The sequence below is a fragment of the Bradyrhizobium sp. DOA9 genome, assembly GCF_000617845.2.
GTDB lineage: Bacteria > Pseudomonadota > Alphaproteobacteria > Rhizobiales > Xanthobacteraceae > Bradyrhizobium.
In genome coordinates this window covers 5,655,721-5,766,806 of record NZ_DF820425.1, presented here as the reverse complement: position 1 = coordinate 5,766,806, position 111,086 = coordinate 5,655,721, and the positions used below count along the sequence as shown (strand labels likewise).

Genomic DNA, 111,086 nt, shown 5'->3' with positions numbered 1-111,086 from the left:
CTTGTGCGGGGGGCTCAGCAGAAACGGCTCCATCATCTTGCGGGTGCGACCGGTCGCCAGCGGGACCACGCCAAAGGTGTCCTGGAACAGCGGCACATTTCCGTTCTGGCGGCGGAACAACGTGTAGCGCGGCGCCGGCTCGGCGTTCGGATCGAAGAAGTTTGCGACATTGACCTCCAGCGCGGCCGCCATTCGCAGCAGCGCGGCGAGGGAGGGGATCTTGAGGTTGCGCTCGACCAGCGAGATGTAGCCGCGTGTGAGATCGCTCTGCCGTGCCAGCTGGTCCAGCGTCAGGCCCTTGGCAGTCCGCGCCTGGCGGATGTTGGCCCCGACCGCCGTCGCCTTGCTGACGTCAAGCACGAAAAGAATCTCCCGAACTGCTGAGGCCCCGTTTTGCAACAGATGGCGCCGGACCGCCAGCCCGGTGGCCGGCAAGGCGCCGCGCCGGTCGCCGTCAACTGTATTCCAAAAGAAAACTCGTGAGCAGAAATTTCAGGCAGAGGCGCGGATATTGTGAGCAGGTGTATTGGAATTTCGCGAGAATCCGCTGAAAATACGAGCAATTTATCGACTTTGCCACGATGGCCGGCATTTGCCGCTTTCCGATGCGTTGATTTCTAATAGTAAACATGATCGATTTTACCGTCATGGCTGCCGATGGGCGCCACGCCCGAACCAACTGCTTTTCCCCTGGCGCCGGTACCTTTTGGAGAGATCGATGACCGTAGCAGACGACGTAACCCTGAATGTAGCGCCGGACGAGGCGGCGAGCTTGCGGCGGATCGTGTGGTCGAGCGTGATCGGCACCGCGGTCGAATGGTACGATTTCCTCATTTACGGCACGGCGACCGCGCTGGTGTTCAACAAGGTCTTCTTCGCCGCCGGCAATCCCACGCTCGCCACCATCGCCGCTTTCGGCACCTACGCCGTCGGCTTCCTGGCACGGCCGCTCGGGGCTGCAATCTTCGGCCATTATGGCGACCGCGTCGGCCGCAAGGCGATGCTCGCGATCACGATCATGGTGATGGGCATCGGCACCTTCCTGATCGGCCTGCTTCCGACTTACCAGCAGATCGGCATCGCCGCACCGGTGCTGCTGATTGGATTGCGCTTTCTCCAGGGTATCGGCCTCGGCGGCGAATGGGGCGGTGCGGTGCTGATGGTGGTGGAGAACTGCCCGACGCACCGCCGCGGACTGCTCGGCAGCATGGTGCAGGTCGGCAATCCCATCGGCAATCTTGCCGCGATCGGCATGTTCGCGCTGGTGGCGAGCCTGCCCGAAAGCGACTTCATGACCTACGGCTGGCGCATTCCGTTCCTGATTTCGATCCTGCTGGTCGGCGTCGGCCTCTACATCCGCCTCAACATGGAGGAGACTGCGGCCTTCCGTCAGGTCCAGGCGAAGAAGGACGTCGCCAGGATGCCGCTGGTCGAGATCTTCAAACACCATCGCAGGCCCTTCTTCACGGCGGTCGGGCTGAAGATTTCCGAGATCGCCTATGCCAGCATCGGCGGTGTCTTCGTGATGTCCTACGCGACGGCCAATCTTGGCCTGTCGCGCACCGTGGTGCTGAATGGCGCCTTCGCTGCGTCGCTGGTCGCGCTGCTCGCCATTCCGCTGTTCGGCTGGCTGTCCGACCTCGTCGGCCGCAAGACCATGTTCTATGCAAGCTGCGTGTTCTCGGCGCTGTTTGCCTTCCCGCTGTTCTGGCTGCTCGACACCCGCGATCCCACCATTGTCATCTGCACCATCGTGGTCGCGATCACCTTCGGGCAGATGGTGATGTTCGGCATCGGCGCGCCCTGGTATTCCGAGCTGTTCACCGCGCGGTTGCGCTATAGCGGTGCCTCGCTCGGATTCCAGGTCGGCGCGGCGATCAGCGGCGGGTTGACCCCGCTGATTGCGGCGTCTCTGATGGCGTGGAGCGGCGGCGCCACCTGGCCGGTCTCGCTGCTGCTGATCGCCTGCGCCGCCATCAGCGCGACCGCGACCACGCTTGCGCCCGAGATGGCGAACAAGGAACTGACCTGATCCCCCCGGCGCCGCCGCCGGCGGCGCCACCAGTCTCATAAGGATTCGCCATGCTCGATACGGTCAACGCCGCTCCGGCCCAGGGCGCAGCACAGCTCGGCTGGACCGGCGTCGTGCGCTTCCTCCATCTCGCCCCGCGCGCGTTCCTGCCGATGCGTGCGGCCGAGACGCTCACCCTTGTCGCCGGCAGGGGAATCGAGGGCGACCGCTACATGATCGGCAACGAAGAGGGATTTTACTCGCACAAGCCCGAGGAGGGCCGGCAGGTCACCCTGTTCGAACTCGAGACCCTTGTCGCGCTCAAGCGCGACTTCGGCATCGAACTCGGCCCGGAAGAGCATCGGCGGAACGTCACGGTGGAGGGCGTGCCGCTGAATCATCTCGTCGGCCGCCGCTTCTGGCTGGGCGAGACCCTGCTGGAAGCGACCCGGCTCTCGGTGCCGTGCCGGCATATCGAGGAAATCACCGGCAAGGCGATCTTCGATCCCCTGATCAACCGTTCGGGCCTCAACTGCAAGATTCGCCAGGGCGGGATCGTGAAAGTCGGCGACACCGTGCGGAACGCGGCATGAAGGCGCGCCCCATCACGACGGTCAAGACGGTCGTCACCGGCATCGAGGAGGCGGGGGCGGGGACCAAACTGTTCACGCTGGCCGATCCCGACCAATGGGACTTGCCGCCGTTCAAGCCTGGCGCGCATATCGATCTGCATCTGCCGAATGGGCTGGTCCGCACCTATTCGTTGTGCAACGAGCCCGCGGACAACGCACGCTATGTCATTGCGGTCAAGCGCGAGGCGGAGGGACGCGGCGGCTCGCGCGCGCTTCATGATGACGTCGGGGTTGGCGATGTCATCGGCGTTTCATTGCCGCGCGGTGGGCTGGAGCCCGATGCGCGCGTCGCCCGCTACGTGTTCGTCGCCGGCGGCATCGGCGTGACGCCGTTTTTGTCGATGGCGCGGCATTTCCAACGCACCGCGCAGGCCGACGTCACGCTGCATCTGGTCGTGCGTGAGGAGATGCCGCTCGCCGCGCATCTCAGCTCGCTGATCGAGGCGGGGACTGTCGTCGTGCATCGGACGTCGCGAGAGGGGCGTCCAGATCTGGCGGAGTTGGTCGGCGATCCCAATCCGGAGACCATGGTCGGCTGCTGCGGCCCGGAAAGCATGATCGAGGACTTCGAGCGGGTGACCGCAGCTTGGCCCGCGGCGCGTGTCCATGTCGAGCGTTTCGTCGCGCCACCGCCGATCATCGATCCCGACGCCAAACCATTCACCCTGTCGCTGGCGCGCTCGGGCGGCGAGATTCACGTGCGGGCCGGTCAGACCATGCTGGCCGCGTTAAAGGAGGGTGGCATCGACATCGCGACCTCCTGCTGCGGCGGCATCTGCGGCGCCTGCAAGGTCGGCTGGATCGAGGGCAAGCCGGTTCACCGCGATCGAGTCCTGTCGCCCTATGAGCGCGAGCGCTATCTCATGGTTTGCGTGGCCGGCTCGGACTCCGAGCGGCTGGTGCTGGACCTCTAGGCTACCAATGCACGCTCTGGCTCGGCACGATGAAGGTCGTCGTGCTCGGTTGTGTCGCTAGGCTCCTCGTCAGATACCAGCCGGAGCCGAGGACGAGTGCGAGCAAAGCGATGATGGCCAGCAGGTCGATGGCTCTCGGATCGTGTCCCCTGTGACCGAGATTCGGGCCGGGCTTGACGTGAAAATACGGGCTGATTTTCCAGCGCATTGTTGTTTCCTCCCGTGGGAGCGTCACAACAACGCGAGCGGAAAGTCCAAGGTTCCGGTCGGCCAGCGCTGCACCAGGCGCCGCGTCAAATGTCAGGATGCATTGACCCCGCGCCAGCGGCCGTAGCGCCAGGGCAGATACCATCGTGCGCCTCGCGGAGCGGTAAGAGGCACGTTGTCGATGCCGGACGTGCCGAAGGGATGGCAGCGGAGCAGGCGCGCGAGCGTCATCCAGCCGCCGGCCCACAACCCGAACCGTTCGATCGCCTCATCTCCGTAAACGGAGCAGGTCGGCAGGTGCCGGCAGTTGTAACCGACCAGGGGTGACAACGTATGGCGATACAGCCAGATCAGCGCGCGGCCGAATCGACGCGGCAGGCGGAGCACACCATCGGCGGAACTGGAACAATGCTCGCAGGCTGAATGCTTCATGTGCGTTGTGCTGCGAGGTTGAGCGAGGGGTTGCCCGGTTCCGGCGCAGGGAACTGTAAGCTGTTGTTTCCACGCCATATTTTGCATGCTTTTTGGGAGCAGTGCAGCAAGTATCTGTGGACGATCTGTATTCGCCCGGATACCATTTTTATGACGGCCGTGTGTAAAAACATACGCCCGTATGATGGACTCAGATTGCGCTGCCGGGGATTGTTTGGGGACCGGGGGCCTTGGGGCTTGGGGAAGGAACCAGGTTGAGACTTCTGCACTCCCTTGATCTTCGCGGCTGGTTGCTGGTGGGAACCGCCGTTTGTGGAGTCGCGCTGGCTGGCGCCGTCGCCACGTTCGGATCGTCGGCCCGCGCCGGCGCTGCCCTCGAAGAGCGCAAGCTGCCGATGAAGTTCAGCTGGGTCGCCTGTGAGCCGAACTGTCGGGGCTGGATCAGCGCAGTCGGCATCATCACGGCCGATACGCCCAAGGAATTCGAAGAGTTTTCCCGCGGCCGGCAGCTCGGCGGCGCCACGGTGGTGCTCGATTCCAGCGGCGGCTCCGTCAATGATGCGATCACGCTCGGCCGGCGCTTCCGTAACCTCGGGCTGCTGACCACGGTCGGCGTAAGTCTCCGTGGCGGGCCGTCGACGCGCCCGGCGGTCGCGCCGGAAGCGTATTGCGAATCCATGTGCGCGTTCCTGCTGCTGGCCGGCAAGAAGCGCTACGTGCCGGAAGCCGCCCATGTCCGGGTTCACCAGATCTGGATGGGCGACCGCGCCGACGATGCCAAGGCGGCGAGCTACAGCGCGCAGGACCTGATGATCGTGGAGCGCGACATCGGCCGCCTCGCCAAATACACGTTCGACATGGGTGGCGCCGGCGACTTGCTGTCGCTTGCGCTCAGCGTCCCGCCCTGGGAGGACCTGCACGAGCTCGATCCCGGTGAGCTCAAGCTCACCAATCTGGTCACGACGGATCTCGTGGCTGACGTGCTGCCGCACGTGGACATCTCGGCGCCGGCAATGGCGGAGCTTGCACCGAAGACGCAGGCGAGGTTCGGCGCGGAACCGGAGCAGGCTTCCAAGTCGACCAAGACGGCGGAAGCCGTGGTGCCGACCGGCAGCGTTGCCACGCCGGCTGCGGCGACGCCAAAGTAAGCCTTCAAATCCCGGCAGTCATTCCGGGACGCGCGTCAGCGCGAACCTTGGTGCGCGATGCTGCGCATCGCCCCGGAATGACGGAGAGGGGTTTCAGCCTTGCGCTGCGGCCGGCTGCTTGGCCTTGGCCTCGATCTGGCCGATGGCATCAACCACGGCATCGAAGGTGAGAAGCGTCGAGGCATGGCGCGCCTTGTAGTCGCGGACCGGCTCGAGGAACCTAATCTCCTCCCATTTGCCTTGGGGGGGCGCGCCATTTTCCTTCAGCATCTTGCGAACGGTTTCGCGTAACTCACGGAGTTCGCTAGCAGTCGAGCCGACCACGTGACTTGCCATGATGGATGAAGAGGCTTGGCCCAAGGCGCAGGCCTTCACGTCATGGGCGAAGTCGGTGACGGTGTCCCCGTTCATCTTGAGGTCGACCTTCACGGTCGAACCGCACAGCTTGGAATGGGCGGTGGCGGAGGCATCGGGGTCCGCCAACCGTCCGAGGCGCGGAATATTCCCGGCCAGCTCGATGATCCGCTTGTTGTAAATGTCGTTCAGCATGTGATGGAGTCCAACACGTCCACTCCCGCTTCCAGGCCGGATCGGCCTTGGCGGGCGCCGCCCACGGTCCTATATAAGGGCGGAACTGGTGGAAAAACAGTCCAACGGTGCGGTGGCGGTGATCCAGATCTGTGCTGCCGGTGTTGCGACTTCGGGACTTCCGCCGAAACTGTTCTGTTCAGGCGTCCGGCGGCTTGGCCGCCCCGTCTGCCGGTGACACTCCGGCCGTTAGGCCGTCGAACGGAGAAGATATGGACGCTGCAATCAAATCCATCCGCCCGGGCAAACCCTCCGACCGGCAGCCCGAGAGCCGCCCGGCCGAGCTTGATCCTGCCGAATTCCTCGCGGCCGCCGTCCGCGCCGACCAGCCGCGTCCTGCGCGCGCCGAGGCTGAAGCGGCGGTGAAGACGCTGCTCGCCTATATCGGCGAGAACACCGAGCGCGAGGGCCTGCTCGACACGCCGCGCCGCGTTGTCGAGGCTTTCGACGAGCTCTATCAGGGCTACCACCAGTGCCCGGCCGAGGTGCTCGACCGTACCTTCGGCGAGACGGCGGGCTATGACGATTTCGTCCTGGTGCGCGACATCGAGTTCACCTCGCAATGCGAGCATCACATGATGCCGTTCTACGGCAAGGCGCACATCGCCTATACGCCGGTGGAGCGCGTCGTCGGCCTGTCCAAGCTGGCCCGCCTGACCGACATCTTCGCCCGCCGGCTCCAGACCCAGGAGCACCTGACCGCGCAGATCGCCGCCGCGATCGACGAGGTGCTCAAGCCGCGCGGCGTTGCCGTGCTGATCGAGGCCGAGCATACCTGCATGTCGGTGCGCGGCGTTGCCAAGCATGGCGCCTCCACCTTCACCAGCCGCTTCACCGGCATGTTCCGCGACAATCCGGCGGAGCAGGCCCGCTTCCTGTCCCTGGTGCGAGGCACGAGCCGCTGACCTCGCGACAACCGGCGAGAGTTGCTGTGTCCGCTCACTCCCATGAGATCGAGGAGGGCCTCGCCTTCCTTCCCAAGTTCGATGCCGCTGGCCTGGTGACGGTTGTCGCCACCGACTTCGCTACCGGCGACGTGCTCATGGTCGCGCACATGAACGACGAGGCGCTGCGCAAGACGATTGCGACCGGCGAAGCCTGGTACTTCAGCCGCTCGCGCAATGCCTTGTGGCGAAAAGGTGAGACGTCGGGTCAGATCCAGCGTGTCCTCGAGATGCGCACCGATTGCGATCAGGATGCGGTCTGGATCCGCGTCGAGCAGATCGGCGCAGCCTGCCACACCGGCCGGCGGTCGTGCTTCTACCGCAAGGTCGAGGGTGAGGGCGGGGGAGCGAAGCTGGTCTTCACCGGGGCCGAGCGGCTGTTCGATCCGAACGACGTTTACAAGAAGTAGCAGCCTGTCATTCCGGGCGCGCGGAGCGCGAACCCGGAATGGCAAGGGCGGCTGGATTAACCCCCTGTTAACCATACGTGTCCCACGGTGAGACGACGGGCGCCGAATTGCCGGCGTCGCTCAACGCCGCGCGGGGCGGGCACTTCATCATGTCGGTCGACAATTTCAGTGCCACGCAGACGGCCGGCCTTGATCCGTCGCGGGCGCGTGTTGCCGGTGCGATCAAGCAGGCCTCCAACATCACAGGCGTCAGCTTCCAGTACATGCTGACCACCGCCAAGATGGAATCGGATTTCGATCCGACGGCGGGGGCCGCCACCTCGTCCGCGCACGGGCTCTACCAGTTCATCGATCAGACCTGGCTCGGCACGGTGAAGGAGGCGGGCGCCCAGCTCGGCTATGGCAGCTATGCCGACGCCATCACCAGAACGCCGTCGGGCACTTACACCGTCGATGATCCCCTCAAGAAGCGCTCGATCATGAAGCTGCGTGACGACCCCGAAGCCGCTTCCGCCATGGCGGCGGCGCTGACGCAGTCGAACAGCTTCAAGCTCACCGGTCTGCTCGGGCGCAGGCCGAGCGACAGCGAGCTCTACATGGCGCACTTCATGGGCGTCGGCGGCGCCGCGAAACTGATCGCCAATGCCGAGGACAATCCGCAAGCCGTCGGCGCGCGGCTGTTTCCCAACGCGGCGGCCGCCAACCGCTCGATCTTCTACGCCAAGGACGGTCGCGCCCGCAGTGTCTCGGAGGTCTATTCGGTCCTGGACACCCGCTATGCCAGCGCCGCGAATTCGAAAGTGACCCGCAGTGCGATGGCGATGTATGGCGGCACGCCCTCGACCAGCGAGGTCGCAAGCGCGAACGGCGTGCAGCCGACGGCACCGATGGTCGACAACGCGGCTTATCTGCAGACCTTTCCCAATACCAATGCCGTGACGCCGGTCAGCGCGACATCATCGACGAAGGTTGCAGACAATACGCCGGTCACGCCGGCATTCCGTTCGATCTATCAGCCCGGCGATGCCACGCAGCCGGTCTCGACCACGGTGCAGAAATTATGGGGCAACAATGCCTCGCTCACCACGGTCGCATCGGTGACGCCGGACGTGCGGCCGCCGCAGCCGCTCGATCTCTTCAGCGATCGCAGCGGCACGTTCTCGAGCTAGTCTTCGCGCTCGTGTCCCGGACAAGGCGCGGCGCAAAAGCGGCGCGCTGCAGAGCCGGGACCCACGCAACAAGTACCGCACTTTGATCTTTGGGCCCGGCTCAGCAGCGCATCACTTGCGTGCTGCGCTGCGTCCGGGGCGCGCGCAGGGTGCGGCCTTGTTCCCTTAACAAATCATCAACAAAACCAGCCAGTTATGGTGAACGCTTTGTTAAGCGTCGTGGTTTATTTTGTGTTGCAGGTGACGAGCCGTCATCGTTTTTTCGTTTGTTGTGTAAGCCGGAAGCAGCATGATTGTTCGGCAGTTCATCAATTGGATCAGGACGGCGCCCGCAGGCGAGCGGGCCGAGGCAACACGGGCGCTGGCCAGGGCGTGGCTGATCTCGGATCTTTCCGCAGACGATCGCACCGCCGCCGAAGGCGCGCTTCTGATGCTGCTGGACGATCCCTCGCCGCTGGTGCGGCAGGCGATGGCTGAAGCCTTTGCGCGCAGCCTTGACGCGCCGGCCGCAATCGTGCGGGCGCTGTCGGCCGATCAGCCGACGGTCGCGCTGCCGGTGCTGGAACATTCCCCGCTTCTGATCGACGCCGATCTCGTCGACATCGTCGCGACCGGAAGCGAGGAGGTGCAATGCGCGGTGGCCCGCCGCATCGCATTGCCGGTCTCGGTGTGTGCCGCGATCGCCGAAGTCGGCTGCGCGGCTGCGGCGCTGGAGCTGATCGAAAACCCCCATGCCGAACTCGCCCCGTTCTCCTGGGACCGGATCGTCGAGCGCCACGGCCATCTCGCCGCGATCCGCGAGGCGATGCTGGTGCTGGAGGATCTGCCGGCCGCAACGCGTGCGGCGCTGGTGGCAAAGCTCTCCGAGACGCTGGCGCAATTCGTCGTGGCGCGAAACTGGCTGAGCGCCGACCGCGCGGACCGCATCACAATCGAAGCGCGTGACCGCTCCACCATGAACATTGCGGCGCGCTCGCGCGGCGACGACATGCAGGGCCTGGTCCGCCATTTGCGCATCGCCGGCCAGCTGACCGCGGGCCTGATCCTGCGCGCACTGCTGTCGGGCAATCTGGGCTTGTTCGACGCGGCACTCGCCGAGCTCGCCGACCTGCCGCTGGCGCGCGTCTCGGCGCTGCTGCACGACCGCGGCGGCAACAGCGTGCATGCGCTGCTTCGTCGCGCCGGACTTCCGGAGGCGACGTTTGCGGCGTTCCAGGTCGCGCTCGAGGCCTGCCACGAGCAGGGCTTCGTCGACAGCGACGACGGCGCGGTGCGTCTGCGCCGGCGCATGGTCGAACGCGTGCTCACCCATTGCGAGTCCGATCGCGGCGCCACCGAGTCCCTGATGGTCCTGCTGCGCCGCTTCGCCACCGAGTCCGCGCGCGAAGAGGCGCGTCTGTTCTGCGACGAGATTGTCGCGGACGATGCGATCGATCCGGTGTACGACGATCTGATCGCGGCTTAGTTCAAAGCCCGCGAGAGGGCAGGCCGGAAGACACAAACACCGTCATTGCGAGCGCAGCGAAGCAATCCAGAATCCCTCCGCGGGGGCAGTCTGGATTGCTTCGCTGCGCTCGCAATGACGAGATGAGAGAGCTTACTATTCCGCCGGCGCGATGCTCGGCGCCAGGATCACTTCGAGATGCTCGGGGCGGTCGCGGTTGACGTGGGCAAGATAATCATCGGCGACCTTGCGCAGGCGGCGGCTGAGCTCGGCCGAGACGCTGATCCTGTCGAGCTTGGTGTTCTCGTGCACGATGGCGAGGATGGCGTTGATGTGGTGCGTGAACAGCTCGGCCGGCACCTTTTCCAGGTCGGGCGCGTGCTCGATGACGCGGCACAGGCTTTCGGCGATGCCTGCCGCTGAAGAAAAGCCGAACGTCGCCGCATCGCCCTTGATGTCGTGCGCGGCGTGAAACAGCTCGTCGCGCAGTTTCTTCGTGAAGCCGTCCTTCTGCACGGCGGTCCAGGCGGCGGACAGTCGCTGGACCTCGATCGCCATCCAGTCCTTGAACTCACCGGAGAGGCTCGCGAGCGCCTGCTCGGCGCGGCCGACCGGGTCGTCCAGATCCTTTTCCTCGACACGGCGCAGCACCTTGCGCAGCGGATTGGGCTGCGTGATGACCTGGTGCGTGGCGAAGGCCTTGACCTCGATGTCCCTTGCGCTGTTCTTCGCCATGATGCCTGCCTCGTCTGAAGAGGTTGCGCTAGATGGAGGAGCGGGCCTTGTCGAGCAGCGAGGGCTGCTGCAGCACCTCGTGCTTCTCGCCGACGCGGCGCTCCGGGCCCATATAGGCGGAGTTGGTGTTGCGGCGCCGGTCCGGGCCGAAATAGGTCTTGGTCTTGATGAAGGGCCGGGGATTGGCGACGACGTTCAGGATGCGCTGATAGAGCCCCTTGGCCGAGATCGGCTTGGCCAGGAATTCGGTGACGCCGGCATCGCGCGCGACCGTGACGCGGCGTTTCTCCGAATGGCCGGTCAGCATGATGATCGGTGCGTAGGGATTGCCCTTGGATTCCGGCTGGCGGATCATCTGCGCGAGTTCGAGCCCGTCGAAGATCGGCATGGCCCAGTCGGTGATGACGATGTCGGGCACGTAATGGCTGTACATTTCGAGCGCCGTGGCGCCGTCTTCGGCTTCATAGACCTCGCGCGCGCCGAAGGAATGCAGCAGCGTCCGCAGGATGCGGCGCATGTGCGGGTTGTCGTCGCAGACGAGGAAGCGCAGCTTGTTGAAGTCGATACGGAACATGACGCCCGGGCCAAAAGCGGGTCAACCTTCGTTAACCATATCGTGCCGGGAGTTAACGAAGGGTTGCGACCGGGATCTGGGCGGCGCCGGCGGGCAGGTGGTTCAGTACCCGAACTGCTCGCGCAGGATACGCTCTTCCAGGCTGTGGCCGGGATCGAACAGCATCCGCATCGCGATGGTCCTGTCGGAGAGCACCTCGACGCGGCGGACGTCGCGAACCTCGTCGTGGTCGGCGACTGCCGCCACCGGGCGCTTGTCGCCCTCCAGCACCTCGATGACGACATAGGCCGTGTTGGGCAGCAGCGCGCCGCGCCAGCGGCGCGGGCGGAAGGCGCTGATCGGGGTCAGCGCCAGCAGGGCGGCGTTGATCGGCAGGATCGGTCCCTGTGCCGAGAGGTTGTAGGCGGTCGATCCGGCCGGCGTCGCCACCATGATGCCATCGGCGATCAGTTCGGGCATGCGCTCGCGCTCGTCGATCAGGATCCGCAGGCGCGCCGCCTGGTAGGTCTGACGGAACAGGGCGACCTCGTTGATGGCGTGATGCAGGTGGACGCGGTCGTTGACGTCGGTCGCGCGCATCAGCAGCGGATTGATCTCGGACTCATGTGCCGCCTCGAGCCGCGCGCGCAGATCGTGCGTCGAATATTCGTTCATCAGGAAGCCGACCGTGCCGCGATGCATGCCGTAGATCGGCTTTCCCGTGCGCATGTGCTGGTGCAGCGTCTGCAGCATCAGCCCGTCGCCGCCGAGCGCGACGACCACGTCGGCCTCGTCAGGATCGCAATTGCCATAGTCCCTGGTCAGCTGGCCAAAGGCGGCCTGCGCCTCGCTGCTCGGGCTGGCGACGAAGGCGATCCGGTCGTATCGCGCAGGCTTGGTCATGGCGTCTCGGCAGGGCCGCTGGCTCGAGGAAGGTTCCGCCGGGCTCGTCTATACGAGGTAGACCCGTATTGTCGAGGATGCGCTTCCGCAAAAGCAATCGGGCGGCCGGTTGGGCGGCCGCCCGGTTCAATTCAGGGTAAAGACCGAGGCGATTGCCGCGGATCAATATTTTGCGATGACGACGCCCGGGGTGAAGCGATAGTTCACGCCGATCTTGACCTGGGACAGGCTGCCGCTGTCGCGCATCGTGGTGACGCCGTCGCTCATCAGCGAGGTCCGGCTGCCGAGAGCGATGTAATCGTACTCGGCCTTTGCCGACCAGTTCTTGCCGAGGTCGAACTCGGTGCCGTAGCCGATCAGCCAGCCGCTGCGATAGCCGCTGCTGCTGAAGCCGTTGGTGGCTCCGCCGAACTGGTTGACGCAGGGACCGAGCTGGAAGCCACCGACGACGGCGCCATTGAGCGGGCCGAACACGCAATTGACGTTGGTGCGGTCCTGCGCCCAGGCACCGCCGGCCTTGGCGTAGATCAGGGTGCGGTTCCAGGAATAGCCGACGCGGCCGGACAGGGTTGCGATCCAGTCCGAAGAGTTCTGGCAATTGAGCAGCAGCGCGAGGTTCTGGACCGTGGTGCAGGTGCGCGATCCGCGCAGATTCGTCGCCGCGATGTCGCCCTCGATACCGAGCACCCAGTTGCTGGGCATCTGGTAGTTGTAGCCGACCTGGAGGCCGCCGAGGCCGCCGAACACACGCGGATTGTTGCCGTCGATCGGATCGCCGACAAAGCGGATATCCGTCTTGCCGTATTCGACACCGAGCGAGCCGCCGATATAGACGCCGGTCCAGTTGGTCGGCGCAATGACGGTGCCGGCGGCCTTGGCCGGCGCCTTCAGCGGCATGATCGAGGCGATCTGTTCCGGCGTGAACTGGTAGCGGAGGCCGGCATTGGCGGTCCAGCCGTCGATGTTTTCGCCGTTGCGATAGTCACCGCGGACGAAGCCGAGCCAGCCGGTGTTGACGAGCTGGCCTGCAACACCGAGCGAGTACTGACCGTAGGTGCCGACCCGGCTCGTGGTGGTGTTCTGCGAAATCGCGATCGGGACGACGCCGAACACGCTGGCGTTCAGGCTGTTGACCGACGAGGTCACGTCGCCGGCGAACTCGTGGAAGACGCTGACCGAGGCGAAGGGCTGCAGGATCAGGTTGCCCGAAGTGACCGTCGTGCCGCCACGCAGGGTGAAGCGCCCGATCTTGCTCTCGATCGGCGAGGTGGTCACGGTCGAGACGATGCCTTGCGAGACGGCGCCGCCGCTCAAGGTGTAGTCGTCGACATTGGTCCGCGACCAGGTGAAGCCCGCGGACGGCTCGATGAACCAATTGTTGGCCAAGGCGAAATTGTAGCCGACCGAGCCCGACACGGAGGTGCCGCGCGCGCCGATCTGCTGGTTGAACAGCCCGACGCCGACATTGGTCAGGTCGGCGCGGTAAAACTCTTCGCGCACCATGATGTCGGCGAAGAAGCGGCCATAGGTCGCGACCACATAGGCCCCGAGGAAAGGGACCTCGAAATTCGTGCTGCCACCCGCATTGTCGGTGGCCTTGGACGACAAATAGCCGGCGGTGGTGCCGACGTGAACGTTCCAGCCGCGCCAGTTCAGGCGCGAGATGTCCTGCCCGACCTGAACGCCCCCGAAGCTCTGATGAACGGAGTTGGCGCAATTGAAGTTCGATGCAGCACCGAGCACCGGATTGAGGATGCCGGCATTCACCGTGCCGGTCGACGTCGAGGTGAACCTGTTGGTGACCTCGCCGCCGACGCCGCGGACCCAGATTCCCCCACCGGGCTGCTCGGGCTTCGGATCGGCGGGCGCCGAGACGAAGGCGCTGCCTTGCTGCGTGAGGAATGCGGTGTTGGTGGTGCCGAGAGCACCGGCGACTGACCCTGAGGCCGCGCCGTTCACCGCCGAAATCGCCGCCAATTGTGCGCCGAAGAATCCCGCGCCGGGTCCTGTGACGGCGCCGGTGCATTGCGCGAAGGCTGCCGACGAGCTCAGCGAAAGTCCGACGACTGCACCGGACAGGAGCTTCGTGCTGCTGATCCGCCCGGTCAGCCTGAGCACAAACTGCCTCATTCCCAGCCCCCAATAATCGAAAAATAAGGAATCAACAGACGCAGTAACACTCAGACACAAAACTAGAGGAGGCACGCTTGCACCGGAAGCGTGGCGAGGCGCGTTTCACGTGATCGGCGGCCGATTTCGAATCGCCTGTACCGGAGCCGCCACATGTGGCGGGATGTCGCATGGCAGGCTGTGATGTGCATCACGCTGGGACCAGGATGCTCGGAATACCTTTTGTGAGCAGCCGCTCCGGGCGCATTGATCGCGGCGGTCTACGGCGATAAAATATGAATAGATTTAGCGATTTTCGGGCGAGCGCGTGAATGCCGAGTCCCTTGCAAGGGATAGGATCGGCGCATTAGCGCACGTTCGGCTTGGATTTTATGATGCTCCGGCGTCTGATCGCAGCGATGGCGATGATCGGCGGGACCCTCCTGGCCGTGGTCCTGTCGAGCGATTGCGCGTTCGCCGAGCGGCGCGTGGCGCTGGTGGTTGGTAACTCGCTCTATCAATCCGTCCCGCAATTGCCCAATCCCTCGCGCGATGCCAGCTCGGTCGCGAAGATGTTCCGCGATGCCGGCTTCGACACCGTCGAGACGCTGAACAATGTCGGCAACCTCGAATTCAAGCGCGCGATCCGCAAGTTCGAGACCACGGCGGACCAGGCCGACATCGCGGTCGTCTATTACGCCGGACACGGGCTCGAGATCGGCGGCACCAATTATCTCATCCCGGTCGATGCGAGGCTGGCTTCCGACCGCGACGCCGACGACGAGGCCATCCCGCTGGAGCGGCTTGTCTCCTCCGCGGATGGCGCAAGGCGGCTTCGTCTGATCATTCTCGATGCTTGCCGCGACAATCCGTTCGTCGGCACGATGAAGCGCGAGCGGCGCAACCTTACGACGCGCGCGGTCAGCGGCGGTCTCGGCAAGGTCGAGCCCACGATGACCGACACGCTGATCGCCTACGCGGCGAAGGCCGGCTCGACGGCGGATGATGGCGATGGCGATCACAGTCCGTTCACCACGTCGGTCCTCAAGAATCTTCCCGTCCCGGGTCTCGACATTCGCCTTGCCTTCGGCCGCGTCAGGGATGAAGTCCTGAAGGCGACGGCCAATCGCCAGGAGCCGTATGTTTACGGCGCGCTCGGGGGTGGCACGATCTCGCTGGTGCCGGCGCCGGCCGTGCCGCGCGAGGCGCCGGTCAGTGACGTCAAGGCGGATTACGACCTGGTGCAGAAGATCGGCACGCGGCGGGCATGGGAGGTCTTCCTCGCGACCCATCCGACCGGCTTCTATGCCGAGCTGGCGCGGGCGCAGATCGAGGCACTGGCGAGCCAGCCGCAAGCGCCGCCGGCCAATATCCAGGTTGCCGCCTATCCGCAGTCGGCGCCGCCAAGCCGCGATGCGCCGCCCACCCGCGAGCAGATCGAGTGGGACAAGATCAAGGACAGCGTCGACATCCCCGTGCTGCAGCGCTTCATCAAGCGTTTTCCCGATGCGCCGCTCGCGATCACCGCGCAGCAGCGCATCGATTTGTTGAAACAGGCGATCCAGGAACGCGAGGACAAGGCGCGCGCCGAACGCGAGGCGGCGCGCCAGGCTGCCGAGGAAGCCAAGCGCAAGGCCGACGCGGAGAAGGCCGAGCTCGCCGCACAGAGGAAGCGCGAGGACGACGAGCGCCGCGCCCGCGAAGCCGAGGCGGCCGAGAGGGCGAAGGCGGCTGCCGCCGCTGCTGCCGCAGAGAAGAAGCGCCAGGACGATGAACGCCGCGCCGCCGCAGCCGAAGCCGAGCGCCTTGCCAAAGCGGCCGAGGCGGAGCGCAAGGCGCAGGAGGCCAGGCAGAAGGCCGAGCAGGCCGAGCGTGACCGGATCGCGGCGGAGGCTGCTGCAGCAAGGGCCGCCGCGGAGAAGCAGGCACGTGATGCGGAGGACGCGCGCAAGAAGGCCGAGATCGCCGCCGCCAGGGAGGCCAGCGCAGCCGAGAAGAAGCGTCTCGAGGACGAACGCCGCGCCGCCGCCGTCGAAGCCGAGCGCCTCGCCAAGGCGGCCGAGGCCGAGCGCAAGGCGCAGGAAGTCAGGCAGAAGGCCGAGCAGGCCGAGCGCGATCGTGCGGCAGCCGCGGCTGCTGCCGCGAAGGCGGCGGCCGAGAAGCAGGCGAGGGAGGCCGAGGAGGCGCGCAAGGCGGCCGAGCTCGCCGCGTCAAGGGAAGCCGCCTGCAAAGACCAGCAGGGCAAGCTCGACGCGATCGTCGCCAAGGGCAGCGAGGGCACGGGCGTCGACGACCTCAAGGCATTCTCCAGGACGGTCACCTGCGACCGGCTCGGGCCGGTCGTCGTCGCCGCGATCGACCGTTTCAATGCAGAGGCCGCCAAGCGGGCGGCGGCCCAGCCGAACTCGCCGCAGCTCGTCACCTCGGCGCAGTCCGAACTGGTCCGACTGGGATGTCTGACCGGCAAGCCCGACGGCAAGCTGGGCGAGCCGACCAAAGCCGCGCTCGTCCGCTATCTCGCCATCGGCGGCCAGCCGACAGAGGCCGACAAGATCAGCGTGACGCAGGATCTCGTCGGCGAGCTCGCCAAGCGCGCCACGCGCGTCTGCCCGATCCAGTGCAAGAGCGACGAAACGCTGAAGGGCGACCTCTGCGTCGCCAACGAGAAACCGGCGCCGGCCGCGACCGCCTCGCGCAAGAACGAGGACGAGGACAAGCCCCGCCGCAAGCAGACGAGCCGCGAAGCCGACCGCGAGCCGGCCAGGCGTGCGCGGCCCGACAACGATGCGCCGCGTGCCCGGCAACAGGCTGTCGCACGTCCGAGCATCGTGAGCGGCGGTGGCGGCGGTCATAGCACGATGATCGGCGTCGGGTTCTGAAACGATCGGCGGGCGGTGGCGTTAGCTGGCTGGTGTCGGGACGAGGTATGGAGCGGGACATGAAACGGTTTCATTCGCTAATGCTTGCTGCGGCCGCATCGGCGGCGGTCACGATGTCGGCGGCAGCGCCTGCTGCTGCCGATCAAGGCGAGGGACGCATCGCGAGAGCCTTCGTGGCGGGGCATCGGGCCTTGCATGCCGCCCGGCCGGCCATCATGCGCGGCCGCCCGCCGACCCAAATCGCTTCGGCAAACACGGATACCTCCTGCCGCGGGTTCTGGTGTCGTCGCGATTTCGTGTTGATACTCGGTATCGGCTTTTAGGCTCCGATTCCCCAAAGCGTCGCAATTTCCGGCTAGGGTCTCCCTGTGCGATCGGGGCCGCGGTCGAGCTCCGCCGAACAGGGAGAGCCGTCATGGTCATGCGTCGATCGGCGCTGCGTCGCCTAGGTCTGGCACTCGCCTTGTTCGCGTTCGCCGGCCTTGCGTATGCGGATGAACCGCAGCCTCGCTCCGAGGCGGCCGCGCCGGCCGGCCAGAAGGGTGGGCGCGGCGGTGGCGCGCAAGGCACGTCGCAGACGTCGTCGTCCGCGGCCGAGCCGCACCGTCTGCCGCCGGATTCCACCACGAAGCAGACGCTCGATCTGCCCGGCCGGACGCTCAACTTCACGGCCACCGCAGGCTCGATCCGCGTGTTCGACGGCAAAGGCGAGCCGTTGGCCGACATCGCCTATACGTCCTACCAGCTCGACGGTGCCGAGCGCGCCACGCGTCCGGTGACGTTCCTGTTCAACGGCGGGCCCGGCGCGTCCTCGGCCTGGCTGCAGTTCGGCGCCGCCGGGCCATGGCGGTTGCCGCTTGATGGCGAGGCCCTGTCGCCGTCGGCCTCGCCCGAGGTGAAGCCCAACGCCGAGACCTGGCTCGACTTCACCGATCTCGTCTTCATCGACCCCGTCAGCACCGGCTACAGCCGCTTCGTCGCGAGCGGCGAGGACGCGCGCAAATCGTTCTACTCCGTCGACGGCGACGCCAACGCGATCGCGCTCGTGATCCGCCGCTGGCTCGAAAAGCACGAGCGGCTGACCTCGCCGAAATACGTCGCCGGCGAAAGCTATGGCGGCATTCGCGGCCCCAAGGTCGTGCGCCAGTTGCAGCTCCAGCACGGCGTCGGCGTCAGGGGACTGATCCTGGTCTCGCCGCTGTTGGATTTCCGCGAGTTCACCGGCACGAGCCTCCTGCAATATGTCGCGACCCTGCCGAGCTATGTGGCGGTGGCGCGCGAAGCCAAACGTCCGGTCAAGCGCGCCGACCTTGCCGACGTCGAGGCCTACGCGCGCGGCGAATTCCTGACCGACCTCGTCAAGGGCGAAGCGGACAAGGAGGCAACAACGCGTCTGGCCGACAAGGTCGCCGAGCTCACCGGCATCGACCAGGCGGTGAGCCGCCGCCTCGCTGGCCGCTTCGATGTCGGCGAATTCCGCCGCGAATTCGACCGCAAGAACGGCAAGGTGACCGGACGCTACGACGCCTCGGTGCGCGGCTTCGATCCCTATCCGGATTCCAGCAGCTCGCGCTTCGGCGATCCCTCCGGCGATGCGCTCCAGGCGCCGCTGACGAGCGCCGCGGTCGACGTGCTCTCGCGCAAGCTCAACTGGCGGCCCGGCGGCTCATATGAAGTCCTGAACGGTGCCGTCGAAGGTCAATGGGATTTCGGCCGCGGCATCAACCCGCCGCAATCGGTCTCCGAGCTGCGCCAGATCCTCGCCACCGATGCCAAGCTGAACGTGCTGGTCACGCATGGCCTGTTCGACCTCGCCACGCCCTACTTCGCAACGAGGCGGGTGCTCGACCAGCTGCCGGCCTTCGTGACGCAGCGCGTGAAGTTCGTCGTCTATCCGGGCGGCCACATGTTCTATTCGCGCGACGGCTCGCGGCAGGCGCTACGCAGCGAGGTCGAGACGCTCATTCGGGAGTAGGCCGGCGCTTGCGCGGCGGATACCGGCGCGCGATCTCGCGGGCGACGACTTTTTCCGGCTTCACGTTCGCACCGGCAATCCAGACGTCGCTCACCTTGCCGCGCTTGTCACGGCTTCGGCGCACCGGCTCGCCGTGGCTGGAATAGCCGGCAGCCCAGGCGAGCTTGCCGGTGTCGCGGCCGGTCACCTCGATCTCGGCGGCATCCATGAACGGGTTGTTGAACTGCGGGTTGGCGACGAGCACGCGGTTGCCCGCGGGGACGAGGTCGGTCGCGCCCCAGATCGTCCACCAGCGCCCGGTCCAGTCGCGCACGCGCCGGTCGGGTGCGCCGCGGGTCTGGAACACGCGCAAGATCTGCATCGCGCCATCCATCCAGATCGGCGCCGCGCCGTCGATCGAGTTGCTGAGGATGCTGATTGAAAGCTCGCAAGCGGGAATGGAGCAGGTGCGCGAGATATAGCCCTGAAAGCCGCCGCCATGGCCGAACCAGTCCCAGCCGTCGGTCTTGCCGGCATTGACGCCCAAGCCATAGTAAGCCTCCAAGCTCTGCGGGATGCGCCAATGGTTTCGCGTCATCTCGCGGCGGCTCGCGGTCGACAGCACGCTCTTCTTCGCGTTGGGCGCCAGCTGCGCGAAGAAGCGGGCGGTGTCGGCGGCGGTCGCGACGAAGCCTGCGGCAGATGCCATCGCATGTGCGGGATTGTCACCCGGAATCACGCAGCGCTCGCCCAGCGGCACTTTGCGCGTGTGGCCGCGCGCGAACGGTGCACCTTTCGGAAGTGGTGCGTCCGGCTCGGTCTCGCGCAGGCCCGCCGGCGCAATGATCTCGCGCTTGATCCAGACGGAGTAGGGCTCCTTCGCAACAGCCTCGATCACGAGGCCGAGCAGGCCAAAGCCGTGGTTGGAATATTTGAAGCGCGTGCCGGGCTCGATCGCGGTCGGCAGCTTCAACTCGCCGAGCAGCTCCTTCGCGTCGAGATAGGGGCGGCTGTCGATGAACTGGCCGGAATCGGCGCCGTCGCGCGTCAGCCCCGCGCTGTGCGACAGCACTTGCGCGATCGTGGTCTCGGCGACGCGCGGATCGAGGCCGCCGACATATTGGCCGACATGGTCGTCGAGCCGGAGCTTGCGCTGCTCGCGCAGCTTCATGATGCCGGCCGAGGTGAAGCTCTTGGAGTGCGAAGCGATGCGGAAGCGATGGCGCGGGGTGAGCTTCTCGCCGGTGTCGAGATTGGCGAGGCCGAACGCATGCTCGGCGACGACCTCGCCGCGATGGGCGAAGGCCACGACGACGCCCGGCTGCCGGATCGTCGTCAGTTGGTATTCGATCCATGAGCTGATGTAGTCGATCGCGGATCGCAGCCACGTATCCATTGCGCTACCAGTTTGCGGAGGAGGTTGGTGCGCGAGGCTAGCCGAAAACGCAGAACGGGCACAACCCTATGGTTGTGCCCGTCCGCTTCGTTCGAAGATGCAATGATCAGTAGACGAGCGTGGCGCCGGTCGGCTTATCGAGCGCTTCGGCCAGCGAGCGATACTCCGAGCTGCCGGTGCCGGCGAGCGAGGCGATCTTGCCCAGGTGATATTGCGCCTGCTCGCGGTTGCCCTGCTCGAGCTGCCAGAGGCCGTAATACTGCCAGGTGCGGACGTGGTTCGGATCGTCTTTCAGCGCCAGCTCGTAATAGACCTTCGACGTTTGGTAGTCGCCGAGCTTGCGATAGGAGTAACCGATCAGGTTGGCGACATCGGCGACGTCGTCGCGCTTAAGCGACTTCAGCTGGCCGATCGCGCCCGTGTAATCGTGCTTGTCGTAGATCGCCGCGTAGGCGGTGCGGTAGGCCGCGAGGAACTTGGGGTCGCTGACGGAAGAGCTCTTCTTCTTGCCCTTCTTGGTCGAGGTGTCCGAGCTCGGCGGCGACGAAGGGGAGTCGCCGGCCGCGGCATACGCAGTGGACAGCACCGGCGCGGCCGCGAGCGTCACGGCGACGAGTCCAGGCACAACGAGCGTTGAGAGTTTGCGCATCTAAGTTCTCCGGTATGGAACGTGGCGATCCTACACGATTGCCCGAAGACCGGAACACCTCTCGGGCAAAAACATTCCCGCTTCGCGCGGTCTATTCGCCCGGCTGCGGATGACAAACTTGTCATCGAGATGAACGGGAGCCTGCTGAGCGCTTCAGACTGGGTTCAGTGCCCCCGCTTATGTTTCTCCCCACGATCGATGGGGGCGAGAGGGCGCCGCCTGATGATCCTTCCAAGAGGAGACCACCATGTTGAAGACCATTTCTGCGGCCTTGCTCGCAACCTCCGTGATCGCAGCTCCGGCGTTGGCCGCCGAGGCCGGTAAGACCACCACGACCGCCCCGGTGATCAAGGCCGACCAGAGCCAGACCAAGGCGGCGACCACTGCTGCGAAACCGGACGCCGGCGTCAAGGCCGACGCCAAGACGACGGACACCAAGATGACGGACGTGAAGTCGACGGACGTGAAGGCTTCCGACGTCAAGACGGACGGCAAGTCGAAGGCAATGGACGCGAATGCCGCGGTGACCACGGACCACCACAAGAGCGTGGGCAAGCATCGCCATGACGACAAGCAGGTCACGGCCAAGGAGCAGCAGAAGGCGCAGCCTGATGTGACCAAGCCCGCGGCGTCTGACAAGCGCAACTGACGACTGATCCCGCGCGGCGGCATCCCTGGCATTGCCCCGCCGCCGCGCGCGGACGTCAGGCCTGGCCCGTCGCCATGCCTCGTGCGGAAGCCCGAGGTGTCGGCGGCTGGCCGGTGCGCTGTTTTAAGCCTCTGCAAGCGAATTCCCTTCATGCAGGCCCGGTTCTTGTTTGAGCATGATCTTTTCGGAAAACCGTTTCACACTTTTCCGGATCATGCTCTAGAACGTCTCCTGATCTGTTCGAGCGGAGAGCGGGGCCTGTGGGGCGATTGGCGAGATGTGCGGTGATCCTGGCGTTGCCGCTGGCGCTTTCGGCATGTTTTGGCAGCGATAGTGACCGTCCGACTTTCATGGGCGGGACCCAGGCCGGTGGACCGCAGCCGTTTCCCGACAATTTCCGGAGCGACACGCTGGCGTTGATGCGGGCCTATCTCAACAATCCGGTCGGCGTGCGCAATGCCGGCATGGCCGAGCCGGTCCAGCGCGAGGTCGGCGGCCGGCAGTTCTATGTGAGCTGCCTGCATTTCACCCCGCGCGAGAGCGATGGCAGCTACAAGGGCGTGCGCGAACGGGCCGTGATCTTCGTCAACGGGCGCGGGGACCGCGTGGTCGACCAGACCGGCGATCTCTGCGCCGGTGCGGTTTACGCACCCTTTCCGGAACTGGAAAAGATGACGCGGTAGCGCAAAGCCGGCCTTCATCGCCCGGTGTTAGACAGACGCAGCCGGAGCCGCTGGATCACATTTCGGCGAGCTTTGAACGCGTTGGTTTCGAGTTGCGACAAATCGTTACGGCGGGGCTTGGGCTGCGACAAAAACAGCCGGTGCAGCGCGACGTGATGGAACAAACTCGCGTTGTTGCCAGCCCGTCACAGTAACGAACGATCAACGTTCCGGCATTGCCGCGAAGCAACCCAATTCACGCCACGTTGTTTCCTGAGTGTCGCGAATGAAAGAACGGGGATGATCATGAAGTCGATCTTGCTGGGTGCAGTAGCTCTGCTTGCGCTGGCCGCGCCGGCCGCAGCAGCCGACATACAGCCGCGCACCTACACCAAGGCGCCAGCGTACACGCCGCCGCAGGTGATCTACAACTGGACCGGTTTCTATATCGGCGGCCATGTCGGCGGCGCGTTTGCCGGCGACAACAGCTTCCAGTCCAGCGACGCCCGCTTCCTGGGCGGCGTGCAGGGCGGCTTCGACTACCAGTTCGCGCCCAACTGGGTGGTGGGTATCGAGGCCCAGTATTCCTGGCTGCCGACCAACAACAACGGCGCCACCTTCCCGTTGGGCACGCAGGTGACCTCCAACACCGACCAGATCGGATCGGTGACCGGCCGCATCGGCTACACTTGGGGACCGACGCTGCTCTACGCCAAGGGCGGTTATGCCTGGCGCAATAACGGCCTTGGCGTGAACATCGCCGGGGTACCGCAGGCCTTCACCACCACCGGCAACAACAAGGACGGCTATACCGTCGGCGCCGGCCTCGAATACATGTTCGCGCCGAGCTGGTCGGCCAAGGCCGAGTACCAGTATTACAATTTCGGCAGCACCACCTTCACCTCCGGCCCGGCCGACATCGTCGGCGTTCGTGGCCGGGAGGACGAGCATACCGTCAAGGTCGGCGTGAACTATCGGTTCGGCTGGGGCGGCCCGGCGGCCTCGCGGTACTGACGGAAAAGCGCCGATCCAGGACCTGAACATTCAGGACCTTAACATCCAAGACCGACAAAGGCCGGCTCCGCCGGCCTTTCCTCTGCCTGTCTGCCGCCTTCCAAGCCCCTTCTTTGCATTCCGTGAACCATCTGGCGCGTCATTTGCTTGCAAATGATGCTGGCGCGCTTTCTCACGCGCGTCATGGGGCAGGCGTAAAGCAAAAATAATTTTTGCAATTTACGGAACTCGCGCTCCGGAACGCGTTATATGACAATTACCGGGCAGGTGGGACGACGGATATGCGTATCTTGGTGTCGGCAGTGGCGCTCTGGTTTTTCTCCTGCCTGGCGTGCTCTGCACAGACAATCCTCAAATCCGAGCCTCTGATGTTGGCACCCTATGAGGTGGCCTTCGTCAAGGACGCCTCCTGTCCGTCCGGCAAGGTGCTGAAGGTTACCGGCGCCATCCGCGGGCTGCACCGCCGCAAGGCCTGCGTGCCGATGCCGGGCGAGCAGGCCTCGCTTGTGGCCGCCACTCCCTGAGCTTTCGCTCCGGCTCCGTGCCGGAGCTCAGGAACTCAGCTCGAGCTCCATCCTCGACTGCCGATCGGCCTCCGCCTTGTTCTTGGCGGGGTCCTCGCCCTGGGCCGCCTGGCACGGCTCGATCTTGTAGTCGTTGTCGAGCACCCGGCGCGGTCCCGGCCGCTGGTCGTCCGCGGTCACGTCCACGACGAGACCACTTCGCTGGGCGAGCTTCCAGACGTCGGCCTCGCTCGGATAGGCTTTGCTGATCTGGGCGTCGTTACAGAAGAGGGCGTAGGGCATGCGGTCCCGCTCCAGGAATGCCTGTTAACGAGCTTACGAGGTAAGGGGTTCCGGCTGCCGGCGGATCACGGGGCCGTGATCAAGGGCGGGGGCCCTTGAGTCCTTAACGAGTCCTGAATCCCGGAAAAAAGAATCCCTGGGACTCGTCGGCCGGAATCAGCGGATGTTTTCGGCCATGACGAGCGACCTGAAGACATCCTGCGGGCACATGCTCCTGCCGCTCACGCTGGCGCTGTTCGGCGCCTGCGCGGCCAATCTCTGGCTGGTCTGGTCCTGGCTGTAGGCCTTATTTTTCGGCCGGTGGGCCGGAGACGTCGCAGATGGCGGCACGCAATTTGGCCAGGGTCGCCGCACAATATTCCTCACGTTCGCGCTCGAAGCGCTCCTGGTGCTTACGGAAATTGGCGATTCGGGCCTGCATCTCGCTGCGAAAATCGCCGCTCGTCCGCGGCGGCAGGGGCGCGGGCCGCAGCGGAAGGGGGGTCTGCGGCGGCTCGATCTCGACGGCGACCGCTTCCACCGTGACGATCTCCACGGCGACGGTCGTGCCAGATGCAGGCGTCGCCGGCTGAAGGACGTCATCCTTCCTGCCGGTCACCGATTGGACGAAGGCCAGCGTCTGCGCGATCAGTGCGTCGCGCTCCCTGATCCATTTCATGATCCACCTCAGCCGGGCGCATTCCAGCAAAGCGGCTGCCTCGAATCAAGGCTGTTTGTAGGGGATTGCATATTTTTCCCGGTGGTCCGACACTGGGCAGATGGATGCATCGAAAGAACGGCCGAACGAGGTGGAGGGCCTGAGGCTCATCCGCGCGTTCCTGACGCTGCCGCCCGCCAAGCGGGCGGAGGTGATCGCGTTTGTCGAGAAATTGGCGCGTGTCCACGGCCGGCCCGAGGAGGGCGCCAAGGCCTCGCCGAGGTGAGCAAGGCCTCGCCGCGGTGAGCGCTACCGCTCGCGCGGATTGACGTTGGGTTCGAACGGTGCGCCGACCACCCGAACCGGGATCTGAGCAGGCGTGCGCGGGGTGGGGTCGGCGCGATCCGCGAGCAGTTCGTCACGCGCCCGTCCCGGCGCCTGCTCGAGCAGCGCCAACGTCCCGGCAAATGCGCTACAGCATAGCGTCACCGTCGCCAGCAGAATCATGTTTCGATTTTCTTCCCGGATCCGCATGCACCGACAACCGCTGACGCCGGAGCCGGTTCCGGACCCGGCGATCTCGCTTTAGTGCGACAGCACCAGTCCGAGCGCGAACACGAACAGCATGGCCGTCATGACGAGAGCCGTCGCCGCGCCGGCGACGATCTTGGCCTTCTCTTTGGAAGTGGTGGAGCGCATGGGATCCGGACGAGACGAGCAAGGCGCGTAGGTTTGCCGCCATGCAATTTCGAACAGTTCGTCTCGCGTGTATAGTGCGCCTGCGCCGGAAAAGGCTCGCCCAATGATCACCGATCGTCCTGCCGTGCTCGCTCACGAGCGCTTCGCCGCCGACCGTGACAATTTTGCAGGCCTCGATCTCGCCGCGCGGTTCGAGCGGATCGAGCGGACGAACCTCTGGGGCGCGGCCACTTCGGTGTCCGGCCTCGGCTCGGAGGATGTCGCCACAGCCGCACTCCAGGAGGCGCTGCCCCAATTGCTGCAACGGCTCGGCGCGCGCTCGCTGCTCGATGCGCCCTGCGGCGATGCCGGATGGATCAGCCGGCTCAAGCTCGATCTCGATTACACCGGTATCGACATCGTGCCGTCGCTGATCGATGCAAACCGCCGGCGTGTCGCCGCCGACGGTTCGTCCGGTCGGTTTCTCGTCGCCGACATCACGCGCGATGCGCTGCCGCAGGCCGACGTCATTCTCTGCCGGGATTGCCTGGTGCATCTCAGCTTTGCGAACATCCATCGCGCCCTCGCGCAATTTCGGATGAGCGGCGCCCGCTTGCTGCTCGTCACGACCTTTCCGGAATGGGAGGACAACCAGGATTGCGAGGATGGCGACTGGCGCGCGCTCAACATGCAGAAGGCGCCGTTTCACTGGCCGGCGCCGCACGCGCTTGTCGACGAGCGTTGCGAGGAGGGCGGTGGCGGCTGGCGCGACAAGAGCCTCGGCCTCTGGCGGCTGGATGAATTGCCGGAGAACAGTTGCGCGCCAAAAGCTGGTGCCGGCTGAGGGGATTGAACCCCCGACCTTCGGTTTACAAAACCGCTGCTCTACCGCTGAGCTAAGCCGGCGATGCCTTAAGTGGCGGGCAGAGCTCGGCTCGCGCCGGGACCGTCCACCGCGCGCCGCAATACCAGACTTGATCGGAAAGTGCCAGAACCGGCGAGGTCGCCGCCGCAAGACGTGAATCGGGCGGCCTTGTGGGCCGCCCGACATGTCGCGTTCGGCTCAAGCCGCCTTACTGGCAGATGTGTCGGCGGCCGTCCGCGCCCTTGAACCAGGTGCCGGGCGTACAGACGAAGCCGTTGCGCTCGGCGTAGCTGCGCCTGTCCCAGCTACGATTGTCCCATCCGCGGTCCCACGAATTGTCGTAGGCGTAGGAATTGTCCCAGCCGCGGAATGGTGCGGTGGCAATCGCGCCGGCGGTGCCGATCGCAGCGCCTGCAACGCCGGCCGCCGCGCCCGCTGCGCCGGCCGCAACGTCGGTCGGCCAGAAGCCGGTCGGGCTTCTGTTCCAGTCGTTGTTCCAGTCGCGGTTGGTCTGGCGATAGGCCGCGCGGCGATGGCGGTAGCCGCTCTCGGTGGTGGCCTGTCCCGGTCCGAAGGTCTGGCAATTGGCATTCGGGAATTGCGCCGAACAGCGCGGATTGTTGACGACCGTCTGCGCCATGGCAGAGCCTGCAAGCATGGTCGCTGCGATCGCCGTGGCCCCGAGAAGCTTGATGGTCATGGTTGTTCGCTCCCATTTTGTTGACAGGAGCTAAACGCGGACGGCGCAGGACGTTCCGATGCAACCCTGGGATTTTTTTCGGATGCGAACGGTCAAACCGATGTGAGCGCACGGGCGCGCTGTTCCGGCCGCGCGGTTCCGCGCGTTAACGTTTCGCTAGCTCGCTGCGAAGCATTTGAGCGGCGCGCAATCCTTGCACGTTAGGCTTACCGCAATTTGGTGAGCAGGGCTTAACCCTCTCTGCGTCGCGATCGGTTAGGTTGTGGCCCGGATAACCGGGGTCTCCTCATGCGTGCCGTGGTGCTCGCTGCCATTCTGATCGGACTGCCTGCGACGGCATTTGCCGGCGGGTTCGAGATCGTCGTTCCCGGCCGTCCCGGAGTGCCCATCATCATCAACAACATCGACGCGTCCTATGCCGTCGTCGAGGGCACCTGGGGCCTCGGCAAGAACCAGCAGGTGCAGCCCACGATCTATGGCGGACGCTATATCGCCGAGCGGCAGCCCGACGACGTCGGCCATTATTATCCGACGCTGGGTCTGCGGCCCGGCTACGGCCGGCTCGAGGTCGAGCCGCCCGCGAACCGCAAATTGCCCAAGCCTGCCGAGAGCTACCACCAGAGCTGGGGCGCCTCGTCCGCGCCGCTGCCGGCGCAGATGGACCCGCCGGTCGATCCGCCGCCGGTGATCTACGCGCCGGAGATCAACGACCGTCCTCGGCCGCCTCGGCCGCGGCCGCGCACAGAGATACCCGGCAGGCCGCCGGGTTGAGAAACGTGAAAACCAAAAACGGAAATCAACAGGAGAGAGTAATGCGTCAGATGATTTCGGGACTGGTCGCGGCAACTGCCGTGATGTTCGCCGCCACCGCGCCGGCCGCGGCCTGCGGCTTCAACACATGCGCGCCGGTGGCGCCGGTCTATACCGGCTGCAACACCGGCTGCGGCGGCTATGGATATGGCTACGGTTACGGCTATGGCGCCTATGAGCGTCTCGCCGAGCCGACCACGCAGTATTACTACGTCAACCAGGGTCCGACCTACACCGGTCCGGGCGCCTTCGCGCCGTATCCGACCTACCGCGAGGACGCGGTCGTCGCGCCTGCCAATTACGGCTACGGCTATGGCTATCGTGCCGCTGCGGTCGCGCCGCCGGCCGCTTATCCCTATCGCCGCCCGTACTTCCGTCCCTATCGCTACGGCTACGGCCCGCGCTACGGCTACCTGCCGCGCGTGCACTACGGTCCCCGCTACGGCTACGCCCGCCGCGCCGCGCCGTACTATTATGGCGGTCACCGCGTACTGCGCCGCTATTACTGATCTCTGATCGGTCGAGTGACGAGACGCCCGTTCGCGTGATGCGGACGGGCGTTTTGCTTTATCTTGAAAACAACCCCATGCACAGTAGCCGGCAAGAGTGAAATCAAGGACTTGAAGCGCAATGTGCGCGAGATGAGCGAGCATCGCTCATTAGCTCGTTGTTCTCGCCCCAGATTTCGGAAAAAACGAGGTTTCGATTGATCCGTCGGGCAAGACAGTAGTTTGGTATCGCGCGGATATGCGCGGTGCCTAGAGAGCTAGCGCTTCATCAACCCAAGCCGGCTCGCGCCGACATAGAGCGCGAGCACGGCAGCGTTCGAGACGTTGAGGCTCTTGATTTCGCCGGGCATGTCGAGCCGCGCCACGACCCTGCAGGTCTCGCGTGTCAATTGCCTGAGGCCTTTGCCTTCGGCGCCCAGCACCAGCGCAAGCGGCTCGCGCAGCGCGACGTCGCTGATGTCTTCACTGCCTTCGCTGTCGAGGCCGACGGTCTGGAAGCCGCGTTCGTTCAGCGCCGTCAGCGCACGGGCGAGATTTTGCACGGTGATGATTGGCACCAGCTCGAGCGCGCCGGAGGCTGCCTTCGCCAGCACGCCGGTCGCTTCCGGGCTGTGGCGTGCGGTGGTGACGATCGCCTTCACCGCAAAGGCGGCGGCCGAGCGCAGGATGGCGCCGACATTGTGGGGATCGGTGATCTGGTCGAGCACCAGCACCATGCCGTCCTGCGTCAGGGTCTCGATCTCGGGCGAGGGCAGGGGATCGGCCTCGGCGAGCAGGCCCTGATGCACGGCGTCGGGCGAGAGCAGGCGGTCGATCTCCTGGGGCCGCACGATCTCGGGCGCGATGCGGGTCGCGATGTTTTCGTCCGCCAGCCGCCGCGCGGCGTTCTCGGTCAGGGTCAGCTTGCGGATCCGCCGCTGCGGGTTGGCGAGCGCCATGGTGACGGTGTGCCAGCCATAGAGGATGACGGGCCCGTCGCCTTGCGAATCGCGGTCGCGCCAGGCCGGCCGGCCGGCCGATTTTCCGGGCCTGTTGAAGGGCTTAGCGCCGCCGCGAGTCCCCTTGGGGCCGAATTTTCGATCCTTCATGGGCTCGCTTTTGTCATGGGTTCCGGATTATGGCAATTTCGATGCCTGCGAGGGCGATTTTAGCTGCCTGCCTCGGTTGACTTTGCCCCACCGCTTCGCCCATAAACGCGCCCGGTCGCGCCCCGATCCGGGTTGTCGCGGCCTTCACGTTCCATGGCCGTCTTCGGTCCGCCGGCAAGGTCCGGCCCGATTGTGCTGCCGTCGAGCGGGGGAGTGTCCCGAGTGGCAAAGGGAGCTGACTGTAAATCAGCCGCCTCATGGCTTCGCAGGTTCGAGTCCTGCCTCCCCCACCAGCTTTCGCTCGCTTCGCGAGCTACGGCTCGGCAAGCCAGCACAAGTGCTCGTGGCGCGAAGCGAGCGAAGGCTGTCGCGCCGTAGCCCACAGGGCGTAGGCGGACTGGCTCTAGACATAGCTACCCCATCATCTCCCGCACCATCGGCACCACCTTCCGCCCGTAAAGCTCGATGCTGCGCATCAGCTTGTCGTGCGGCAAGGGTCCCGCCGAGTACTTCAACTGAAAGCGCGAAATGCCGAGCGCCTTCGCGGTCTTCGCGATCTTGCGCGCGACCGTCTCCGGCGCACCGACATAGAGTGAGCCGTGCTCGGCCTCGCTGACGAACTCGTCGCGCCCCATCGGCGGCCAGCCGCGCTCCTTGCCGATGCGGTCGCGCATCGCCTTGTAATCGGGCCACAGCTCCTCGCGCGCCTGCGCATCCGTCTCGGCGACGTAGCCGGGCGAGTGCACGCCGATCGGCTGCGCCGGTCGGCCGAACTCCTCGAAAGCGCGGTGATAGAGCTCGACGTAAGGCGCAAAGCGTGCGGGATCGCCGCCGATGATCGCGAGCATCAGGGGCAGATCGTAATGCGCCGCTCGTACCACCGATTGCGGGCTGCCGCCGACGCCGATCCACGTTTTCAGCGTGCCGTTCTCGACCGGCGGATACACCAGTTGGTCCTGCAGCGGCGGACGCAGCTTGCCTTGCCAGGTGACCGGCTGCTGCGACAAGAGCGCGGCGAACAAATCGAGCTTCTCCTCGAACAGCTCCTCATACTTGCGCAGGTCGAAACCGAACAGCGGAAAGGATTCAGTGAACGAGCCGCGGCCGAGGATCACCTCGGCGCGTCCGTTCGAGACCGCATCCAGCGTGGCAAAGCGCTGGAACACACGGATGGGATCGTCCGAGGACAGCACCGTCACGGCCGAGCCGAGATGGATGCGCCGGGTGCGCGATGCGATCGCGGCCAGCACTGTCTCCGGCGAGGAGATCGCGAAATCGGCGCGGTGATGCTCGCCGAGACCGATGAAGTCGAGGCCGAGCTCATCGGCCAGCACCGCTTCGTCGACGACGTTGCGGATCACCTGCGCGTGCGAGATCATATCGCCTGAGGTGTCCTTGGTGACGTCGCCAAAGGTATCCAGTCCGAATTCGAGCGGTGCGGTCATCGATCAGGTCTCTGTGGGAGGATCGACAACACTTAAGGGGCAGACGCACCGTCGCAAGGCAGCATTTCGGAAATGCTCGGTTTCCGTTTGCTCCATCGTGGCAGTCTTACCGCCACATCCCCCGCATCCTTGCCCCGATGTCGATCTTCGGCCCCTGCGCCGCGGTGCGCGCGGCTCCGCTAGCTGCCTTCGGCCAGGCGTTGCGCTCGAACAAATAGACCAATTGCTCCGGGATGAAGCGGGTGCGCGAGGCGTAGACGTGGCGGTCGCCCCTGGCGGCCTGGCCGTGCACGAAGAAGCGCTGCGGCACGACGAGATGCAGATCGTCCTTGGCGCGGGTCATGGCGACATAGAGCAGGCGGCGCTCCTCCTCGAGCTCGGCCGAAGTGCCGGCGCCGAGATCGGACGGCATGCAGCCGTCGACGACGTTGAGCACGAACACCGATTTCCACTCCTGGCCCTTGGCGGAGTGGATGGTGGAGAGGATCAGGTAATCTTCGTCGCGGAGCGGCGGGCCTGATTTGTCGCTGGTCGCATCCGGCGGATCGAGCGTGAGCTCGGTCAGGAATTTCTCGCGGCTGGCATAGCCGCTCGCGATCTGCTCGAGCTGCATCAGATCGGCGCGGCGCGTCTCGGCATCCTCGTGCATGCGATCGAGATGCGGCTCGTACCAGAGCCGCACGCGCTCGAGATCGACGGGCCATTCCGAATAGCGCAGATTTTCGACTGTGCGGACGAAGTCGGTCCAGTCCGCACCGGTGCGCGCCGGCACTGGAAGCTGGCCGAGCACGGCGAGCGGGTCGGGGCTCTCCGCCATCTGGTCGAGCACGCGCTGTGCGGTCGCAGGCCCGATGCCGGGCAACAGATGCAGGATACGGAAACCGGCGACGCGGTCGCGCGGATTTTCGGCGAAGCGCAGCAGCGCCAGCACGTCCTTGACATGCGCGGCATCGAGGAATTTCAGTCCGCCGAACTTGACGAATGGAATGTTGCGCCGGGTCAGCTCGATCTCCAGCGGACCGGAATGCGAGGAGGTCCGGAACAGCGCCGCCTGGTGCTTGAGCAGCGCGCCCTGCTCGCGGTTCGCCAGCACCGCCTCGACGATGTAGCGCGCCTGGTCGGCCTCGTCGTGCACGGTGACGAGCTGCGGCTTCTGCCCCGAGCTGCGGTCGGTCCAGAGATTTTTCGTGAAGCGCTCGCGGGCGAGGCCGATGACGCCGTTCGCCGCCGACAGCACCGCTTGCGTCGAGCGGTAGTTGCGGTCGAGCGTGATCATCTCCGCGCGCGGCGAGAAGTTTTGCGGAAAGTCCAGGATGTTGCGCACGGTGGCGGCGCGGAACGAGTAGATCGACTGCGCGTCGTCACCGACCACGGTGAGGCCGCTTCCATCGGGCTTGAGCGCCAGCAGGATCGAGGATTGCAGACGGTTGGTGTCCTGGTATTCGTCCACCAGCACGTGGTCGAAGCGACCGCCGATCTCCTCGGCGATCAGCGCATCGCTCATCATCTGCGACCAGTACAGCAGCAGGTCGTCGTAATCGAGCACGTGCTGGGCCTGCTTGGCCTCGACGTAAGCCGCGAACAGGCCCTTCAGCTCGGCGGCCCAGCCCGCGCACCAGGGATAGTGCTGGCCAAGCACCTTCTCGATCTCCATCTCGGCGTTGACGCAGCGCGAGTAGATCGACAGGCAGGTGCCCTTGGCCGGAAAGCGGCTCTCGGTCTTCGACAATCCGCGCTCGTGCCGGACCAGGTTCATCAGGTCGGCGGAATCCTCGCGGTCATGGATGGTGAAGGCGGGATCGACGCCGATCCGCTCGGCATATTCGCGCAAGAGCCGCGCGCCGATGCCGTGGAAAGTGCCGGCCCAGGTCAGCGTATCGCGCATGATCGCGGCGTTGTTCTCGCCCAGCACCTTGCGTGCGATGCGTTCGACCCGGCCCGCCATCTCAGCGGCGGCGCGGCGTGAGAACGTCATCAGCAGGATGCGGCGGGGATCGCTGCCTGCGACGATCAGATGTGCAACGCGGTGGGCGAGCGTGTTGGTCTTGCCGGAGCCCGCACCGGCGATGACGAGCAGGGGGCCGCCCACGGTCGAGCCCTCGGCCACGCCATGCTCGACGGCGCGGCGCTGCTCCGCATTGAGCGTGTCCAGATATGTCGCCACGAATCGCCCCGGTGAAAGGATGAGACTCGGCGATCTGGCTGCGAATCGCAATGCGGCTGGACGGAACTGGAATTAGGATTTAGGGGAAGACAGCCCTTTGGTTCCAGCACCCCATGGCGAGATGACCGAGCTCAAGCCCGAACAATTCGAGATGCGGCGGCTGGAGTCGCTCAGCAACACCATTTTCGGCGTCGCCATGACGCTGCTGGCCTATGATCTGCCCAAGTCGGCGGTCTTTAGCGGCGCGCCCGACTGGAACGATCTCGCCAGGGTCTATTCCGGCAAGCTTGCCGGCCTCGCGCTCAGCTTCATCATCGCCGGGGTGTTCTGGATCAGCCATCACCGCCGGCTGGCACGTCAGCCCATCGGCAGCCGCGGCATGGTGGTCCTCAACCTGTTCTTCCTGCTCTCGATCGTGCTGCTGCCGGTGACCAACGGGCTCTACACCAACTACACCTTGAGCAGCGCCGTGGCGGTGCTCTACGGCCTGCACCTGACCACGATCGGCGGCCTCAATGCCCTGCTGTGGTGGACCATCCTGGGCGGCTGGAGCCGCGAGATCATGGCTTCGCTGTTTCCCGTCGCCGTGTTCATTCCGGGCACCATCGTTGCGGCATTTGCGCCGCATCTCGCGCCCTTCGTCTGGTTTTTTGCCTTCGGCGGGCTCCTGATCCAGCGCTTCTACGTCGCGCCGAACCCATCGGCCGGCACGTAAAGCTTGACCGGGCGGATCTCGTACACCGCCGTCGGATTGACCGCACGCAGCTTCCGCGCCGCTTCGATCGCCTCCTCCTCGGTGGCGCATTGCATCAGATGGAAGCCGAGAAGCTGCTCCTTGGTCTCGGCAAACGGCCCGTCCAGCACCATTCCCGCGCCGGGACCACGCAAGGTGCGGGCCTTCCGGGTCTCATCCAGCCGGGCCGCCGGTCCGAACTGGCCGCTGGCCCGCAGCGGCGCCTGAACCTCGATGACTTTGGCGACGACCGCGGCGTCCTGCTCCGGTGTCCAGGACATGACTTCGTCTTCCACGTGGTAGGCCAGGATCGCGTAGAGCATCATCACCTCTCTTTTTTGCGCGTGGTCATTACCCAAGTCCCAAGGACGCAGCACGGCAGCACCTGCCGACACTCCCGAAGCAAAATATTGCGTGGCCGGCAAGCGGCGAAACCGTCCTGAAACCCGATTGCGGCGGTGCGATGTGAACGCCGCCGGAACGCGCCGCGACTGATGAACCACGAACAACAAGCTTTTGCTGGAGGCGGCAATGTCGGGTCAGACCATCAAGATCATCTGCGACGCGCGGCGGGCGGGACAGTCGGAGCCGGCCGATCTGCACGACCAGGCTGGCCATCACCGCTATTACGGCAGCTCGGCCGAGAACGGCGGCGAGCGGATCGTCGAGAGCCGGCGCGGCAAACGGCGGCGCGTGTTCAGCATCTTCGGCTTCTGAAGCCTGGTGCGCCGGCATGCTGATCGCCGCCGTCGCGCCGCGCGAGCGGCTTCGCACCGGCTGACGCAGCATTCGTCACTGCCCGCTCAAGACCTGCTTGACCAGGGCCTCGCGCAATGTCGCCAGCTCGCCGCTCGCCTGCATCCGAGCGATGACCCTGCCGACCTCGGGTACCAGATCGCGATGGCGTTCATGCAAATAGTGGTAGATGTGGATGCGCTCGAGCGGCGGCGAGAGCGGGTAGATCCTGGCCTGCAGATTGAGTTTCCTCACCGCGGCAAGCCCGCTGAAGAGGTCGGTGACCATCACGTCGAAACGGTCGGCATCGAGCATCCTGACCATGTTCTCGAGGCTTGTGGTCGCCGTGACGCGGGCCATGCCGCGTGTGCCGGCTTCCGAGGAGCCGACGCCGCGGACGATGCCGATGCTGTAGTCCTTGATCGAGTCCCAACCTGCGACCTCGAACCGCAGCTTGGTCGCGAACACCGCCGGCTCGATGTAGTTGATCGCCGGCGTGACCTGAACCAGCGTCGGATAGTCGCGCGAGAGCGTGCCGATCCGCTGGATCTCGCCGTCGACCTCGCCGGCGCTCGACAATGCGAGCGCGCGCTTGCCCGGCACGTCCTCGAACTCAAGCCTGATGTTCAGCTTGGCGTAGACGGCCCGCAGCATCTCGCCGCCGACATATTGATCGGGGATGTCGGCGATGCGCGCCAGCCGGATCGTGTCCTGCGCCAACGCAGGCTCGGTGGCGAGCAGCGACAGGGAGGCGACGGCTAGCCGCCACATCAGGCGTCTCCTTCGGCCGTGCATCGCTACCGCAGGATTCGGGTGCCGGCGCGATCTACCGCAAGTTGGCGCCTGTACGCCCGGCCGCAACGATCATTGCCCGCTCGTCCCGCCAGTCATACCGGCCTTTCACCGATGACATTCTAGCACGGGCAGTGATAATTTGCCCAGCAGTCCCGCTGCGGGGCGCAAGACGTGACTTGCCGACCTCGAGCTCGCGGCCCGACGGGACGTCGCTTGCATCGGGTGACGAGACGTGCGTCTCGACCCATGGATTGCTCGAGACTGCAACCGCTCGACCAAAGCAGCGAGCCGCCATTTCGGGGACATGGTGCATGGCCAACGCAGGTGACGAGGACGCCAAGCGCAGCCGTGCCATCGCGCCGATGGCGACGAAGCCGGGTCTGACCGACATCGGCGCGCTTGCGCCTTCGATATTCGCATCGCTGCCGGCACGGTTCTTCAACTGGTTGCGCAGCGGGATCGGGTCGCGCCTGCTCGTGGCCGTGTTGCTGTTCTCATCGGCCGTGACGCTGACGCTGACCGCGCTCCAGCTCTATCTCGACTACGATCGCGAGGTCGGTCTCATCGAGACGCGGCTCGACGAGATCGGCCGCAGCACGACCGGCAGTCTCGGCGAAAGCCTGTGGAATCTCGACCAGAACCAGCTCAAGCTTCAGCTCGAAGGTATCCTGCGGCTGCCCGATATCCGCGCCGCCGGGGTGCGCGAGATTGCCGATCGTCCCAATCCGATCCGCATCGCGGTCGGCGAGCCGGGCACGCGTTCGATCGTCACGCGCGACTATCCGTTGAACACCATCGTGCAGGGGACCGCTCGCCCGATCGGCGTGCTTCACGTCGAGGCCACGCTGAGCGAGGTCTATCAGCAATTGCTGAACCGGGCCCTGGTCATTCTGGCGAGCCAGGCCGCGAAGACGTTCCTGGTCTCGTTGTTCATCATCTACATGTTCCATCTGCTGGTGACGCGGCATCTGGTCGCCATCGCCGAGTTCGTCAGCAAATACAGCCTGACCCGGCCGCCGCCGCCGTTACGCCTGGAGCGCCGGCCGCCCTCCGACGCCGACGAGCTGGACAAGGTGGTCGAAGCCTTCAACGCGATGTGCGCGAACCTCCAGCAGGCCTATGGCGAGCTGCGCGAGGCCAATGCCAATCTCGAGCGCGACCTGACCATCCGCCGGCGCGCCGAAGCGGAGGCGCGGGCGAGCGAGGAGCGTTTCCGCGACTATGCCGAGACCGCGTCCGACTGGTTCTGGGAGACCGGGCCGGACCACTGCTTCACCTACCTCTCCGACCGGGTGATTGCCTTCGGCATGGATCCCAAGGTGCGGATCGGCACGCGTCGCATCGATACTGCGCTCGATCGCGAGACCGAGGCCGAGAAATGGCGCGCGCATCTGGCGGCGCTGGACCGTCACGAGCCGTTCCGCAAATTCGAGTATCGCGGACGCGACACGCGCGGGCGGTTGCATCATTTCAGCGTCAATGGCAAGCCGGTGTTCGACGCCGATGGACGCTTTCTGGGCTACCGCGGCTCCGCGACCGACCTCACCGCGCAGCACGAGACCGAGGAGCGGCTGCGTCAATCACAGAAGATGGACGCGATCGGCCAGCTCACCGGCGGCGTGGCGCACGATTTCAACAACGTGCTCACGGTCATCACCGGCACGATCGAGATCATCCAGGAGGGGCTGGCGGACAAGCCCGAGCTGGCTGCGATCGCGCAATTGATCGACGATGCGGCCGCGCGTGGGGCGGAGATCACCTCGCAGCTCCTGACCTTCGCGCGCCGCCAGCCGCTGGAGCCGCGCGAGATCGACGTCAACGCCCTCGTGGTCGAGACCGCGAAGCTGCTGCGGCCGATGCTCGGCGAGCAAATCGAGATCGAGACGCGGCTCGCCGACGAGGCTTGGTCGGCGATGGTCGATCCGTCGCAGCTGTCCTCGGCGATCGTCAACCTCGCCGTCAATGCGCGCGACGCGATGCCGGGCGGCGGCAAGCTCACCCTCGAGACAGGGAACCGCGAGCTCGACGGCACGGGGAATGCCGGCGAGGGCGTGCGCGGCGCGTTCGTGATGATTGCCGTCGGCGACACCGGTCACGGCATTCCGGCCGACATCCGCGAGCGTGTTTTCGAGCCGTTCTTCACCACCAAGGGGGTCGGCCGCGGCACCGGGCTGGGGCTGAGCATGGTCTACGGCTTTGCCCGCCAGAGCGGCGGCACTGTTGCGATCGAAAGCGAGGAGGGGCGCGGCACCGTGATGCGGTTGTTCCTGCCGCGGGCAAAGGGCGAGGCGGCTGCCAAGGTGGCGCCGGTTCAGGCGCCCGCCACGGCGCGCGGGCAGGAGACCATACTCGTGGTGGAGGACGATCCGCTGGTCCAGGGCTATGTCATCGCGCAACTCGGCGGCCTCGGCTATCGCACGCTCGCCGCGGGCGACGGCGCGTCCGCGCTGGCGCTGGTCGACCAGGGCGCCAGATTCGATCTCCTGTTCACGGACATCATCATGCCCGGCGGCATGAACGGGCAGGAATTGGCCGAGGCCGTCAGGATCCGCCGGCCGGGCGTGAGGGTGCTCTACACCTCCGGCTATACCGACAACACCATCGTCCACGAAGGACATCTCGATCCCGGCGTGGCGCTGCTGTTCAAGCCATACCGGAAGGCGGAGCTGTCGCAGAAAATTCGCGAGGTGCTGGCCGGCGAGCCGCCCGCCTGAGAGACGAAAAAGGCGCGGCGGGGAGGCCCCGTCGCGCCCGATTTCTTGCTCGCTGGTCCAGGGCTGAGAGCGCCCCGATGCCAAGCCCTACTCGAAGCCTAGCGGGCGATCCCAGCGAGGTGACAGCGCTTGGTAAAAGACACTGGATCACCTCCTTTCGTTGGTTTCGGGAGTCTCCAATATAGGCGGCGATCCCGCCGCTGTTAAGAGGCGGGAGGTCTGGAGGAACCAGCGGTGGGTTCTCAAGGGGGGCAGGACGCCCAAAGGCGCCTCATGGGCAGTTGAGACCGCCGCCCGGCCGTGTTAGGGAGCCCGTCACGCGGGTGTAGCTCAATGGTAGAGCAGCAGCCTTCCAAGCTGAATACGAGGGTTCGATTCCCTTCACCCGCTCCAAAGCCTGTTGCGCACTATCGTTCCTGTCCAAGGCAGTCGCTTTCGTGCAGGCTCTATTCCCTGTGCTCGTCGATTTCGGCGGCGACCTGTCCGTAGTTTAGCAGCGCAACCAGGGTCGTTCCGCCCAGGATATTGCCGAGCAGCGTCGGCATGAAGAAGTCTTGAGCATATTGGCTGAACGATGCCCGGCCGCTCTGCACCAGAAAGGCGCACTCGACCGAGCCCGCGACGATATGGGCGAACTGGCCGAGTGCGACCACATAGGTCATCACCACGATGATGTGTGCGCGCGATCCTTTGGCGGCCGGAAGAAGCCAGGCCATCAAGGCGATGAGCCAGGCGGCGAAGATGGCCTTGACGAAGGTGGTTGAGAACGTCCCCTCGATCGTGGGCCGGCTGAGATCGACGAAGGCGTCCACGATGCGCGGTTCGAAGATGCTGGTGCGAGCGAGCACGGATCCGACTGCCCAGGTGCCTGCGATGTTCGAAGCGAGAACCAGCATCCACAGCTTGAGCACGCGTCCCAGGGTACCGAGATCCCTGTTGTGCAACAGTGGCAGGATCGGCGTCAGCGTGTTCTCGGTGAAGAGCTGTTGTCGTCCGAGCACGACGACCAGGAAGCCGACGGTGTAGCCGAGCGGAGCGACCAGGCGCCGTATGGCCTCGTCCGAGATCAGCGCGTGAAACTCGCCCTGAACGATCAGCGACAAGCTGATCGAAAGACCGGCGGCAAAGCCCGAGAGCACGATGGCCCACCATCGCCGCTCCAGCTCCTGCTCACCTTCGGCGCGAATCGTCTCATGGATCAGTGCGGCGCTTGGCCTGCTCTGGGATTCGATCTGCCTGGTCTGGCGGGGCGACACGCCGTCGAGCTTGGATGCAGGGCTGAATGAGGCGCCGTCGCCAGGTTGATCCACGCTGCGGTCTCCAGAGGAATTGTCCAAGTCAAGACTTTCGGATGTCCCATTCAGTTCCGCGTGAGCGGTGCGGTGCCTCGGTTTGCGACGCAGGACGCTGAGGAACCTTCGCCGCAAGCGATAGTTCGCCAAGGGGCGAAGGTGAAACTGAACGATGCCAACCGTGCAAAACGACGAGCGCGTGCGTTCCACCGCGCAGATCGCGGGTCATCCGATTCACCCCATGCTGGTGCCGATCCCGATCACGTGTTTCGTCGGGGCGCTGCTGACCGACATCGCCTATGTCGCCAGCGCCGAGATCATGTGGGCGAATTTTTCGGCCTGGCTGCTGCTCGCCGGTGTCGTCTTCGGCGTGCTGGCAGCGGTCGCGGGTCTCATCGATTTCCTCGGCAACCGGCGGGTGCGGGCGCAGGCGCCGGCCTGGCCACATCTGATCGGCAATGCAGTGGCACTGATCTTGGCGATCATCAACACCATGATCCACATGCGCGATGGCTGGACCTCGGTGTGGCCGACCGGGCTGGTTCTGTCGGCGCTCACCGTGCTGATCCTGCCGATCACGGGCTGGCTCGGCTGGGCTCTTGTCTATCGCCACGGCGTGGGAGTTGCGCGATGACGTCTGCGATTGTCCGCGCGCTGGCGTGCGCATCTCTGCTGGGCCTGGCCGGCTGCGACGACGGCAGCGGCGATCCCAAGGCGCAAATCGGCGCCAACCCCGCACTTCCCGAGATCCAGCAATATCTGCTGCCGCCGATCCACATCGCGCGCATCGTCGGCTGGAAGAAGGACGAGACGCCGACGGTCGCGCAAGGGCTGCAGATCAAGGCCTTCGCGACCGGCCTGCAGCATCCACGCTTCATTTACGTTCTCCCCAACGGTGACGTGCTGGTGGTGGAATCCAAGGCGCCGAAGGGCGCCCCGGTCAAGCGGCCCAAGGAATTCGTCATGGGGTATATCGAATCCTGGGCGACATCAGGCAGTGACGACACAGGGCCCGGCAACCGCATCACGCTGCTGCGCGACAGCAATGGCGACGGCGTGCCGGAGACGCAAAGCGTCTTCCTCGACCATCTCAACTCACCCTTCGGCGTCGCGCTGGTCGGCAACGATCTCTATGTCGCCAACACCGACGCCATCGTCAGATATCCCTATACGGAAGGGGACACGAAGATCACCGCATCAGGCACGGTGCTGACGCCGCTGCCGGGTGGGCCGATCAACCATCACTGGACCAAGAGCCTGGCCGCGAGCCCCGACGGCTCGAAGCTCTATGCGGGTGTCGGCTCCAACAGCAACATCACCGAGAACGGCATGGAGGCCGAGCACAATCGTGCCGCCATCCTCGAAATCGACCGCGCCAGCGGGCGCTGGCGCGTGTTCGCAAGCGGCCTGCGCAATCCCAACGGCCTCAGCTTCGAGCCGCAGACCGGCGCGTTGTGGACGGTGGTGAACGAGCGCGACGAGCTCGGTCCCGATCTCGTGCCCGATTACATGACCTCGGTGAAGGACGGCGGCTTCTACGGCTGGCCCTACAGCTATTTCGGCCAGCACGTCGATCCCCGCGTCAGGCCGGAGCGGCCGGATCTCGTCGCCAGGGCGATCGTGCCCGATTACGCGCTGAGCTCGCATGTCGCCCCGCTCGGGCTCGCCTTCAACACCGGCACTGGCCTGGCGGCCGCCTACCGCGGCGGCGCCTTCGTCGGCGAGCACGGCAGCTGGAACAGGCAGGTCCTCAACGGCTACAAGGTCGTGTTCGTGCCGTTCACGGACGGCAAGCCGAGCGGCCCACCGCAGGACGTCGTCACCGGGTTCCTCAACAGCGACAACAAGGCACGCGGCCGCCCGGTCGGTGTCGCCATCGATAAATCAGGCGCGCTGTTGGTCGCGGACGACAGCGGCAACACGGTCTGGCGGGTAAGCGCGACCCATCCGCAGCTGACGCAACGTTAAGGCCGCCGGCGCGTTATCGTGCAGACCTTTTTTCTGAATTCTGTAGCCAGGAGTGGACAATGGGCCTTGCGCAATATGCCATCGTGCCGGTGCGGGACGAATGGGGCGTGCTGCATGACGGCGACGTCAAGAATACCTACGCCACCAAGGAAGCCGCGTTCGAGTCCGCAGTCGCCGCGGCCTCCCTGGCCCTTCGTGAGGGACATGAAGTCCAGGTCAGCGTGCCCGGGCGCGAGCCGGGAGGCAACGCGCTCGGCGTCCAGGACAACGCATAAGACAACGCTTGAGAAGGAAGCCGCGATGACCAAGCCCCGTGAACCCAACGGCGTCGAGCCATCGCGCTCCGAAGACGACATCCAGCGCGAGCAGCTCGGCCCGCGCGGGGTGCCGGGCGCGCCCGATCCGGCCAAGATGACGCCGCAGCGCGAGAAGAAGACGCCGAAGCACGTCGATCCCGGACACACGGCTTGAGGCGGGCGTGGCGGCCCTGGTCGATTTAAGCGATTGCTGCGATATCGGTCTTGGCAAAATCATCGCCGACATAGAGCAGTGCGCAGCCATGCTCCTTGGCGACATCGTAGGCGAAACAGTCGCCGAAGTTGAGGCCGGCAGGATGATTGCCTTTGCCCCAAAGCGAGTAGATCTGCGCCACGCGTTCGGCGGATGCCTGGGTCACCGAGATCACGTTCAGGCCGAGATGTGCAATCAGATTCTTCATCTCTTCGGACACGCCGCGGCGCGTAGCGACGATCAGGCTTTCGGCAGCGGTGGCGGCCGAGATCAGGATTTCGTCCGCAGTCTGAAGCGCAGCGATGCAGGCATCGGCTTGCGGCTCGTCGAGGACGATCGCCATGAGCGCCGACGTATCGACTGCGATCATTCCGGCAATCCATCGTTGCCGAAAAGAAAGTCCTGACTGCGCGCCGCATCCGGGCCGGGAAGAGCTTTGGCCGCGCCGCTCTTGCGGGCAGCCTCGAGCACCGCGCGGCGGGTCGCCGGATCGGCAGGACGCTTGATCGGAACGAGCCGCACCGCAGGATGTCCATGTCGCGTCAGGATCACCTCGTCGCCGGCTTCGGCACGACGGACAAGATCGGTCAGTTGCCCCTTGGCCTCGGTGACGGAGACCCGCATCGCATTGTCCCTCCTCGCGTTTCCATAAAATGGACCAGAGAGTGGTCCATGTCAATCAGCCCCTAGACCGCCGCTCTGCGAAGCAGGCGCCCATGGCATTCGGAACTGACATTCCTCGGTCCTGCGATCTCCCGCTAAGAGATTTGCGCTGGCGCAACCTGCGCCTGCCGGGCAGGCAACGTTTGGAATGCAGTTCTTGAAATCTGACGGCCGGCTGATCGGCGTCCTGATGGTGCTGGCGATCACGCAGCTCATTGGATGGGGGACGATCGGGCTTCCGCCCATCGTCGGCCGCGAGCTTGCCACCGACCTCGGCGTGAGCCTGCCGATGGTGTTTGCGGGCACCTCGACGCTGTATGTGACCATGGGGCTGTGCGCGCCCTGGCTCGCCAAGGCGTTTGCGCGGCATGGTGCGCGCAAGGTGATGATGGCGGGCACGATCGTGGCCGTGCCGGGCTACATCGTTCTGTCCCTTGCCCACGAGCCGATGCTCTATTTCGCGGCCTGGGTCGTCCTCGGCCTGGGCGGCAGCGCCACGCTCTCAACCGGGGCCTATATCATGCTCAACGAAGTGGCAGGCCCAAAGGCCAAGAGTGCGATCGGCGCGCTGATGCTGGTGACCGGACTGTCCGGCAGCATCTTCTGGCCGACCACCTCGTTCCTCAGCGGACAGTTCGGCTGGCGCGGAACGTGTCTGGTCTACGCCGCGATGTTGCTTCTCGTGTCGCTTCCGCTCTACGCCTTCGCAACGCCGCGCCGGGCGGTCGCGAAGGAGACAGGTGTGGCTCAAGCCAGGAAGGCCGATGCGCCGCCAATTCCGCGCAGCACGTTCGGCCTTGTCGTCGCCGCGATCACCCTCAACGCTTTCGTCTCGTTCGGTCTCAGCGCCATCTTTGTCGAATTGTTGCGGGTCGAGGGGCTGGCGCCGGCGCAAGCCATCGCCTTCGGCTCCATGCTCGGCGTGATTCAGGTCAGCGCGCGAGGGCTCGACTTCCTCGGCGGCGGGCGGTGGGACGGCATCACGACCGGGCTCGTTGCCGGCACCGCGCTCCCGGTCGCCATGCTGCTGCTGATGCTGAGCGAAGGGGCGACCTGGGCGGTCGCCGCCTTCATCCTGCTCTACGGCGCCGGCAGCGGCGCCATGGCGGTGGCGCGGGCGACGATTCCGCTGGTCTTCTATGACCAGGCCGAGTTCGCCAAGGCCTCCTCGATGATCGCGCTGCCGCTCAATCTGGCTTCCGCGCTCTCTCCACCTGTTTTGGCCGGTCTGCTCACCCACTTCGGCGGTCGCGGTGCGCTTGGCCTCGCCTTCGTCTTCTCCTGCGCGGCGGTGCTGATCCTGGTTCTGCTTGCTCGCCGGCGGCCGAGGTCGGCTGTTGCGGCCTGAGTCGATCGTCGCGGCGCGGAATTCGGCCGCGACGGCCCGAGGGTGGATGGCCGTATGAGCGGAGCGCAGTGCTCAGCGCGCGAAAATGGTGGTATCGGCAGGAAGCGCGGCCTCGCGATCCGCCGCCGCGCCAAGATCCAGTTCCCCGGAGGAAATCGACATGTCGGCCCTGCCGCTCTCAGGCATCAAGATCCTTGACCTCACGCGCGTGCTGGCCGGGCCGCTGTCGGCCCAGATGCTGGGCGATCTCGGCGCGGAGGTGATCAAGATCGAGCGGCCGGGCACCGGCGACGATGCGCGCGCCTTCGGGCCGCCCTACCTGAACGACCCCGAGGGCAAGGCCAACAACAACAATTCGTTCTATCTCTGCGCCAACCGCAACAAGAAGTCGGTCACCGTCAACATCGCCAAGCCCGAAGGGCAGGCGATCGTCCGCGAACTCGCCAAGGATGCCGACGTCTTCATGGAGAACTACAAGGTCGGCGATCTCAAGCGCTACGGCCTCGACTACGAGACCATCAAGGCGATCAACCCCGGCATCATCTATTGCTCGGTGACCGGCTTCGGTCAGACCGGGCCCTATGCGCCGCGCGCCGGCTACGACGCCATCCTGCAGGCGATGGGCGGGCTGATGAGCGTCACCGGCCATATCGACGGCGAGCCCGGCGAGGGCCCGATGAAGGTCGGCCCGTCGATCGTCGACTACATGACCGGCATGAACGCCTCGATCGGGATTCTCTCGGCGCTCTACCATCGCGATGCTAGTGGCGGGCAGGGACAGCACATCGACGTCTGCCTGTTCGACACCGTGATCGCATCGCTGTCGCACTGGCTGCAGATCTATCTCGTCAACGGCAAGGTCCCGCCGCGTCGTGGCACCTGGGGCAATGGCGGCATGCCCGCCGGCGTGTTCCGCTGCACCGACGGCGAGCTGATGGTCGTGGTCGGCAATGACGGCCAGTTTCAGCGCACCTGCGCCGTGCTCGGCGCGCCCGAGCTCGCAAGCGATCCGCGCTTCGTCAAGAACAACGACCGCGTCGTGCATGGCAAGGAGATCATGGCGATCTTCGCCGGCCTGTTCCTGAAGCAAAAGGTGGCCTACTGGCTGGAGAAGCTGGAGGAGGCCGGCGTGCCCTCGGGGCCGATCAACGATTTCGAGCAGGTGTTTTCCGATCCACACGTCCAGTCGCGCGGCATGCGGGTGAAGGTCAACCATCCCTTCGAGCCCGATCTGTCGCTGGTCCGCAACGCGCTGACGCTCTCGGAGACCCCGATCAAGGACTACCGCGCCCCGCCGCTTCTGGGCGAGCACACAAAGGAGGTGCTCGGCGGCAAGCTCGGGTACGATGCCGGGAAGATCGAGGAGTTGAAGAAGCAGGGGATCATCTGACGCTCTCTTCCGCGTCTTGCGGCCGAGCGGCCGGGATTCAAGCGCAGCGCGACTATTGCGACGGCCTTGGACGCGCGCGTCAGGCTTGGGGCTTGCGTGAAGCTTGCCCGCAATCCCCAGCTAATCCCGGTCCGTAGTCGCACAGGCTTCCGCTTTGCCTCCGACTCTGATTCGATCTCTCCGCGTGAGTTCCGGGAGGGAAGCGAATGTCCTATACGATCGGGTTTCAGGCCAAGGACCAGAAGGCCGTTCTGGCGACCGAGGCGGCCACCGCCAATCAGGCCGTCGCCATCATTGCCGCGCTGCGGCAAAGCGCCGACGAGATCAAGTTCATCCGCTCGCCGCAGGAAGGCGAGATGGGCATCGAGATGCTGCTGCTGCTCGCCAAGGAAGAGGCTGAGGAGATGCCGCAGCGGGCGTAGTTAACCAGCGCTTCGCTAAGACTTCGACTGCATCGCGCTGACGTGAAGCATCAGCGCGCATCCCGCGCCAGCGCGCGCGCCGGCGCCTTCGTCTCGGCGTTTCCCGCCGTCAGCGCCATCGTCGCCACGCTGACGACGCGCGCGACCACGTCCTCGACGTCGTCGAGATCGCATTTGCCTTCCGACAGCTTGGTCAGCCGCTCGCTCTCGCGGATGGTGTGATGCGCCATCGCGAGCGCGAAGTTGAGGCCCCAATAGATGTCGACGTCGCTGCGGTCGGGCAGGGACCGCCGCATCGCGCCGGCGAATTTGCGCAAATGGTCGATCTCGCGGTTCTTGATGCGCCGGATCGGCGGCACGGATTCGATCGAGGCGCGGATCATGAAGCGCGCCGCGGTGGAGCGCTGGTTCTCGGGGCCGAGGCAGCCGCGCAGCGGCGGCCCGACCAGCGCGCGCAGGATCGCCTCGATCGGCGCGCGCCCGCCGCCTTGCTCCTCGGCATCCTTCAGCTGGCGCAGGCGCTCGCGATTGGTGGCGATCGAGCGCGTGACAAACAATTCCGCGATCAGCTCGTCCTTCGAGCCGAAATGATAGTTCACCGCGGCGAGGTTGACGCCCGCCTCCGCGACGATGTCGCGCAGCGTCACGTCGCCGAAGCCGCGATCGGCGTAGAGCCGTTCGGCGGCAGCGAGAATGGCGGACCTCGTATGATCGCTGGCCATGGATGCCCTCGGGGAGGGGAGTTGCAATTCAAACACTTGTATGAAACTATCGTTTGAAGGCCGGGAAAAGTCAATCCGCAATCGGGACTCGTTCGCAACTGCGGCCGGGTTTGCCAGGTCCGCAAGGACGCGCATTCGCGCTTGCGGACCGCGCAAGGCGGGAGGACAGTTCGGCGCAAAAGCATTAGCGAAAGAGAGGAGCGTCCCATGGACTTCGATATGTCGCCCAAGCAGAAGGAATGGCTCGACCGCGTGCGGTCCTTCATGACCAAGCACGTGCGCCCGGCGGTGCCGATCTATGACCAGCAGGATCACGCCGGCGAGCGCTGGAAGGTGATTCCGATCCTGGAGGACCTCAAGAAGAAGGCGAAGGCCGAGGGACTCTGGAACATGTTCATGCCGCCGAGCGAGCATGAGGACGACGAATTCCGCGGCGCGGGACTGACCAATCTCGAATACGCGCTGCTGTCGGAAGAGATGGGCCGCATCACCTGGGCCTCGGAAGTGTTCAACTGTTCCGCGCCCGACACCGGCAACATGGAAGTGTTCATCCGCTACGGCTCCAAGGAGCAGAAGCGGAAATGGCTGCGCCCGCTGATGGACGGTGAGATCCGCTCCGCCTTCCTGATGACGGAACCGGCGGTCGCCTCGTCCGACGCCACCAACATCGAGACCCGCATCGAGCGCGACGGCGACCATTACGTCATCAACGGCCGCAAATGGTGGTCGTCCGGCGTCGGCGATCCCCGCTGCAAGATCGCGATCCTGATGGGCAAGACCGATTTCAAGGCGGCCAAGCACCAGCAGCAGTCGCAGATCCTGGTTCCGCTCGACACGCCAGGCATCAAGGTCGAGAAGATGCTGCCGGTGTTCGGCTTCGACGACGCGCCGCACGGCCATGCCCAGGTGCTGCTCGAGAACGTGCGGGTGCCGAAGGAGAACATCCTGCTCGGCGAAGGCCGCGGCTTCGAGATCGCGCAGGGCCGTCTCGGTCCGGGCCGTATCCATCACTGCATGCGCACCATCGGCAAGGCCGAGGAGGCGCTGGAGAAGATGGTGAAGCGGCTCGCCTCGCGCACCGCGTTCGGCAAGAGGATCGTCGAGCACAGCGTGTGGGAGCAGCGCATCGGCGAGGCCCGCACCAACATCGAGATGACGCGTCTTCTGTGCCTCAAGGCCGCCGACATGATGGACAAGGTCGGCAACAAGACCGCGCAGGCCGAGATCGCCATGATCAAGGTCGCCGCGCCCAACATGGCGCTGAAGATCATCGACGAGGCGATCCAGGCCTTTGGCGGCGCCGGCGTCTCGGACGAAGCGGGCCTTGCCAAGGACTACGCCCACATTCGCACGCTCCGTCTCGCCGACGGTCCGGACGAGGTGCATAACCGCGCCATTGCCAGGCTCGAACTTCGGAAGTATGCAAACTCTCCAAGTCATTAAAGAGGGAGGGCCTGCGGCGCTCCCGACCTGAAGAAACCGCAGGGCATGATCCGGTGACCGCTTGACGCAAGTGCGTCAGCGGTTACCGACTAGGATCATGCTCGACCTGAAATGGTCAGGACTGAAGAGGGAGCGTCATCGTGGCTGACGGCGTCAGGAAAGACGAAGAGTTCTCGGGCACCAAGCCGGTCGAGGAGCGGCATCGTATCGACGAGATGCGGCTCGAAGCCTGGATGCGCGACAATGTCGATGGCTATGAGGGCCCGCTGGTCGTCTTGCAATTCAAGGGCGGCCAATCCAACCCGACCTATCGCCTCGACACGCCCAAGCGTTCCTACGTGATGCGGCGCAAGCCGTTCGGCAAGCTGCTGCCCTCGGCGCATGCGGTCGACCGCGAATATCGCGTCATCGCGGCCCTCGGGAAACAAGGTTTCCCGGTCGCGCGCGCCTATGCGCTGTGCCAGGACGACAGCGTCATCGGCGCGGCCTTCTACATCATGTCGATGGAGGAGGGCCGCGTGTTCTGGGATCCGACGCTGCCGAGCCAAGAGCCGGATGCGCGCCGAAAGATCTTCACCAGCAAGATCGAGACGCTGGCGAAGCTCCACATGTTCGACCCCGATGCCATCGGGCTCGGCGACTTCGGCAAGCCTGGCAATTATTTCGCGCGCCAGATCGACCGCTGGACCAAGCAATATCGCGCCTCCGAGACCCAGCACATTCCGGAGTTCGAGAAGGTCGCCGCATGGCTGCCGAAGACGGTGCCTGAGCAGGCGCGCGTCTCCATCGTCCATGGCGATTATCGTCTCGACAACATGATTTTCCACGCGACGGAACCGCGCGTGCAGGCCGTGCTGGACTGGGAGCTGTCGACGCTCGGCGATCCCATGGCCGACTTCACCTATCTCTTGATGCAATGGATCATGCCGGGCCTCGAGGGCGCCGACCTCAAGGCGCTCAACATTCCGAGCGTGGAGGAGGCGGCGCAGATCTATTGCAACGTTACGAAGATGACGGTGCCCGATCTCAACTGGTACTTCGCCTACAATCTGTTCCGCCTCGCCGGCATCACCCAAGGCATCGCCGGCCGCGTCCGCGACGGCACCGCCGCCAACGCCAAGGCGCTCGAATCCGCCAAGCGCACCGTGCCGCTGTCGCAGGCGTCATGGGAGTACGCGCAGAAGGCGGGCGCGGTGTAGCGACAACGAAGGCGCGGTCGATGTCCGCGCCTTTTTTGCTTTGGTGCGCCGCTGCTCCATACGCCGTCATTGCGAGCGCAGCGAAGCAATCCAGAATCTCTCCAGGACGGTAGTCCGGATTGCTTCGTCGCTACGCTCCTCGCAATGACGGGAGGCGGGTCGCGAGCCCATCAGTTTACGTAGAGACGGACGCATGATCGACCAGACCACCCTCATCACCTACGTCCTCATTGTCCTCGGCTTCGTCTTTATTCCGGGGCCAGCAACGCTGCTGACAATGGCGCGGGCGGCAAGTTCGGGAACGAAGGTCGGCATCGCGACGGGCGCGGGGATTGCTGCCGGCGACTTGATCCACACCAGCATGGCGATCGTAGGCCTATCGGCGATCATCGCGACATCCGCGCTGCTGTTCAGCATCGTCAAATATGCCGGCGCCGCGTTCCTGATCTATCTCGGCATTCGCGCCATGCTCGACAGGTCCCCGGTCGAGTTGAACGGCGCCGCGGCCGCGATCGGCGCAGGCCGTGCCTTCCGCCAGGCGGTGCTGACCGAAGTGCTCAATCCCAAGACAGCGCTGTTCTTCCTGGCGTTCCTGCCGCAATTCGTGAAGCCGGAGCACGGTTCGACCGCGCTTCAACTTGCCATTCTCGGTGTCGTCTTCGTGCTGCTTGGTCTCGTCAGCACCGTGGTGTTCGCCGTCGGCGCCGGCCGTCTCGGTAGCCTATTGCGCCGCCATCCGGCGGTGGTGAAGTGGCAGGGCAAGGTGGTCGGCGCCATCTACTGCGCCGTCGGTGTGCGGCTGGCGCTGCAGGAGCGGTGAGGCGTAGCGCGCGCCGTGAGCCCGGACCGTAGGGCGGATTAGCGTAGCGTAATCCGCCGTTCACACCACCCGAGAGACGTGGCGGATTACGCCCACGACTGCGCTTCGCGCAGCCGCTGGCTAATCCGCCCTACGTTCTCAATTCTCTGCACAATGCGCGATCAGCCTCTCCACGAACCCCGCGCATTTCTCCAGCTCGGCCATCTCCACGAACTCATCGGGCGTATGCGCCTGCGCGATCGCGCCCGGACCGATCACCACCGAGGGGATGTCGGCGATGCTGGCGAACAGGCTCGCTTCGGTGCCGAAGGCGACCTTGGCGTGGTCGTTGCGGCCTGCGAGGCTCTTGGCCAGCGTGACGATGGCGGCGTCGGCTTCGGTGTCGAGGGCGGGATAGTCGAGGATCTCCTCGAAATCGATGCCGCAGTCCGGATGTCTCGCTTTCATCGCGGGCTCGATCTCGGCCTTGGCCCAGGCGACGATCGCGTCGGTCACCTCCTTGGACTCGGTGATGCCGATGCCGCGGCATTCGAAATCGACCGTGCAGGTATCAGGCACGATGTTCAGCGCCGCGCCGGCGTGCACGATGCTGGTGAGCAGCGTCGAATGCGGGACGTCGTAGAGGCTGTCCGTCGATCGCACGGCCGCGAGTGCCACGGCGCGGCGGCGGATCTCGACGATCAGCTCGGCGGCGTATTCGATTGCATTGACGCCGTCGGGCGCGATTGAGGAATGGCGCGCGAGCCCGCGGAACGTCGCGCGCACGCCGTGCTTGCCCTTGTGGCCGATGATGACCTGCATCTGGGTCGGCTCGCCGATGAAGGCACCGAGCGGCCGGACCCTCTTCTTCGCGACCTCGTGTAGCATCGGCCGCACGCCGACGCAGCCGATCTCCTCGTCATAGGAGATCGCCAGATGAATTGGCGTCTTGAGTCTCGCCTCCATCATCTCCGGCACCATGGCAAGGCACACCGCGACATAGCCCTTCATGTCGGTGGTGCCGCGGCCGTAGAGCTTGCCGTCGCGCTCCACCAGCTTGAACGGATCATGGCTCCAGTCCTGGCCCACCACAGGCACCACATCGGTATGGCCCGACAGCACGAACCCCGGCCGATCCTCCGGCCCGATCGTGACCCAGAGCGAAGCCTTCTCGCCGGTCTCGTCGACGATGCGCTCGCCCTTGATGCCGAACGAAGCGAGGTAGCTTTCGATATGGGCAATCAGGGGCAGGTTGGTGCGGTCGCTGACGGTGTCGAACGAAACGAGGTCGGCGAGGAGCTTTCGGATACGGTCGGGTCTTGAGCTTGGCATTGTCTCGGTCTGTTGGAGAGCAGGAAGGCTGAGCTGCCTGCAGGAACCATACCAACGTGGCGGCCGGTCGGGCAAATCAACACAGCAGCCGTCATTCCGGGGCGATGCGCAGCATCGAGCTATGGTGCGCAATTGCGCACCTGAGAATCCATTGGGCGGCATCGCGTGCAGTGAAATGGATTCCGCGTTCGCGACTTCGTCGCGCCCCGGAATGACGAGGGACGACCTACCAAACCTAGCGTTGCCTGTCGGGCAAAACACCCAAATGGTCGGTCAATCAATGCGGGTAAAAATATTCCACTTTACCGAAATTCGGAAATCTCGTATGCATTGCGCAACCCGGCCCAAGGAAGAGGGGCGTATCGCGATCGTCACGAACGCGGGCCGGACGGCGGTGGACGCGAGCCACATCGGCGCGGAAAGCTTCGCAGGGCGGGTAACCGTGAGCGAAGACCTTGCGTCAACGACGGGTGCGGTTCGCGTACGGCAAAATCGTGTGGTCCTGACGCCCGAGGTCTGTGCGCCAAGGCTTGCGGTGACGTTGCGCCCGACCGGGCTCGCAGCGTCAGCCATCCGCAAGGCGACGGGGGCAATAGTGCATCGCTCCCCGAGGAGCAACTGTGCTGAAATAGACCGCCGATCAGCCGGCCTCAAGGCTGGCGCGAAGACGCGCCCCCGCCTTCGGCGGCTGACGGCCTTGACCCCGTCCGCTCGCCGGTCTGTCGGCTTGGCATGCGCTCGGTCCGGGACCGAGCGCATGGAGGCGCGCTCGATCAGTTCACCGCAACGCATAGCGGGCGGGATCCCATTTCTCGCCGCGTGCAATCATCGTGTTGAGAATGACGATCAGCTTGCGCATGCAGGCAATCACTGCAACCTTCTTCAGCTTTCCCTTGGCGATCAGCCTTTCATAGTAGGCCTTGAGCACCGGGTTGCTCTGGGTGGCTGCGCCGATACAGGGCATGTAGAGGGCGTTGCGGACCCAGCGCCGACCGCCCTTGATGTGGCGCTCACCACGCCGTTTGCCGCTGTCGTCGTCATAAGGAGCGGCTCCCAACAACGCGGCAGCGACCTCCTCGCGCACTGTCCCGAGCTCTGGGAGGCCCGCAAGGAGGACCGCAGAGGCCACATCGCCGAGACCCGGCACGCTCTCGATGATCTCGGCGCGTTTGGCAAATGCCGGTGTGGCCTTGATCGTGGCGGTGATGGCGTCCTCGATCTTGGCCGTCTCGATGTCGAGGCCCTTCAAGACGCGAGCGTGGGCTTTCTGAACCGCTCCCGGCACCGCATGTTCGTTCTGGCTTTGCAGGCGGATCCTCAGATCAACCAGGGCTTTGCGCGCTTTGACTAGTGTCGCCAGCTCGTCGCGTGCGGCATCGTGGATCTGGTCCAATACTTCGTCGAACGTCTCGGCGAACCAGGCGATCATCTCCGCGTCGATCGTATCGTTCTTGGCGAGCCGTCCGGCCGATCGGGCGAAGCTGCGCACGCGCTTGGGATCGACAATCCGCACCTCGATGCCAGCCTGACGCAGCACCCTGGCCCAGTCCCGCTCATAGCCGCCGGATGCCTCCATCACCGCCTTGGCTACTTTGTGCTTGCGCAGCCAGGCCACCAGTTGGCGGTGCCCCGCTGCGGTGCTCGGGAACGTTTGCCGTTGCGACAACGGGCGGATGCATGCATCCACCTTGCCCTTGGCCACATCGATACCGACGACAATGCGATCGTTTTGTGCCATCATCCACTCCCTTCCTTGCTCGTCCGGGCTCGAAGCCCATGCAACTGTTCGGGTTGAGGAAGACACACCGGATCTGTCCCTAGCTCCCCGTCAGGCTCCCAGGCCTTTGAGCACGAACGGGCTCAGATCTAGCGACGGGCGGTTGGTGAGAACCGCCCGTTCGCGCATTCTGGCAGATTTTGCGGACACAAGAGCGCGACATAAGCCGTAAAGCCACTGCGCAGGGAACAGCAAAGAGACAATAGCCCAGTAAATTCAAGGTCATACTTTCGCAGTGTCTACATTTGTGTCCCGATCCGCCGAGGCAATAAGCTGTGCAAAAATCTTCTATGGGGGTGGTTGCAACTACACTTCGTTTCTTCTCCGTGGTTGTAGTCGCACGCGGTCTGCTCACCCCGATGGAGCCAGCTCTTGGTCGAGCAACGCGCACGGAAATGCGCGGAGGAAATCATTGCGTTTCGTTGAACAAGGAGCGGATGTTCCCGACGAGCTAATCCGAGCAGTTACCGATGGAAACGCAACGTTCCTCTGCGGTGCTGGCGTCTCGTTTCGCGTCAAACTGCCGTCGTTTAAGCAACTGACAGAACGCGTCTACGCCCGGCTTGGAGAAGCGCCGGACGACGAACCCGCCGAACGCAACGCCATCAAGAGCGAAGAGTACGACCGCGCCTTGCGTTCGCTAGAAAAGCGTACTCACAGTCCGGGAACGCCGTCGCGCGTTCGTGAGGCGGTTGCCCAAGAGCTATACCCACCGGCGGTCCCATTTCCTGACCACCTAGCGTTGCTTGAGCTGTCACGGGATCGCGATGGCCGTCCACGATTGCTCACGACGAATTTTGATACTCTTTTCGAACGAGCTGCGCACGACGCAGGAATGCTTAACGTGCCCAGTTATGCGGGCGTATCGATGCCACGGGCAGGCGGCGACCGCGATCACGGCATTTTGCATCTGCATGGGCGCATCGCCGACGCTACCTTGAGTTTGGGGCTCACAGACTTGGTTCTGACGAGCGCTGACTTTGGCGAGGCATATCTGCGAAGCGGTTGGGCGTCGCGCTATATTGAAGACCGCATGCGCCTCGGCACGCTGGTCCTAGTGGGTTACGGAGCTGAAGACGCTGCGATGCGTTTGCTGCTCGAAACGCTCGACGCTGACCGCGACCGCTTTCGCGACCTGCACGATATTTATGCATTTGAGCTTGGAACTCCAATATCGGCTTCGATATGGAAATCAAAGGGTATCAAGCCGATCGAGTTTAACAGCTACGACGCCATCTACGACACGCTCGCGGAATTTGCGCGGTACGCCAAGCACCCGGCCGATTACCGACGAGAGCGCCTTGGACAAATTTTAGGAACCGGATCGGTGGCGACTCATGATTGAGGATGTAAAATCGGCCTCGCTAAATAGGAAGACACCTTCCGACGCAACTCCGTTCGAGCGCGAGCAATTGCGCTTCTTCCTTTCAAGCGGAGATCTCGCCGCGACGCTCTCTGAGTTCAATCCTTCGCTCGCATGGCTGCCTTATCTGTCGGAAATGAAGCTTATTCAGAGTGAAAGGCAGCTAATTGCATGGATCGAGCGAAATTTCTTTGACGTAGATGCAGTGCGCGATGTCGCCGCCAACATCCATTTCTTTGGACGAGAAACAGCAGACTTCCTTGAATTTCGCTTGAACGCCCATCGCGCTGATTTGCCGCCACTGCTGATGAAGAGCTGGTCCCTCGTCATTCGTCATATGCGCACCGCTAAGGCGGGCTTCGCTCAGAATGAGTGGTTCGAGATCGAGCCGCAGCTAAAGCGCGGAGACCATTCGGCTCATCTGCTTGAGCGGCTCGCTAACGCGCTGCGACCTAAGCTGAATGTTGGGAAACTTATTTCTTGGTTTGAGACTGGCAAAGATGAGGTGCCAGAACGTCCATCTGACCTGATGACGATCGACTATGAAGTTGATGATAACCTACAGGCGGATGACGTTCTCGCGGCGTGGCCCACAAACGCTGAGCCGGAAATCGATGAAATTCTGCTTGCCCAGCTTACCATTGCCCTGAGTGCAGCGTTAGCGGATGCAACAGACGCCGGCGTCGAGAGCAATCAAGGCTATAGCACATCGGATACCGACGTTCCTTCGGTCGCGAAGCATGGTCAGAACGAGTATCGCTCCGGCTTTCAAACTATCGTCCGGGTGATGGCCGAAATTTGGACACGGCTTGTAGAGAAGTCCAGCGGCAAAGCACTTGTCATTGCAGAGCGTTGGAGCAACAGCCCGTTTCGCCTTGTACGACGGCTAGCGATGTTTGCATTCGCAGACTCGGCTGTCCCGGTCGATGTCGTGGCGAAATTTCTGATTGACGTGCCGCTTGGAGAACTCTTTGTTACGAATTCCAGTGTTGAGGCGTATCGCCTGATCCGCGCGCGCTGGCGCGATTTCACGCAAGAGCAGCAGCAACAAATTGTTCTGCGGATATGCGAAGGCCCGCCACGCAGCTGGTTTCGGGAAAGCGCCGATGTTGATCGTCATATCGACCGGAGCCGCTTTGATATGCTCTCCGACATGGTCCGTGATGGCATCGATATTGGACATCAAGCGGCGCAAGTGCTGGCTGAAATCCGCAGTCGCTGGCCGAATTGGGAGCAAAAGCCAGCGGAACAAGCCGGATTTCACGTTTGGGTGGGAAGTGACGATGGCGAACTTAGCGATGACCCCGATAAGCTGAAGGATATCGCGGACAGCGAACTTGTTGCGGAGGCGAAGAAAATCGCCGCGTCTGCGGGGTTCATGGAGGGCGATAGTTGGCACGGTCTCTGTCTCAGTGACCCGGACCGGGCTTTACGGGGGCTAGAAGCGGCCGCCAAGAACGGAGACTGGCCGAAGGACTATTGGGAACAATTGCTCTGGTCCCGCAAAGATTATCGCAACAGCGTGACTGAACCGAAAATCGCAGAGCGGCTCTTGGAATGGCCAGCCGCTACATTCGGTGCCGTTGCACCAGCAGCTTCCGCTTGGCTTGAAGCCCACGCGAAGACCCTTTCAGAGACGTTGTTGTGGCGGCTCTGGGACCGCATCGCCGACGCCACGTTGATCGAGACATCGGAGCCAGCGGATGCGTGACGTATTCACCGATGCAATCAATTCTCCGCCCGGACGGCTTGCTGAATTGATGCTCCATAAGCTTACGAAGGGGCATGGAAGTGAGCTTTCGGATGACGTTCGCCTACGACTTGATCGGCTAATCGATGCACCCGGTAAAGCCGGCTTGCTCGGGCGGGTCCGTCTCGCCCGTGATTTGCCCTTCCTGTTCGAACATGCTCCGAATTGGACAACGTCCCGGCTTGTCCCACTTTTTGACTGGGCCTCGCCTGACGCGGCCAGCGTTTGGTCGGCTCGCAAATACTCAAATTACATTGGCTCGCCGAAGCTATTCGACCTGACTAAGCAATCCTTTTTACAGATGTTTAGTCGTGACGAAATGACGGCGGAAGACCTCGAAAGGTTCGCGGAATGGCTGACTACGATATTGATTGTCAATCATACTAAGGCTGCTGGCTATCCATTGCTTGAGACCGAGGCGAGATCGGCTCTACGGAAGGCGGGCGGTAGAACACTGAGCAGCGTGGGCCATCGCTTAGCTGTTGAAATGCAGGGGGCCAAGTCGGAAGAAAAGATCAACCGTTGGCAGAATGTCGTCGGGCCGGTTTTTCGAGGGATTTGGCCGCTCGATGTCGAGTTGCAGACACCAGCAGCGACCTTCAATCTTGTGCGAATATTGCTTGCAACCGGCGACGCTTTTGCGGAAGCGGCTGACGCTATCATTCCATTCATTCAGCCCGACGAGTCGCGTTCGCAGTCTAGTATTTTCTCGATAGCACGGGCTGACGAAGCGCTCTACAAGGCCGCTCCATCTAAGTTGCTAGACTTGCTGGCCGCTGTCGTTGGTGATGCGCCGCTGGGAAGTATTTATGCGCTTAGAGAAGTTCTCTCGCGATTGCGGTCGATTGCTCCTGTTCTCGCGGACAGTAGAAAATTTCAGAAGCTTTTGTCGTTGGCTTCGCAACATTAAGGAGCGTGTGGGCCAGTTTGATTGTGACTAAGAAGCCATCAACGTAGGCATGTTTCGGACGATAGTCTCAGAGGGTTACCATTCCAGCGCATTTGCCATCACATCGTGAAACGACAGAGGTCGGCGCGGTGGCCGGAGAACAGCTAGGCATGATTATAACGATTGATGATTTTGGCCGGATCGCTCTCGACAGGCTGATGACTGCCGCGGCTGCGGATATCGCAAAGGCCGTACAACCCATCTATTTCGCAACGAATGGAGGCAGAGCGGAACACCTCGGGTCGTGCGTTCTCGTGCACTATAAGTCTCGCCACCTGCTCTTTACTGCTGCGCATGTCATCGATGCAAATAGGCTTAGCTCCCTCTACATACCTGTTCAGGGAAAGTTAGAGCAGAAACTGGAGGGAGCCGGGCTCGCCACCGTAGCGCCCTCCGGTCTGCGCGACCGCGACAATTTCGATTTTGCGATCGTGGAGCTTCCTCCTCGTTTCGTAGAGGCTCTTGGAACTGTTCGTTATGTTCAGGAAAATGAACTGCAAACTGAAGTTTCCGCCGGCCGACTGTGCATGGCATTCGGATATCCGAACTCTCGCAACAAAAGGATCAACCACTGGCAAAGGAAAGTTGTTTCACAGCGGTTTGCCTACGGCGGGTCCTTCTTTGTGCCCCCACCAAGGGATGCCACGTCTAACGGCATCGAAAGCCACCTTTGTCGGGTCAAGTATGAAAAACGATCCCGCACTCTAGACGGTGACGTTGTCAACTCAATCGATCCAAAAGGACTGAGTGGTGGTGCCATGTTCGACCTTGGCAGAACGATCGCGGCGTCTCCTGACTGGAGAGAGGGCACGAAGCTTGCAGGTATACTGTTCGCACGACGGCGCAACGAGAGGGCTCTTGTCGCCACGAACATTAGCACGATGCTTGGCTCCCTAGTCTGATCACCGAAGAAGCTTCCAACCAAACCCATCGCCCCGCCATGTTAGCTCAAAGTTGCATGTGGCTTCTTTGCGCTTCCGGTTGCACGGCGGCATATCACCCCGAACTTCAATGAAAAGCTTTAGCGGCGTTTGTCCCTGCTGACCCTCGACTACGCGCTTGTCAAATGCTGTTTGATCAAGCTCCTTTTTCCAAGGCGATCCGGCCGACTGCTCTGAATATGCATAAAAATCACATCCGCCGGTGGAGCATGCACCGTTTCCGCGAAACGAACATATCTTGCTGGGGTCGAAAATGGCCAACCGTTTGCCGTCTCCTCTCTCATAGACGGAGATCGTCTTCTCCAGATCGCCACCACTTTGGTCGGCACCGGCCCCTTTGCACTCACTAGCAACGTCATTCGCGATCTTTCTAACCTCAGACGGCAGGTCGGATATTTTGACCTTCGTCGCCGGGCGCGAGGTTTCGGATGCGTCCTTGCATGGAAATTTGTCCTTGAACGCGAGCATGAGGGCTTCCGCAGCAGGCAGGTCGCGCGCATCTTGGTGTGCCATCATGTAGTCCAAGAATATCACGCTCATGTCCTTGACCGTCATGCCCGATGGACAGAATGTGCGCGTTCCTTGCATGAATGCTATTCGCGCGTCATCCCATCCGTTGATATAGGCGTTGCAGAACTTTGCGTACTCCTCCGACTTCTTGTCTCTCTTAGCCCCCGGAACATTGCCCGCACAAGCCAGCGCAAGGGCGGCTCCGGGCATATCGCTCGCGCACGCGGGAGTGCTGATTGCCGCGAGCGCTATCACAAGCGCCAGCCGCAGTACTGTGCAGGGATTTCTCAATAGGTGGTGCATGTCCATCGATGGTGTTAGCTCGCGCTCGCCCTTGAGGCGCTTTTGGCCTGCTGGCGATTTTGTTGGTGGTTGCTGTAGGGCAGCGCAATCGGCTCAGAGGCGGAGCCCAAAGCCGAAAGCGGAAGTCCTTTGTGGACACCGTCTATAAGGACCCAAGACGCCCAATGCTGAATTCGGCGCCTACGCTACTTGTGTGTCCCGTACTGGTTCCCAGTGCTCGGGTTCGAATAGCTGCCCCCCTTGTGGGACGATCCCGATCCGCCCGTGTAGGAGCCCCCGTGGCTCGAAGTGTGGGAGCCACCTCCATAGGACGTGCGGCCACCGCTGCCGCCCCGAGCTTCAGCAAAGGTCGTTGAACACATCAGTGCTACGGCGAGTATCACTAGTTTCTTCAAAACACCTCTCCTTGACCGTCCAATTGAGATAGGACTTCATGCTTAGACGTGGCCCCGATTGACAAGTCGGAACTCATTCGTACGCACACAACTAAGGTCTATGCGCCGTCAGGCTATGGCTTTGTTGAAATCGCGTGCAAGTTGCGCTCTTATTTGTCAGAGCTTGGGAAAGAATGCGATGCGCAAATTGGGCGTTGCGGTGCTTTGCGCCGCGTTGGGCGGCTGTGTAGCGAACAGCGAAACGGTCCAATTTCGACCATCAAATCCACAGCAGCAAGCGCTAATGCGAGACGGGCAAGCAGCTCTTGTCTCTCGTCAGAAGAGTTCGCTCGTGCTGGTGCGCCCTGCATCGCGCCAAGTGCGGGTAAATGGACGGCCTGTCTTCGTGGTCGCGATCAACAATCTGAGCAAAGCCCCCGTAGATTTCCGGGTAGCCCAAGTCGAAGCTACTCAGCATGTGGCTGGGTCGGACTACGGCATGCAGGTGGTGACCTACGAAATGTTGGTTCAGGAAGAAAAGAACCGGCAAGTCGCTGCGGCCGTTTTTACAGGCTTGGCGGCCGCAGGAAACGCCTATAGTGCGTCTCAGGCCGGTTACGGCCACTACACGACGCCAAACGGCCGAACGGGCACGTTCTACAGCCCTACTGCCGCTACTATCGCCCAGAGCAATGCGACTGCGCAGAATGAGGCTATGATCGCCGCTACCGTCGAGACTGGGCAGCGTAACATGGCCGTCCTTGAGCAGTCCGTTATCAAGGACAACACGCTCATGTCCGGCGAGTGGTATGGCGGGCAACTGCATCTCGCGCCCCCGGTTGCGAGCGATGCTGGCGGACCAAAGACCTACACCATCGTTATTACTGTTGGAACAGATCGGCACGTGATCGACATCGCGCAAGGACCGGCCGCTTAGATCCGTCCTACCGAAAGTACCGACGAGTACCGGAGCCATGCGGGGCAGAGCTGTCATCCTGCTTCTGAGCATAACGACATCGCAGTCTATTCGATGGGCCGCCACGATGCGCCGTCTACTGGATCATCCGCGCTGGTCGTCGCACCAAGCTTGCCAAGCTCCGCGAGACCGATGGCCTTCGCGGATCGTCCGCTCGTTGCTCGCCACCCCGATCCTGAAGCCACGCCAAACGCCAAGCCGCCAGCGGCTGCGACGCCCGGCAGCCGCCCCAGCCCTGCACCTCAGCCTCCGCCACAGGACACGAAACACAAGGCAGAGATCGCGCTGACCGCGGCGACCATTGCCGCGATCCTCATTCAGGCAAGCAGAAACCAGTATCACGCCACAGGTCATCCTTGTGCATGTCCGGACGATCTGATGAGAAATGGGAGGCGCTGCGGCGGGAACAGCGCGCATTCACGAGCCGGAGGAGCTGCGCCGCTTTGCTACCCGCGCGATGTCTCCGCAGACATGATCGAGGCGTATAGAAAGCGAATAGCTGATCGATAACATGAAGTGAGCTAGCAGATGTCTTTGCAGGAAATGTTGCGACGCGTTTTGACCGAATACCCCGACGCAGTCAAAACCCCGTTAGAAGGCAATCCAATGGCTCGCTATGTCGGGCATGGACTTCAAACAGTTTTTACCGAACGGCCATTCCCGAAATTTCTATTCCAATTAGCAATCTGCACGGACCATCTTGCGCTGAGCGTTCGCAATTCAAGAAATAACGCATCGCTGCCGCCATCTTCGATTTCATACTCGATAACGGGTCGGGTCTCTCTAACATGACGCACCATGGCATCTGACCAAAAATTGTAGCAGACACCTTCGTCAAAGATGTTGTTCTTGATCCCCACTGCTACAAGCTCGTGAACGTTTAGATAGCGCAAGATCTTCTTGTAGTCCTTCTCCGTTTCTGGATCATCAATGAACGTTTTGATGTCTCTCCCGCCCGCGGTATGGGCCTTGAAGCTCTTAAGCGCCTTCTCAAAGTCCGCATACGCTTCGAGCATGTTGTGATCGAGATCGGTCTTTAGGAAGAAATCGATAGCCGCTCGCTTGCGAGCGATGCTCTTCTGAGCAGAGATTGCGGCCACTGCAATGATCGCGGCGACAGAAGCTACCACTGGCGTAAACAATGGGGCAAATCGCAAAAGGTGATCTGTCGTAGGTTCGGGTGAGTATATCAGCGGCAATGCTACGAAAATCCATATCGAGAGGACCACCAAGCTAACGATGGCGATTTTTGAGTCCGAGCCTTTCACTTCCGAAATCTCCACTGGAAAATGTCTGTTGAAGCGCAACCATTAGGTGAACGCAAGGGGTGACGTCGCGCGCGCCCCACCCGTAAATTTCCCAAGTGTTGGCTGTTAGGCTCGCTGGTTAAGTGGCGCAGGTTGAGCGCCGCACATGAGAACACCGAAACCAAAGCAATGGTCTGAGCAGGAAGTCCGCCGATTAATCAAGCTCGTTCGGCAGGGAGCGGGCACGTCGGAGATCGCCGCCGAGCTGGGTCGTCATGCCGGTTCAGTGAGGCGAATGGCACGGTCGATGGGCCTCTTGTTGAAGAAATAGCCGCCCGGAGATTGCAAAGTGGGTCATGTTTCTCTGCATGCAGCCCCATCACGCACCCGTAATTCTACGGACATTGCATATTTATCCTACTTCGTCTCTACTTCAGATTGTTTTAATGACCATCCAATTTTTAGACGGGGCGCCAATGAGCGTCAAAGCCATGATGGCAACTATTCTCCAAGACCAGCTGACATCACGCGGCATAAGCTCGCTCTCACGATCCGACTACGAGAAGATCGTAGAATTGCTGATTGAGCAGCTTAGACGTTTGGAGGTTAGCTTAGCAGCGACCGAGATAGTGGCGCCATCGGACCGATGATAGAGCTAGTCGAGTTTTGGAGGAGATGCGATTTGAAATCGCCTCCGTATGTTCACACCGAAGATTTGCCATTCATTGATGCGGCTAACACTGCTCGCAAGATCATTCTGCAAAGCCATCGCTCCTTTGTAAATCACTCAAGTTTTGGCGACTTTGGCGATAGGGCGCTTCATTTGGGGCTTTTGCCGGTCCCGTATCAGGGCAATCTTTCGCGAGCGGATATCTTCATCGTCGTGCTCAATCCGGGGCTTGGCTTGAGCGACTATCAGACAGGCGAGGACGCCGGTCACGTGCAACAGTTGCGCAGCATCATCCATCAACAATTTGGAAAAGTGAGATACCCCTTCCTTTCCTTAAACCCTGAGTATGCGTGGACCGGAGGTTTTCAATGGTGGGAGCAGAAGCTGCGTAGGGTCATCCAAAAACTCGCGGCGGAATATTGTGAAGGTAACTATGCTGCTGCTCTATTTCTCCTGTCGCAGCGATTGGCGGCAATCGAGGTCTTCCCCTATCGTTCCAGAACATTCGGCGCGGGACACTTACGGTCGATGCTTCCATCTGTACGAGTGGCGAAAGAATTTGTGCAAAGCCTAGTTCCTCGCGCACGAAGAGAAGAAGTGACTATCGTGGTTTCGCGTGGGATCAAGGCGATTGGATTGGAGGATCACAAGCTCGCGAACTATGACGCGAGGTTAGCGCGCGGGGCCTCTCTTGGCCCGGAGACGCTAGGCGGAAATGCAATTCTAGATGCTTTCAGAGCAAGGCCGCCAGCAGTCTGAGGGCGCGTTCCAGAAGGAAGCAAGTAGGACGCGTGCCGGGATCGCGCCGTTATGACTAATCGATCGTCGATGTGCAAAGACTGCCCGATCTCCGAGCGGAAAAACAGCTATCTCACTTGGGAGAAATCCGCCATGCGGCTTCCCGATGAAGTCCTCAAATGCGTGGCGTTCCTTGGCCGCAAGGAGATGGACCCGAAAACAGGGCTCATATCCGTAGTGTACGGGGGTACAGGCTTTTTTGTCGGTATCCGCAGCGACATTCCCGGCGCAGACATCGTCTTCCTTGTCACCGCCGCTCATGTAGCCAAAAGAGTTGAAGACGGCGAATTTTGCATCCGCTGCAATGATAAAAATGGGAAGGCCAAGGAGTACTGGTTGGACGCAGGACTTGACGTACATTGGTGGACCCACCCCGAGGACCCCACCGTGGATGTTGCTGTTCTGCCGTGGTCGCCGCCGCCCGAGGAGATAGATTTCCGCTATGTCCCCGAGAACATGTTCTTGCCTCGCGAGACCATGTTGGCGAAAGGAATTGGAATTGGAGACGAAGTATATGTCGTCGGCCTCTTCAGGCTTGTCACAGGCAAGGACAGCAACCAAGTTGTTACGCGTATGGGAAGCCTGTCAATGGTTTCCACGGAGCGCATTCCCAGCGCAAACTGGCATGCCGCTGGAATTGAAGGATTTCTCGTCGAGTTGCGCTCTATTGGCGGACTAAGTGGCTCTCCGGTGTTCATACAGCGCTCCATCGAGGTGCAGCCAACTGAGGATACAGGTCGCAAGCCGCTGGCAGCGGGTGCAGTGTTTTGGCTTGGGCTTATGCACGGCCACTGGGATGTACAAGAGAGCCAAGTAGATGGATTGGCTAGCGATGCTTGGGGGAAAGGACACGGTCACGTAAATACTGGGATGGCGATAGTCGTGCCGTACGACAAAATCATGGAGGTCATAAAGCAAGAAGAATTGCGATATTGGGCCGAAGCCGCGATGCAGGAATTTCGTACACACAATCAGCAGATACTTCAGGGCGGCAGCCCCGCAGGGACTGCCGTGACTGAAGGGCATGAAAGATTGGCGACATACGGCCTCACATCGGTCGCGTCTCGAATTGTTTCACCATCCTCGGGCACGGTCACACCGGTCTTCGATTTCCTCAAGGAGAGACGGAGCTAAGATACGATGTCCTACGGCCGAAGCGGCTCACAAGTATTCCGAAAGTGCTCCGCGCCAACTTCGGCTTTGCACCAATGCTCTCGACGCTTTTTCTCGATCGCCATCGCCTTGCGCGTCACCACATCAGAAATGATCTCATCAATCTCGCGTCCATCAAGCGTTCGCCTGATGCGCAGAGCTGCTGATAACACAATCAGCACGTCGCCGTGAGGCGCCAAGAGATCACGGGCAACGATATCGCAGTGCGCGAGAAACGTCTCAACTGCCTCATCGCTAGAGCAGATCAGCAATGCAAGCTCACGGGACTGCCGAAGATCGTCAACGGGCTGGCAGGGCTCACCTTCCAGCAGCAGGCGCTCGGCCGCACGACCGGCGACAAACTCGATGCATTTGGCGTAGACGCTGCCAAAGACATCAGCCATTGGCCGGCGGTCTTCGCCAGCTTTCGGCATCATAGGACTGATCACAGCCCGAACATCGGCTGCATCGGCACCACCATCGCTGAAAGCCTGTGAACGACCAGCCCCCCAGCACAAACCTTCGGAACCAAGGCTCGGGTCCGGGTTCACCGTGACGCCGCCAACTTCGTAACCGAGCAAGCGCGCGCAGACCGCATGACCAGCCTCATGCACAGCGATCCGCTGATCCTGCTCCTCAGTGCGGCCAATCGCGGTGAGCAATTCCTCATATTCGTCGGGCGGCTCATGGGGGCCGCCGCCAAACGCAGGAACGACCTTTTCGGCGTCGGCGACGGCCCCTGTTTCGGGAGAACAGGCCGCGTACTCAGCAGAACCGTCCTCGACCGAACAACCATTAGACATGACCAATAACCTTCAACTGCCGCACAACCATACGTGCGCGGATAGCGGCAACTTGCGGGTCGGCAAGTTGGGGCATGGCGCGCGCGATCATCTCGGCAACGCGGGTCGGAACAGCGCTCTTGTTCTGGGGATCGACAATCCAGCCATCAACGCGTGAGACAATTTGGTGCGGCTCCCAGCCGGGCGGTGCTATTTTCATGAGCGAGCTACTTCCTAGCCGACGAGAAATTTCGGTTTGGTCGATGCCACCTCAGGTAGGGGCAACTTGGCCGGAGCAGTGCCCGCAAGCACAGCGTCAGCATGCGCGCGCAGCATCGTGCTGACCAGTTCGACCGCCTGCGGCACCTCCGTAAGGCAAACCTTCGCAAAATTGTTGACGCCCAGCGCCTCGAAAACGATCGGCATGGCCCGATGGGTCTGTTCGGACAGGCGCTCAGCCACGCCATTGAACTCCACGCTAATCTCGCCCAGCTTGCGAGCGAGCAGTTCAATTTCCGCAGCCGTCTCGGACCGGAGCTTGCGGTCCGCCATCTCGGCCTTAGCCTGCTCGAAGTCGGCGATCTGCTGATCGATCTCAGAAAGCGCGCTCCGCAGCGTGACGGCGAGATCCTGAGCAGCGCGAAGAGAGGTCTGGGCCGCATCCAGACCTGCATCGTCGCCGGACAGCGCGCAGTCTTTGGCAGACGCCAGATGACGGGTGACCGCCTGATCGCACTCAGCAAGCCGGGCGGACACACGCTCGCGATTGGCATTAGCCGCATCGATATCGCGTTGCACCGCTTTCTCGGGGTTAGATGATTTGAAAAATGCCACTAGTGTAGCTCCTTCTGTTGAAGCTAGTGTAGGAGTGTGCGGGCCACGTCGCACCCATTGAAAACCAAATTATTACAAACGGGCGGCAGCCATAACTATCGATCTGAAACGGCCGCCAGACACTGACAGAGGATTTGATCCGATGATCGACTATGCATCGGCGGGCAGCCAGCGCTGGCTACAGATTGCAGTGAATAGGAACCCTGAAGTGTTGGAAACCGCGTTGCGGTTAAGTGGTGCCATTGGACCAACCGCTTCAGTCGTTTGGGCATCTCCCCTACGAGACGACGACTTTCGCGAATATCGCGATATGGCAGCCCTTACCAAAGCGGGGATCGATAGCCTCAAGAAGCCGCTTGCAGAGTTCTGGCCTGCGCGCGGGCCGGTTTGGGACGCGATTGGCGTGAGCACCGAGCGAACTCCGGTTTTTGTCGAGGCCAAAGCTCACATTCCCGAAGCAGCATCACCGGCGACCATGGCATCACCACAGTCGTTCGAGCTAATCGAGAAGAGCCTCAGCGAAGCGCGAAAGTTCTATGCACCCAACGCGAGCGCGATTTGGACTAATGTGTTTTATCAATATGCCAACCGGCTCGCTCACCATTACTTCCTGACACGGTTCAACGGCTTGAAGAGCAGCTTGGTGTTCCTGTACTTCGTGAATGCTATGGATATGCAAGGTCCCGTGACAGAAGAAGAATGGCATGGTGCTATTCGACTTATTCATGCCGTTCTGGGGCTGCCAAAGGACCTGCGGTCGCGCGGTGTATTCGACGCGTTTGTGGACGTTAAGCGGCTTCGGCACGGCGCGGGTAGCCAACCCCTCTACTGATACTAAGGGCCGGGGCAGCCATTCAGGATGGCTGCAATGTCCCCTGTTGATGCGGCAGCGGACCAAAGCCGAGTGGCGGCAATGGGGCTTGTGACCCATCTCGACCATTCTGCTCTTAAGGCCGCTAGGGGCAACAAGCTCGTTGAATTGCCGCACGCACTGCGCGGCAAGATGCTAAGCTCACCACAAAATAGCGTGGCCCGTACGGGGGGGGACACATGCGACGGCGGGAATTCATCGGATGTCTCGGCGCTTTTGGCGCCACAGTAGGATCGACCGTGTTAGGTCGGGGCTCCAGCGCGCAGTCTGCGCGAAAACGTCCGCTCATCGCATGGGCAGGAGCCCCACCTCCGGGAGTAACGTTGCCCAAATTTATGGTGGAATTGGTGTTCGGCAATTTTGTAAAGGGGCTGTCTGAGTTTGGTTACGAGCAAGGCCGTAACATCGATATTATCCGGCGAACGAACATTTTCCCGGATCGGGTACCATCGATTGAGGAGATGGTGACTTTGCTAAAACCCGATATCATCGCTGTGCCCGCAACGCTGGAAGCCGTCGCTGCTCGCAAGGCAACATCGACAATACCGATTGTCTGTCCTGCGCTTGCCGATGCGGTCCATCTAGGCTTGATCGCCAGCGAAGCTAGACCGGGCGGAAATGTAACGGGCATTGAGCCCTACATCACGGGTTTGCCGACCAAACAAATTGAACTCGCACGGGAAATCGCGCCGAAGGCGCGGCGGATCGGACTGCTGACCAACATGAACGATCCGAAGGGGCCGCCCCAAATTGGGGATTTGAGGGCCGCCTGTGAGGCTTTGAGCCTCAGCGTGGTCGAAGCAAACGCCAGCGCGGCGAAGGATATCCCGAATGCGCTCGCAGCACTGGTGAACGAAAAGGTCGATGTCGCTGTCATCCTCCAGACTAACCTGCTTCTCAACATGAGCGAGCAAATCGGCCCTATCGCGCTTGAAATGCGGTTGCCGACCGTCTTTGGGTACCGCGAACATGTTATTCACGGCGGCCTTGTGAGCTATGGCGTTGACTTGCGCTCGTGCTATCGCCGCGCTGGCTATTTTGTGGACAAGATCCTTCGAGGAGCCCACCCGGGCGATCTCCCCATCGAATTTCCGAGCAAGCTGTGGCTGGCAGTCAACCTCAAAACGGCAAAGGCTCTCGACGTGGCTGTACCGGCAGGGCTCCTTACCCGCACTGACGAAGTGATCGAGTGAGGAAGGCATACTTCTGCGGCTCAGACTGGCGGAGGTCCGCTCTTCGTAGCGAACCCGACCAGATTTGCTCAACCTGAGTTCGTCGCATTTTGACGTTGCGGACCAAAGGCAACTTGCGTGGTGCTCAAAACTACTCAAGAATAAATCCGTTTGCGTGAAAGAATGTTTTTTGAGGTTTCTCGATGTTGCGCCGCACATTTGTCGTAGCTATCGGGTGCACCGTAGTCTCCTGTGCACGTATCGCGCTCGCCAAATCGAAGACTAGGATTTGGCGGATTGGACACATCTATCCGGGGAAGCAGGAGCCGGCCGATAGCGTTTATTGGGACGCCTTCCGCGATGAGCTTAGGCAGCTCGGTTATGCCGAAGGACGGAATCTCGTAATCGACTATCACTACGCGGGCGGAAAGATCGATCGTTTGTCTGTTCTCGCGAGCGAGCTGGTAGCCAAGCGCCCTGATATCATCGTTGCTGTTACAACGCCAGCTATAGCAGCAGCCCAGCGCGCGACCTCGACCATTCCAATAGTGATGTCGCCATCGACCGATCCTGTTGGATCAGGCTTCGTCAAGAGCATTGCCCAACCCGGCGGCAACATCACTGGCGTAGCGAACATGATGGGCGATGCCCTTGGTAAGGCCATCGAACTGCTCCACACGGCCCTACCATCTGCAAAGCGTGTAGCAGTCTTAATGTCTCGCAATCCAACACATCCGCATCAGTACGAGTTGCTCGATGCCGCCGCGAAAAGGCTGGATATTGCGACTACTCCGGTGGTTGCCCCGACGCCAGACGATCTGGAGCAAGCATTCCGCACAATGAAAGGGGAAAATTGCGACGCTCTGTTTGTTCTTGCTGATGTAACCAGATCTGAAATCGTCCCATTGGCCGCGCAGTCAGCTATACCAGCTATCTATCAAGCCAGTGCTTACGTAGAGTTGGGCGGGTTGGCGAGCTACGCTGCTGACCTGAAGCCGGTATTCCGTAGGGCCGCGCATTACGTCATCAAAATATTCGAAGGGGCGGATCCGGCTGGACTTCCAGTTGAGCAGCCAGTGACTTTTGAGTTGGTTCTAAACCTTAAGACGGCTATTGCGCTCGGCATAATGTTTCCGGACAGCCTCATCGCTCGTGCTGATAAGGTGATTGAATAGCAAGCGGACATGTAGTGCTCCTCGCCGATCAGACTTAAAGCGCCAAGAGCCGTTTGCGGGCCTTAAGCGTCGGCACATTCACGGACCAGCGACGCTTGCCTACGCGCCGAGCTTGGATCAGGCCGGCTTTCGCCCAGAGGCGTGCGGTTTCATACAGCACACCTGCATCGTGGGCCGCCGCCTTCAAAGGCAGCCACTCCTCCGGCGTCTGTTCGAGTTGTGCAACGCGCGCCATCAGCACGGTGATGGCCTGCTTCAGCTCCCTGATTGAGGCGTGCAGATCGAGATTAGCGTCAGGATCGTGCGCTGCTTTGGGGATCGCGGTCATTTTGTTTTCCTAAGTTGTAGTCGGTTCAATAGCAACTCCTAAGCAGGTGCTGGCCCTGTCCCGGCCGGGCGGCTTCGCCTGACCCGCATTGGCGGAGGGTCGGGAAGGACCCACAAAAACTTCATCCCCGACCCTCACAGGTCCTCCGGACAGACGGACACCCCTATAGGGGGGTGTCCGTGTCCGTCCGGAGAGGGACAGGCGGACAAGACCGGACATTGTCCGTTTCTGTCCGTTTGTCCGCTGTGGCTCAGCCGTCATCGCGCACCAGCCAGACCAACCCATCGAGGCAGGCGATCCGCTTGAACGTCTGCAAGTCATCCTTGGCGCGCCGGAAGGCGCGATCCCGGTCCGCTTTTTCTTTGGCCGACGACAGGCCGCCGCGCTCACACGCTGCATGCCACTCCTCCAGCGTCACGACCCGAACGTTCCGCGGGAACTCCTGAGATGTCGGTGGGGGGCGCCCGATTTCATTGATGCAGCGGGTCAGCAGCTCTATGGCGCGGCTTTGGGCTCTGTTCAGGCCTTTCTTAGCGTTCACATCTTGCGTGGCCTCGGCTGCGTCATCCGAGATGATTGCGGTCGTGATGGCGTCGCCATCTTCGTCGGTGCTGAGCAGCGCGCTGTCAATCTTGTAATGCGTGAGCGGCCCCTCCGTGCCGTCATTGATCTTGATGACTTTGGCGGTCTTGATCGCGCCATCGCCGCTGATCTGAACCATCAAGTCCACGTCGCCAAGGTTGGCGTTGGAGCCACGATGACCACGGCCCTCGTCCTTGCCGGTGTGACCGACGCACGCAATGTGAACGTTCGTCAGCTCCTCGACGCGACGCAGGTTAGCAAGAACGATGTTCACGTCTTTTGCTTTGTCCTCATCGCCACCACCAGCCGCAATCCCCTTGCTGATCGTGTCGATCACGATCAAACCGACCTTCACGCCAAAGCGGGCTTCCGCTTCGCGGATCGTGTCAACGATCAGCTTGACGCATGCCTTGTTCTTCAGATCGACAACATTGGACGCGACGGCTATTGGCAGGTCGGGCGCCTCGTGCTTGCGCTTGTAGGCCGACAGACGACGCTTAACCAAGGCGCCACGCTCCAGCGCGATGTACACCACGCCGCAACGTTCCTTCGACCGGTAGCCGCGCCAATCGCGTCCCCACGCGACATGGAATGCCAGATCGGTCATCAGCACCGACTTGCCGACACCGGGCGGCCCGAACCAGTTCGAGGTTTCGCCGCGGGCAAGGACGCGCTTCATGATCCAGAACTTCCTCGGAGCGTCGCACAACTCGTCATAATAGGTCAGCGCCAGCGCGCTCGACGCTTTGGGCTTCGGCATCTCCTGCACTGGCGCGGTTTCGCGCTCGTTCTCGGCCGCGCCGTATTTCTGGACGGCGCTGTCAATCAACTTCGCGACGTCCTTGTCGTCGAAGCCGCCCTCAGAAAACGGTGAACACATGGCTTTAATAGCCATCTCGGGCCACCGCTTCCCAACCATCGAGGCAATTGCGTTGCGCATGTTGGTGTGCCACTGCCCAGCGACCTTGCTCGCTTGGAGCATGGCAATCACGTCATCGTCGCTCTTGCCGATCCGCAGGCCGATGTTCTCCTCCAACCACGTGCTGTAATCGGCAAAATGGCGGAGATCGTCGTCAGGCGCGAGCGCAAGCAATTGTTCGACGCGATAAGTCAGCGCGTCAGACACTTTGCGAAACGTGGTCACTTCTGCAATGTAGCCACGCTCGGCGGACTTTTTCTTTGTCGGGTAGTTGACCGTGCCAGCGAGCCGCATCACGCGGCAAGCGTCGATGACGGTGTCGGTCCCAAGTAGGTTCTGCATCGCCTTGTTGACTTGCTTCTGCTGCTCGGCATCGCGAATGCCATCAACCTTGAAATAGATGTGCATGCGCAGATGGGGCGTAGAGCCGGTCTTCACGATCAGCGCTGGGAGGATCTGCTTTTCCTTAAGAATGTTATTGATGCGCTCAGCGTCGCCCTCGCCATCAAACTCAACCCACGCGAAGGCAGAGGTCAGGTATCGATCGTCCTTCACCCGCTTCGGCGGCGGCTCGCCGTCGAACTGCAACAACGCGGGGCTGACGTAAACATTGAAGCCATCGGCATTCTTCTTGGCAGCAAATTCAGCCGCGCCCTTCAGGTCATGGGCGGACCAGATCTGAGCTTGATTGACGTTGCCGGTGCTGGGGGGGCCGTACGCGATTTGGATATATGAGTTAGGATAAGAGTGCGTGAACCCTGGGTGAAACAGTGCGTGCAGATGAGCGTTGATGTCGATCAAGTTGGGCTGTAGAGCTTGGATCGGCGAGTTCATGACCGACGATCTCCATGTTGAGAGGAGAGCATGGTCAGCTTGCGCGCGTGCGCACGCGCTGGTATGAAACGAAGCATTCTGTATTCCGGTAAGCAGATGATGATGATGATGAAGGGGCGGCCTGTGGCGGGCCGCCTTTTCTGCCTCTACGCAGCAGTATTGGCGGCCTCACGAGCGCGACGCCAAGCCGCCGCACTCTCGCGCGAGATCAGCACGCGATTGCCGACCTTGAACGTGGCGGGCATCAGGCCCTGAGGTTTCAGTTTGTAGAAGAGCTGCGGGCTGATGCGGTGACGCGAGCAGAACTCGCCAATGCTAAATGCATCGGGGTCGAGCATATTGAACTGATGGTGCGGATGCGCTTTTCGGCCGGTAACTTCAGGGCGGGCCATTCGTGTCCTCCATGGCTTGAGAAGCAATGTGGACAACAATGAATTCGCGTGGGCTCGTAAGCGAGCACGCAAATACGCAAATGCGTGTTTGCGTATTTGCGTATCAGGGCTGCTTTCGACGGCCACGAGCACGGGCTATTGTGTCGATGGAAGGCGGCTTCAGCCCCTTCCTCTTAAATGTTGGTTCGATACGGCGCAGGACGGCCTTGTTGGAAATTTCGGGCGGCACCCCTTCGGGAAACTCTGCGAGCAGCGCACTCTTGGTGTGGTTGACCTGCCAACGTCTACTTTCTGGCGCTTTCGTCGCACCAATGTTCGAGGGGGCTGTGTCAATCGGTGGTGGTAGGGTGCCAACATCATCAAAAGAGGCAACGTCAATGCATGCGGACAGATTGGTCGGCGCTCTAGTCGCGAGCCATTGAGACGCCGACCGGGAGGCAGATCGCTTGGTCATGCTGGCTCTGTCCTCTTAGTTGACCAGATCGCGGGCCGCTGCTCGGTCGGCAGTGAAACCGTTCCTTCACCGACGCCGGAAGTAGAATTAGCTCGTGACCAAATGTGAGTCGAGCAACCCACTAGTGTAGTCGAAATGGCATGCACCAAAGAGGTCGTCTTATCCAATGAACCTCTTGATAGTTAAGACGAAAATTGGCTTTGGATAATCGATGGCTATGCCCGGCTACGGCACGTCGCGGAGCGTTCCCGTCGCGACCTCGCTTGCAAAGGAATTGCACAGAAAGCCCTCGTCAACTCGCGAGCGCCACGATGTTGTCACCGACAGATGGCTCATATTGCAGTAGTGCCCTGCGCGAAATTTCGTCGCTGTGTTCGGTGATGTACTTCGAATAGGTGCGCTCGATCATCGCAACGCTCGTATTGTGAAGCGATGCGACCAACCTGATCGGCACGTTGAGCAAGAGCGCGCGCACGATGCTCGAATGTCGCAAAGCGTAAGTCGTCACTTCAGCCGGATCACGGCCGATTGCGATCACGACCTTGTCGATCTGACGATGGTAACGCTGGCCGGGGTTGTCGCCCCATTGAGTTCCATCGCTCTGCACGAGCAACGGTGCATCGGCCGCGCGGCCCTTGGCCGCTTCTTTCAGCTTGGTCGCGAGCGCCGTTGTAATCGGTACGCTGTACCGCTCATGCTTTTTCTTTGCACGGTTGCGGCCACCACCCTTGCCTGATTTCGGCATAGAAAGTTTCGGCCGGACCGGATGAGCATCGAGATCGCCGACACGCAAACGAACGGCTTGGCTCGGCCGCGCGCCGGTCACCGCCAATGTTTCAGTCAATAATCCGAGCTTGTCGTCAAGCGCATAAGCGCGAGCGACAAAGTCGCGGGCTTCTTGATCGGTAAGGATCACGTTGCGGGCTTCCTGCGCATCCGGAAGGCTGGCGAGGCCAACTTCCCACGATTGCCGGTTTTGAATTCGCTCGTCGTGTTGCCTTGCCTGTTCCAGCGCGGCGCACAAGCACCGAGCGAGGCGATTGATGGTGGCAGGCTTAATCTGGCCGAGCAGGCCATCCCGCCATCTACGCAACTCGGAGGTAGTGAGGAGTTGCACTGGCTTCGCCAGCAGTGCCGCAGTCAAATGCACGCGCGGGCTGTCAGCGTTGTAGGGGTTCGCACTGCGAGCTTCGAGATCGCGCTTGTAGTCGTTCAGCGCTTCATGGACGGTGATCGGTGCGGCGCTCAAGCCATCGCCATCGCCGCGTGCGAGTTGCTTCGCTGCGTCCTGCGCTTGGAAGAACGTTAGAACATCTTTGCCATTTGCATCGGCGAAGTCATCGGCATCAGCGATCCGCTTCGTCCAGTACGCTCCGTGACCATCGCTGGCTTTTACAATCCAAGCGCCAGTCTTTCGATTGCGCCGATAGAGCAACGAGACGCCGCGAGCGAGCGACGAGCCAGGATAAGGCTTGCGGCGAACCTGCAATTTCAGACGAGCGCTGCGGCTTTCGAGGGCGCTGTTACGAACCTTGCGTGCCATGTGTGTCCCCGGTTTTGTCCCAATGGTGGGTAGGAATGCGGAGTAAGTGCCATGGCATCGTATGGCAATAAGTTTCGTCAGATCAACGAGATAGGGTTTCCATGCAGCTCCCTACAATTCCACGCGCATATTTATTTTCCCCTGCGCAGGGAAGGCCGGATGTTTGGCTTCACCTGTATGCCGCTGTGCAAATTCTTGTTGCCACCTTTCGCACAGTGGACCGTGGGTGCCCGGCCGGCACCCGGTCTTCCCTGCGCCCTTTTCCATTGGGGGCGAAGCCACCAGACAAAGCTCGGGCGAGATGCGCCGCGAGGATGTGGAAGTGTGTCTGCGAATGGCAAATGCGAATTGAACAGCGATGCTGCTACCACGTCATTGCGAGCGCAGCGAAGCAATCCAGAATCTTTCCGCGGAGAGACTCTGGATTGCTTCGCTGCGCTCGCAATGACGACGGGGAAACAGTTGCGCAAAAAATTCCGCTCTCGTGCGCCGGACGCAGCGCAGCGCTCCTTCAGCGATGCGCTGCGGAGCCGGGGCCCATGTCGCAGCGAACCCTGCGGCGTGCTGGGTCCCGGCTCTGCGCAGCAGCGTAAGAACGCTGCAGCGCGTCCGGGACACGGGTGCGAACTAAACCGGCTTGCCCGTATACGGCATCGATGCCGTCAAGCCGCCGTCCACCGGGAACGCCTGGCCGTTGACATACGAGGCCTCGTCGCTCGCCAGGAACAGTCCCATCGCCGCGAGCTCATGCGGCTGGCCGGGGCGCTTGAGAGGGTTGAGCTGGCCGATCTTGTCCTGGGTGCCGCGCTCCTTGGCGCGGTCGAAGATCGGCTTGGTCATGCCTGTTTCGATCAGGCCGGGGCAGACCGCGTTGATGCGCACGCCGGTGCCGGTGAGCGAATACGCCGTGGTCTGCACCAGGCTGATCACGCCGGCCTTGCTCGCGGCGTAGGGATGCCCGCTCGCGCCGGCCTTGAGGCCGGCAACAGAGGCGGTCAGCACGATCGCGCCGGACTGCTGCTTGACCATGTGCGGCATGGCGTATTTCACCGCGAGGAACGGTCCGATCAGATTGACGCGCAGAATCTCCTGCCAGTGCTCGACGGTCTGCTCCGCGAGCGGAACGAGTCCGCCGGAGACGCCCGCGTTGGCCCAGATCACGTCGAGCCGGCCGTGCGTCTTCACCGCTTTGTCGATGACGGCGATGACGTCCTTTTCGGAGCCGGCATCTGCAACCATCGCTTCCGCGACGCCGCCGGCCTTCTTGATCTCCTCGACCGTCTCCTTCACCGCCTCGGTGCGATCGACCGCGATCAGCTTGCCGCCTTCTTTGGTGAACAGCAGCGCAGCCGCACGGCCGATGCCGCTGCCGGCGCCGGTGATGATGACGGATTTGCCTTGCAGGCGGCCCATGCGTTTCTCCCTTTTTGCTCGCGCACGACGCTTGCCGTGCGACGGAATTTCAAACAAGATTTCAAACGGCAAAGTGTCTTGAGACACGTTCGCTACTCACGTACAGCGACATCAGACGGGATGGAAGGGTTTCGATGGCAGGTGCAGACAAGCCGAATGTGGTCATCACGCGGTGGTGGTGGGTCCGTCACGCGCCGGTGCGCAACGACGGCGGCAACATCTACGGTCAGAGCGACATCGCCTGCGACACCAGCGATACCTATGTGTTCAATGCTGTTGCCAAGGTGCTGCCACGCGAGGCGGTCTGGTATTCGAGCAATCTGATGCGCACCCATCAGACCGCCGAGGCGATCTGGGCCGCAGGTTTTCCAAGGCCGGCCGCGATGAAGCGGGAGGCAGATCTCGCCGAGCAGAACCTCGGCCGCTGGCAGGGCATGAACCGGGCCCAGTTCATCGCCAGCCGTCCCGTCGGTGCGAGCTGGTTCGCCGACATCAACGAGCCCGCGCCGGGCGGTGAAAGCTTCATGGACCTCTACAACCGCACGCGCCGCACCATCGAGCGGATCAACAGCGAGGCGGCCGGGCAGGACGTCATCGCGGTCGCGCATGGCGGCACCATCAAGGCGGCGGTCGGTCTTGCGCTCGGCGACCGGCCGGAGCAGGGGCTCGCATTCGATATCGACAATGTGTCGGTGACGCGGCTCGATCATTTCGCAAGTCCCGAGCGCACGCTGTGGCGGCTGCCGATGGTCAATCAGCAGCCGTGGATCGCCGATCCCGCGCACGCGGCGATGCACCAGCCGGCGGGACCGGAAGTCAAGAAGCTGGCCTGAGTAAGCCGTCATTCCGGGATGGTCCGAAGGACCAGACCCGGAATCTCGAGATTCCGGGTTCGATGCTTCGCATCGCCCCGGAATGACGTTGAAGATAAGACTCAATCTGGGAGAGAAACATGACCTTGTTCGACATGAAGGGGAAAGTCGCCGTCATCACCGGGTCGACGCGCGGCATCGGGCTCGCGATCGCCGAGCGCATGGCCGAGCACGGCGCCAAGGTGGTGATCTCCTCGCGCAAGGCCGACGTGTGCGAGCAGGTGGCGAAGGGCATCAACGACAAATTCGGCAAGGGCACCGCGGTCGCGGTCGCCGCCAACATCTCCTCGAAGGAGAACCTGCAAAACCTCGTCGACGAGAGCAACCGCGCCTTCGGCAAGATCGACGTGCTGGTCTGCAATGCGGCGTCGAATCCGTATTACGGTCCGCTCGCCGGCATCTCCGACGATCAGTTCAGGAAGATCCTCGACAACAACATCGTCGCCAACAATTGGCTGATCTCGATGGTGGTGCCGCAGATGATCGAGCGCAAGGACGGCTCGATCATCATCGTGTCCTCGATCGGTGGCCTCAAGGGCTCGACCATCCTCGGTGCCTACGCCATCTCGAAAGCCGCCGACATGCAGCTCGCGCGCAACCTCGCCTGCGAATACGGCCCGCACAACATCCGCGTGAACTGCATCGCGCCCGGCCTGATCAAGACCGATTTCGCCAAGGCGCTGTGGGACAATCCGGAGAACCTGAAAGCCTCGACCTCGCGCTCGCCGCTGCTGCGCATCGGCATCCCCGACGAGATCGCGGGCGCGGCCGTGTTCCTGGGCTCGAAGGCCGGCGACTTCATGACCGGCCAGACCATGGTGATCGACGGCGGCGCGACGATCAGTTGATGGTCTCGTGTCCCGGACGCGGTGCAGCACGAAGTGCTGCTCCGCAGAGCCGGGACGCAGAAAGCCAGGAGCGAGATCGTTGAGACATGGGCCCCGGCTCTGCGCAGCAACGCAAGAGGCGTTGCAGCGCGTCCGGGGCACGAGAGCGTCGACCTCACTCCACCGCCGCGTACACCAGATCGCGCACCAAGGTCCGCGTGTAATCGCGCTGTCCCGGCCCCTGGCTCATGAACACTGCGAACAGGTCCTCCTTGGGATCGATCCAGAAGAACGTGCCGGCAATGCCGCTCCAGAAATACTGGCCGACGCTGCCGGGGAAGGGCGCGATGCCGGCCTCGCGGCGCACGGCAAAGCCGAGGCCGAAGCCGTGGCCGGGCGATAGCAGCGTGCCGTTGACCGCAACACCGGGAGCGAGGTGATCGGAGGCCATCAGCTCCAGCGTCTTGCGGCCGATGATCCTGTTGCCGTCGAGCGTGCCGCCGTTGCGCAGCATCAGGCAGAAGCGGGCATAGTCCAGCGTTGTCGAGACCAGGCCGCCGCCGCCGGATTCCATTACCGGCTGCTCCAGCATGTTGAACAGCGCGACCTTGTCGCCGGTCCAGGGATCGGCCGCGAACGGCTCGGCGAGGCGGCCGGCATTGGCCTCGCTGGTCGCGAAGCCGGTCTCGGCCATCCGGAGCGGCGCAAGCACGCGCTCGGTGAGGAATGTGCCGAGCGATTTGTCGCTGACGACCTCGATGATGCGGCCCAGAATATCGGTGGAACGGCTGTAGTTGAACTCCGCGCCGGGCTGGCAGACCAGCGGGAAGCTCGCCACCAGCGCGGCATGCTCGGCATTGGTGATCTTGCGGCTGCGGACGCGGGAATCCTGGTAGAGCTTGTGCACGGGGCCGTCGCCCTGGTGCTCGTAGGTAAGGCCGGAGGTGTGGCGGAGCAGGTCCTGCACGGTCATGGGCCGCGTCGGCGGCACCAGCTCCAGCTTGCCGTCCTTGACGACGCCGACCTGCTGGTTCGCAAACTCCGGGATGAATTTTGCGACGGCGTCGCTGAGCAGGAGGTAACCGTCCTCGACCAGCGCCATGATGCCGACCGAGACGATCGGCTTGGTCATCGAGAAGATGCGGAAGATCGAGTCGCGCGCCATCGGCGCCGCGCCCGCCGGGCTCTGCTTGCCGAGCGCCTCGAACCAGCCGATCTGGCCGCGCCTCGCGACCAGCACGGTGACCCCGGGAACGGTTCCCTTGTCGATCTCGCGCTTGAAGGCGTCCGACATGGCCTGGAGCCGCGGCCGCGACAGCCCGAGCGTCTCGGGGCGGGCTTCCGGCAAGCCTGGGGTGTGGGGCGCATTTGCAGCCTGCGGGGCGGCTGTGGCGGTCGCTGAAACGGTCATGGGCACTCCCGATTGTTTTTCGTTATGGCCGATGGACTGTGGCCCAGAACCCCCGGCACAAACAAGCAAAGCCGGCGCGGTTCACCCTTGCAAACCGGCCGCTCTCTGTGCTTGAAAGCGCCCCTGATCCCAAGGCGACGCGGGTTCGTAGGAGTGTAGCTCAATTGGTAGAGCACCGGTCTCCAAAACCGGGGGTCGCAGGTTCGAGCCCTGCCACTCCTGCCAGTCAAATCAATCACTTAGACTAGATTTCGGCGGGAAGGCGTGCCGCGCGCGCCAGGACCAGCGGCCGCTGGGCGTGCCGGTGGTCCAGCGAGCGCCTAGCGTGCGGGGGTGCGTTCCGCGTCGGCAGGCATTTGGCTGACGTGCCGGATCGGGACGCGGCGCAGCAGCGAAACGATGGTCCCGCCGAGCTCGAAATAGGTGCGCAGCCGCAGCGCGCGGGACGACCCCTTCAGCTCGGCGTTCAGGCTCACCGGAACCTGGACATGGGTGAGGCCGAGCTGGAGCAGCGAGATCAGCGCACAGATCTGGTAGCCGTAGCCGTCGGCCTTGACCGCGATCTGGCGCAGCCATTTCACGGGGTAGACGATCATGCTGTGGTAGTCGGACAGCCAGAAGCCGAACAGGCAGTTCAGGATGAACCGCAGCGAATGCGACTGCAACGAGCGGTTGACCGAACGGTCCGACTGGTTGTCGCGATAGGTGATGACGAGGTCGGCGGCGCCCGCCGCCTTGAACATCCGGGCAATGCCTTCGTTCTGGAAGGCGTGGTCGCCGGGGATGAGCGTGATAGCATCGAATTTCGCGCGCGACAGCGCATATTCGAAGCCGGCACCGACACCGCGCCGTTCGGCATTGTGATGCACGATGATGCGCGGCTCGCCGGCCGCGAACTCGTCCATGATCGCGCCGGTGGCGTCGGTGCTGCCGTCGTCGATCAGGAAGATCTCGAAATCGTCGAGCAGCTCGCGGGCGAGCGGCAGCACGCCGTCGATCGTGTCGGCGATCTTGTCCTGCTCGTTCAGAGCAGGGATGACGATCGTGAGCCTCTTTGCCGCCCTGGAAGGTGTCATTTGATACTGCCGTTGCCGGCCACTCTTTACTGGTGAACCCTCAGCGCGACTCTAGGTCATCTGCGCCGGGCGAACAATGCGACTCGGCGATATGGTCCACACAACCGGCACGAAACCGACGATGTGTGTGTTCCGCGCAACTAGTCGGAAAAATCATAGAGGCTGGTATCGCCGATGCCGAAGGCGCGGCGCAGCCGCCCGACGTGGCCTGCCAGATTCCGCCCCGCCGCGGTCGCAACGAAGCCTGAACTGACCCGTTCGACCAGGCCGCCTTCGACCAGGCTTCCAATTCGCCCCTGGAACAAATCTGGAACCTGCCTTTCGATGATCTCGGAAAGCGGCGCCGTCCGACCGGGCCGGTCAACCAGGCCGAGCAGGATCTCCAGGGACACCGATTTGTACACTGCACCGAAGGCGAAAACATAGGCCATGACGCAAAATGCGAATATCGATGCAGCGTCCCAATATTGAAATTGCGGTACCGCGACGATTCCGAGCGCCACGGCGAGACCATGCGAAACGAGTGCGGCGATCGCGAGCAGGGTGACGGGGCCGAGCGGCCATGCGCGAGCGCGGGCCATGATCTGCAGGGCAGGCGCGAGCAGGGCGAAGACGGCAACGGCGATGAGCCCGACGGCGAAGGACATCGTGCCGCTCACCCAAGGCCCGTCGACAAACGAACGAGCTTGACGAGATGCGCGATCGCTACCCCCTTGGCCGTCGGGGCCAGCCTGCCGTCTGCCGTGATCACCATGCCCGCGCCGACCAGGAGCTTCAGGCGGTTGTGCGTGAACGTGCCGAGATCTCCGCCCTGCATGTACGCCTCGGCCCATTGCTCCAGGGTGAGGGGACGTTCGGCCTGGACGAGGGCCGTGAGCAGCGTCAGCGTAAAGCCCCACGCCAGCAGGCTGAACAGGATGTAGCAAAACATCAACGCTGTCCCCAACAGCAGGAGACCGCCGAGCACGTCCGCGAGCTGGCGTTGCCCTGGAAGCGCGATGCAGGCGATCGCGTAGAGCGCGATGACCGTGACGCAGCCCAGCCGGAAGCGGCGACCGGATCCGCCGGTGGCGGCGACGCGCGCGTAGCACAGCAACAGCAATGGAAAGGTGATGCTGAGACCAATCGCAGCGGCCTGCGCCGGGCCGGGGAGCATGTTCATCGTGGAAAGTCGTCCCGGACGCCTCTGAAGGCCCAGCCAGAGCAACGTCTATAGGAGGTCGCATTTTTGCGGTCAAGGGAGCCCCGGCGCCCCGGCCTTGCGGTCGCCACGTGGGCGTGCGAATCCTCGCCGACGATGTCCTCCCTTTCCCCTCCGAGCTTGCCGCCGTTGCTGCGAGCGCTAGCCATCCTGATCGTCGTGTTGCTGGTTGCGCATGCGCCGATGCTCCTCAATGACGGCCTCTTCATGGACGACTGGCTGGTGCTCAAGCCGCGTCCGGACTATTTCATCGACATCGGTTTCCTGCTGAATGGCGCCGGCCATCCGATCTTCTACAGCTACGACACGTTCGCGAACTGGACCGGCGCCCCGGTCGTCGTGATGGTATCGCTGGCGCTCGCTGGAATCGTTTTCGGCGCGGTGTGTCTGATGCTGACGGCGATAAGGCTCGATCTGCTCGACCGCGCCGAAGCGGTCGGCTTCGCCCTGATCGTCTGGACCTATCCCGGGTATCAGCTGTGGGCGGGCAAGGCCAACGCGGTCTACGTCTTCAGCTTTGGCCTATTGTTCATCGGTGCGTGGCTGTTGACGCTCGCCTTCAGCGCCTTCGGCCTGCGGCGCGTGCTGCTGCGTATGCTGGCTGCGCTGGTGTTCCTGTTGAGCTTCGCGCTCAACTCGACGATCGTGCTGTATGCCGTCGTGATGTTCGGCCTGTTCGTCGCGATATGGCGGAGCGGGGATGCGGCGCATGGCTTCGTTCGGCGGACTTGGCTGGCGGCCTGGCGCTGCGTCCTGCGCTATCCGGAATTGGTGATGCTTCCGCTGGTCTATTGGGGCACGCTCAATATCTGGTTCAAGCGGATCGGTGTCTACGCACAGCACTATGACGCCCATTTTCCGACGCTCGGCGAGCTGGTGCGGGGGTGGTCGGCGTTCTTCGCCACCAGCTACAGGGATGTCCTCACGCACGCGATCCGCGCCGCGATTCAGGTCCCGGCGCTCTTCGTCGCGGCTGCAGTCCTCGTCGGAATCGTATTCTTGCTGCTGCGTTTGGACGCGAAGACGACCGCGTCCAGACGCACGATCGCAGTGCCGCTCGTACTCGCCGTGGTCTTGTTCCTCGCATTGTCCTCGCCCTATCTGATCGCCGGCCTGCGCCCGTCTTCGACTCATTTCTACGAGAGCCGTCACCTGCTGATGTTCGGCGTGCCGCTCGCGCTGACACTGCTGGCGTTCAAGCGACAGGCCGAACGACGGACCGGCCCCGGCGCCGCCTTTGCTGCGATATTCGGGGTCGGCCTGATCGTGTCGATCGGCATGCTGTGGAGCGACTACGTCTTCATGCAGGCGAGAACCCTGAAACAGCAGGCCTTGGCGCGCGACCTTGCCAGCCGGCCCCAGCCGGCGGCGACGGTCTATGCGCTCGATGACGGCTTCGTCGACTATCCGTCGCGGCATGTGGCTTTCGGTCTCGCCGAAGTCACGGGCATGCTCCGCCTTGCCTGGGGCAACCAGCCGTTCTTCGGATTTGCCCTGCGTGCCGAGCGGCCCGACATCCTCCGTGGGATGGACGAGGCGCGGAAGGCTCCGGGAAGTGCGTTCCGTCATTTCGATCCGACGGGGCCGCAGGCAACCATCTCGCTGCAGCCGGGGCCGGGAGCCGCGCCGAACCACATTCTGGCGGGCAAGTACTACGCGTGCCGGTTGCTGGCGCGCTGCGATGTTGCGGAATTGCTGGCCCAACTTGCAGAGGTCACGATCAAGCTCGGCCCGATCGCCGGCATCCTGCCGCTCGACGGCGCGGGCAAGAGTGTCACGCCTGGCCGCTAGCCAGACGCTTCCAGACGGTCTCTGCAAGCGCGATGTCGGTCATCGAGCCCTCGCCGGATGCCAGGGGAGCGCGTCCCTGGGCGATATCGCAAACGAAGGCGTCGGCCTGGCGCCGGAATGCCCAGCTCTCCTCACCCGCTAGATGCGTGCTTTGACCGTCGTGCTCGACGATGACCTCCGCCTCCTGCTCGGCAAAGGGCGGAGGCAATGTCAGGGTCACCGCCCCGCGCTCGAAATCGATCGTCAGTCCCTCGCGCCAGGCGCCTTCGGATCCGTTCACGAGATCCAGTGCACAAGCGATGCCGTCGAAGTCGAGGGTGATACGCGCCGCTCCCGAAGTCTCGACGGAGCTGTCGGCGACCGTTGGCGACGATCCGAGCAGGTAGCGCGCCAGATTGATGATATGGCTGAAGACGTTCAGAAAGTTGTCGTAGCCGGCACGCATCTCGCCCGGCATCCAATCGGGACCGTCCTGCCAGAGTTCGATCCCGTCCGGTCGTGTTTCGCCGGTCATCACGAAATTGTCGCGCGACCGGCCGGTGTCGCCGCCGAAGCACCAGCCTTTGGCGCGGACGATGCGTCCGAGCGATCCGTCGTTGCGCAAGCGCGTCAGCACCTCGAGCGCGCGTGCCACGCCGGCATCGTGACGCTTCATGTAGCCGATGCTGTAGACGAGATTTCGTTCCCGCGCCGCTTCGACCAGCAAATTCGCCTGAGCCGTGGTGTAGGCCATCGGCTTTTCCGACAGCACATGGCGGCCGCTGTTCAACGCGTCCAGCACGATCGGACCGGTGGCCCGCCGCTTCGTCACGACCACGACGGCGGACACCGCGGCGTCCGCGAGCAGCTCCCGATGCGTGCCGTAGACCCGCGGGATGCCGAACTTCTGCGCTGCGGCGGCGGCGAGATCCGGCCGGAGATCGGCAATGGCGACGACGCGGCAGGCGGGATTGGCGGCGAAATTGGCGAGGTGGCACATCTGGCCGACCATCCCCGTTCCGATGATGCCAATGCCTGGCCTCACTGGCTATGAACCCTTTAAGCGCTTCCGGATGACGAGGAAATGCGCCGGCTGTCCCCAGATGTTGATGAACGCCGGATCAGTCCGGGTGAGGGCGGCGACCGCCGACGCATCCCGTCGCCCGATCGCGCCGAAGATGCGATGGAAGCTGTCGAGCGTGGCGACGATGGTTTCGATGTCGGAAGCATCGTCGGCGAGAATGTCCGTCGTCCGGATCGCCTCGCGCAAGGATGCGAGGCTCGCGATCACGCGCGGCAGGCTCTCGCCGAACGGATCGTCGATCATCGCGTCGACGTCGAGAACCAGCGTCTCGATCGATGCCGAGATCGCCGTCACGGCATCGGCCTTGCCGACCAGGTAGAGCTTGCGTCCGCCGAGGAAGCTGAGGCGGCTGCGGTCGAGATGGCGCGTCGCGCGCCGCAGCTTCTCGTCGTCGGGCAACATCTTCTTGTGCCAGTAGACGTCCAGGCTGTCGCGATAGGCCGGCCACGCCGAATGGATGTCGAATCCCTGTTCATGCGCCGCCGTGCACAAGGCCGCTGCGTCGAGGAAGTACCGATGCCGGACGAACGGATTTTCGAGCACGTCCATCAGCCAGGATTCGAAGCTGCGGGTGTGCGGAATGCTGTTCCATTTCGCGTCGAACAGCGTCCTTGCCGTTTCGAGCGCAGAACGGCCGGACAATGCCTTGCCGGCCGCATGGATCGCCTTGAGCGCGAGCTCGAAGAAGCCGCCATAGCGCTCGTAATAGGACACGACGGCGAAACCGTCGGGATTCAGCAGCCGGTGGAAGATGCCGAGCCAATTTTCGGTCGGCTGCACGGTGTAAATGAAGCCTTCGGCATCGATGATGTCGTAGCGGCGCTCGCTGCGAAATCCTTCGACGTCGGCCAATGCGAGTTCGCGCAGACGCTCGGTCAGGCCAAAATGCGCGAAATAGGCCTCAATTTTCGGATGCGCATGCCGGTTCGGTTCTGCGAGCGTCATGTTCGCGCCCCAGCCGGCGAACACCAGGGCGTTCTCGCCGGAATCAGGACCGAATTCGAGCACCTCCGCATCGCGGAACAGCCGCGGCGGCAGCACGAGCTTGTCTGAAAACAGCTCGCGCCGCTGGCTGGCATAGGCGTCGAGTTCGGCGGCCGATTTGAAATTCCCGAACGTCGGCAGGACGTCCTGACGTTCGTAGTAATTGAAGAGCTTCTCCTCAGCCATGCCGCTGCGTCCCTAACCCAAGGCCGCCTCGAGCCGGTCGAGCTCGCTCCAGATGTCGGAGGGGGCGAAGATCGAAACGATGTGCAGCGGCCGCTTCACGCTCTCGCGCAGCCGGCTGCTGACCTTGGCTTCGTTCTCCTGGTTCACGGCGAGGAGGCAGACGAGCGGGCCCGACTTGTCGGCGAGTTCGTCGGGCGAGCGGATCGGAATGCCGGTGCCGGGCAGGAACAGCCCCTGACGCTCCTTCTGGTCGTCGACCGAGAGGTCGACGAGATCCGCCAGCTCATGCGCGTTGGTGAAGGTGCAGGCGCGGCAGCCCGCGCCGTAGATGGCGATCTCGGCGCCGCTCGCACGGGCCTTGGCGAGGACCGGCCGCAGGCGCGCGCCGTACTCCCTTGCGCGCTGACCGAATTTCTCACCGACCCCGGAGGGCGCAGGCGGCGGCGTCACGTCACGAGTTGCAAGACGGGCGGCGACCGCGAGGCTGCCGCCGCTGAAATTGTACTTTTTGACGGAGACCGCCTCGAAGCCGTGGCGGGCCAGCAGCGCCAGCAGGGTCGGTTCGGTGAAGTAGCTGACGTGCTCCTCCCACAGGACGGAGAGGTCGCCCGCCGTCGAACCGGGATCAAAGTCGGGCACGTCGATGAACAGCAGCCCGTCGTCCTTGAGCGCGATCTTCACGCAAGCGAAGAAATTCTCGAAATCGACGATGTGCTCGAGTACTTGGCGCGAGACGACGAGGTCGAACTTGCCGGATTGAGCGACCGCGTCGTGGGCCATCTCCGGGCTGAGCATGTCGGCATAGACCTTGATGCCGCGCTCGCGGGCGATCTTGCCCGACACCGGGTTGGGCTCCACGCCCACCAGGACCTTCGCGCCGCGCTCGCGCAGCCTGTCCATGAACAGGCCGTCGTTGCATCCGATCTCGAACACGGACTGATGCTTCGAGAATTTCGCGATGGTGTCGAGCTCGTCGACCTGGTGCGGCTCCGGCTTCCAGCTGCTGAAATTGTAATTGAACTGCCGGTACAGGATGTCTGGATCGATCGGCTTGACGATCTGCGGCAGGCCGCACGCGCCGCACGCCAGCACCTCGAACGGATAGCGTTCCTCCTGCTCGTTTCGGCTGTGCCGAAGTCGATGCGCAATCGGCATCGGGCCGAGGTCGATGACCGGTCGCAGGTCGGTCGAATGGCAGAGGCGGCAATGGTCGGTCACGGCTTCAACTCTTTGGAAGGAGCGGGTCTGAAATCGGCGTATCGGGCGACTACGGCCCGCGGCTGGTAGTCAATATAGGGCTATATAGGGCCCCAGCTTGTACCTCAATTGATAAGTTGGGTTGCACACCGTCTGCGGGCATTGCAGAGGGGCTTGCGAGAACAGCGTCGGCTCACTTCCGGATCGAGTCTTGCCGGGATCGCCATGTGGCGAGTGCTGCGATACCAGCCCAATAATCCTTGCTTCCTTCCGTCACGCGGCTGCGGTTCCGTAGCTCGGTGATCGCTGCAACCTGCGTGTCGCTGATCTGGACGCCAAGACCCTTCCACGTCAGCAATATGTAATCGGCTCCGACGTGGAGCACATCCAGATTGCGCTGGATGCTATCTGAATCAAAAAGCGGGCTTTGCCCCTGCGCCCAAAAGTCCAACCTATCGCGCTCGATGTAAAAGGCGTTCACATCGTGCCGGCGCAAAGCCGCAATGCTGATTTGGGTTGGCCCGAGCAGAACATCTCCATAGTCGGGCAGGAACGCCGGGTGCAGAGTATCGATCACCCGACCGGATGGCAGGAGAGGGGATTCGGCGCAGGTCGGGAGAAAGCGCAAGGCGGAATTGACGGGCAGGATGCGCCAGCCGGACGGGACGTGGCGCGAAACCTCCCCGCAGCGACGCGGGTCTAGATCGTCAAATGACGGCGAGGTGCCTACCAGCCCGATGCGCCCGGTGACAAACGCCAGAGCACCCTCCAGGCGCCCCCGAGTTATCTCGCCCTGCGACCTTGCAACCACCGTTGCGACGAGGGCCGCCAAAGCGATTGCAACGATCGCCGAAGGCAGGGAGGCAAAACGGTCTTGCAATTTGTGTCGCCGAAAGATGTCGGCAAGAGCCACTATCAGTGAAACGGCAATGAGCGGAGTCGCGACCGATCGAAAGGCCAGCATGCGCTCCAGGCTTCCATGTGAAGTGAGAGTGATGAGAGAAATTATGGCGAGCAGGGCTAGACCGAGACCTGCGATGAAAGGGCCCGTGTCCCGGGGGCGCCGTACGTCGAGCACAGCGGCGCATGCGACAATGAAAGCCGGGTACGTCCAAAAATTGCCCGCAAGGAAAAGGCTCGATAGCACCGCCTGGAAGCGTTCCGCAGCGGCCACGATGTCGCGTATCGAGAATCCCGCATACTTGATGCCTTGCGCGTTGTTCACGTAGACCATGAGATCCAAACTCGAGATCTGACGAAAGCGCTCCACGTTCATGAGCGGCATGAAGACGCCGATCGGATTGACCTCGGCGATGCCGAGATAGATCTGGTTGACCAGAAGGCTAAGAGCTGCCGTGACAACACCGATTGCGGCAACTCCCAGCGGCCGCACGATGCCGCGTGGGCCATGAGCTAACCAGCCGGCTGCTGCCCCCGCCATCAAGAATGCCGCAGCGATGATAGCTGCCTGGGGAACCATGATCGCGATGGACATCACGGCCGGCACCAAGGCGCGGAAGACCACACGGGCGTTTGTCGTGGCATAGAGCAGCCCAGCCCAACACACGAACAGGAGGAGGGCGCCCGTCTCGTAGTGAAAGCGTCCGGTTTCCACGCCGATAAAGCTCGACCACATTGCGATCAGCGCCGCGCAGCCCGGCAATATCCAGCCCGTCGTCAGCCGAGCGGCGACGCGATGGACCAACGCCGTGATTGACAGCAAATAAACGACGGAGAGGATTTGATGAGCCATCGGGCCACCGAAGCTCACAAGCAACATGTCGGCTCCGTGGCCGCGGCCGAGCAAGAACCAGAATAGCTTTGGCTGTTCGGGATCGAGCCAGAGGGTGTGGCGATTCTGCAGGTCGGCTAGAAGCGGAAGATAAAGTTGCGGGATATCGCCGCGGGTCGCGTCGAGCACGACGCCCTTCATGAGCAGAAGCACAATAGCCGATAAACCGATCAGTCCGACCAGCAGCCACTCGGCTGCCGTAGATGGTATCCAACGGCCGCGCGATGGATGTGCAAGCTGCCAGGCGACGATGCCCGTCAAGAATGGGATGGTGATCCACGGGAACAGCAATCCCGCCGCACCGAGGCAAACGCCGATCAGGACGCACAGAGCAGCGCCGCCGAAGAACTGCAGTACCAGCAGATCAGCCGCATCGAGGTCGTTACCTTCGTCGGGCGGGTAAACGAGCAGGGCCCCCATTCCGACAAACGCAACACCCACGTAGGGAGCGAGGACAGCTAGACATAGGCTGTTCCAGAGGACCAAGGGGCCGCCGCTGAAGAACTGGACGTCGGGAGGAACCTTCACCAGCAAGCCCAGCGCCGCAACGAGGAATGGAGCTGTCATCAAGCCGGCGCGCGCGCCGGCGTCCCAACGTGTGTTGCTCCAAGACCAGCGTTTAGCGAAGCGCATGTGGAGTTTCCGCGGAGGATCGCTTTCCGTTGTCAAATCGGCAACACCTCAGCGGCATTTGGATAACTGATCGAGACGCTCGGGATTGGTACGCTTGCCGTCCAATGACAGGCGGTGCTTGACCACCTCAAATGGCTCCACACCGTAAGCCTCCCGGTATATTTCTTTTGATCTCGTCCTGAGTGCCGAGATTTCGGCCTCAGCCTCCGGACTCAGCGCCTGATCGCCATTCTTCCATGACAATAGCCAGTAGTCGGGCGTGTCGGCGCGAACGGCAAAACGCCTCGCCAACTCGTCTTTCTGAAAAAGGTCGGAGAACCCATTGAGCCAAAAATCGCAGTTCTCCTTCTGGACATAAAAAAGATCAACTCCCAACGCGCGAAGCGCGGCTTCTGCCGTCTCGGCGGTCCCCAGCGCGATCTTCTTGAAATCGCGGGCGACATCGCTCTGATAGGTATGAATGATCTTGCCTCGCGTCAGGAGGGGCGAGAAATAGCAGGGCACCATCGCGCGATAGCCGTTGAGGGGTAGAATACGCTCAGAACCCGTCGATTGCTGCAACTCGTCACAGCGCTGCCAGTTCAGGCTGACGCGAGGCATTTGATTGAGGGGACGTCCTGTCACGAAACGGACGGCACCGTCGCTCTTGAAGCTTTGCCAAGGAAACCAATACACCGTCGACGCGCAAAGGAAAAAGAGCGCCAAAAACGCCAGATGCGGAGCGGTACGACCGGTGAACCAAGTCGGTGCCAACCGCCACACGATTGTCAGTCCCGCAAAAGCGATCGCGATGACCACAACGGGGGTCAGGGCGTGGACATGAATGGATAGTCTTATCAGACTCGGAATTTTCAACGTTGCGTCGAGAGATCGGACGGTGACGAGATAGGCGATGAGGATGAACGGTGCCGCTACGTTGAGCGGCGGCCATGATTTTGGGTGACCGGAACGATTGGGAAACAGCTTCGAGTCCAGGAAAGCGACAACGCAACATGTCATGGCGAGAAGGGCTGCGCTGCGAATAATCGCCTTCATCTGCCTGAACGCGACGAGCAGTCCTCCTTCAATGGAAAAGTCGCTCACGCCGATTGATTGGGCCACCACAAAATAATCGAGAATATCGAGGCTGCCGAAGTGCGAAAAACGGTCAACCGATACGACGTGCCGGAAGATTGAATAGGGATTGGTCGCCGGAATTCCCAGATAGAGATAGTTGACTCCAAAGGCGACCATGCAGCCCGCCACCGCGCCCGACCCTAGCGCCACGCTCGTAGCGAGCCCTCGCCAATCTCGTTGAAGCGCTTTGGTGAGCACTCCCACGCCGGATATTAGAAAGGCAAACGCTGCGAACAATGGATAGGAGGCGGCGAGAGCAAGGCCGCAGAGGCTGGCGGACAGCTTGTCCTGCCCTTTGGAAGGTCGAACAACGATCAGCAGAAAATAGAGAAGGAACGCTGCAGTTTGGAGATGGTACTTTCCGAACTCCATGATCTGGGGGCCGGGGTCTGACGCGAGAGCGAGAATCGCAAAGCCGAGCGCAATCGAGGGCGCCGCGTCTTCCCATCGTCGCCCAAGTGTGCGCAAGGGTACCAGCGTGCGGGCGAGCTCGAAAATGACCGCACCGATGCCGACGAAGTAGAGAAACGAAATGATCTGGGCGACATGGGGCGGCAGAAACGTCGCCATGATCAGATGCAGCCCATTTCCGTGGCCGATCTCGAAGTCGGAAAAGATGGGATTGTCGGCTGCGAGCCAGATGCTGTGATTTCTCGCGACCTCTGCAAGATAAGGAGCGTAAAGCTGCTGAACGTCGGTCGAAACGACGTCAGGTATGACAGCGCGATCGAGGAACACCGTTGCCAGCAGCCAAAGACCCAGCAACGATGTTGCGACCAGCGGCAAAGTCACCGCGAGTTTCCGCGGCTTCCTCAAGTCGCGGCTATCCCATAGCAGAACCGCGGTCGCAAATCCGAGAACGATTTGCGGGTACAGGATGGAAAGAGCGCCGAGTCCAAATCCCGTCAGGATGAGCGTGGCCGCGCCGACAAAGAACTCGTCGACGCGCTGAGTGGCCTCGTGCTTGATGAGCGAGAACGTCACACGTCCGGTCGCCATGATGAGCCAGCCGAGATAAGGCGTCAGAACGATCCAGGCGAGGACATAAAATCGTGTCGTCCAGCCACCGTCGAACAACAGGGTACGGTAGGTGCCGGTTCGGTTCACAAACCATATGGAAAGTACTGCGGGCACCAAGGCTAGGACGCGCGGCCACCACGTCTCGATGATGGCACGCAAACGCACCGCGCCAGCCATCATCGTTTGATCTTGTCCGGGGTTACTCATCTAGACCGGCGCGACATCAGTTCGTTCGGCGATGGCCCGCGCCCGGTCGGCGTTGAAGCTGGCGCGCTCCGGCGCGATCAGCCAAACCAGTCCGCCGAACAGGCCGACGATCAGGCCGCCAAGACCCAGTAAAACCGATACTGCAAGCGCCTTGTCGGACGCGATTCCGGCCAGACCAAGCGCAGCGACCATCGCGCCTTCGCGCACGCCCCAGCCTCCGATCGAGATGGGGACCGCGGATGACAGGATGACGAGTGGGACAAGCACGAAGGCGTCGAGCGCGGAGAGAGGCGCGTCCAATCCGATGGCGAGGACATAGCAGGTCGCGACGGTGATCAGGTGGACGACGATGGCTGACGCGATCAACATGGCTCGCCCCTCGGGTGCCAGCAACGGCGCCCTGACGAGCATCGCGAATTGCACGACCTTGGCCGGCACGGCCGCGATCAAGCGCGGTGGCCACCGATCGAGCGTCACCAGAGCGATTGCGCCGAGACAAGCTGCCGCCAGAACGGCCAGGATCGCGAAAAGGAGCGAGTTGTCGCGGACGCGAGGCAGCAGAAGTGGCATTCCCGCCAGCACGATGAGACCGAGGGCAAGCAGCGCCAGAAAGCGATCGGCCACGATGCTGCTGATGGTTGGCGACCATTGCACGCCACGCCGCCGCAGCATCCAGATGCGGACGGCATCACCGCCCGCGGGCAGCACCTGATTGAAAAAGGTGCTGACCATGAGAATCCTCCAGCCTGCCATCCACTCGAGCGACACGTTCATGGCGCGGAGTATCAGGATCCAGCGGTGGCAGAGCACGATGGTCTGAGCAAACAGCAGCAGCACGGCAAGCGCCAGCATGTCCAATCTGACGGCGAGAAGATCGGCCTTCAGGGACGACAAATCCTGGGCCCGCAGCAACAACACGAGGATACCGATCGAAACGGCGAACTTGGCCGTCGTCACCAGTGCTTTTGCAGGCCGCTTCATCGGCTGGTGTCGTCCTCTGTCATTCACGGCGCGCTCGTCGAGCGGCGAAAGTGGTCGGAATCTATTGTTTCGCCAGATGCTCCGCGGCGAGCGCACCGGTTCTCGTGACGTAGTCCTGCACCGCGGCGGCATCGCTGCCGTCAGGCGCCCAGTCGGGAAACGCCGTGCGGGAGGGATCGAACGGGCCGGCAGTGGTTTCGTGGAACACCAGCCATTCCGAGGTGATCAGGATCGAGTGGAAGACCTTTTCGGGCATGCGGTAGTAGCAGCGCTTGCCCTGACCGTACGGCGCCATCTCGAGCACTTCGCGAATGCGGCCGTCATCCTCGAAGATCACGACCTGCGCGGTGCCCTCGATCACGTGGAACGATTCAGGTTTGCCGAGGTGCTTGTGCGGCCGCACATAGGCCTCGCGATGATGCACGATCAGCATCTCGTGCAGGCTTGATGCGGGATCGGGATGCGTGCACAGCCGGCTGCGCAGGCGCGGGTTGCCGGCGGCGATGCGCTTCAGCTCCGCGATCGTGGCATCGTCCGCGGTGACGATGGCATCGTCCGAATAGTACACTTCCGGATTTTGCGCGCGCAGCGAGGTCGGCCGGCGCCGGCCTGCTTCATTCGAAGAAGATGAACCCATGGTCGCCCCGATACCCGCATTTGTCGTAGATCCAGGCCCACGTCTGCGGGCCGTGGAAGCTCAGGCAGGTGAGCTGCCAGTAAAGCAGATTGGCCTTCTCGCGCTCGTTGCGGAAGGATTCGACCATCAGATATTTCGAGGCGCCGCGTCCGACGCGCTCGATCTCGGGCACCGCGCGGAACACGTCCTCGAGCGGAAGGTTGTGCAATACGCCGAGCGAGACCACGAGATCGAAGCTGTGGTCGGGGTAGGGGAGAGCGACGGCGCTGCCGACCTTCAGATGCGGCCGCACCTCCTCCTTGGCATTGGCGATGCCATATTCGGAGATGTCGATGCCGGCGATCCTGAGGTCGGGGACCAGCTGGGTGAACTCGTAGAGCAGGTAGCCCTTGCCGCAGCCGACGTCGAGCACGCTCATGCCCGGCTTGATGCCGTAGCGATCGATCAGGGTCTGGGCCAGCGGGCGCCACCGCCCATCGTAGCGATAGCCGCCGTAGCCGTAGCGCCGGTCGCCGTCCCAATAGTCGCGTCCCCATTGCCGCGCCACCGTGGCGGATTCCGCCTTGTCGTGCTCGACCACGCGCTGGACGTAGTCCCGCCTCGTCGATGCGTGCATCGGCTGGAGCAGGTTGATCTCGGTCATGGGGGCCAACCGGTCCGCGGCATCGTCACAGGATGGTCGCGAACTTGTTGACGAGCAGGATGTCCTCGATGGCCTGGATGTCCTTCTGCGACGACAGCGTGATCTCCTCGACCGCGGCGTGAAGGTCGCAGCCCTCGCGCAGCACGCGGTCGTAGATCTGCCGCCGCCGTGCCTCGTCGGGCGGCAGCATGAAGATGCTGTAGAGAATGAGCCCACGCAGCTGCGGCAGCTCGTCCAGGATGTCTTCCAGCACCATGTAGCTGCCGGGCATGGTGTGCTCGGCGGCGCTCAGCAGGTAGTGCAGGTTCTTGCGCCGCGCATAGTCACGGATCACGATGTTCTGGACGTGCTGCGGGGTGCGGCTGCCGTTCAACGGCCTGACGCCGATATAGCCGCGATGTCCGGCCCGCTCAGCCATGAAAGCCTCCCGGCAGCTTGTACTGCATGCCGACCCGGGTTGCCGGGCGCAGCAGGATCGGCTCGAAGAACTCGCCGAAGCGCTTGTCCGCATAGGGCGACATGATGCTCTTGAAGCGGCAGTTCATGCTCCAGCGCGTGCCGGCTTCCTCGTTGACGCGATTGCCGTGCATCAGGGTCTGGTTGAACAGCATGACGTGACCGTAGGGGATCTCGATGAAGGTCGCGTGCGGCTTGATGGTCTTGTACAGCTCCTCGGCGCTGCGCAAGGCCGCCATGCGGTCCTGCATCTCGCCGTTCAGGGACGGCGGCAGCAGATACATCGACTTGGTGCGGTGGACGTCGACCAGCGGCACCCACACCACGACCTCGAATGGCGAGTCGCCCGACCAGACGTCGGAATGGGTGGCGAGCAGCGAGGAGCTGTCGCCGGGAAGCTGGATGCTGAGATTGACGCGGCGCTGCATGCAGAGCTCGTTGCCGACGATGGTCTCGATCGTCGAGCGCGCCAGGCGGAAATAGGTCGGCCGGAACCAGGGCTCGGCGTTGAGGCCGTTGAAGACGTGCAGCCGCAATCCGTTGAGGTCATCCACGCTCACCCGCGTGTGGATCGTGTCCAGCATCGCGTAGGGATCGTTGCTGTGCGGCAGCTTCAGATAGTCCGCCGCGAGCTCGGCGGCGCGGCGCTGGATCCGGTCGAGCCCGGCGCGATCGTCGGCCGGGGTGGTGACGAAGCCATCGTCGATGAAGCGTTGCGCCAGCGCCTGCTCGTCGGCGTGCAGGAAGTCCGTGTCCGTCATGCAAAATACTCCCGGGCGGTCGCGCAAATATAGCTGATGTCGGCGGCCGACAGGAACTGGTTGATGGGGAGCGTGAGGATCTGGTCCGCCTGCCGTTCCGTCACCGGGAACGCGCCGCGGCCATGGCCCAGATGGGTCGCTGCCGGCTGCAGGTGGATCGGGACCGGATAATGGATCGCGGTCTCGACACCCTTGTCGGCAAGATATTTCTGGAAGTCGTTGCGACGCTCGGTCTGCACCACGAAAGTGTGGAAGGTGTTGAACTCGATGTTCCGGCAGGGCGGAATGAACAGGGGCAGGCCGGCGAGCTCGGCGCGGTATTGCGCGGCGTTGCGCCGCCGGCGTTCGATCACGGAAGGAAGGTGACGCAGGCGGATGCGCAGCACCTCGGCCTGCAGCGTGTCGAGCCGCGACACGATCCCCCATTCCTGGACGTCGCTGCGGTTGATCAGGCCGTGATTGCGGAGCCGGCGGATTCTTGCGGCAAGCTCGGCGTCGGCCGTGACGAGGAAACCGGCATCGCCGGCGGCATTGAGATTCTTCAAGGGGTGGGCGGAGAAGCAGCCGAACGTGCCGATGGTGCCGCTCATCCGGCCGTCATAGGTCGAGCCGACCGCCTGGGCGCTATCCTCGATCACGGCGAGCGCGTGCTTGGCCGCGATTGCCATCAGCGGAGCCATGTCGGCCATGCGTCCGGTCAGATGCACCGGCATGATCGCCTTGGTGCGCGGCGTGACGGCGGCCTCGACTGCGGCCGGATCGATGTTCTGGTCCGGTAGCACGTCGGCGAACACCGGCGTGGCGCCGACCGCGATGATCGCGGCGGTCGATGCCACGAACGAATTCGGCGGCGTGATCACCTCGTCGCCGGGGCCGATGTCGAGCGCCCGCATGGCGAGGATCAGCGCGTCGGTGCCGGAATTCAGCGTCACCACATGCGGTGAGCCGAGATAGGCGGACAATTCCTCCTCGAGCTTCCCGACCGCTGCGCCCCCGATGAAGTCGCCGCGCTGGAACACGCCCTCGACCGCCTGCAGGATTTCCGCACGCTCTTCCTCGAACTGCGCGGGAAGATTGACGTAACCGATGCGCCGGCGGCCGGTGTCAGCGTCCATGGCAGAACGTCCTGACGGTCTCGATGACGCGGTCCTGCTGGGCACGCGTCAGGTGCTGGTCGACCGGGAAGCTGATGACTTCCTTGGCGTGGCGGTCGGTGACCGGGAACGTGCCCGGCGCATAGCCGAGATGCTTCAGGCCTTCCTGCTGATACAGCGGGATTGGATAGTGGATCTTGGCTTCGATGCCGTTGTCCAGGCAGTACTTGTAGAGCTCGTCGCGGCGTTCGGCGAACACCATGTAGAGATGGTAGACGTGCTTCACGTTGGGACGGCGCGGCGGAACGCGCAGGCCCGGCAGGCCGGCGAGACCCGCATCGTAATAGGCCGCATTCTCGATCCTGCGCCGCGTGATCTCGCTGGTCTGGCCGATCAGCCAGTTGCCGACCACGGCCTGCAAGGAATCGAGCCGCGAGTTGCAGCCGAGGATCGCGATCTCGTCGCGGTTCTTCATGCCGTGGTTGCGGATCAGGCGGAGCTTCTCGTTCATGCCGTCGTCATTGGTGACGACGACGCCGGCATCGCCCCAGACGTTGAGGTTCTTGAGCGGATGCAGCGAGAAGCCGGCCGCGATGCCATGGGTGCCGGAGCGTTTTCCCGCGAACTCCGACAGGATGCCCTGGCAGGCGTCCTCGACCACCGGCAAATTGTGGCGCTGCGCGATCGGCATCAGCTTGCCCATGTCGGTGACCTCGCCGGTGAGCTGCACCGGCATGATCGCCTTGGTCTTTCTGGTGATGGCGGCCTCGACCTGGTCGACGTTCATGCAGAAGGAATCGTCGCAATCGACCAGCACGGGCGTCGCGCCGGTTTCCGCGATCGCGCCGACGGTGGCGATGAAGGTGTTGGCGGCGGTGATGACTTCGTCGCCATGACCGATGCCGAGCGCCTTGAGCGGCAGCTTGAGCGCGTCGGTGCCGGATCCGACGCCGATGGCGTGACGGACCCCGATCAATTCGGCAAAGCGTTTCTCGAATTCGGCGACGGGCTTGCCGAGGGTGAAGTCACCGGTCGCCACCAGCCGGCCGATCTCGGCGAGGATCGGAGCGGGGTCGGCGAATTGCTCGAGCAGATAGGAATAGCGAACGTCGTACATGTGACCCGTCAGGTGGAATGAAGTTGAGGGGAGGGGGTGTGCGACGCCGCGAGCGCATGCTCGATCGAGGTCGCGATGGCGCTGGCGGAGAGCCCGTGCTTCTTCAGCAACGAGTCCTGCGAACCGTAATTGTGCATGAAGCGGTCCGGCAGCGACAGCCGCAGCATCGCAGGCAAGCCGGAGCCGAGCTTGTCGATCAGCGCCTCGGCAACGGCGCTGCCGAGCCCGCCGGAGGGCACGTGCTCCTCCAGCGTGACCAGGAGCCTGGTGCCGCGGATCGCCTGCAGCAGCGCCGCGGTGTCGAGCGGCTTCACGGTATGCATGTGCAGGATGCCGGCGCGAATGCCTTGCGCGGCCAGCAGGTCGGCCGCGGCGAGCGCCCGCTGGAGCATGATGCCGGTGGTCACCATGAGGACGTCGCCAGAGGAGCGCATCAGGATGGCCTTGCCGATCTCGAAGCCGTGCTCGGCCTTGGAGACGATGGCATCGCCGCCCTTGCCGAGCCGGATGTAGATCGGCCCCTTCCAATCCAGCGTCTGCTCCATCATGCGCGCGGCCTCGTCGGCGTCGCACGGGCAGATCACCGTCATGTTGGGCAGCGCCCGCATGATGGCGATGTCCTCGATCGCCTGGTGGGTGGGACCGAGCGGCGCGTAGACCAGGCCACCGCCATTGGCGATCAGCCGCACCGGAAGATTGTGCAGGCAGAGATCGACGGCGACCTGCTCGTAGCAACGCCGCGTCAGGAAGGTCGCGATGGTGTTCACGTAAGGAACAAAACCCTCCATCGCGAGGCCGGCCGACATGCCGATGATGTGGGCTTCCGAAATGCCCTCGATCAGATGGCGCTTGGGAAACTCCTTGCTCATCGCGCGCAGCGTGCCGGCGCCGGGATCGGAGCCGATGTAGAGCACACGCTCGTCGCGCGCGGCGAGCTTGTGGACCATGTTCATCGCGGTGTTGCGCATGGGGAGCCGATCAAAAATCGCCGACGGCGACGCGAATGGCGTCGAGCTCGCTGTCGGTCAGCTTGTTCTTGTGATGCCAATCGGCATTGGATTCCGCAGCCGGAAGACCCTTGCCCTTGACGGTATGGCAGATGATGGCGGTGGGCTTGCCGGCAACGGCCGGGACCTGCTTCAGGACCGTGCGCAGCGCGCCGACGTCGTGGCCGTTGACCTCCTGCACCGCGAAGCCGAAGCTGCGCCACTTGTCGGCGAGCGGCTCGAGCGGCAGCACGTAATCGGTCGGCCCGTAGCTCTGGAGCTTGTTGTAGTCGATCATGGCGACCAGATTGTCGAGGCCGTGCTTGGCCGCGCCCATGGCGGCCTCCCACACCGATCCCTCGTTGATCTCGCCGTCACCGAGCAGCACGAAGGTCCGGTAGCTGCGCTCGCGCATGCGCGCGGCGAGCGCGAGCCCGACACCGATCGACAGGCCGTGCCCGAGCGCGCCGGTCGACGCCTCGACCCCCGGCACCATGCCGTATTCGGGATGCCCGCCCAAAATGCTGTCGGAGCCGCAAAAGCCGTCCAGCTCCGACAGCGGAAAGAAGCCGCGATCGGCCAAGAGCGCATAGAGCGCCAGACAACCGTGTCCCTTGCTGAGGATGGCGCGGTCGCGATTGGGATCGCGCGGATTGCTCGGATCGATCCGCAGCACGTCGTCATAGAGCACGCGGACCATCTCGATCAGCGACAGGGCAGGACCGACATGTCCGCGTCCAGCAGAGCGGACAGAACCGAGGACGAGGCGGCGCAAATACAGGCTGCGCTCGTCGAGCGTGCAGGTGAGGGCGGCTTCAGCGTGGGGCGAAATCTGGATCACGTTGGCAAATCGTTTGATGGAGCCGGCGGGCTTTGTCGAGCTGGCCGGCAAGGCGGACCGAGAGATCGCCACCTTGCGCAGCCAGGGCGCGCCGGGAGCGGCTTTCCGGCAAATAGGCATTCAGGACAATCAGGCACCAAATCGCCCCGAACAGAGGATACAGTACGTCAAGGCGGATCGCAAACGCGTCATCCCCAGCCGCGAAGGCCTGGGAGAGCCGCTCGATCAATCGATTCGCGTCGGCGTCGGGCAGGCCGCTGCCGGGGTGAATCGCGGTGTCGGACACGAGCTTGACCGGGTCGTCCCAGCCGAAATACTCGAAGTCGATAAAGCGCAATTTGCCGTCGCCGGCACGCAGCGCGTTGTGCAGACCGAAATCCGACGGGCTCAATGCACGTTGGGCGGGCGCAAGGTCCGCGGCGGGATCCAGGCCCAGTTCCCCATAGCGCCGACGGAGTTGCCGGATTGCGACGGCCGTGGTGGGAACGAGGCTGCCGTCCATGAACGCACGCAGGTCCGGATGATCATCCGAGGCCCGCCTCAGGTCGTCGAGGCGCTGCTCGTACTGGGCGATGGCCGCCTCGGGCGAAAAGATGCTGGCTGATGCGTTCCGCAAAGTCTGCGCGCCTTCAGCATCGCGCAGCTTTTGTAGCGCGATCAGGAAATCGGCCAGCTGGTCGGCATCGTCGTGCTGCGGATGCAGGACCGCAGCGTCACCGTCGAACCATTGGTACAGTGCGCAGAACGCCGCCGGATCCTTCGCGATCGGCCGCGGCGTCGAATTGATGCTGTGGCGCGAGAGAAACGTCAGCGCGTCATACTCCTGTCCCAGGCGATCACGTCCGTCGGACGGATAGTGCTTGAGGGCGAGGGGCGGACCGTCCGCCATCTCCAGCCGGAACACCCGGTTGTTGCCACCGGACCGCGCCGGTTGCGCGGCCGCGACCTGCGCCCCGGAGAGGCGACTTCCGATCGAGACCGCATCCTGTACGCTGATGTCCGGCTCGCTCATGCCGTGAACACTCCGCGGTGGATATCGGCCCAGGTCGCGAGCGGCTCGCAATGCTCCGGATGCGGTGGCCGCGCTTGCGTGAACAGGATCGATCGCGTCGCCTTTGGAAAATGCGGCTGCTCGAAGACATCGACGAGATCGTCGATGAAGATGTCGAGCTGCAGGCTCGCCAGCCGCTCGACCTTGGCCGCCAGCGTGTCCTCGAAATAGACATTGCCCGCCGAGATCGCCGCGTCGGAGATATCGATGAGATGCGCGCTCTTCAGCCAGCCGCGCGCGGCCTCGCGCAGGTCGACCCGATCGGGATCCTGATGGCCGAACTGCGTCTTGTGGCTGACGATATAGACGCTCGCGCCGGCCTTGCGGCACGCGACCAGGAATTCGCGGACTCCAGGGTAGATCTCGGCACCGCCGATGCCCTTGCCGTAGACGAAGCCTTGCAGCCCCTGCCAGGCAAGCTCGCCGCCGGCGCGGGAGCGCAGATAGTCCCGCACGTCGGTCTTCAGCCCGTCCCAGCCCTCCGGCACCAGCCCGCGCTGGCGCGCGGCCGCGGCAAAGACCTTGTCGTAGCAGATGATCGTGTTGTCGAAATCGATGCCGATCCGCACGCCGCTCACTTCAGGCTGATGTTCTGCATCATCTTGATGTTGAAATACCTGGGATCGTTGAGCGAGTTCGGCAGGCGGCCGGACCTGAAGGCATCGACGAGGCCGGACACGGCCTGCTCGATCGTGTGCGTCGGCGCAAACCCGAGCTCGCGGCGGATCTTCTCCGAAGACACGTGGTAGGAACGCAGATCGTCGGTCGGCTCGACCGCCACCTCGACATTGTTTCCGACCACCGATTTGACGATGTCGGCGATCTTCATCAGCGAGTGGTTCTCGTAGCCGATGTTGTAGGTCTTGCCGTCGATCTTCGCATCCTCCTGCTGCAGCAGGAACAGATAGGCCGCCGACATGTCCTGGATGTGCAGATTGGGCCGCTTCTGCGTTCCGCCGAACACGCGGATGCGGCCGGTGTTGACGGCGAGATTGGTCAAGATGTTGACGACGACGTCGAGCCGCTGCCGCGGAGCGTAGCCGCAGACGGTGGCGGGACGAACCGTGCAGGTGACGAAGCCGGACGCGGCCTCCTCGGCAAGATCGGTCTCGCACATCGCCTTGAACTTGGAATAGTCGGTGAGCGGCTCGCAGGACAATTCCTCGGTCACCTCGGCCTCGTCCTTGATGCCGTAGACGCTCGACGAGGAGGCATAGATGAAGCGCTTGATGCCCGCCTTCTTCGCGGCGCGCACCATCGGACGGAAGCAGTCGTAGTTGATGGACTTGCCGAGCCCCGGGTCCAGCTCGAACGAGGGATCGTTGGAGATGCAGGCGAGGTGAATCACCGCGTTGTTGCCGCGCAGGGCCTCGTTGATTGCGGCCTCATCGCGGATGTCGCCCTTGATCAGGCGCAGGTTCGGATTGTCGCGAACGGCGTTGAAGACGTCCTCGCCATACATGAACAAGTCGAGCACCGTGACCTTGTGGCCCGCTGCAAGCAGCTGGGGGACCAGCACGCTGCCGACATAGCCGGCGCCACCGGTGACCATCACATTCCATTTTTGACCAATCACTGTCGCTCTCCGGGATTTTTCTTCTTGCGCTATTTCAACAACGCGGTGACGAACTTGACCAGCGGCGCCTTTTCGACCGAGTTGCGGTGACCGACGATGCCGACCTTGATCGCGCCCGCCGCGTTGCCGATGAAGGCGACGTCCTCGATGTTGCCGCCGGCCGCCACCAGCGGCGCCGTGATCGTCAGGAAGGCATCGCCCGCGCCGACGGTGTCGACGACGGTCTTGGTAAAAGCGGGGACGCGCGCAACGCCGGTTTTCGACGAGAAGGGGTAGCAGCCGAAGGAGCCGTGCGTGATGATCATGTTGTCGCAATCGATCTTGCGATGCAGGCCGTCCTCGATCACCGATGCGATGTCGTTGAACTTGTCGGTGGCGGCCAGGCGCGCTTCCGGTGCGTCGATGCAGATGTAGTCGGCCCGCGGATACTTCGTGATCAGGTTGTAGCCGTGATTGCCGCTGTTGCTCTGGGCGTTGACCGCCAGGAACCTGGAATTCGCGATCAAGGTGTCGATCGTGCTTGATGCGATCATGCCGTGACCGAAATCGGTGACGATGACGACGTCGGCCCCGCGGACGCGCTCGGCGGTGACGCGGTCGATCTCCGTGCGCGCGGCTTCGTCGAGCGGCGTGTCGTCCATCGTGTAGACTTCGAACAGCTTGTGCAGATAGCCCATCTCGACGTACCGCAGCTTGCGGGTGGTCGGACGGCCCTGAACGCGGATCGGCGTGAGCGTGACGTTCGGGCGGACATGAGCCCGAATGAACTCTTCGGGGTAGTCGTTGCCGCCCAGCGTCGTGACGATCTCGACGGACTTGCAGAAGCTCGCGACGTGATTGGCGGCGGCAATGACACCGCCGGCGAATTGCTCGCCATTCTTGAGCAGGGTCGCGACGATGTTCTCCTTGGAGGCCTTCCCGAGCGCCGTGACGTACTGGTATTCGTCGATGATGGTGTCGCCGACCAGCACGACGTGCATGTCCTGGATCTTGTCGATCAGCTTCAGCAGGCGTTCGGCGCCGCCGCCGTCGCGCACCTTCTGGAGGTAGTCGCGCAAGGGGGGATCGTAGATGTCGAAATAGCGGTTCAGCAGCGACGACGAGCTGAACGTCACGTCGCGCGTGAAGACGATTCGCCCGCCATGACGCTCGACGGCCTCGCGCTCCACCGCGATCTTGCCGGTCACGTCATCCTCGGGATTCTCGTAGTCCGAGCCCTTCACGTAGATGTCGGGGCGCACGGTATCGAGGACCGGCTCGGCGCTGGAGGTCTGATTGATGCCGACCCAGTCGACCGTCCCGAGCGCGGCCAGCATCTCGGCGCGCATGTTCTCCGGGAAGATCGGCCGCCCCGGGCCCTTGTTGACGTAACGGTCGGCGGTGATGGTCACCACGACCACGTCGGCCTCGTTGCGGGCTGCCAGGATGTGCCGGACGTGGCCGAGATGCACCAGATCGAACACGCCGTGGCAGAGCGCGACGGTCAGGCCCTTTGCCTGTGCGGCGCGCGCAATCTCGCCGAGCTCCTCGATCGTCTTGATCTTCTCGTGCGGTGCCGGATGGCCGGCCGGCCTGTCTGTCGCAGCATTACCCATGTGAATGACCCAAGGCTGAATGACCCAAGGCGCCGGTCGGTCTCAGTTGGCCGGCCCGGAGATGATCGGCTGGCGGCAAAATCGGGGGATGAACGAATTGGCTCAACGGCTTGCCTTCTGCGGGGTGACCTCGTCGTCACCGAGATATTTGAACCAGTCCTTGGTGGCGTCGGCGATCTTGTCCACCGTCCAGAGCGGAGCGTCCTTGTACTGGTCCATCGACTTCAACATCGTCGCGACGCCGTCCTCGAACTTCACCTTCGGCGCCCATTTCAGGATGCGCTTGATCTTGCTGATGTCGGCATAGGTGCAGTCGGGCTCGCCGGGACGCTTGGGAATGTGGACCTTGTCGCCGCCGAGGAGCTCGACCAGGCGGTTCACGCTGTAGGTGTTGTCCGAGCCGACATTGAAGATCTCGTGCGAGACATCGGATCGCGCGGCGGTCACGAAGGCGTCGGCGACGTCGCTGACGAAGGTGAAGTCGCGCGTCTGCTCGCCGTCGCCGACCACGGTGAAGGGCTTGCCCGCGAGCTTCTGTGCCATGAACACGCCGAACACGGCGCCGTAGGTGCCGGTGGTGCGATGGCGCGGTCCGAACACGTTGAACAGGCGCAGCGCCACGGCGGGTAGCTTGTAGACCTGGCACCAGTGCATGACGCATTGCTCGCCGAGATTCTTGGTGAGCGCGTAGGGGTACATCGGCCGGATCTCGGCACTCTCCGGCGTCGGATAAACGTCCGGAATGCCGTAGCAGGAGGAGGAAGCCGCATAGATGAAGCGGCTGGCGCCCGCGTGCCGCGCCGCCTCGAGAACGTTGACCGTGCCGTCGACATTGGCGCGATGATAGGGGATCGGCGACTCGATCGAGGGAACGATGTCCGCCAGCGCGGCGAGATGGAAGACCCAATCCACCCCGTGAAAATACGGCTTGATGGCGTCGAGATCGGTGACGTCCGCCCGCACCACCTTCAACTGGCTCGACCCGGCGCGCGCGGCGAGGTTTTCGGCGCGTCCGATCACGAAATTATCGAGCGCGATGACCTCATGGCCGTCATCGAGCAGGCGATCGACGAGGTGACTTCCAATGAAACCGGCGCCGCCAGTAACGATGCATTTCATGGGGAACATCCGTGACGCGAATGCCCAGCGAAATAGGCTCGCCAATGTTGAGTGAAACCCGAAAAGCCGACTATCAGCCGCTCGCAAACTTTGCAAGTATTATACCTTTGCAATCCTTGGTAATAGCCGGTATCACCCTGTAATGTTGCAATCGAGCCGCCAGCCCATGCCTGCCGAATCCGTCGATCCCGAGCATAAGGCCTTCCTCGACGACTACGTGGGGCGCCTGCATCGCGCGACGGCGGTCGACGACGGTATCTTTGCGAGGATCTCCGCGACGCGCGCGTTATGGTTGCGCACGCGCGAGCAGGGCGGCCGCGTGATCTTCATCGGCAATGGCGGATCGGCCGGCATCGCATCGCATCTGGCGATCGATCTGGCGAAGAATGCGTCGGTGCCTGCACTCTGCTTCAGCGATGCGAGCATGATGTCGTGCCTTGCCAATGATTACGGCTTCGAGGACTGGATCGCCCACGCCGTACGGTTGAATGCGCGCGCCGGCGATTGCCTCGTCGCGATCAGCTCGTCGGGACGTTCGAAGAACATCCTCAACGCGGTTGCGCAGGCGCGCAAGATGAAGCTCGACGTGATCACCTTGTCGGGCATGAACGCGGACAATCCGCTGCGCAATCTCGGTGACGTCAATTTCTGGGTCGACAGCCGCAGCTACAACATTGTCGAGACCACGCACCAGTTCTGGATGATGGCCGCAATCGACCTCGTCATCGGTCGTGCGGAATATCCGGCGTCCTGAGGCGGTTATCTGATGCAGTCGCGCTTCAAGCATGCGGCCCTGTTTTCGGTAAAGCTGCTGCTGTCGGTCGCCGTGCTGGTCTACATCGCGCGCGGTCTCGACCTGCGCCAGTTGCGCGACCATCTCGTCTCGGTCGATCCGGTCCTGTTCATTGTCGCGCTTGCGCTGATCTTCTTTCAGACCTTCGTGCTCAACGGCCGGTGGGAGCTGATCATGCGCGCGCTCGGCGTGTCGCTGGACTGGCTCGCGGGCTGGCGGATCCTCATGATCAGCCTCTGGTTCAATCAGGTGTTGCCGTCATCGGTCGGGGGCGACGCGGTGCGGATGTGGCTGCTGCGCCAACGCGGCGTGCAGTGGCCGGAGGCGGTCAAGGGCGTTGCAGCTGACCGCTTCACGGCGTTGATCGGACTGATCGTGCTGATGGTGGCCGGGTTGCCGTTTCTGGTGTCACGCGTGTCGAATCAGGCCGCGATCCTGGCCATCGGCGGTCTGACGGTCGCGGGCGTCGCCGGCACGGTGGTCCTGTTGACGCTCGACCGTCTGCCGAAGCGCTTCATCGCGCTTCCCGCGATCGCGAGCTTCGTCCGGTTCGGAGCCCTGGTCAGGTTCTTGCTCCTGCAGTCCGAGCGTCGTGCGCTGCTGTTCGGATCGGCGCTCCTCATCCATCTCGTCACCGCCGCGGCCTGCTACGCATTGGCGCGCGGTGTCGGAGCGCAGCTCTCTGTCCTCGACGCCGGCATCCTGATTCCGCCGGTGGTGCTGCTGACGGCCGTCCCCATCTCGATCAGCGGCTGGGGCGTTCGCGAGGGAGCGATGGTCGCCTGCCTCGGTCTTGCGGGTGTGCCGTCCGAGGAGGCGCTGTCGGTATCGCTCCTGCTGGGCGGCATCAGCGTGATCATCGGGCTCGTCGGTGGCGTAATCTGGCTGGCAAGTCCGGAGCGCGGCTCGTATTCGGCCGACAAGGCGGCCAAGGCGGCGGAGGAATCTCCGAGCTACGGGCTGGGCAACGAGGCCTCGAGCCACCCATGACCCGCTTGAGCCCGTTGCCGATCTGGTCTTTACAGGGTGGAATTATCTCACGCGCGCGCGTGTCTCATTTTTCGGTTGCACGATGAAAAACCTGTTCTACGTCCGCAATACCTGCCGCCTCTGTCATTCGGACAAGCAAGAGCTGGTCGTCCCGATGGCAGGCATGCCCATCGGCACGCCGAACTTCCAGGTGCCGAACGCCAGCGTCGAAGATCCCGTCTTCCGGGCTGCGGTGCCGATGGCGCTGCATCTGTGCCGGGATTGCGGCCACCTCCAGATTCTCCACGTCGGCAATCCGGAGATTCAGTACCGAAACTACGTCTATACCACCTCGCTCTCGCTGGGCTTGCGCGAGCATTTCGCAGGCTATGCCAACGACGTCGTCAGCCGTTTCGGCATCGCGCCGGGCTCGCTGGTGGTCGAGCTCGGCAGCAATGACGGATCGCTGCTCGGCTTCTTCAGGGAGCGCGGCATGCGGGTGCTTGGCGTCGATCCCGCCGTCGACATCGCGCGGCGCGCCACGGAGGCGGGCATCGAGACCATCGGCGATTTCTTCACCGATGCCATCGGTCGCCGCATCCTGCAGAGCCATGGCGCGGCGAGCGTCGTGATCGCCAACAACATGATCGCCAATGTCGACAATCTGGATCCGCTGGTGATCGGGGTTCGCGACGTGCTCGCGCCGGACGGATTGTTCGTCTTCGAAACGCAATACGGCGTCGACGTCACCGAGAAGAACCTGCTCGATACCGTCTATCACGAGCATCTGTCCTATTTTAACATCAAGCCGCTGATCCGTTTCTTCGCCCGGCTGGGCATGGAGCTGATCGACGTCCAGCACATCTGGACCAAGGGCGGCTCGATCCGTGTGACCGTGCAGCGCGCCGGCGGCGCCAAGAAGCCGTCGGCCGAGGTCGCGCGTTTCGTCGCCGAGGAAGAACGGCTTGGTGTCGATCAGCCGGCCTATTATGCGCCTTATGTGAAGAGGATCGCCGCCATCCGCGACGAACTGGTCGCGATGGCCGATGCCGCCCATGCGCGCGGTCAGCTGGTCGCCGGCTATGGCGTCTCCGTGGGCACCACGACGCTGCTGCCGCAGTTCGGCCTGGAGAACAAGATCGACTTCCTGGTCGACGACGACCCCAACAAGGGGAAGGTGATGGCCGGACCCGGCTATGACATCCCGATCCTGCCGCCCGCCGCCCTTTACGAGCGGAAGCCGGCGTTCGTGGTGGTCTTTGCCTGGCGCTATGTGGACCCGATCCGGGCCAAGCATGCCCGCTATTTCGCCGAAGGCGGGAAGTTCGTGGTGCCGCTGCCGGGGATTTCCATGGTCGACCGGGCCGACTGACGGGCCGGGGCTTCAGAGCGCCTCCCGCGAGGCGCCTTCCGGGCGGGCGACAAGTGCTTGATCCACATGGCTTCTGAACGGCCGTCCGGGGAGGGCGGCCTGCCCGGGCGAACTCTCTCTACCTTGACCTTTGGCCCCATCCGCAGTAGATACCCCGCACTCGCAGCCGGCCCGTTAGACGCGGATTTCCGGCGCGGCCTTGAAATCCCCGAACAATCGAGCCCGGTTTCCGGCTCATCCTTCGAGACAGAGGGCTGGGCCAACGGCGGCTGTTCGGATCCCCGAAATTCATTTGCGTCTGTCGACGGACGCTGGACCTCAAGCGATGGCAGTCAGCCCGTTCAAGTTCTTGCAGGAAGTGCGCTCGGAGACTGCCAAGGTCACCTGGCCGACCCGCCGTGAGACCACGATCACCACGATCATGGTGTTCGTGATGGTCGCCGTGGCCTCGATCTTCTTCTTCGCCGCCGACCAGATCATCCGCTACCTCATCACCTTCCTCCTGGGCATTCACTGATGGCAACAGCAACCGCTCAAGTGTCCGACAAGCGCTGGTACATCGTCCACGCCTATTCGAACTTCGAGAAGAAGGTCGCCGAATCGATCCGCGAGCAGGCCAAGCAGCGCGGGCTCGAGGAGCTGTTCGAGCTGGTGCTGGTTCCGACCGAGAAGGTCACGGAAGTGCGCCGCGGCCGCAAGATCGACGCCGAGCGGAAGTTCTTCCCGGGATACGTGCTGGTGAAGATGAAGCTGACCGACGAGGCGTTCCATCTGATCAAGAACACGCCGAAGGTGACCGGCTTCCTCGGCGCCGAGAACAAGCCGATGCCGATCTCGGAAGCCGAGGCCATGCGCATCCTGCACCAGGTGCAGGAGGGCGTGGAGCGGCCGAAGGCGTCGGTGTCGTTCGAGATCGGCGAGAACGTGCGCGTGGCCGACGGCCCGTTCGCCTCGTTCTCGGGTGTGGTCGAGGAAATCGACGAAGCGCGCTCGCGCGTGAAGGTCGCGGTGTCGATCTTCGGCCGCGCAACGCCGGTCGAGCTGGAATTCGGTCAGGTCGAGAAGGTCTGATCGGGTAACGCGTGAGGCTTCGGTCTCTCGCAACAAGAGGCCGTGGGAGGGAGAGGGCGGTTGCCAGCCGCATCCGACCCAGACCACGAACCTGAAACCGCCGGCCTTGCCGGCACAACAGGAGTGATACATGGCAAAGAAAGTGACCGGATACCTGAAGCTTCAGGTCCCGGCCGGTGCGGCGAATCCTTCGCCCCCGATCGGTCCCGCGCTCGGTCAGCGCGGTCTCAACATCATGGAGTTCTGCAAGGCGTTCAACGCCCAGACCCAGAAGGAAGAGAAGAACACCCCGATCCCGGTGATCATCACCATCTATGCGGACCGTTCCTTCACCTTCGAGATGAAGACGCCGCCGATGTCCTACTTCCTCAAGCAGGCCGCCAAGATCCAGTCCGGCTCGAAGGCGCCGGGCCGTGACAAGGCCGGCAAGGTGACCAAGGCGCAGGTGCGCGAGATCGCCGAGAAGAAGATGAAGGACTTGAATTGCGACACCATCGAATCGGCCATGAAGATGGTCGAGGGCTCCGCCCGTTCGATGGGTCTGGAAGTTGCGGGGTAAGCGGCCATGGCAATCGGAAAGCGTTTGAACAAAGCCCGCGAAGGCATTGACCGCGAAAAGCTTTACCCGCTCGCGGACGCCATCAAGATGGTCAAGGAACGCGCGAAAGCGAAGTTCGACGAGACCATCGAGGTCGCGATCAATCTCGGCGTCGACCCGCGTCATGCCGACCAGATGGTCCGCGGCGTCGTGACCCTGCCGAACGGCACCGGCCGGACGCTGCGCGTCGGCGTGTTCGCCCGCGGCGCCAAGGCCGATGAAGCCAAGGCCGCCGGTGCCGACGTCGTCGGCGCCGAGGACCTGGTCGAGAAGGTGCAGAACGGCACGATCGATTTCGACCGCTGCATCGCCACCCCCGACATGATGCCGCTGGTCGGCCGTCTCGGTAAGGTGCTGGGCCCGCGCGGCCTGATGCCGAACCCGAAGATCGGCACCGTGACCATGGACGTCACCGGTGCGGTGAAGGGTGCCAAGGGCGGCTCGGTCGAGTTCCGGGTCGAGAAGGCCGGCATCCTGCAGGCCGGCGTCGGCAAGGCCTCGTTCTCCGAGGAGAAGCTGGTCGAGAACATCAAGGCTCTGGCCGATGCTGTCTCCAAGGCGAAGCCGGCCGGTTCCAAGGGTACCTACATCCAGCGCGTTGCGGTGTCCTCGACGATGGGCCCGGGCGTGAAGGTCGAGCCGGGCACCATTCTCGGCTGAGGTTTGGAAATTGCATGAGGCGAGGGGCGGGATCGGGCGACCGATTCCGCCCCTCGTCGTTTGTGGCGGCGCTGACTGGAAACAACAACAATGACTGACAAGGTCCTGATCTACTCGCGCTTTCCCAAGTCGATGATGGCGCGCTTCGCCGAGCGATTCGAGCTGCTCGACACCGGCGGCAAGCCCGCCCGCGAGGTGTTTCCGGCGGAGGTGCTTGGCGGCATCCGCGCACTCCTGACTGCTGGCGGTAGCCCGCTCGGCGCGGAGGCGATGGACCTGTTTCCGAAGCTTGGCGCCATCGTCTGCTACGGCACCGGTTATGACGGCGTCGACATCAAGGCGGCGGCCAGCCGCAACATCGCAGTCGGCCACAGCCCGGGTGCCAATGCGGCTTCCGTCGCGGACATCGCCATGACCCTGATGCTGGCGACGACGCGGCGGATTTTGGTGGCCGACCAATATGTCCGCAGCGGTGATTGGGCGGCCTCGAAACAATCGCCGATGATGCGTCCCCAGGCCGGCATGCCCGGCCGCCGCATCGGCATCTACGGCATGGGTGAGATCGGCCGCAAGATCGCGGCGCGCTGTGCTGCGTTCGAGAGCGAAATCGGCTATTTCAGCCGCACCCGGTACGATCTGCCTTATCAGTACTTTCCGAATCTGGAGGCGCTCGCCGACTGGTGCAGCGTCCTGATGATCGCGGTCCGGGCAGGGGCCGAGACCGAGCATGTCGTCAACGCCGATATCCTCAAGCGCCTCGGCGCGGACGGCTACGTCGTCAACATCTCCCGCGGCTCGGTTATCGACCAGCAGGCCCTGGTCGCGGCGCTCAGCGACCAGACCATCGCCGGGGCCGGCCTCGACGTCTTCGAGAAGGAACCGCACGCGCCCGACGCGCTGACGGCACTCCCCAACGTCGTGCTCGCCCCGCATATCGGCGGCCACACCCTGGATTCGCACGTCGCCATGCAGAACTGCGTGCTGGCGAACCTGACCGCGTTCTTCGCGGGCAAGCCGCTGCCTTATGGGGTGAAATCGGCCTGAATCGGTCCTTGTTGGGCCATCTCAAGCCCGGCCGCCAATCGATTGGAACTGGTGTGAATTTTGCTCTTGGCAAGCAGGCCCGGAGCGGTTAAAGAACCGCCTCCGGACGTGCCGGCCCCGGCTGGCGCGTTCGTGCGCGCATTCCGAAAACCCAACACGACAGGAGATCATTCCTTTTCAGGACGTCCGCGAGGATTGGCCCGAAAAGGAAGGAAAACCCGTCGTTTGGTAGGGATGCGGGCAGGGGTCGGGCGGTTCGCCGGCTGGCCTCGTCCTGTCCAAGACTGCAGGCGCCCGCGAAGAATTTCGATTCCTCAACGGCTTAATCGCATAGCCTGCATAGACGGGTGAAGACCGGATTTCACGTCGCATCCAGCTTCAAGGGCTGGCTTTGCGAAACGGGTCTGGTTCGGACCTCGACACGCCGTGGGCCCCAGGGCTCCCGGAGGGCAGGCTTTGAATTGTCGTCTTGCCCGGCGTGTCCGATGGGTTTTGACCCGGAGGTTCAGGTTTGGGCGGGACGATGGGTGCAACCCGGCGGTCCCGCTTCTCGCGATGACCGCCAACCGGAGAGAGCTTGCTGTGGAACGAGCGGCAAAAAAAGAAGCGGTCGAACAGCTCAATGAGGTCTTCAAGACCACGAGCGTCGCGGTCGTTGCTCAATATTCCGGCCTCACCGTCGCCCAGATGCAGAAGCTGCGCCAGCAGATGAAGCAGGCGGGCGCTGCGGTGAAGGTCTCGAAGAACCGTCTCGCCAAAATTGCTCTTGAAGGCACCGACGTCGTTGCCATCGGCCCCATGTTGAAGGGGCCGACCGTGATCGCGACTTCCAACGATCCGGTAGCGGCGCCGAAGGTCGCCATCGAATTCGCCAAGGCGAACGAAAAGTTCGTCATCGTCGGCGGGTCCATGGGAAAGACCGTCCTGAATGTCGACGGCGTGAAGGCGCTTGCCTCGCTGCCGTCGCTTGACGAACTGCGCGGCAAGATCGTCGGCCTCATCGTGGCCCCGGCGACCAAGCTGGCTCAGCTCGCCAACGCGCCCGCGGGCAAGCTCGCGCGCGTCATC

At 63.1% G+C, this 111,086-nt stretch carries 113 protein-coding genes and 4 tRNA genes (2 of these 117 only partly in view); 58 read left to right on the top strand and 59 right to left on the bottom strand.

Going from position 1 to position 111,086, the window contains the following annotated elements; all coding sequences use genetic code 11:
• Positions 1-360, bottom strand: partial view of a helix-turn-helix domain-containing protein gene (locus tag BDOA9_RS27220; protein ID WP_025037105.1) — the 5' portion only. The gene continues 198 nt to the left of window position 1, outside the view; the window shows 360 of its 558 coding nt (coding positions 1-360); it begins with the start codon at positions 358-360; the stop codon falls past the left edge of the window.
• A gap of 358 nt (positions 361-718) precedes the next feature.
• On the opposite strand from BDOA9_RS27220, the gene BDOA9_RS27215 reads away from it, so the two are divergent.
• The 3 genes from BDOA9_RS27215 to BDOA9_RS27205 are packed head-to-tail and all read left to right on the top strand — an operon-like array spanning position 719 to position 3,557.
• Positions 719-2,032 (top strand): MFS transporter, encoded by a 1,314-nt coding sequence (locus BDOA9_RS27215; RefSeq protein WP_025037104.1) that lies wholly within the window; start codon positions 719-721, stop codon positions 2,030-2,032.
• 50 nt (positions 2,033-2,082) lie between these two features.
• Complete coding sequence (locus BDOA9_RS27210; protein WP_025037103.1) at positions 2,083-2,604, top strand: MOSC domain-containing protein; 522 nt, start codon at positions 2,083-2,085, stop codon at positions 2,602-2,604.
• A complete protein-coding gene (locus BDOA9_RS27205; protein WP_025037102.1) occupies positions 2,601-3,557 on the top strand; it encodes a PDR/VanB family oxidoreductase in 957 nt (318 codons plus the stop codon). The genes BDOA9_RS27210 and BDOA9_RS27205 overlap by 4 nt, the downstream gene beginning before the upstream one ends.
• 1 nt (position 3,558) lies before the next feature.
• Here the strand turns inward: BDOA9_RS27205 and BDOA9_RS27200 are convergent, their stop codons facing one another.
• Together BDOA9_RS27200 and yidD are read right to left on the bottom strand one after the other, a co-directional pair.
• A complete protein-coding gene (locus BDOA9_RS27200; RefSeq protein ID WP_025037101.1) occupies positions 3,559-3,765 on the bottom strand; it encodes a hypothetical protein in 207 nt (68 codons plus the stop codon).
• A gap of 92 nt (positions 3,766-3,857) precedes the next feature.
• Entirely contained in the window at positions 3,858-4,196 is a 339-nt protein-coding gene (yidD, locus tag BDOA9_RS27195) for a membrane protein insertion efficiency factor YidD (protein WP_025037100.1), read from the bottom strand.
• A gap of 254 nt (positions 4,197-4,450) precedes the next feature.
• On the opposite strand from yidD, the gene BDOA9_RS27190 reads away from it, so the two are divergent.
• The gene (locus BDOA9_RS27190; RefSeq protein WP_025037099.1) at positions 4,451-5,344 is read left to right on the top strand and encodes a hypothetical protein; all 894 of its coding nucleotides are present in this window, start codon (positions 4,451-4,453) and stop codon (positions 5,342-5,344) included.
• 93 nt (positions 5,345-5,437) lie between these two features.
• Here the strand turns inward: BDOA9_RS27190 and BDOA9_RS27185 are convergent, their stop codons facing one another.
• Positions 5,438-5,893 (bottom strand): iron-sulfur cluster assembly scaffold protein, encoded by a 456-nt coding sequence (locus tag BDOA9_RS27185; RefSeq protein WP_025037098.1) that lies wholly within the window; start codon positions 5,891-5,893, stop codon positions 5,438-5,440.
• A 251-nt stretch (positions 5,894-6,144) separates the two neighbouring features.
• Between BDOA9_RS27185 and folE the strand changes: the two genes are divergently transcribed.
• The 4 genes from folE (at position 6,145) to BDOA9_RS27165 (ending at position 9,920) form a co-directional block, all read left to right on the top strand.
• Positions 6,145-6,837: a GTP cyclohydrolase I FolE gene (gene folE, locus BDOA9_RS27180; RefSeq protein ID WP_025037097.1), complete on the top strand. Its 693-nt coding sequence runs from the start codon at positions 6,145-6,147 to the stop codon at positions 6,835-6,837.
• 26 nt (positions 6,838-6,863) lie between these two features.
• The gene (gene hisI, locus BDOA9_RS27175) at positions 6,864-7,286 is read left to right on the top strand and encodes a phosphoribosyl-AMP cyclohydrolase (protein WP_025037096.1); all 423 of its coding nucleotides are present in this window, start codon (positions 6,864-6,866) and stop codon (positions 7,284-7,286) included.
• A gap of 149 nt (positions 7,287-7,435) precedes the next feature.
• Entirely contained in the window at positions 7,436-8,455 is a 1,020-nt protein-coding gene (locus BDOA9_RS27170) for a lytic transglycosylase domain-containing protein (protein WP_244521596.1), read from the top strand.
• Between the two features lie 289 nt (positions 8,456-8,744).
• Positions 8,745-9,920 carry a DUF2336 domain-containing protein gene (locus BDOA9_RS27165; protein WP_025037094.1) on the top strand — a complete coding sequence of 392 codons (1,176 nt, stop codon included), beginning with the start codon at positions 8,745-8,747 and terminating at the stop codon, positions 9,918-9,920.
• A 135-nt stretch (positions 9,921-10,055) separates the two neighbouring features.
• Here the strand turns inward: BDOA9_RS27165 and BDOA9_RS27160 are convergent, their stop codons facing one another.
• The 4 genes from BDOA9_RS27160 to BDOA9_RS27145 form a co-directional block, all read right to left on the bottom strand.
• Positions 10,056-10,634, bottom strand: a complete 579-nt coding sequence (locus BDOA9_RS27160) for an Hpt domain-containing protein (RefSeq protein ID WP_025037093.1) — start codon at positions 10,632-10,634, stop codon at positions 10,056-10,058.
• Between the two features lie 28 nt (positions 10,635-10,662).
• Entirely contained in the window at positions 10,663-11,208 is a 546-nt protein-coding gene (locus BDOA9_RS27155) for a response regulator (RefSeq protein WP_008549760.1), read from the bottom strand.
• A gap of 102 nt (positions 11,209-11,310) precedes the next feature.
• Positions 11,311-12,090: an NAD kinase gene (locus BDOA9_RS27150; protein WP_025037092.1), complete on the bottom strand. Its 780-nt coding sequence runs from the start codon at positions 12,088-12,090 to the stop codon at positions 11,311-11,313.
• Positions 12,091-12,252: 162 nt separating this feature from the next.
• Entirely contained in the window at positions 12,253-14,220 is a 1,968-nt protein-coding gene (locus tag BDOA9_RS27145) for an autotransporter domain-containing protein (RefSeq protein WP_025037091.1), read from the bottom strand.
• A 371-nt stretch (positions 14,221-14,591) separates the two neighbouring features.
• Between BDOA9_RS27145 and BDOA9_RS27140 the strand changes: the two genes are divergently transcribed.
• The 3 genes from BDOA9_RS27140 (at position 14,592) to BDOA9_RS27130 (ending at position 19,053) form a co-directional block, all read left to right on the top strand.
• A complete protein-coding gene (locus BDOA9_RS27140) occupies positions 14,592-17,078 on the top strand; it encodes a caspase family protein (RefSeq protein WP_052363119.1) in 2,487 nt (828 codons plus the stop codon).
• 59 nt (positions 17,079-17,137) lie between these two features.
• The gene (locus tag BDOA9_RS27135; protein WP_152033492.1) at positions 17,138-17,401 is read left to right on the top strand and encodes a hypothetical protein; all 264 of its coding nucleotides are present in this window, start codon (positions 17,138-17,140) and stop codon (positions 17,399-17,401) included.
• 92 nt (positions 17,402-17,493) lie between these two features.
• Entirely contained in the window at positions 17,494-19,053 is a 1,560-nt protein-coding gene (locus tag BDOA9_RS27130; RefSeq protein WP_025037088.1) for a S10 family peptidase, read from the top strand.
• Here BDOA9_RS27130 and BDOA9_RS27125 read toward each other — a convergent pair.
• Together BDOA9_RS27125 and BDOA9_RS27120 are read right to left on the bottom strand one after the other, a co-directional pair.
• Positions 19,040-20,428, bottom strand: coding sequence for a serine hydrolase domain-containing protein (locus BDOA9_RS27125; protein WP_025037087.1), 1,389 nt, complete (start codon positions 20,426-20,428; stop codon positions 19,040-19,042). The two genes, BDOA9_RS27130 and BDOA9_RS27125, sit on opposite strands and share 14 nt — an antisense overlap.
• A 106-nt stretch (positions 20,429-20,534) precedes the next feature.
• Positions 20,535-21,077, bottom strand: a complete 543-nt coding sequence (locus BDOA9_RS27120; RefSeq protein WP_025037086.1) for a tetratricopeptide repeat protein — start codon at positions 21,075-21,077, stop codon at positions 20,535-20,537.
• Between the two features lie 247 nt (positions 21,078-21,324).
• On the opposite strand from BDOA9_RS27120, the gene BDOA9_RS27115 reads away from it, so the two are divergent.
• From BDOA9_RS27115 to BDOA9_RS40045, 4 genes are all read left to right on the top strand, one after another.
• Positions 21,325-21,726: a His-rich protein BRANT gene (locus BDOA9_RS27115; protein ID WP_025037085.1), complete on the top strand. Its 402-nt coding sequence runs from the start codon at positions 21,325-21,327 to the stop codon at positions 21,724-21,726.
• 287 nt (positions 21,727-22,013) lie between these two features.
• Complete coding sequence (locus BDOA9_RS27110; protein ID WP_042336865.1) at positions 22,014-22,409, top strand: hypothetical protein; 396 nt, start codon at positions 22,014-22,016, stop codon at positions 22,407-22,409.
• A 285-nt stretch (positions 22,410-22,694) separates the two neighbouring features.
• Entirely contained in the window at positions 22,695-23,402 is a 708-nt protein-coding gene (locus BDOA9_RS27105) for an outer membrane protein (RefSeq protein ID WP_025037083.1), read from the top strand.
• Between the two features lie 281 nt (positions 23,403-23,683).
• Positions 23,684-23,926 (top strand): DUF6719 family protein, encoded by a 243-nt coding sequence (locus BDOA9_RS40045; RefSeq protein WP_025037082.1) that lies wholly within the window; start codon positions 23,684-23,686, stop codon positions 23,924-23,926.
• Positions 23,927-23,953: 27 nt separating this feature from the next.
• Here the strand turns inward: BDOA9_RS40045 and BDOA9_RS27095 are convergent, their stop codons facing one another.
• Together BDOA9_RS27095 and BDOA9_RS27090 are read right to left on the bottom strand one after the other, a co-directional pair.
• On the bottom strand, positions 23,954-24,208 hold the full coding sequence (locus BDOA9_RS27095; protein WP_025037081.1) for a hypothetical protein: 255 nt from the start codon (positions 24,206-24,208) through the stop codon (positions 23,954-23,956).
• A 286-nt stretch (positions 24,209-24,494) separates the two neighbouring features.
• Entirely contained in the window at positions 24,495-24,866 is a 372-nt protein-coding gene (locus BDOA9_RS27090; RefSeq protein WP_025037080.1) for a hypothetical protein, read from the bottom strand.
• Between the two features lie 100 nt (positions 24,867-24,966).
• Between BDOA9_RS27090 and BDOA9_RS39065 the strand changes: the two genes are divergently transcribed.
• Entirely contained in the window at positions 24,967-25,131 is a 165-nt protein-coding gene (locus BDOA9_RS39065) for a hypothetical protein (protein ID WP_192859618.1), read from the top strand.
• Between the two features lie 23 nt (positions 25,132-25,154).
• Here BDOA9_RS39065 and BDOA9_RS27085 read toward each other — a convergent pair whose 3' ends face one another.
• Positions 25,155-25,352 carry a hypothetical protein gene (locus BDOA9_RS27085; RefSeq protein WP_025037079.1) on the bottom strand — a complete coding sequence of 66 codons (198 nt, stop codon included), beginning with the start codon at positions 25,350-25,352 and terminating at the stop codon, positions 25,155-25,157.
• Between the two features lie 295 nt (positions 25,353-25,647).
• Between BDOA9_RS27085 and BDOA9_RS27080 the strand changes: the two genes are divergently transcribed.
• Positions 25,648-26,367 carry a class I SAM-dependent methyltransferase gene (locus BDOA9_RS27080; RefSeq protein ID WP_025037078.1) on the top strand — a complete coding sequence of 240 codons (720 nt, stop codon included), beginning with the start codon at positions 25,648-25,650 and terminating at the stop codon, positions 26,365-26,367.
• On the opposite strand, the gene BDOA9_RS27075 is transcribed toward BDOA9_RS27080, so the two are convergent.
• Positions 26,355-26,429, bottom strand: a tRNA-Thr gene (locus tag BDOA9_RS27075). The two genes, BDOA9_RS27080 and BDOA9_RS27075, sit on opposite strands and share 13 nt — an antisense overlap.
• 167 nt (positions 26,430-26,596) lie before the next feature.
• Positions 26,597-27,088: a hypothetical protein gene (locus BDOA9_RS27070; protein WP_025037077.1), complete on the bottom strand. Its 492-nt coding sequence runs from the start codon at positions 27,086-27,088 to the stop codon at positions 26,597-26,599.
• Positions 27,089-27,376: 288 nt separating this feature from the next.
• Here BDOA9_RS27070 and BDOA9_RS27065 point away from each other — a divergent pair, with 288 nt between their 5' ends.
• Together BDOA9_RS27065 and BDOA9_RS27060 are read left to right on the top strand one after the other, a co-directional pair.
• Complete coding sequence (locus tag BDOA9_RS27065; RefSeq protein WP_025037076.1) at positions 27,377-27,859, top strand: hypothetical protein; 483 nt, start codon at positions 27,377-27,379, stop codon at positions 27,857-27,859.
• A gap of 41 nt (positions 27,860-27,900) precedes the next feature.
• Positions 27,901-28,407 (top strand): hypothetical protein, encoded by a 507-nt coding sequence (locus BDOA9_RS27060; RefSeq protein ID WP_025037075.1) that lies wholly within the window; start codon positions 27,901-27,903, stop codon positions 28,405-28,407.
• 257 nt (positions 28,408-28,664) lie between these two features.
• Here BDOA9_RS27060 and rlmB read toward each other — a convergent pair whose 3' ends face one another.
• Positions 28,665-29,495, bottom strand: a complete 831-nt coding sequence (rlmB, locus tag BDOA9_RS27055) for a 23S rRNA (guanosine(2251)-2'-O)-methyltransferase RlmB (RefSeq protein ID WP_025037074.1) — start codon at positions 29,493-29,495, stop codon at positions 28,665-28,667.
• Between the two features lie 207 nt (positions 29,496-29,702).
• On the opposite strand from rlmB, the gene BDOA9_RS27050 reads away from it, so the two are divergent.
• Positions 29,703-29,788 (top strand) — tRNA-Tyr (locus BDOA9_RS27050).
• A 120-nt stretch (positions 29,789-29,908) separates the two neighbouring features.
• Here the strand turns inward: BDOA9_RS27050 and BDOA9_RS27045 are convergent.
• Both BDOA9_RS27045 and BDOA9_RS27040 read right to left on the bottom strand, forming a co-directional pair.
• On the bottom strand, positions 29,909-30,940 hold the full coding sequence (locus BDOA9_RS27045) for an LLM class flavin-dependent oxidoreductase (protein WP_025037073.1): 1,032 nt from the start codon (positions 30,938-30,940) through the stop codon (positions 29,909-29,911).
• 106 nt (positions 30,941-31,046) lie between these two features.
• Positions 31,047-33,104, bottom strand: a complete 2,058-nt coding sequence (locus BDOA9_RS27040; protein WP_025037072.1) for an ATP-dependent helicase — start codon at positions 33,102-33,104, stop codon at positions 31,047-31,049.
• 121 nt (positions 33,105-33,225) lie between these two features.
• Here BDOA9_RS27040 and BDOA9_RS27035 point away from each other — a divergent pair, with 121 nt between their 5' ends.
• A complete protein-coding gene (locus BDOA9_RS27035) occupies positions 33,226-33,819 on the top strand; it encodes a TMEM175 family protein (RefSeq protein ID WP_025037071.1) in 594 nt (197 codons plus the stop codon).
• Here the strand turns inward: BDOA9_RS27035 and BDOA9_RS27030 are convergent.
• Entirely contained in the window at positions 33,786-34,160 is a 375-nt protein-coding gene (locus BDOA9_RS27030) for a YciI family protein (RefSeq protein ID WP_025037070.1), read from the bottom strand. The two genes, BDOA9_RS27035 and BDOA9_RS27030, sit on opposite strands and share 34 nt — an antisense overlap.
• A gap of 208 nt (positions 34,161-34,368) precedes the next feature.
• On the opposite strand from BDOA9_RS27030, the gene BDOA9_RS27025 reads away from it, so the two are divergent.
• The gene (locus BDOA9_RS27025) at positions 34,369-34,554 is read left to right on the top strand and encodes a hypothetical protein (protein ID WP_025037069.1); all 186 of its coding nucleotides are present in this window, start codon (positions 34,369-34,371) and stop codon (positions 34,552-34,554) included.
• Positions 34,555-34,629: 75 nt separating this feature from the next.
• On the opposite strand, the gene BDOA9_RS27020 is transcribed toward BDOA9_RS27025, so the two are convergent.
• The gene (locus BDOA9_RS27020) at positions 34,630-35,343 is read right to left on the bottom strand and encodes a substrate-binding periplasmic protein (RefSeq protein ID WP_025037068.1); all 714 of its coding nucleotides are present in this window, start codon (positions 35,341-35,343) and stop codon (positions 34,630-34,632) included.
• A 335-nt stretch (positions 35,344-35,678) separates the two neighbouring features.
• On the opposite strand from BDOA9_RS27020, the gene BDOA9_RS27015 reads away from it, so the two are divergent.
• Both BDOA9_RS27015 and BDOA9_RS27010 read left to right on the top strand, forming a co-directional pair.
• Positions 35,679-38,081: an ATP-binding protein gene (locus tag BDOA9_RS27015; protein WP_025037067.1), complete on the top strand. Its 2,403-nt coding sequence runs from the start codon at positions 35,679-35,681 to the stop codon at positions 38,079-38,081.
• 319 nt (positions 38,082-38,400) lie between these two features.
• A tRNA-Gly gene (locus BDOA9_RS27010) sits at positions 38,401-38,474 on the top strand.
• Positions 38,475-38,527: 53 nt separating this feature from the next.
• Here BDOA9_RS27010 and BDOA9_RS27005 read toward each other — a convergent pair.
• Positions 38,528-39,391, bottom strand: coding sequence for a formate/nitrite transporter family protein (locus tag BDOA9_RS27005; protein ID WP_025037066.1), 864 nt, complete (start codon positions 39,389-39,391; stop codon positions 38,528-38,530).
• 154 nt (positions 39,392-39,545) lie between these two features.
• Between BDOA9_RS27005 and BDOA9_RS27000 the strand changes: the two genes are divergently transcribed.
• The 4 genes from BDOA9_RS27000 to BDOA9_RS39060 are packed head-to-tail and all read left to right on the top strand — an operon-like array spanning position 39,546 to position 41,812.
• Positions 39,546-40,007, top strand: coding sequence for a DUF2231 domain-containing protein (locus tag BDOA9_RS27000; RefSeq protein WP_042336789.1), 462 nt, complete (start codon positions 39,546-39,548; stop codon positions 40,005-40,007).
• Entirely contained in the window at positions 40,004-41,341 is a 1,338-nt protein-coding gene (locus tag BDOA9_RS26995) for a PQQ-dependent sugar dehydrogenase (protein ID WP_025037064.1), read from the top strand. The genes BDOA9_RS27000 and BDOA9_RS26995 overlap by 4 nt, the downstream gene beginning before the upstream one ends.
• Before the next feature lie 59 nt (positions 41,342-41,400).
• Positions 41,401-41,616 (top strand): hypothetical protein, encoded by a 216-nt coding sequence (locus BDOA9_RS26990; RefSeq protein ID WP_025037063.1) that lies wholly within the window; start codon positions 41,401-41,403, stop codon positions 41,614-41,616.
• Between the two features lie 25 nt (positions 41,617-41,641).
• The gene (locus BDOA9_RS39060; RefSeq protein WP_192859617.1) at positions 41,642-41,812 is read left to right on the top strand and encodes a hypothetical protein; all 171 of its coding nucleotides are present in this window, start codon (positions 41,642-41,644) and stop codon (positions 41,810-41,812) included.
• A gap of 25 nt (positions 41,813-41,837) precedes the next feature.
• Here BDOA9_RS39060 and BDOA9_RS26985 read toward each other — a convergent pair whose 3' ends face one another.
• Complete coding sequence (locus BDOA9_RS26985; protein ID WP_025037062.1) at positions 41,838-42,221, bottom strand: type II toxin-antitoxin system VapC family toxin; 384 nt, start codon at positions 42,219-42,221, stop codon at positions 41,838-41,840.
• Positions 42,218-42,475 carry a type II toxin-antitoxin system Phd/YefM family antitoxin gene (locus BDOA9_RS26980; RefSeq protein ID WP_025037061.1) on the bottom strand — a complete coding sequence of 86 codons (258 nt, stop codon included), beginning with the start codon at positions 42,473-42,475 and terminating at the stop codon, positions 42,218-42,220. Before BDOA9_RS26980 ends, BDOA9_RS26985 begins: the two co-directional genes overlap by 4 nt.
• A 187-nt stretch (positions 42,476-42,662) precedes the next feature.
• Here BDOA9_RS26980 and BDOA9_RS26975 point away from each other — a divergent pair, with 187 nt between their 5' ends.
• The 3 genes from BDOA9_RS26975 (at position 42,663) to BDOA9_RS26965 (ending at position 45,674) form a co-directional block, all read left to right on the top strand.
• A complete protein-coding gene (locus BDOA9_RS26975) occupies positions 42,663-43,862 on the top strand; it encodes an MFS transporter (protein WP_025037060.1) in 1,200 nt (399 codons plus the stop codon).
• Between the two features lie 160 nt (positions 43,863-44,022).
• Positions 44,023-45,252: a CaiB/BaiF CoA transferase family protein gene (locus BDOA9_RS26970; protein WP_025037059.1), complete on the top strand. Its 1,230-nt coding sequence runs from the start codon at positions 44,023-44,025 to the stop codon at positions 45,250-45,252.
• Positions 45,253-45,458: 206 nt separating this feature from the next.
• A complete protein-coding gene (locus BDOA9_RS26965) occupies positions 45,459-45,674 on the top strand; it encodes a hypothetical protein (protein WP_025037058.1) in 216 nt (71 codons plus the stop codon).
• A 50-nt stretch (positions 45,675-45,724) separates the two neighbouring features.
• Here BDOA9_RS26965 and BDOA9_RS26960 read toward each other — a convergent pair whose 3' ends face one another.
• On the bottom strand, positions 45,725-46,396 hold the full coding sequence (locus BDOA9_RS26960; RefSeq protein ID WP_025037057.1) for a TetR/AcrR family transcriptional regulator: 672 nt from the start codon (positions 46,394-46,396) through the stop codon (positions 45,725-45,727).
• A 207-nt stretch (positions 46,397-46,603) separates the two neighbouring features.
• Between BDOA9_RS26960 and BDOA9_RS26955 the strand changes: the two genes are divergently transcribed.
• From BDOA9_RS26955 to BDOA9_RS26945, 3 genes are all read left to right on the top strand, one after another.
• Complete coding sequence (locus tag BDOA9_RS26955) at positions 46,604-47,839, top strand: acyl-CoA dehydrogenase family protein (RefSeq protein ID WP_025037056.1); 1,236 nt, start codon at positions 46,604-46,606, stop codon at positions 47,837-47,839.
• 140 nt (positions 47,840-47,979) lie between these two features.
• Complete coding sequence (locus tag BDOA9_RS26950) at positions 47,980-49,038, top strand: phosphotransferase family protein (protein WP_025037055.1); 1,059 nt, start codon at positions 47,980-47,982, stop codon at positions 49,036-49,038.
• A gap of 193 nt (positions 49,039-49,231) precedes the next feature.
• A complete protein-coding gene (locus BDOA9_RS26945) occupies positions 49,232-49,858 on the top strand; it encodes a LysE family translocator (RefSeq protein ID WP_025037054.1) in 627 nt (208 codons plus the stop codon).
• Between the two features lie 138 nt (positions 49,859-49,996).
• On the opposite strand, the gene argE is transcribed toward BDOA9_RS26945, so the two are convergent.
• Both argE and BDOA9_RS26935 read right to left on the bottom strand, forming a co-directional pair.
• Complete coding sequence (gene argE / locus BDOA9_RS26940) at positions 49,997-51,169, bottom strand: acetylornithine deacetylase (protein ID WP_025037053.1); 1,173 nt, start codon at positions 51,167-51,169, stop codon at positions 49,997-49,999.
• Between the two features lie 778 nt (positions 51,170-51,947).
• On the bottom strand, positions 51,948-52,910 hold the full coding sequence (locus BDOA9_RS26935) for an IS110 family transposase (RefSeq protein ID WP_152033316.1): 963 nt from the start codon (positions 52,908-52,910) through the stop codon (positions 51,948-51,950).
• Between the two features lie 448 nt (positions 52,911-53,358).
• On the opposite strand from BDOA9_RS26935, the gene BDOA9_RS36920 reads away from it, so the two are divergent.
• The 4 genes from BDOA9_RS36920 to BDOA9_RS26915 all read left to right on the top strand — a co-directional run bounded on the left by BDOA9_RS36920 (position 53,359) and on the right by BDOA9_RS26915 (position 57,910).
• Entirely contained in the window at positions 53,359-54,291 is a 933-nt protein-coding gene (locus tag BDOA9_RS36920) for an SIR2 family protein (RefSeq protein WP_192859616.1), read from the top strand.
• Positions 54,284-56,020, top strand: coding sequence for a hypothetical protein (locus tag BDOA9_RS26925; protein WP_025037051.1), 1,737 nt, complete (start codon positions 54,284-54,286; stop codon positions 56,018-56,020). The genes BDOA9_RS36920 and BDOA9_RS26925 overlap by 8 nt, the downstream gene beginning before the upstream one ends.
• Positions 56,013-56,969, top strand: coding sequence for a hypothetical protein (locus tag BDOA9_RS26920; RefSeq protein ID WP_025037050.1), 957 nt, complete (start codon positions 56,013-56,015; stop codon positions 56,967-56,969). The genes BDOA9_RS26925 and BDOA9_RS26920 overlap by 8 nt, the downstream gene beginning before the upstream one ends.
• Positions 56,970-57,118: 149 nt before the next feature.
• Positions 57,119-57,910 (top strand): trypsin-like peptidase domain-containing protein, encoded by a 792-nt coding sequence (locus tag BDOA9_RS26915; RefSeq protein WP_042336788.1) that lies wholly within the window; start codon positions 57,119-57,121, stop codon positions 57,908-57,910.
• Here BDOA9_RS26915 and BDOA9_RS26910 read toward each other — a convergent pair whose 3' ends face one another.
• Complete coding sequence (locus tag BDOA9_RS26910; RefSeq protein WP_042336787.1) at positions 57,911-58,768, bottom strand: Rap1a/Tai family immunity protein; 858 nt, start codon at positions 58,766-58,768, stop codon at positions 57,911-57,913.
• A gap of 567 nt (positions 58,769-59,335) precedes the next feature.
• Here BDOA9_RS26910 and BDOA9_RS38215 point away from each other — a divergent pair.
• Positions 59,336-60,073, top strand: a complete 738-nt coding sequence (locus BDOA9_RS38215; protein WP_152033489.1) for a hypothetical protein — start codon at positions 59,336-59,338, stop codon at positions 60,071-60,073.
• A 671-nt stretch (positions 60,074-60,744) separates the two neighbouring features.
• Here the strand turns inward: BDOA9_RS38215 and BDOA9_RS26900 are convergent.
• Positions 60,745-61,380, bottom strand: a complete 636-nt coding sequence (locus tag BDOA9_RS26900; RefSeq protein WP_192859615.1) for a DUF4760 domain-containing protein — start codon at positions 61,378-61,380, stop codon at positions 60,745-60,747.
• A gap of 145 nt (positions 61,381-61,525) precedes the next feature.
• Here BDOA9_RS26900 and BDOA9_RS40140 point away from each other — a divergent pair, with 145 nt between their 5' ends.
• The 3 genes from BDOA9_RS40140 (at position 61,526) to BDOA9_RS26885 (ending at position 63,961) form a co-directional block, all read left to right on the top strand.
• Positions 61,526-61,690, top strand: a complete 165-nt coding sequence (locus BDOA9_RS40140) for a helix-turn-helix domain-containing protein (RefSeq protein ID WP_445291814.1) — start codon at positions 61,526-61,528, stop codon at positions 61,688-61,690.
• 351 nt (positions 61,691-62,041) lie between these two features.
• Entirely contained in the window at positions 62,042-62,788 is a 747-nt protein-coding gene (locus tag BDOA9_RS38205; RefSeq protein ID WP_152033488.1) for a hypothetical protein, read from the top strand.
• A 132-nt stretch (positions 62,789-62,920) separates the two neighbouring features.
• Complete coding sequence (locus BDOA9_RS26885) at positions 62,921-63,961, top strand: hypothetical protein (RefSeq protein WP_152033487.1); 1,041 nt, start codon at positions 62,921-62,923, stop codon at positions 63,959-63,961.
• An 11-nt stretch (positions 63,962-63,972) separates the two neighbouring features.
• On the opposite strand, the gene BDOA9_RS26880 is transcribed toward BDOA9_RS26885, so the two are convergent.
• From BDOA9_RS26880 to BDOA9_RS26870, 3 genes are read right to left on the bottom strand one after another with little or no spacing between them, the layout of a single operon-like run.
• Entirely contained in the window at positions 63,973-64,782 is an 810-nt protein-coding gene (locus BDOA9_RS26880) for a hypothetical protein (RefSeq protein ID WP_025037043.1), read from the bottom strand.
• On the bottom strand, positions 64,775-64,981 hold the full coding sequence (locus BDOA9_RS26875; protein ID WP_025037042.1) for a hypothetical protein: 207 nt from the start codon (positions 64,979-64,981) through the stop codon (positions 64,775-64,777). The genes BDOA9_RS26880 and BDOA9_RS26875 overlap by 8 nt, the downstream gene beginning before the upstream one ends.
• A 14-nt stretch (positions 64,982-64,995) precedes the next feature.
• Positions 64,996-65,595 carry a hypothetical protein gene (locus BDOA9_RS26870; protein ID WP_152033486.1) on the bottom strand — a complete coding sequence of 200 codons (600 nt, stop codon included), beginning with the start codon at positions 65,593-65,595 and terminating at the stop codon, positions 64,996-64,998.
• Positions 65,596-65,737: 142 nt separating this feature from the next.
• Between BDOA9_RS26870 and BDOA9_RS26865 the strand changes: the two genes are divergently transcribed.
• The 3 genes from BDOA9_RS26865 to BDOA9_RS26855 all read left to right on the top strand — a co-directional run bounded on the left by BDOA9_RS26865 (position 65,738) and on the right by BDOA9_RS26855 (position 68,813).
• Entirely contained in the window at positions 65,738-66,427 is a 690-nt protein-coding gene (locus BDOA9_RS26865; RefSeq protein ID WP_152033485.1) for a hypothetical protein, read from the top strand.
• A gap of 362 nt (positions 66,428-66,789) precedes the next feature.
• Positions 66,790-67,659 carry an ABC transporter substrate-binding protein gene (locus BDOA9_RS26860; protein ID WP_025037039.1) on the top strand — a complete coding sequence of 290 codons (870 nt, stop codon included), beginning with the start codon at positions 66,790-66,792 and terminating at the stop codon, positions 67,657-67,659.
• A 182-nt stretch (positions 67,660-67,841) separates the two neighbouring features.
• Positions 67,842-68,813: an ABC transporter substrate-binding protein gene (locus BDOA9_RS26855; RefSeq protein ID WP_025037038.1), complete on the top strand. Its 972-nt coding sequence runs from the start codon at positions 67,842-67,844 to the stop codon at positions 68,811-68,813.
• 34 nt (positions 68,814-68,847) lie between these two features.
• On the opposite strand, the gene BDOA9_RS26850 is transcribed toward BDOA9_RS26855, so the two are convergent.
• The 5 genes from BDOA9_RS26850 to BDOA9_RS26830 form a co-directional block, all read right to left on the bottom strand.
• Positions 68,848-69,141 carry a hypothetical protein gene (locus BDOA9_RS26850; protein WP_025037037.1) on the bottom strand — a complete coding sequence of 98 codons (294 nt, stop codon included), beginning with the start codon at positions 69,139-69,141 and terminating at the stop codon, positions 68,848-68,850.
• Positions 69,142-69,391: 250 nt separating this feature from the next.
• On the bottom strand, positions 69,392-71,476 hold the full coding sequence (locus BDOA9_RS26845) for an AAA family ATPase (protein ID WP_025037036.1): 2,085 nt from the start codon (positions 71,474-71,476) through the stop codon (positions 69,392-69,394).
• A gap of 146 nt (positions 71,477-71,622) precedes the next feature.
• Positions 71,623-71,868: a hypothetical protein gene (locus tag BDOA9_RS26840; protein WP_025037035.1), complete on the bottom strand. Its 246-nt coding sequence runs from the start codon at positions 71,866-71,868 to the stop codon at positions 71,623-71,625.
• Between the two features lie 746 nt (positions 71,869-72,614).
• Positions 72,615-73,865, bottom strand: coding sequence for a tyrosine-type recombinase/integrase (locus BDOA9_RS26835; RefSeq protein ID WP_025037034.1), 1,251 nt, complete (start codon positions 73,863-73,865; stop codon positions 72,615-72,617).
• 627 nt (positions 73,866-74,492) lie between these two features.
• Positions 74,493-75,278 carry an SDR family NAD(P)-dependent oxidoreductase gene (locus tag BDOA9_RS26830; protein ID WP_025037033.1) on the bottom strand — a complete coding sequence of 262 codons (786 nt, stop codon included), beginning with the start codon at positions 75,276-75,278 and terminating at the stop codon, positions 74,493-74,495.
• A 134-nt stretch (positions 75,279-75,412) separates the two neighbouring features.
• Here BDOA9_RS26830 and BDOA9_RS26825 point away from each other — a divergent pair, with 134 nt between their 5' ends.
• Complete coding sequence (locus BDOA9_RS26825) at positions 75,413-76,111, top strand: histidine phosphatase family protein (protein WP_025037032.1); 699 nt, start codon at positions 75,413-75,415, stop codon at positions 76,109-76,111.
• Between the two features lie 119 nt (positions 76,112-76,230).
• Complete coding sequence (locus tag BDOA9_RS26820; protein ID WP_025037031.1) at positions 76,231-76,998, top strand: SDR family NAD(P)-dependent oxidoreductase; 768 nt, start codon at positions 76,231-76,233, stop codon at positions 76,996-76,998.
• 154 nt (positions 76,999-77,152) lie between these two features.
• Here BDOA9_RS26820 and BDOA9_RS26815 read toward each other — a convergent pair whose 3' ends face one another.
• Positions 77,153-78,388 (bottom strand): serine hydrolase domain-containing protein, encoded by a 1,236-nt coding sequence (locus tag BDOA9_RS26815; RefSeq protein ID WP_025037030.1) that lies wholly within the window; start codon positions 78,386-78,388, stop codon positions 77,153-77,155.
• A gap of 149 nt (positions 78,389-78,537) precedes the next feature.
• On the opposite strand from BDOA9_RS26815, the gene BDOA9_RS26810 reads away from it, so the two are divergent.
• Positions 78,538-78,613: transfer RNA gene (locus tag BDOA9_RS26810), tRNA-Trp, on the top strand.
• 95 nt (positions 78,614-78,708) lie between these two features.
• Here the strand turns inward: BDOA9_RS26810 and BDOA9_RS26805 are convergent.
• The 3 genes from BDOA9_RS26805 to BDOA9_RS26795 form a co-directional block, all read right to left on the bottom strand.
• The gene (locus tag BDOA9_RS26805) at positions 78,709-79,464 is read right to left on the bottom strand and encodes a glycosyltransferase family 2 protein (RefSeq protein WP_025037029.1); all 756 of its coding nucleotides are present in this window, start codon (positions 79,462-79,464) and stop codon (positions 78,709-78,711) included.
• Between the two features lie 140 nt (positions 79,465-79,604).
• Positions 79,605-80,111: a hypothetical protein gene (locus BDOA9_RS26800; protein WP_025037028.1), complete on the bottom strand. Its 507-nt coding sequence runs from the start codon at positions 80,109-80,111 to the stop codon at positions 79,605-79,607.
• 8 nt (positions 80,112-80,119) lie between these two features.
• Complete coding sequence (locus BDOA9_RS26795; protein ID WP_025037027.1) at positions 80,120-80,626, bottom strand: hypothetical protein; 507 nt, start codon at positions 80,624-80,626, stop codon at positions 80,120-80,122.
• Positions 80,627-80,794: 168 nt separating this feature from the next.
• On the opposite strand from BDOA9_RS26795, the gene BDOA9_RS26790 reads away from it, so the two are divergent.
• A complete protein-coding gene (locus tag BDOA9_RS26790; protein WP_025037026.1) occupies positions 80,795-82,456 on the top strand; it encodes a hypothetical protein in 1,662 nt (553 codons plus the stop codon).
• Here BDOA9_RS26790 and BDOA9_RS26785 read toward each other — a convergent pair.
• The 19 genes from BDOA9_RS26785 to BDOA9_RS26695 form a co-directional block, all read right to left on the bottom strand.
• A complete protein-coding gene (locus tag BDOA9_RS26785) occupies positions 82,440-83,480 on the bottom strand; it encodes a Gfo/Idh/MocA family protein (protein ID WP_025037025.1) in 1,041 nt (346 codons plus the stop codon). The genes BDOA9_RS26790 and BDOA9_RS26785 overlap by 17 nt on opposite strands.
• Before the next feature lie 3 nt (positions 83,481-83,483).
• Positions 83,484-84,689, bottom strand: coding sequence for a class I SAM-dependent methyltransferase (locus tag BDOA9_RS26780; protein WP_025037024.1), 1,206 nt, complete (start codon positions 84,687-84,689; stop codon positions 83,484-83,486).
• Between the two features lie 12 nt (positions 84,690-84,701).
• Complete coding sequence (locus tag BDOA9_RS26775) at positions 84,702-85,907, bottom strand: class I SAM-dependent methyltransferase (protein ID WP_025037023.1); 1,206 nt, start codon at positions 85,905-85,907, stop codon at positions 84,702-84,704.
• A gap of 172 nt (positions 85,908-86,079) precedes the next feature.
• Positions 86,080-88,311, bottom strand: a complete 2,232-nt coding sequence (locus BDOA9_RS26770; protein ID WP_025037022.1) for a hypothetical protein — start codon at positions 88,309-88,311, stop codon at positions 86,080-86,082.
• 48 nt (positions 88,312-88,359) lie between these two features.
• Positions 88,360-90,627 carry a hypothetical protein gene (locus BDOA9_RS26765; protein ID WP_244521530.1) on the bottom strand — a complete coding sequence of 756 codons (2,268 nt, stop codon included), beginning with the start codon at positions 90,625-90,627 and terminating at the stop codon, positions 88,360-88,362.
• Between the two features lie 27 nt (positions 90,628-90,654).
• Positions 90,655-91,635 (bottom strand): lysylphosphatidylglycerol synthase transmembrane domain-containing protein, encoded by a 981-nt coding sequence (locus BDOA9_RS26760; RefSeq protein WP_025037020.1) that lies wholly within the window; start codon positions 91,633-91,635, stop codon positions 90,655-90,657.
• Between the two features lie 61 nt (positions 91,636-91,696).
• Complete coding sequence (locus BDOA9_RS26755; protein ID WP_025037019.1) at positions 91,697-92,272, bottom strand: WbuC family cupin fold metalloprotein; 576 nt, start codon at positions 92,270-92,272, stop codon at positions 91,697-91,699.
• Positions 92,250-92,915, bottom strand: a complete 666-nt coding sequence (locus BDOA9_RS26750) for a class I SAM-dependent methyltransferase (RefSeq protein WP_025037018.1) — start codon at positions 92,913-92,915, stop codon at positions 92,250-92,252. Before BDOA9_RS26750 ends, BDOA9_RS26755 begins: the two co-directional genes overlap by 23 nt.
• A gap of 25 nt (positions 92,916-92,940) precedes the next feature.
• Positions 92,941-93,333, bottom strand: a complete 393-nt coding sequence (locus BDOA9_RS26745) for an LIC12192 family sporadic carbohydrate cluster protein (protein WP_025037017.1) — start codon at positions 93,331-93,333, stop codon at positions 92,941-92,943.
• The gene (locus BDOA9_RS26740) at positions 93,326-94,132 is read right to left on the bottom strand and encodes a sporadic carbohydrate cluster 2OG-Fe(II) oxygenase (RefSeq protein WP_025037016.1); all 807 of its coding nucleotides are present in this window, start codon (positions 94,130-94,132) and stop codon (positions 93,326-93,328) included. Before BDOA9_RS26740 ends, BDOA9_RS26745 begins: the two co-directional genes overlap by 8 nt.
• The gene (locus tag BDOA9_RS26735) at positions 94,129-95,247 is read right to left on the bottom strand and encodes a DegT/DnrJ/EryC1/StrS family aminotransferase (RefSeq protein ID WP_025037015.1); all 1,119 of its coding nucleotides are present in this window, start codon (positions 95,245-95,247) and stop codon (positions 94,129-94,131) included. The genes BDOA9_RS26740 and BDOA9_RS26735 overlap by 4 nt, the downstream gene beginning before the upstream one ends.
• Positions 95,237-96,343: a DegT/DnrJ/EryC1/StrS family aminotransferase gene (locus BDOA9_RS26730; RefSeq protein WP_025037014.1), complete on the bottom strand. Its 1,107-nt coding sequence runs from the start codon at positions 96,341-96,343 to the stop codon at positions 95,237-95,239. The genes BDOA9_RS26735 and BDOA9_RS26730 overlap by 11 nt, the downstream gene beginning before the upstream one ends.
• A gap of 8 nt (positions 96,344-96,351) precedes the next feature.
• A complete protein-coding gene (locus BDOA9_RS26725; protein WP_025037013.1) occupies positions 96,352-97,311 on the bottom strand; it encodes a transketolase family protein in 960 nt (319 codons plus the stop codon).
• Positions 97,312-97,321: 10 nt separating this feature from the next.
• On the bottom strand, positions 97,322-98,170 hold the full coding sequence (locus tag BDOA9_RS26720) for a transketolase (RefSeq protein WP_025037012.1): 849 nt from the start codon (positions 98,168-98,170) through the stop codon (positions 97,322-97,324).
• Complete coding sequence (locus BDOA9_RS26715) at positions 98,145-99,182, bottom strand: phosphotransferase (protein ID WP_042336782.1); 1,038 nt, start codon at positions 99,180-99,182, stop codon at positions 98,145-98,147. Before BDOA9_RS26715 ends, BDOA9_RS26720 begins: the two co-directional genes overlap by 26 nt.
• The gene (locus tag BDOA9_RS26710) at positions 99,179-99,790 is read right to left on the bottom strand and encodes a hypothetical protein (RefSeq protein WP_244521529.1); all 612 of its coding nucleotides are present in this window, start codon (positions 99,788-99,790) and stop codon (positions 99,179-99,181) included. The genes BDOA9_RS26715 and BDOA9_RS26710 overlap by 4 nt, the downstream gene beginning before the upstream one ends.
• A gap of 5 nt (positions 99,791-99,795) precedes the next feature.
• The gene (locus BDOA9_RS26705; protein WP_025037009.1) at positions 99,796-100,797 is read right to left on the bottom strand and encodes an NAD-dependent epimerase/dehydratase family protein; all 1,002 of its coding nucleotides are present in this window, start codon (positions 100,795-100,797) and stop codon (positions 99,796-99,798) included.
• A 29-nt stretch (positions 100,798-100,826) separates the two neighbouring features.
• Positions 100,827-102,392 (bottom strand): PfkB family carbohydrate kinase, encoded by a 1,566-nt coding sequence (locus BDOA9_RS26700; protein ID WP_025037008.1) that lies wholly within the window; start codon positions 102,390-102,392, stop codon positions 100,827-100,829.
• A gap of 102 nt (positions 102,393-102,494) precedes the next feature.
• Positions 102,495-103,511, bottom strand: coding sequence for an SDR family oxidoreductase (locus BDOA9_RS26695; protein WP_025037007.1), 1,017 nt, complete (start codon positions 103,509-103,511; stop codon positions 102,495-102,497).
• Between the two features lie 166 nt (positions 103,512-103,677).
• Here BDOA9_RS26695 and BDOA9_RS26690 point away from each other — a divergent pair, with 166 nt between their 5' ends.
• The 9 genes from BDOA9_RS26690 to rplJ form a co-directional block, all read left to right on the top strand.
• Positions 103,678-104,265 (top strand): SIS domain-containing protein, encoded by a 588-nt coding sequence (locus BDOA9_RS26690; RefSeq protein ID WP_244521528.1) that lies wholly within the window; start codon positions 103,678-103,680, stop codon positions 104,263-104,265.
• A 12-nt stretch (positions 104,266-104,277) separates the two neighbouring features.
• Positions 104,278-105,294: a lysylphosphatidylglycerol synthase transmembrane domain-containing protein gene (locus tag BDOA9_RS26685; RefSeq protein WP_025037005.1), complete on the top strand. Its 1,017-nt coding sequence runs from the start codon at positions 104,278-104,280 to the stop codon at positions 105,292-105,294.
• Positions 105,295-105,376: 82 nt separating this feature from the next.
• The gene (locus BDOA9_RS26680) at positions 105,377-106,645 is read left to right on the top strand and encodes a class I SAM-dependent methyltransferase (RefSeq protein WP_025037004.1); all 1,269 of its coding nucleotides are present in this window, start codon (positions 105,377-105,379) and stop codon (positions 106,643-106,645) included.
• Between the two features lie 325 nt (positions 106,646-106,970).
• The gene (gene secE / locus BDOA9_RS26675; RefSeq protein ID WP_007611620.1) at positions 106,971-107,162 is read left to right on the top strand and encodes a preprotein translocase subunit SecE; all 192 of its coding nucleotides are present in this window, start codon (positions 106,971-106,973) and stop codon (positions 107,160-107,162) included.
• Entirely contained in the window at positions 107,162-107,716 is a 555-nt protein-coding gene (gene nusG, locus BDOA9_RS26670; RefSeq protein ID WP_018647229.1) for a transcription termination/antitermination protein NusG, read from the top strand. The genes secE and nusG overlap by 1 nt, the downstream gene beginning before the upstream one ends.
• A gap of 130 nt (positions 107,717-107,846) precedes the next feature.
• The gene (rplK, locus tag BDOA9_RS26665) at positions 107,847-108,275 is read left to right on the top strand and encodes a 50S ribosomal protein L11 (protein WP_011088164.1); all 429 of its coding nucleotides are present in this window, start codon (positions 107,847-107,849) and stop codon (positions 108,273-108,275) included.
• A 6-nt stretch (positions 108,276-108,281) separates the two neighbouring features.
• Entirely contained in the window at positions 108,282-108,974 is a 693-nt protein-coding gene (rplA, locus tag BDOA9_RS26660; RefSeq protein WP_025037003.1) for a 50S ribosomal protein L1, read from the top strand.
• A 90-nt stretch (positions 108,975-109,064) separates the two neighbouring features.
• A complete protein-coding gene (locus BDOA9_RS26655; RefSeq protein ID WP_025037002.1) occupies positions 109,065-110,018 on the top strand; it encodes a 2-hydroxyacid dehydrogenase in 954 nt (317 codons plus the stop codon).
• A gap of 582 nt (positions 110,019-110,600) precedes the next feature.
• Positions 110,601-111,086 carry the 5' portion of a 50S ribosomal protein L10 gene (gene rplJ, locus BDOA9_RS26650; RefSeq protein WP_025037001.1) on the top strand. Its footprint extends 33 nt past the window's final position, so 486 of the gene's 519 nt are visible here — the first part of the coding sequence; it begins with the start codon at positions 110,601-110,603; its stop codon lies beyond the right edge, outside the window.

Excerpts from the sequence above, each read along its gene's own strand:
- BDOA9_RS27215 (WP_025037104.1), top strand. The coding sequence starts at position 719 with ATGACCGTAGCAGACGACGTAACCCTGAATGTAGCGCCGGACGAGGCG.
- BDOA9_RS27210 (WP_025037103.1), top strand. The coding sequence starts at position 2,083 with ATGCTCGATACGGTCAACGCCGCTCCGGCCCAGGGCGCAGCACAGCTC.
- BDOA9_RS27205 (WP_025037102.1), top strand. The coding sequence starts at position 2,601 with ATGAAGGCGCGCCCCATCACGACGGTCAAGACGGTCGTCACCGGCATC.
- BDOA9_RS27200 (WP_025037101.1), bottom strand. The coding sequence starts at position 3,765 with ATGCGCTGGAAAATCAGCCCGTATTTTCACGTCAAGCCCGGCCCGAAT.
- yidD (WP_025037100.1), bottom strand. The coding sequence starts at position 4,196 with ATGAAGCATTCAGCCTGCGAGCATTGTTCCAGTTCCGCCGATGGTGTG.
- BDOA9_RS27185 (WP_025037098.1), bottom strand. The coding sequence starts at position 5,893 with ATGCTGAACGACATTTACAACAAGCGGATCATCGAGCTGGCCGGGAAT.
- folE (WP_025037097.1), top strand. The coding sequence starts at position 6,145 with ATGGACGCTGCAATCAAATCCATCCGCCCGGGCAAACCCTCCGACCGG.
- BDOA9_RS27170 (WP_244521596.1), top strand. The coding sequence starts at position 7,436 with ATGTCGGTCGACAATTTCAGTGCCACGCAGACGGCCGGCCTTGATCCG.
- BDOA9_RS27165 (WP_025037094.1), top strand. The coding sequence starts at position 8,745 with ATGATTGTTCGGCAGTTCATCAATTGGATCAGGACGGCGCCCGCAGGC.
- BDOA9_RS27160 (WP_025037093.1), bottom strand. The coding sequence starts at position 10,634 with ATGGCGAAGAACAGCGCAAGGGACATCGAGGTCAAGGCCTTCGCCACG.
- BDOA9_RS27155 (WP_008549760.1), bottom strand. The coding sequence starts at position 11,208 with ATGTTCCGTATCGACTTCAACAAGCTGCGCTTCCTCGTCTGCGACGAC.
- BDOA9_RS27150 (WP_025037092.1), bottom strand. The coding sequence starts at position 12,090 with ATGACCAAGCCTGCGCGATACGACCGGATCGCCTTCGTCGCCAGCCCG.
- BDOA9_RS27145 (WP_025037091.1), bottom strand. The coding sequence starts at position 14,220 with ATGAGGCAGTTTGTGCTCAGGCTGACCGGGCGGATCAGCAGCACGAAG.
- BDOA9_RS27140 (WP_052363119.1), top strand. The coding sequence starts at position 14,592 with ATGATGCTCCGGCGTCTGATCGCAGCGATGGCGATGATCGGCGGGACC.
- BDOA9_RS27135 (WP_152033492.1), top strand. The coding sequence starts at position 17,138 with ATGAAACGGTTTCATTCGCTAATGCTTGCTGCGGCCGCATCGGCGGCG.
- BDOA9_RS27130 (WP_025037088.1), top strand. The coding sequence starts at position 17,494 with ATGGTCATGCGTCGATCGGCGCTGCGTCGCCTAGGTCTGGCACTCGCC.
- BDOA9_RS27125 (WP_025037087.1), bottom strand. The coding sequence starts at position 20,428 with ATGGATACGTGGCTGCGATCCGCGATCGACTACATCAGCTCATGGATC.
- BDOA9_RS27120 (WP_025037086.1), bottom strand. The coding sequence starts at position 21,077 with ATGCGCAAACTCTCAACGCTCGTTGTGCCTGGACTCGTCGCCGTGACG.
- BDOA9_RS27115 (WP_025037085.1), top strand. The coding sequence starts at position 21,325 with ATGTTGAAGACCATTTCTGCGGCCTTGCTCGCAACCTCCGTGATCGCA.
- BDOA9_RS27105 (WP_025037083.1), top strand. The coding sequence starts at position 22,695 with ATGAAGTCGATCTTGCTGGGTGCAGTAGCTCTGCTTGCGCTGGCCGCG.
- BDOA9_RS40045 (WP_025037082.1), top strand. The coding sequence starts at position 23,684 with ATGCGTATCTTGGTGTCGGCAGTGGCGCTCTGGTTTTTCTCCTGCCTG.
- BDOA9_RS27095 (WP_025037081.1), bottom strand. The coding sequence starts at position 24,208 with ATGCCCTACGCCCTCTTCTGTAACGACGCCCAGATCAGCAAAGCCTAT.
- BDOA9_RS27090 (WP_025037080.1), bottom strand. The coding sequence starts at position 24,866 with ATGAAATGGATCAGGGAGCGCGACGCACTGATCGCGCAGACGCTGGCC.
- BDOA9_RS39065 (WP_192859618.1), top strand. The coding sequence starts at position 24,967 with ATGGATGCATCGAAAGAACGGCCGAACGAGGTGGAGGGCCTGAGGCTC.
- BDOA9_RS27085 (WP_025037079.1), bottom strand. The coding sequence starts at position 25,352 with ATGATTCTGCTGGCGACGGTGACGCTATGCTGTAGCGCATTTGCCGGG.
- BDOA9_RS27080 (WP_025037078.1), top strand. The coding sequence starts at position 25,648 with ATGATCACCGATCGTCCTGCCGTGCTCGCTCACGAGCGCTTCGCCGCC.
- BDOA9_RS27070 (WP_025037077.1), bottom strand. The coding sequence starts at position 27,088 with ATGACCATCAAGCTTCTCGGGGCCACGGCGATCGCAGCGACCATGCTT.
- BDOA9_RS27065 (WP_025037076.1), top strand. The coding sequence starts at position 27,377 with ATGCGTGCCGTGGTGCTCGCTGCCATTCTGATCGGACTGCCTGCGACG.
- BDOA9_RS27060 (WP_025037075.1), top strand. The coding sequence starts at position 27,901 with ATGCGTCAGATGATTTCGGGACTGGTCGCGGCAACTGCCGTGATGTTC.
- rlmB (WP_025037074.1), bottom strand. The coding sequence starts at position 29,495 with ATGAAGGATCGAAAATTCGGCCCCAAGGGGACTCGCGGCGGCGCTAAG.
- BDOA9_RS27045 (WP_025037073.1), bottom strand. The coding sequence starts at position 30,940 with ATGACCGCACCGCTCGAATTCGGACTGGATACCTTTGGCGACGTCACC.
- BDOA9_RS27035 (WP_025037071.1), top strand. The coding sequence starts at position 33,226 with ATGACCGAGCTCAAGCCCGAACAATTCGAGATGCGGCGGCTGGAGTCG.
- BDOA9_RS27030 (WP_025037070.1), bottom strand. The coding sequence starts at position 34,160 with ATGCTCTACGCGATCCTGGCCTACCACGTGGAAGACGAAGTCATGTCC.
- BDOA9_RS27025 (WP_025037069.1), top strand. The coding sequence starts at position 34,369 with ATGTCGGGTCAGACCATCAAGATCATCTGCGACGCGCGGCGGGCGGGA.
- BDOA9_RS27020 (WP_025037068.1), bottom strand. The coding sequence starts at position 35,343 with ATGTGGCGGCTAGCCGTCGCCTCCCTGTCGCTGCTCGCCACCGAGCCT.
- BDOA9_RS27015 (WP_025037067.1), top strand. The coding sequence starts at position 35,679 with ATGGCCAACGCAGGTGACGAGGACGCCAAGCGCAGCCGTGCCATCGCG.
- BDOA9_RS27000 (WP_042336789.1), top strand. The coding sequence starts at position 39,546 with ATGCCAACCGTGCAAAACGACGAGCGCGTGCGTTCCACCGCGCAGATC.
- BDOA9_RS26995 (WP_025037064.1), top strand. The coding sequence starts at position 40,004 with ATGACGTCTGCGATTGTCCGCGCGCTGGCGTGCGCATCTCTGCTGGGC.
- BDOA9_RS26990 (WP_025037063.1), top strand. The coding sequence starts at position 41,401 with ATGGGCCTTGCGCAATATGCCATCGTGCCGGTGCGGGACGAATGGGGC.
- BDOA9_RS39060 (WP_192859617.1), top strand. The coding sequence starts at position 41,642 with ATGACCAAGCCCCGTGAACCCAACGGCGTCGAGCCATCGCGCTCCGAA.
- BDOA9_RS26985 (WP_025037062.1), bottom strand. The coding sequence starts at position 42,221 with ATGATCGCAGTCGATACGTCGGCGCTCATGGCGATCGTCCTCGACGAG.
- BDOA9_RS26980 (WP_025037061.1), bottom strand. The coding sequence starts at position 42,475 with ATGCGGGTCTCCGTCACCGAGGCCAAGGGGCAACTGACCGATCTTGTC.
- BDOA9_RS26975 (WP_025037060.1), top strand. The coding sequence starts at position 42,663 with ATGCAGTTCTTGAAATCTGACGGCCGGCTGATCGGCGTCCTGATGGTG.
- BDOA9_RS26970 (WP_025037059.1), top strand. The coding sequence starts at position 44,023 with ATGTCGGCCCTGCCGCTCTCAGGCATCAAGATCCTTGACCTCACGCGC.
- BDOA9_RS26965 (WP_025037058.1), top strand. The coding sequence starts at position 45,459 with ATGTCCTATACGATCGGGTTTCAGGCCAAGGACCAGAAGGCCGTTCTG.
- BDOA9_RS26960 (WP_025037057.1), bottom strand. The coding sequence starts at position 46,396 with ATGGCCAGCGATCATACGAGGTCCGCCATTCTCGCTGCCGCCGAACGG.
- BDOA9_RS26955 (WP_025037056.1), top strand. The coding sequence starts at position 46,604 with ATGGACTTCGATATGTCGCCCAAGCAGAAGGAATGGCTCGACCGCGTG.
- BDOA9_RS26945 (WP_025037054.1), top strand. The coding sequence starts at position 49,232 with ATGATCGACCAGACCACCCTCATCACCTACGTCCTCATTGTCCTCGGC.
- argE (WP_025037053.1), bottom strand. The coding sequence starts at position 51,169 with ATGCCAAGCTCAAGACCCGACCGTATCCGAAAGCTCCTCGCCGACCTC.
- BDOA9_RS26935 (WP_152033316.1), bottom strand. The coding sequence starts at position 52,910 with ATGATGGCACAAAACGATCGCATTGTCGTCGGTATCGATGTGGCCAAG.
- BDOA9_RS26925 (WP_025037051.1), top strand. The coding sequence starts at position 54,284 with ATGATTGAGGATGTAAAATCGGCCTCGCTAAATAGGAAGACACCTTCC.
- BDOA9_RS26920 (WP_025037050.1), top strand. The coding sequence starts at position 56,013 with ATGCGTGACGTATTCACCGATGCAATCAATTCTCCGCCCGGACGGCTT.
- BDOA9_RS26915 (WP_042336788.1), top strand. The coding sequence starts at position 57,119 with ATGATTATAACGATTGATGATTTTGGCCGGATCGCTCTCGACAGGCTG.
- BDOA9_RS26910 (WP_042336787.1), bottom strand. The coding sequence starts at position 58,768 with ATGGACATGCACCACCTATTGAGAAATCCCTGCACAGTACTGCGGCTG.
- BDOA9_RS38215 (WP_152033489.1), top strand. The coding sequence starts at position 59,336 with ATGCGCAAATTGGGCGTTGCGGTGCTTTGCGCCGCGTTGGGCGGCTGT.
- BDOA9_RS40140 (WP_445291814.1), top strand. The coding sequence starts at position 61,526 with ATGAGAACACCGAAACCAAAGCAATGGTCTGAGCAGGAAGTCCGCCGA.
- BDOA9_RS26885 (WP_152033487.1), top strand. The coding sequence starts at position 62,921 with ATGCGGCTTCCCGATGAAGTCCTCAAATGCGTGGCGTTCCTTGGCCGC.
- BDOA9_RS26880 (WP_025037043.1), bottom strand. The coding sequence starts at position 64,782 with ATGTCTAATGGTTGTTCGGTCGAGGACGGTTCTGCTGAGTACGCGGCC.
- BDOA9_RS26875 (WP_025037042.1), bottom strand. The coding sequence starts at position 64,981 with ATGAAAATAGCACCGCCCGGCTGGGAGCCGCACCAAATTGTCTCACGC.
- BDOA9_RS26865 (WP_152033485.1), top strand. The coding sequence starts at position 65,738 with ATGATCGACTATGCATCGGCGGGCAGCCAGCGCTGGCTACAGATTGCA.
- BDOA9_RS26855 (WP_025037038.1), top strand. The coding sequence starts at position 67,842 with ATGTTGCGCCGCACATTTGTCGTAGCTATCGGGTGCACCGTAGTCTCC.
- BDOA9_RS26850 (WP_025037037.1), bottom strand. The coding sequence starts at position 69,141 with ATGACCGCGATCCCCAAAGCAGCGCACGATCCTGACGCTAATCTCGAT.
- BDOA9_RS26845 (WP_025037036.1), bottom strand. The coding sequence starts at position 71,476 with ATGAACTCGCCGATCCAAGCTCTACAGCCCAACTTGATCGACATCAAC.
- BDOA9_RS26840 (WP_025037035.1), bottom strand. The coding sequence starts at position 71,868 with ATGGCCCGCCCTGAAGTTACCGGCCGAAAAGCGCATCCGCACCATCAG.
- BDOA9_RS26835 (WP_025037034.1), bottom strand. The coding sequence starts at position 73,865 with ATGGCACGCAAGGTTCGTAACAGCGCCCTCGAAAGCCGCAGCGCTCGT.
- BDOA9_RS26830 (WP_025037033.1), bottom strand. The coding sequence starts at position 75,278 with ATGGGCCGCCTGCAAGGCAAATCCGTCATCATCACCGGCGCCGGCAGC.
- BDOA9_RS26825 (WP_025037032.1), top strand. The coding sequence starts at position 75,413 with ATGGCAGGTGCAGACAAGCCGAATGTGGTCATCACGCGGTGGTGGTGG.
- BDOA9_RS26820 (WP_025037031.1), top strand. The coding sequence starts at position 76,231 with ATGACCTTGTTCGACATGAAGGGGAAAGTCGCCGTCATCACCGGGTCG.
- BDOA9_RS26815 (WP_025037030.1), bottom strand. The coding sequence starts at position 78,388 with ATGACCGTTTCAGCGACCGCCACAGCCGCCCCGCAGGCTGCAAATGCG.
- BDOA9_RS26805 (WP_025037029.1), bottom strand. The coding sequence starts at position 79,464 with ATGACACCTTCCAGGGCGGCAAAGAGGCTCACGATCGTCATCCCTGCT.
- BDOA9_RS26800 (WP_025037028.1), bottom strand. The coding sequence starts at position 80,111 with ATGTCCTTCGCCGTCGGGCTCATCGCCGTTGCCGTCTTCGCCCTGCTC.
- BDOA9_RS26795 (WP_025037027.1), bottom strand. The coding sequence starts at position 80,626 with ATGAACATGCTCCCCGGCCCGGCGCAGGCCGCTGCGATTGGTCTCAGC.
- BDOA9_RS26780 (WP_025037024.1), bottom strand. The coding sequence starts at position 84,689 with ATGGCTGAGGAGAAGCTCTTCAATTACTACGAACGTCAGGACGTCCTG.
- BDOA9_RS26770 (WP_025037022.1), bottom strand. The coding sequence starts at position 88,311 with ATGCGCTTCGCTAAACGCTGGTCTTGGAGCAACACACGTTGGGACGCC.
- BDOA9_RS26765 (WP_244521530.1), bottom strand. The coding sequence starts at position 90,627 with ATGATGGCTGGCGCGGTGCGTTTGCGTGCCATCATCGAGACGTGGTGG.
- BDOA9_RS26760 (WP_025037020.1), bottom strand. The coding sequence starts at position 91,635 with ATGAAGCGGCCTGCAAAAGCACTGGTGACGACGGCCAAGTTCGCCGTT.
- BDOA9_RS26755 (WP_025037019.1), bottom strand. The coding sequence starts at position 92,272 with ATGGGTTCATCTTCTTCGAATGAAGCAGGCCGGCGCCGGCCGACCTCG.
- BDOA9_RS26750 (WP_025037018.1), bottom strand. The coding sequence starts at position 92,915 with ATGACCGAGATCAACCTGCTCCAGCCGATGCACGCATCGACGAGGCGG.
- BDOA9_RS26745 (WP_025037017.1), bottom strand. The coding sequence starts at position 93,333 with ATGGCTGAGCGGGCCGGACATCGCGGCTATATCGGCGTCAGGCCGTTG.
- BDOA9_RS26740 (WP_025037016.1), bottom strand. The coding sequence starts at position 94,132 with ATGACGGACACGGACTTCCTGCACGCCGACGAGCAGGCGCTGGCGCAA.
- BDOA9_RS26735 (WP_025037015.1), bottom strand. The coding sequence starts at position 95,247 with ATGGACGCTGACACCGGCCGCCGGCGCATCGGTTACGTCAATCTTCCC.
- BDOA9_RS26730 (WP_025037014.1), bottom strand. The coding sequence starts at position 96,343 with ATGTACGACGTTCGCTATTCCTATCTGCTCGAGCAATTCGCCGACCCC.
- BDOA9_RS26725 (WP_025037013.1), bottom strand. The coding sequence starts at position 97,311 with ATGCGCAACACCGCGATGAACATGGTCCACAAGCTCGCCGCGCGCGAC.
- BDOA9_RS26715 (WP_042336782.1), bottom strand. The coding sequence starts at position 99,182 with ATGAGCGAGCCGGACATCAGCGTACAGGATGCGGTCTCGATCGGAAGT.
- BDOA9_RS26700 (WP_025037008.1), bottom strand. The coding sequence starts at position 102,392 with ATGGGTAATGCTGCGACAGACAGGCCGGCCGGCCATCCGGCACCGCAC.
- BDOA9_RS26695 (WP_025037007.1), bottom strand. The coding sequence starts at position 103,511 with ATGAAATGCATCGTTACTGGCGGCGCCGGTTTCATTGGAAGTCACCTC.
- BDOA9_RS26690 (WP_244521528.1), top strand. The coding sequence starts at position 103,678 with ATGCCTGCCGAATCCGTCGATCCCGAGCATAAGGCCTTCCTCGACGAC.
- BDOA9_RS26685 (WP_025037005.1), top strand. The coding sequence starts at position 104,278 with ATGCAGTCGCGCTTCAAGCATGCGGCCCTGTTTTCGGTAAAGCTGCTG.
- BDOA9_RS26680 (WP_025037004.1), top strand. The coding sequence starts at position 105,377 with ATGAAAAACCTGTTCTACGTCCGCAATACCTGCCGCCTCTGTCATTCG.
- secE (WP_007611620.1), top strand. The coding sequence starts at position 106,971 with ATGGCAGTCAGCCCGTTCAAGTTCTTGCAGGAAGTGCGCTCGGAGACT.
- nusG (WP_018647229.1), top strand. The coding sequence starts at position 107,162 with ATGGCAACAGCAACCGCTCAAGTGTCCGACAAGCGCTGGTACATCGTC.
- rplK (WP_011088164.1), top strand. The coding sequence starts at position 107,847 with ATGGCAAAGAAAGTGACCGGATACCTGAAGCTTCAGGTCCCGGCCGGT.
- rplA (WP_025037003.1), top strand. The coding sequence starts at position 108,282 with ATGGCAATCGGAAAGCGTTTGAACAAAGCCCGCGAAGGCATTGACCGC.
- BDOA9_RS26655 (WP_025037002.1), top strand. The coding sequence starts at position 109,065 with ATGACTGACAAGGTCCTGATCTACTCGCGCTTTCCCAAGTCGATGATG.